Source organism: Pseudoalteromonas sp. NCCP-2140 (assembly GCF_023708065.1).
Lineage (GTDB): Bacteria > Pseudomonadota > Gammaproteobacteria > Enterobacterales > Alteromonadaceae > Pseudoalteromonas.
In genome coordinates, this window is sequence record NZ_BRCZ01000005.1 from 1 (window position 1) to 85,695 (window position 85,695).

Genomic DNA, 85,695 nt, shown 5'->3' on the forward strand with positions numbered 1-85,695 from the left:
GGCTAGGGGCTAGGGGCTAGGGGCTAGAAGTAGTTAGCAAGTTACTAGGGGAAAGGGGAAAGTTACGAGGATCGAGGTGCGAGGGTCGAGGTGCGCGCCTACTTCCCCCCTAGTCGCCATAAATGACGACCTACATTGTAGGTCGGGCTTTAGCCCGTCAGATTTTATATTTGGTATGGACCTGATTGTGTAGCAGCGATTTCACATCGCGTTTTATCTCGTATCTCGTTTCTCGTAAAAATTTATCAATGACGCGGCATAAAGCCGCTGCTACAACGTAGGCGTGAAACGTGTTTCGCGCATCCTATCCTCTAACGACTAATCCCTAAGGATTAACCCCTATTAACTAACCACCTCCCCTCCCCTAACAATTTTAAACCAACCCATTCAGAAAGAGTTAATCCAAAAGCTGCAAAATTGAATTGGCTAGATTAATTATTTTTTGCTAGATTTCAGTTGTACCCAATGGATGGGCAAAAATTGAGGGATTAATATGAACGAATTTGATATTTTCATCAGAAATATTGTCTTGGATTGTATTCGTGAGCAAGGCAGCTGTAGCGACATTTGCGAAGAAGACGAGCAATTAACTTTTTATGTTGATATTGAAAACCACGACAACGTGATATCACGTAAGCAGTTTAAAGTTACTTACCCAATTAGCTATTCTATTCAGTCAGCGCTCAAACATGAAACTGATTTACTTAGGTATTTAGACTCTGGTGAGATCAGAACGCCATTTACAAACGACATCATCGAAGTACTTAAATCTGAGTTACAAGCCTTTATGTTTAGCAACAAACCACATGGTGAATATCATATTTGCTGATTCTTGATTTAAAGCCTGAAACATAACAATCAGGCTATAACTTAACTAAATCACTATTGTAAATACGGTAGCGTAAAGTGGTTTTCTTGCTGGGGCAGCAATGAGGATCACTTTCATCATATGTACGTAATTGTATAACAAGCTGTTCGCCAATCTTTTTCGTACTTTCTACAACCCCGTTAAAAGAAATAGACGACAATTCGCTATAACCATCATCTTGCACCTTAATGAGAGTCAGCTTCTCTAACCAGACATTGCCTGTTTGATAAGTCCAAAATATAGAGACTCTGCCATCACTATGCTCATAAAAACGCTTTAATTGGCCAATTTCATTATCAGAGACTAATTCTGGAAAATGATCTTTATATTGGCTCTGAATAAACGCATCTACGTGCTGCTGAATTTGCTGCTCGGTGGCATATCCTGTTAAAGATACAAAAAGTGCTATTAATCCAAAACTTTTCAACACAAAACTATGGGGCTTTGGTTTGTTATTTTCAGACAACCCCAATGTTTACTCCATTGATAACTGTTTGTTGATAAAACTTGGTTTAATTAGTTTGATAATAAAAACTTGTCTTGGAGAGTGGTTTGACTATTTCATACTCAAGGCCTAAAGCATTCCTATCGCCTTCCCTAGGTATACTATATTTATCTAAAAGGACCACTCCCCAATGATTGTCACTAAGACCACCGAAAATCACATTAATGTTGTCATACTCATCTTTTGTTACTGCTGCAACCTTAAATTTAACCATTAAATCTCTGAGTTTTTGTGAATCGGCTGATAGCTCCATCAAGCTAGGGGCTTCGTCAGGTGATAGAGTTTTATAATCGGCAGATGGTACAAACCCCGCATATGTTGATGGTGTATAGCTTAACAATTGAGTAGGAGAGTAAAAAGTATTATTAACACGGTAAACGTGCGGCGCAGATTGCTGTATGAGTTTCAAATTTTGGCTATTTTTAAATGCTAAAATTTGTGCCTCCGATACATCTAAAAATGACCTAATTAACTTAAGCCTTTGTTCAGTACACTTATCTTTTTTACAAATAACTAAATTAGGAAGTTTTGTTCCAACCTGCTCTTCAATATTTAAAAACTGACTACCAAGCACTCCTAAATTAAAGTTAGTGAACGCTTGCTTATCTTTGTCATTTTTAAATTTTGTGGCATGAATATCAAAGATGCTAAACGGGTAAAAAGAGGGTAAATAGGCAAGCTCTACATCGGTTTGCGGCATCATTTCGTCCATATGCTTTAAAACCGCGCGATACTCTTTATCTATCTCATCATTAAAATAGTTTGGTCTTTCAGCAAGTGCTGTAACAGAAAATAAAAAAGCACTACATAGTAATATTTTGTTTAACATGAAAAAATAAATCCTTTTGATTAAAACTATTTTGAAAACCATACCATTTGGGTGAAAATTTACATAATTTTCAGTTGAGGCACCTTCAAATCTGAAAGACAATCAAACCAAATTAAAGTATTAAATTGCTTATATTTTTTCAACGCAAAATCTTATAAGCAAGAGTCTCATTATGCTAAGCTACCTGCAATTATAAGAAAATATCATTGATTGGTATCAGAGTAGCTTTATGGAGTAATGCTCAAATGATAAGGATATTGTGCTTGTTGCTATTTTTTGCAACCAATGTGGCTGCAAAGGATGTTCAGAGTGAAATCAGCCGTGCTCTTCACGGTTATACAACATATTCTGAATCTGTCGAAATTTTAGCTAGATTAGAAAAGCAAATGCCTTATGAAAATGCGCTAGATGATGCGCAAGTAATGGCGTTTAAATGTTGGTTTTCTAATGTATCAACCCCAAACGGGATTAGCGAATATAAACAGTTTCTAGAAACAGCCAAACCAGTCATTCATCAAGCAAACAATTTATACTTAATACAGGAACTTGCTGTCTGTGAAGCAAACCAAGAGTATACGCAAGGTAACTACCAGAATGCTCTCGAACACTTAAAACCAATAATTAACACGTCGTCATTAGACGAAATAACCTCTTCAAAAAAACTCTCAATTATTGCTCTTGCCCACATAGTACTTAACCGTATTCAGTTAGCTAAAGGCAACTATCAAGAAGCATTCGACTCTGCTAAAACTGCTTATCAGTTATTTGAAAAAGCAGGTAATGACTACGAAAAAGCACTCGCATTAAAAGAAATTGCCGATATTCACATAGCGTTGTACAACTATGAACTTGCAATTGAACAACTGCAGCGAGCCAAATTAGCGTTAACGAAATTCAATGAGCAAGAGCTGTACAAAGTAGCGGATCAACTCGCGTATGCCTATGAAGAAAAAGGCGACTTAATAAAAGCTATTGAGCTATACGAGTCGATTAAAAAAGATGTTCGCCGTTTCGAAAGCGACAACGGATATGCTTACATATTAATTAAACTTACAGAACTCAATATAAAACTTAATAGTCTATCTCAGGCTGAGTCATATCTAACTGAGTTGAACACGCTCTCTGTTACTGACAGCTGGATTTTGACTCTTTACAACTTCACTAAATCAGAATGGTACTTGGCTGCAGCTCAGTTGCAAGCTGCCCTTTCATCTCATGAGAAGATAGCCGGGCAACAACAATTTTGGCCCGAGAGCTTAAAGGAGCGTTATTTAAATTTAACCTCGCAGCTTGCAGCTGCAACAGGAGATACTTCCTTACAAATAGCATCTCAACAACAATTAATCACTTTAATTAAAACTAAACAACAAGCTATCGCAAATAATACGCTTATTTCTGCCAGATTAAACTTTAATTATGAACAGCAGATCCTTGAGATTTCTCGTTTAGAACATGAGTCAAAGCTACAACAAAAGCTATTATCAGTAGCCGAAGATAAGTCTTTTTGGCAAGGCTTAACTATGATGATAACTTGCTTGTGTTTACTCTTATTCGCCGTTTATACATTCAAACAAGTTCGCCAGAAAAAGTACTTTGAAATACTCGCTTTAAAAGATGAACTAACAGGCATAGCGAATCGCAGAGCTATATTAAATTTAAAACGAAGCGTCATGCTGCAAAACAAACTCAATCAGCAAGTCAGCTCATTAATTTCTATCGATATCGATCACTTTAAAGCGGTCAATGATCAATACGGTCACGATATTGGTGATGAATTAATCATTTCCATAACCAATACGATTGTGCAAACCGTCCGTTGTTCTGATCGGGTAGGTCGTGTCGGCGGCGAAGAGTTTTTAATTGTGCTTGAGAATCAATCTTTAGAGCATGCAAAAGATATTGCCGAGCGCATCAGACTTTCTGTTGCCGAAAAGGAACATACATCATTGTCTATAAGCGCAACGATAAGCTTAGGTGTTATAGAAATTGCACCAAATGAAACGTCTGAACAGGCAGCCAAAAGAGTCGACTTACACCTTTATAAGGCAAAAAGAGGGGGACGAAATACTGTTTATTCTTAGCTTTAAGAAGGAGTTCAACAATAATCAAAAAAGACAGACTAATATTCGACCAAATGAATGAAACATTCAACTTTCCTCTGTTTTTGATATAAATAATCCGCAATATGACAATAGTCATAATTCTGTCATCTAACTGATCAATAATTGACGCTAATTTAATCACCTAACGTAATGAAGAAGTAATGGACAGTGCCTTGGTGCAACTTTCGTTTGCACTCCCCTCTAGTGAAGACCCTTTATGTGCTGCGCTTGCGCATACTATGGAATATGAACAATTGCATTTTGCGGCTAATGAGCAAAAGCATGTTGTATTTTGTTGTGTGCTGCCAGATGATGCCCATGAAGGTGATGTGATCTCTATCAGTGCAACGCGCCCTGATGCTCGTGAATCGGCCTATTTTACTGCGCACACATTAACGCAGCACGATCTAGATCAGCACGTTATTATGCTTACGTTAGAGGATGTTACTCACAGTGGTGAATTTGTTTTGCAATTAATGCTACACGGCATGCATGCAACACTTAAAGACAGCGCCCAGTTTGATATCAGCATTGCTGCGAGCACATCACCAGAGCTGTTAACTTCTGAGCAAGCTAAAAACCATGGCTTACGCCATTACATCAGTAATATTGGCGCAAGCTTTTTAGCTTTTTTTTAATCTGCAAAGCTAATTTTACCCATGGTAATATCGGGGATCCCTTGCTCGGTATTACCAAAGCTTTGTTGCCCACCCGAAAGACATTCGTTCGCTAAAATCGCAAATAACACGGCCTCTTTTGCATCTGGATTTATCCCCAACGAATCGGTGTTATTTATCACAGAAAGCTCTGGGCAATTAGCCAAAATAGTTTTCATTAATAATGGGTTATGAACTCCACCGCCACTGGCGTATACTGCCACATCGGTCAGGCCTTCGCTGCATTGGTTAATTGCTTTAGCTATCATTGCCCCTGAAAACTGCACTAAGGTTGCCATCACATCAAAGTGCGATAAGCTCTGCGTATTCGAGCGTGCTTGCGCCGCTGCTAAATAGTCTAGATTAAACACTTCTGGCCCTGTGGTTTTTGGAAACCCTAAAGCAAAAAATGCATCATCACAAAGCGCAGCTAGTAAAGCTTCATTTACCGTGCCTTTTACTGCAATAGCGGCATCTTTATCATATTGAAGTGGAGCAAAATAACGCTGTATATAGGCATCCATAATGGTATTACCTGGGCCTATATCAGAGCTAAAAACCGCTCGCGCATCTGCAGATTTAGGTAAGTAGGTTAAGTTTGCAATGCCGCCCATATTTAGCAATATGCGGTTTTCACTGGTACTTGTGAAATACAAATAGTCACCATATACCGCAAGCGGTGCGCCTTCGCCACCCGCAGCAATGTGCTTTTGTCTAAAATCACCTATGGTAGTAATGCCTGCAGTCACGGCTAGATGATCGCTATCACCTATTTGTAGTGTTGCATTGCCATATTCTGCACGCTTGTGTTGATTTTTAGGGCAGTGATAAATGGTTTGCCCGTGGCTGGCAATTACATCAACAAGTTCCTTTGCTACTCCCCAGCTGGCTAACGTTTTGGCGACCATTTCACCATGTAATTGGCCAATCCAAGGGTTAAGCAAAGTGACTTCTTCAAGGTCACATTCGCGTTTCGCGAATACTCGTTTTACACGCGTTTTATAATCATCGTCATAATCAACGGTAGTAAACTTTAATACTTCTACATGAGTGTTCATGCCCTGCCCTGATACTTCGCATAGCGCGATATCAAGGCCATCTAACGAGGTACCACTCATTAGACCAATTATTAATTTTCTTTCTTTTTTTGCGCTTAAATACAGTTTTTCAATATGTTGATGCATGGATAAATCACTTAAAATCAGCTTATTAGATGTAAATAAGCGGGTTGACGACTTGGAATAGTTTATATTTTAAAATAATAGATTTAAAGAATAATTATTGCAAAGACTTTTAAATTGCTTTAAAACTGTACCGGTGAGCTCCCTAAAAGGAGAACACACAAGCATCATAACAAAAAGTATGACTCATTAAATTAACTAAATGGTCTAGGTCATTCACCAACCTGCGTTGATTTAAATGATAAAACGCAAGGGAATCATCATGAAAGCAAATACATCAACAGGGCATCGCTCGCTATTGCTGCTATCACCTCTAGCTCTCGCTGTAAGTTCAGTAATTAGTTATGCCCACGCAGAAGAAACTACTGAAGTAAAAAAACCTGAAGTGATCACCGTAACGGGTTCACGTATTCAACGTACCGAGCTGGTCTCAAGTAGTCCAGTGGTGAGCGTTGATGAAGCACAAATTCACCTAGACCGTGCAGTGAACGTTGAAGATATTACCGCAAAACTGCCACAAGCTGCGGCGGGTGCAAACAGCACAGGTGCCACAGTCGGTGACTCATTTGGCTCATCAACCATAGATTTACGCGGCCTTGGCCAAAACCGTACATTAGTACTTATTGACGGTACTCGCGCAGTACCATTTAGTTTTCGTAACTCGGTTGACGTAAACACCATTCCAGCGGGATTAATTAAACGCGTTGATGTATTAACCGGTGGTGCCGCAGCGGTTTATGGTGCCGATGCAGTAGCCGGTGTTGTTAACTTTGTTTTAGACGATGATTTTACTGGCGCTGAGTTCTCAACCAGTTACGAAAGTGCCGACGGCGGTAACGAAAAGCTTAACTTTGAGGCTATTTTTGGCGGTGACATCGCCGATGGTCGCGGCCATGTAACAGGCTATATTGGTTATACAGAGCGAAAAGAGTTATTAGCCGGCGAGCGTGACTATGCGCTTGAAAACTCCACGGCAATGATCAACAGCGGTGGTTATTATACTGACGTTGCATCTGGCAACAGCATAGGTATTGCTGACTCAGGAGCTGTAACAAGTGATCGTCAAACATCTGATTTCACAGCTGACCGTTATTTAACTCAACCGATGGACCGTTTTTCTGCGGGCTTATTATTTGACGTTGATGTCAGCGACAGTGCCATTGCCTATGGCCGCGCAATGTATTCTAAAGTGACCGTAAATGGTGCGGGTGCCAGTGGTCAAACACCGATTTTTGTAAACGAGCAAGTGACCCTTACGCAAGACAACGCGTATATTCCTGATGAACTACGTGACCAACTCACATTTGATAGCGAAGGTAATGCCCTTGTTAATGTTGAACGTAACCTAGGTTTAGGTGTGCAGCACACCGAAGCGGTGCGTGATTCAATGCAATTTCAATTGGGTTTAAAAGGTGATTTAACTGACTACTTACGTTATGACGTATATGGCCAGTATGGCAAAACGGACGAAGTAGCCACCATATACAACAACGCATACCGTAATGATAACAGCGGTAATAGTCGCTTTGCTGCCCTTGCAAATTCAGTGGATATTTTTGATCCAAACCTTGATTTCAGCGACTTTAGCGATCCGCTGCTTTATACTACTCGCGACCGTACTCAAAGTGTGATCTCAGCAACACTATCGGGCGATTCTGGGTTCTTATTTGAATTACCAGCCGGTGCTATCGATTTTGCAATCGGTTATGAATATCGTAAAGAAACCGGTAAACAAACTCCAGGCGATGCATTTAGAAACGGCACCAGCTTTGCGTCTATCAGCGCATTTGATATGGATGCAAGCTTTAGCTCTGAAGAGTTCTACGCCGAAATTTTAGTGCCTATCTTAGTTGATCAACCTTTTGCTGAAGAGCTTAGCTTTGAAGGTGCCTACCGTATTTCTGATTACTCAAATACCGAAGCAGAAGACACTTACAAACTAGGTATCAACTGGGCAATAAACAGCGACATTCGTATTCGCGCCAACCGCTTAACCGCATTTAGAGCACCTAACTTAGGTGAATTTGCCAGCCCAATCACAGCGCTATCGTTATCGTTATTTGACCAAAATAGTGACCAGTTTGTGCCACGACTAGCAGGGCGTTATAACGGCGATCCATGTTTACTTGGTACCGGTGATGCGACCCAATGTGCTGCATTTGGTGCGCCGCCAGTTGGTACTGAATTTGATTCAAGTACCGCAGAGTACACCTATGGTGGTAACCCGAATATTAAACCTGAGCAAGCTGAATCAGATACACTAGGCATTGTTTATACACCTAGCTATTTAGAAGGCTTTGATTTATCACTTGATTACTACAGTATTCGTGTAACAGATGCGGTAAGCCAAATTCAACCTGGTGCTGCACTGCAAAGCTGTTATGTTGATGACCCGAATCCAAATAATCCATTGTGTGGTGCGGTACTTCGCGATCCAAACACTGGTTTTATTAGCACAGCCATCGTTAATGACTTTAACTTAGCCGCTATTGAGCAAGAAGGTATCGACGTTGCAGCAAATTATGTGATTGATGCACCAGAGCAAATGGGTGGTCGTTTTAGATTCTCGTACCAAGGTAACTTTGTTACTAAACAAACCCGTCAGAACAACAGCACTGTACCTGAAGTAGACTGTAAAGGAACTTACGGCAGCGCCTGTTCGGGCGACTTCGCGAGTATCTTGCAAGCTGACTACAAACACCGCGCAAGCATTGATTGGCAGTTAGATAACATGAACTTCCAACTTGGCTGGCGCAGAATCGGTGAAGTAGAGTATGCTGTAGACCGTTCAGAAACAATCTCAGCACAAAATTACTTAGACTTTGCCGCTGCATGGCAAGTTAATGAGGAACTTGCTGTTAACTTTGGTGTCGATAACTTATTAGACCGTGAACCACCAACACCTGAAGTAGGCGCAAACCACTTTAACACAGTGAGTGATTATAGTGTGATTGGCCGCTCAGTCGGTGTTTCACTGAGATATGCTCCAAGCTTCTAATTAATCCTACTGTTTTAGCTACACAGGATTGATCCCCTCAAGCGCACCCTGCCCGGTGCGCTTTTTTATTTTAAACTGGCAGTAATTATATCAACAATAAAAAAGGGACAGTGAATAGATTATTGTTTAAGATATAGGCAATAGAGGTGCAAGGAAGATGCTATGCTCAAATCAATAAAGTCAAAAATTCCATTTATTTTTCTAATTAGTATTAGCCTTTTTTGGGGTATTTATTATCAGGGAAAGCATCCTCTAAATGACTTTGGAAATGCTAACTTTGAATGGTTATACCTACTTGATGCACTTATAGTATTACCTGTACTTTGCTTAATATTAATTAAAAATAAGAAAGAAGCGGCTTTTAAAGCATTGATGTTGTGCTCAATCGCTATTTTAGTGGGGAGTTACATTATTCCCGAACAAAACAAGTTTTTAATGAATTACTTAGAACAAGGTCGTTACGGGCTTTTAGCTTTGATTGTAATTTTAGAACTAAGCGCTCTTATTACTGTGTATTTGGCAATAAAATCTGCTCTAAGCCAGCAGACAGATCCTGATATAGCTATTGAGCGGCCAATAAAAAAGCTTTTTAAACAAAGTGCTATTGCAAACTTTTTATGCTTCGAAACACGGATGTGGGCTTTCTTATTTTACGCTAAACACCTTAAACCTAGTTATTTCACTGGTGAACAACATTTTAGCTATCATAATAAAGATGGCGCACAAGCAAACTTACTTGGCTTTATTTTTATTATCTTATTAGAACTGCCCATGATGCACTTATTTTTACACTTTGTGTGGTCATCATTAGCAGCAAACATTATCACTGGTTTAACTATTTTTAGCCTTTTATTCTTCGTTGCAGAGTACCGAGCGGTCGCAAAGCGTCCTGTTTCAATTAGTAAATCGCAACTCATTATCCGCTACGGGCTATATCCTGCTTACAATATTGCTTTAGTAAATATCAAAACTATTGATTTTAATACCGACTTCATTGCACGCGCACGCACAATCAAACGTTACAACTACTCTGGCTATCCGAATATTAAAATCACGCTCATTGAGCCTATTGGTGATATCAACACTGTTTTTCTAGGAGTAGATAATCCTCATCATTTTATAAACGCAATTAACAAGGAACGAACTTATGCCATTCAACGAGCAAGAGCGCAGCGCGCTTTTAGCACTCAAAGGTGTGGGGCCAACGGTAGTAAAACGGTTTGAAGAAATTGGTATTGAATCGTTTGAGGAGTTAGCCGGGTTTGATGCCAACACCATTGCTGAGCGAGTCGCGTCGATGTTGCATTCAAGTTGCTGGCAAAATAGTCCGCAAGCAAAAGCTGCAATCACCGCCGCGATTGCACGAGCTAAGCAAGGCTAAAGCTCAATCACTTCTATTGCACCGCGCTTTTGCATGGTGACATACACTTTGTTTTGCGTCTCGTTGAAAGCCAAATTCGTTGGATGCTGGCCTTTTAATTGATAGCTATTTAAGAGCTTGCCGTTTGGCGAGACTTCAAGCACTTTCCCTGCGCCGTAACGAGTAATAAACACATGCCCTTGATTATTAACGCGCATGCCATCTAAGCCATGATCAGTAAATTTAATAAAAGCTTTCTTATTACTAATATTTAAGTTCTCATCTAAGTCATATTGCCAAACAACTCGCTGCACACTCTCGTTCACATAGAGCTTGGTGTTGTCGTTATTAACTGCCACTCCATTGGTAGTCCCCATGTTTTTTTCGAGTAAATGGGTGCTGCCATCTGCATTGATACGCCATAGCTGACCCGTTTCGTTCGCCCAGTTAGGATCACTTGCAAACAGCGCCCCACTTTTGGTGATAGCAATGTCATTGGGCTGATTCATTTTACTATTATGGGCGAACACTTCTGCTTTATTGCTGCCAGCAGGTACTTTTAAAATATTGTGGTTAACATAATCGGCAATAAACAAATTACCTTGTGAGTCAAACTGTAAGCCATTACCAACGCTGTCATTTGGTAGCCTTACAAATAACGATGTTTTGCCCATGTTATCAACGCGGCCAATGGTTCCTTGCTGGGCATAGTTCACCGCGTACAAGGCACCGTTATACATGGTTGGCCCTTCAACGCCTTGCGTAAAAACGTTATCTTTAACAAAGTCTTGGCTATCAACTGCAAAGGTTAACGGTGAGTTTAAAAGTAATGTAATTGCCAGTGGCTTAAGTAGTTTCATAGGTCTTCCTTTTACTCATCTAAACTCGTGTATACCGCTAAAATTGGGTATTCGTTTTCACCAAAAGATAAGGTCAAAGAACGCTTTTCGCCATCATCTAATTTAATACCTTCGTCAAAGCTATGAGGATGAACACGACGCCCATCGGCAAACAGCGCCATAATATGGTCAGCCTGAAGAATTCGCGATCCCGATGCTTTATTTTCAATCGTCACAACCGCTAAACGGCGACCACTTTCACTGCTCATTAATACACTATGGACAATGCTAAATTGGCTTTGCTTAGGGTAACGCTTGGCATCATTCTCAAATGAAAAAGCACTGCCAGAGAGCATGACCGGATCCACTGATAGTACATCGGTATTGGCTTGACCAGAGGTTGCAAAAACCGCTGCACATAATAGTAAAATGCGCTTCATATCAATCCTTTTCAATTAACTCAGCCTAAAAACAGCATACACCGTTCCTATAACCAGTGCAAAACCGTGAATAACCCTATAATGAGCGTGTTACTCAGCAATTACAATTTTAATATTGATTTTTAATGTTATGCCCGCAAAACGTTAAAGGCGTATCTTAATTTACTGCTGACAAAAGGAGCTTAGTATGTCTGATATTCAGAATCGTCAATATATTCTTGAGACACGTCCAAAAGGCGTAGCGAATGATAAAAATGTTGTATTAAAAACAAACTCAGTACCTGCGCCAAAAGATGGTGAGGTATTACTTAGAACAATTTATCTATCACTTGATCCCTATATGCGAGGACGAATGAGCGATGCTGAATCATACGCTGTTCCTGTAAAGATTGGTGATGTGATGGTAGGCGCAACCGTATGCCAAGTTGAGCAGTCGAACCACCCTAATTTTCAAAAGGGCGAATGGGTATTGGCATACACAGGCTGGCAAGAATACGCAATAAGCGACACTGAAGGCTTAATGAAACTGGGGAAAAACCCTGAAAACCCTTCGTATGCACTTGGTATTATGGGTATGCCTGGTTTTACCGCTTACATGGGGCTTTTAGATATTGGTGAGCCAAAACAGGGCGAAACAGTAGTGGTTGCTGCAGCTACAGGGCCTGTCGGTGCAACTGTAGGGCAAATAGCTAAATTAAAAGGCTGTAAGGTCGTTGGCGTAGCTGGCGGTAAAGAAAAATGCCAACATGCCGTTGAAAACCTAGGCTTCGATGCCTGTATTGATCACAAAGCAAATGATTTTGCAGAGCAGTTAAGCGCAGCGTGTAATAATGGTATTGATGTTTATTACGAAAATGTCGGTGGCCATGTATTTGATGCTGTGTTCCCCCTGCTGAATACAAAAGCACGTATTCCATTATGTGGTTTAGTATCACAGTACAACGCTACCGAGCTGCCGCCAGGTCCAGATCGCTTATCTATGCTTATGGGTCACATTTTAAAGAAACGCATTAAAGTGCAAGGGTTTATTATTTTTGATGACTACGCCCATCGTTATGAGGAATTCGCAAAAGACATGCAAACATGGTTAAGCGAAGGAAAAATCAAATATAAAGAGCATCTTGAAGCTAATTTCGAAAATACGCTGAACGCCTTTAATGCGATGTTAAATGGTGAGAACTTCGGTAAAACTGTCGTGCAAGTTCAGCAGCCAATTTAAATTTCGAGGCGTAGTCAGCAAGGCTACGCCATTATTAAGGATAACAAATGATTAAATTACACCATTTAAATAAATCACGCTCTAAACGTATTATTTGGTTACTGGAAGAGCTAGACGTAGATTACGACATTGTTGCTTATCAACGCAATAAAGAAACCTTCTTAGCACCTGATGAGTTAAAACAAATTCACCCGCTGGGCAAAGCTCCCGTTATTGAAGATAACGGCAAAGTAATTACTGAGTCTGGGGCAATTACCGACTACTTAATTAGTAAGTACGGCAAAGGTAAGTTTATGCCAAGCCTGCAAAGCGACAACTATGTTGATTATCAGCAATGGCTTCATTTTGCCGAAAGCTCAGCAATGGTCCCTTTTTTATTAAAATTATTTATTACAAAAGATGGCTGTAAAACCAACTTTATTGGTGATTATGCTGATCATGAAATTGGCAAGATACTGAGTTATGTTAATCAACAATTAAAAGGTAAGCAGTACTTAGTGGATGACACATTGACCGGTGCTGATTTTATGATGTCTTTTGTTGTAGAGAAAGCTGATGAGGCAGGCCTGCTAGTACATTTCCCTGAAATTAAACGTTATTTAGAGCAGCTAAAAACTCACGAAAGCTATCACACAGCAAACGAGTTAGAAGCAAAATACGGTTAACTCAATAAACAAAGGTGCTGCCTGTACCTTTGTTTGCCGCAAAGCGTTGAAGGTGGACTACAGCCATACTTTTACTTCACCAATATTATCAATTAAGGCAGCGCAGCTACCATTTAAGCTACACACACTCGATTACGGCCTGACTTTTTAGCCTGATACATGGCTTCGTCAGCCCTTTCGATTGCCGCCTCGATATCGTCATCGGCATTTATTAACGCAACACCAAATGAGCCTGTAACATTAATATGTTTACCTTTGCCAATTTCAATTTTTAAAGCTTCAACGCCTGCTCTTAATCGCTCAGAAAGTGATTTGGCACCTTCTAGCTCTGTTTGCGGTAAGCAGACTAAAAACTCTTCGCCGCCATAGCGATATAGTTGATCGTACTCTCTTAGATGAGATTTAATACATTTAACAAGGGCGATTAACACCTTATCGCCCACTGCATGGCCAAACTCATCATTCACTTGCTTAAAGTGATCAAGGTCGATCATTATCAGTGCGCAGCTGAGCGATTTACGTTTGCAAAGCTCATGCTCTTTTTGTAGGTTTTCAACTAAGTTTGTTCGGTTTGATGCACCCGTTAAAGGGTCTCGGGTGTGCAGCAGTTCAGAGAATTCATCAATAAGGGTGTCAAATAACACTCGTAACCTATCTAAATCGGCATGAAACTGATCCAATAAATTAGCCGGAATAACAGACTTAGACTCTTTTAACGATAACAGGACTTTGGCACCTTGGTGCATCTTTTGATGTGCACAAGCAATGTCTGAAAAGTAAGGGTGAAGACTTATGGTCTGTTCGGGTAGCTTATTAAACCATTGCCCAAAACGACAAAGGTTATGAGCATTATCTGCTAAGTCTTGTTCATCTGCAGGTATGTCTGCAATTAAGCACCTTAATAAGTTTCTATACCATGACTGGTGCCACTCAATGGCCTGCTCGATTTCTGCAATCACGTCTTCAAGCTGTGTATTCGACAGAGAATTAATGCCCTGCTCGGTATTTTGATGCATAGCCAATGAAAAGACTTCCGCTTATTATTTTATTTCCTAAAACAGTACCTAAGGTCTGTTACAAACACAACTTAAAGCGTTGTTCAGCGATAGTTTATTCAACTAAGCGGTAACCTACGGCGGGCTCGGTTAAGATATGTTTAGGACTCGCCGCATTTTGTTCAAGCTTTTGTCTTAACTGACCAATATGTACACGCACATATTCAGGGCGATTAATATACTGCTCTCCCCACACCTCAGATAAAATAGCGTTATGCGTTAATACCTTGTCTTTTTGCTGAAATAACAACAGCAAAATAGCGTACTCTTTTTTAGTTAGTTTAACTTCTTCAGCACCTTTACGCACCACATGTTTATGTGGGTCGATGTGAATATCGCCACATTGCAGGGTCAGGCTTGGTATTGTTTGTGTGCGCAGAAGCACCCGAATACGTGCTAGTAATTCGTTTGCGCTGAATGGTTTAGTTAGGTAATCGTTAGCGCCGTTATCAAGGGCGGTGACTTTTTCTGTTTCGCCGTCGCGTGCAGAAAGTACCAGAACAGGGAGTAAACTCCACTGCCTAAACTCCACCAGCCAATCTTGCCCATCCATATCGAGCAAACCTAAATCAAGCAGCACTAAATCAAACTGCTGCTGGCTCAAAAGTGCAAACGCATCAAGCCCTTTGGCGCACACACTGACTTCATGATCACTGGCTTTTAATAGTGTTTTTAAAAAACTTTGCAGAGGCGGTGAATCCTCTAAAACCAAAATATTAGCCACGGCTGTTACTCCAAATTAATTTAGCTGTTGCCTGCTTTGTCTGCTCATTGAGGGTTAATTCAAAGCGCCCTTGATGACATTTAGCAACCACATCGCAAATAACACTCCCTAGGCCAACGCCTTCATCTTGACTCGTCTCGTGCTTATTAGCAAAAGGGTTAGTTAACACAATTTGGTATTCGTCTTGTGTTTCAATAAATTGCATGTTCGCCGAACCATCTCCATAACGAGCTGCGTTTTCGAGCATATTGGCAAAGGCAATTTCTAGTAAGGTTTCATCGCCAAAGCAACTGCTTTGTTGCTGAGCCTCAACGTGAAGTTTAAAGTTCTGTAATTGCTGCTGACGACGAGATTTTGCCTCGCTAATTAAGGTCAAAATGGGCAGTTTTTGCCATTTAATATTCTCAGCTAACTTATTAACTTTACTGAGCTCCATGACTTTATCAAAGTGCTGGTTAAGTATTTTACTTTGCTCATAAATGTTAGCAGCTTGCTCTTTGATAACCTCAGAGCTTAGTTGGATATCATCATCAGCCAACATGCTTGATGCGCCCATAATGGTCGCTAATGGCGTACGTAAGTCATGGGATAAACTGCGCAATAAGGTGTTTTTTGACCTCTCTAGCTCCGCCTGTACTTTAATCGCCGCTGATTGCTCTCGCAGTAAGGTTTTTTCTTGAACCTGATACAGTAAAGAGCACGCCGTATTCGCCAAAGCCTGTTGCTCTGCATTTAGAGCTTTGGCAAACGCGATGCCGCCAAATTCCGCTTGTTGTTCATTTAAATAAATAAACTGCTTAGAGGCTGTTAGCTGCCAATCACATGCAACCTTTAAATGCGCGGCCATGGTTGTTAAAAACAGCTGCTTTTGCTCCTCAAGGCTATCGAGATCATTAAGCTTTTTTGCTAACTCATACAATAAGCGACTATTACTAGCATGGGCTTGCACATCGCGAACCTTGGTATTGAGCTCCCCAGCAAGGTGGCTTATCACTAAACCTACAATCAACATCACCAAAAAGGTGACCACATATTCAATATTTTCGATGTGAAAAGTAAAATACGGTACCACATAAAACCAGTCCGTGCAGGCAACACTCACTAAGGTGGTAAGCGCTGCAACACGACGATTACTGCGCACCGCAACCCATGTCACCCACAGTAGCTGTAGCATCACAATATCGGTGGTTGTAAACAATTCTCGAAACGGAAATATCGCGAGCACCACCACAAGTGGCATCAACACACTTAAAAATGCGGCTTTTAAATACTGTATTTTGAATACTGACTGCATCATCTTTTCACTTATTGTTTGTCCCTATTAGATTAAAGGGTTTTCAATTTTGTCACTATAAAGTTTTTATAAAGTTTTTTTATCTCGGCATAAAATCTTTATAAAGCTTTCAAGCTCTCTAAAGACTTCTGTTTTTTTGCCATTAGCATTTAGCGCGTACCCACAACAGCGAGAAAGACAATGGCTCAGTTTGCAGTAATCGGATTAGGACGTTTTGGCGTAACCGCCTGTTTAGAACTTTCAAAACAAGGTCATACAGTGTGTGCTGCCGATATTAGCGAAAGCACCGTTAATCACTATGCCGACCAACTCAGTTTTACCGTGGTGGTTGATGCCAGTGATGAAACACAATTAGCACGGCTCGATTTACCTAGTTGCCAAGCCGTATTGGTGGCCATTGGCGAGAATATTGAAGCCAGTATTTTATGTGTATTGCATTTAAAAAACTTAGGCGTAAAGCAAATTTGGGTAAAGGCCTGTACCAAAAGCCATCATCAGATACTAAGTAAACTCGGCGTTGACCGCATCATTCACCCTGAAGAAGAAATGGGCGTGAGGGTTGCACAAGCGCTTAACTACCCAATGGTTAATCAATATTTCCCGCTTAACCAATCCACGTTTATTGTTGAACTAGGCATTGATCTGCAGCTTTCAGGTCGCAAAATTGGCTGGCTCCTCAAAGAGCGTAATAGCGATATTAAACCACTCACTCTGCGACGTGATGATTACTTCAATACAGAACTGACTAACGACACCGAACTGCGTCACGGCGATAGTCTGGTGCTACTGGGCTCTAAAACTTACTTAACTAAATTAGCAAAACGGTTTCGTGCATTATGATTAACTGGCAAGCCAACGTTTACCCAAAACATTTTAGCGGTGTAAAGTGCCGTAAGCGGCAAAAAATAAACCCACCTTTAGTGCTCACTATCGGCTTTATTGTGTTGATTATGCTCGGCACGGGCTTGCTTATGCTACCAATGGCAAGCACCCAACCGATCAGCTGGCTAGATGCATTATTTACGGCAACCTCTGCGGTTACAGTAACAGGGCTAGTGGTCATAGACACGGGTACTGATCTGACTGTATTTGGTCAAAGCGTGGTTATGTTGCTGATTCAAATAGGTGGCATTGGCTTTATGACCGTGGCGGTGATTTCAATTTTAAGTTTAGGAAAAACCCTAGGCTTACAGCAACGCTTACTCGCTAGCCGCGCTTTCGACACTAACGATTTAACCTCGGTGATCAAGGTTGCTAAGTATGTTTTAGTGTATTCATTAGTGATTGAGTCGGTGGCATTTTGCTTACTCTTTATTAGTTGGTTCGATGACTACGGCGCACTAAAAAGCGCCTATCACAGTCTGTTTTATACGATTTCGGCGTTCAATAATGCAGGCTTTGCGTTAAGCGGCGATAGCATATCGGCATTCAAAGGCGATATAACCGTAAACGTGGTGATCACCACTTTGTTTATCATCGGTGGCTTAGGGTTTACGGTGCTGATTGATATCTACAAACAAAAGCGCTGGTCATTACTATCAACCAATACCCGCTTAGTGTTAATTGCTACCTTAGTGCTCAACTGCATCGCATTTATATTGATTTTTTTCTTTGAACACGCCAATCCGGCGACATTAGCGCCGCTATCAACGTCTGAGCAAATATTAACGGCTTGGTTTCAAGCGGTGACACCTCGTACCGCAGGGTTTAATACCCTACCGATTGATGGTTTGAGTCAAGATTCAACGCTTTTGACTATGCTGCTGATGGTGATTGGCGGTGGTTCAGTCAGCACCGCGAGCGGCATAAAGCTCGGCACCTTTGTGATCCTAATTTTAGCGATGCGCAGCTATTTAAAACAGCAAACCACGGTCACCGTGTTTAACCGTCAACTGAGCGACAAGCTGGTGATCAAGGCATTAAGCGTCATGATACTGTATTTATTTATCGCTTTTACCAGCATTATGATCATCACCAAGCTCGAACAAGGGTCGTTACTAGATATCACCTTTGAGGCAATTTCGGCACTCAGTACCGTAGGCCTTTCGCGAGGTATAACTGGGGATTTAAGTGCGCCTAGTCAGCTCATTATCATACTATTGATGTTGATAGGTCGGGTTGGGCCATTAACGTTTGCTTATTGTTTTGCTCGCCAGCACAACCAACCTTTGACCTACCCGACTACCAGTATTCAAATTGGTTAAGTATACAGTTTCGACACTTTTTAGTGTTAAATTTGTGAACTTGAAAACCACTAAAATAAGTCTACAATAATGACATATAAATATGCCATTAATCATTACTTGAGAGATAAATTGAAAAAGTCAGATGCAATCAAAAAGCTATCAGAATTTGATAAACAAGGACGCTATATTTTTACAATGTCTGATTTTGCAAAGATTTTTTTTGATGATACTAATAGGAGCTTGAGAGCGGGGATCTCGCGACTCATCAATGATGGCTTTTTAATTAGAGTTGCAAATGGCATTTTTATTTACGCTCTTGCTCAGTCAAAAGGAAGTGATACGCTGGAGCTAATTGCAAAAACAATCCGCCGTGGTGAGTACAATTACGTTAGTTTAGAGTCTGCACTTTCAGAGTATGGAATTATTTCACAAATCCCCGTTGGCAGATTGACCATTATGACAACAGGACGCTCGGGTGAATATAAAACACCTTTTGGTACAATTGAATTTACTCACACTAAGCGAGACCGTTTAGATATTCTAAAAAACACAATGAAAACAGATCGCTCTTTGAGATTTGCAACGAAAAATACTGCTCTAAGGGATTTAAAAAGAGTTGGCCGAAATACTCATTTAATTGCAGAGGAAGCATAAGATGAAAACTGAACAAGAGAACTTTGCGCAACTGGTAAATCTCGCTATGCAAACCACAAATGTTTCTCATATGCGGGCTGTTATAGAAAAAGAGTTATTGCATTACGACATCCTATTTGCTCTCGAAAGAGGTGGATTTCTTGATAAGCTGGTATTTCAAGGAGGTACTTCTTTAAGATTATGTTACGGCGGAAATCGCTTTAGTGAAGATTTAGATTTTGCTGGTGGTAAAGAATTCAATTCACTCATGTTAAAAGATATCAAAGCATGTATTGAAAAGTATATTGGCGAAAGATATGGCCTTGAGGTGACAGTTAAAGAACCGAAAGAGTTAAAAAAAGACCCTAAATACTCAGAATTAAAAATTGATAAGTGGCAAGTTGCAGTAGTAACTGCACCACAAAGAAAGGATTTACCCAAACAAAAAATTAAGTTAGAAGTTGCCAATATTCCGGCCTACACAAAGCAGCCTTTACCACTGAATGTGAACTATGATTTTCTGCCTGATGGATACAGCGATACACTGATCTTAGCTGAAACACTCGATGAGGTGATGGCTGACAAAATAATTTCATTACCAGCCACAACAAAGTATGTGCGACATCGAGACATTTGGGATCTTGCTTGGTTGCAACAGCAAGGGGCTCAATTAGATATTGAACTAGTTAAAAATAAGGTTGCTGACTATCAACTTGAGCAATATCAGTCCATGCTCTCTCATTTAATTGATAGGTTACCCGAACTTACCACGAGCCCCGAGTTTATCGGTGAAATGAAACGCTTTTTAGATACCGAAGTATTCGATAGAACTCTCGGTAAAGAAAAGTTTCAGTTGTACTTACAAAACACCCTGACAGAGTTATTCAAGACAGTTCAGTCAAAAATGTTTACCGAAGCTACAGAGCTTGAGTTTAAAATGTAAAACCCTGCTACAACTGCTGTAGCAAGGCATTAATATCACTGTATCGTTGTTGCTCGCAAAGGCCAAAACCTGATAGCTGTCTGACTTTATTACGAGTAAATAAAGGCACGCTCATGCCCGCTAAAAAGCGGCACTGAGTATCGATGCTCACATCACTAATCCCTTTAGCGGCTAAGTGCTGTTTAAGCTCAGCAACTTTACTGGCAATCACATTTTGCGCAGGCATTTGATGCACTAATGAATAACTAAGTTTTACCTGCTGGCCTCTACACACTGAACAATGGCCACATTGCTGGGGTGCATTCTGGTCATCAAAATAGCGAGCTAAGTTATAACTTAAGCAGCTATCTAGCTCAAAAAAGCGTACTAAAGTGGCGATACGTTTAATTTCGGCCTGTTCTTTTTCGATAAAATATTGGTGAAGTTGCGGTGCTAAATCAGCGTGGTTTATTACCGAGTTATTCACCTCATACACTTGCGTAATACGTTTAGTTTCAAGGGCAATATGACCTTTTTCGGCCAAATAATCGAGCGCTGCAACCACGCGCTTTCTATCAACTTGAGTGGCACGGGTTAACGCATCAAAATTAAGTGTGCCCCAAATTTTCTTAAACTCAGTGTGTTTGAATACCTGTTGTAAAAACGCTTGTCGATCAACATCAAACTGGCTAAGTAGATCGTTTTGATCCGTTAAAAACTTATATTTAAAATCGGCGTAATAAGCATATAAAGGCGTAATAGCCCCTTGCATTTCTAACTGCACCAGTAAGGTTTTTAACGCTAAAGCACGAATATTACTTTCGCTCGATAAGCTGTACTCTTGCATTTCCCATTGGTTGTTCGTTTGCTCGTTACGAATGTTATTGATGACATAGTCAATCCCACTTTGCTCGGGAGTGTCGGCATAAACAAAGTTCTCAACGGTATTTAAGCCATCAAGGTTTGCTAAGGTAAAACAGTTTGATGGCGCACCATCTCGCCCTGCGCGGCCAATCTCTTGGCTATAGTTTTCAATCGATTTTGGCAAATCATAGTGGATCACAAAACGAATATCAGACTTATCAACACCCATCCCAAAAGCAATAGTTGCCACGACGATATTGATTTTACCCGCCATAAAACCATCTTGGATTTGCCAGCGTTTATCATCCTCAAGGCCTGCATGATAAGCCACCGCATTAAAGCCCGCTCTTGCTAAGCCTTCTGCTACTTGCTCAGCGGTATGTTGTAAGGTGACATAAACAATCCCAGAACCTTGTTGGCTGGCTATAATACTGGCTAATTGCTGAGGTTTTTCTTGGCTTGCAACACTGAGCACTGATAAATCGAGGTTGCTTCGGTAAAAGCCAGTTTGCACCACACATTCTGGGGCAATAGCAAAACGCTCACACATATCGCGCTTTACTTTTTTAGTCGCTGTAGCAGTGAGAAGTAATACCAGTGGAATATTAAGCTCTTCACGATAGCGCGGCAGTTTTAAATAATCAGGCCTAAAGTTATGACCCCATTCAGATATACAGTGCGCTTCATCAACCACCAGCATCGAAATAGGCACTTGTTTAATAAATTCACGAAAGCGCTCATTCTTAAAACGCTCAACTGAGACCATTAAAATTTTCACCTTTCCTGCTCGCACATCACTCATTACCGTATGACTTTGCTCACTGGTTTGGCTTGAATCAAGGCTTGCCGCGTAAATACCTTTGCTATTTAAAAAGCTGATTTGATCTTTCATCAGTGCCAATAATGGCGAAACTACTAAGGTCAAATTAGGTAGGTGCATTGCAGTTAATTGATAGCACAAAGATTTACCCGAGCCAGTTGGAAAAATTGCCAACGACGATTGCTGATTTAATAACTGCTCAATGGTTTGTTGCTGACCTTGGCGAAACTCATTAAAGCCAAAGTATTGATTCAACGAAGTGTGTAGTGGTGTAGTCATCCTGATCCCTCACTGTCATTTCCCTTTTCAGGTAATGATAGGTCTCTTACTGCGAATTAGCCATGTTAACCTGTTTAACTCAATCTCCCAAGGCCATTGATATAACTAAGCGCACTATATTGTTCTTAACAGGTACTGACAAAATCAGTAAAAAGGCGCACAATGGACGCGTTGCCATGGGGTATTGATGGATGGACTTACAATACCTAAGCGCTTTTTCGCAAGAGTGTTTAGGTATTATACTTTTGAGGGCAACGTAATGATTAACCAACCTCCTAAAATCGTGATAATCGGTGGTGGCGCTGGTGGCTTAGAACTAGCAACACAATTAGGACACAAACTCGGGAAAAAACGCCAAGCAGAGATACTTTTAATCGATAAAAACCGCAGCCATATTTGGAAGCCGTTACTTCATGAAGTAGCGACGGGGTCGATTGATGCCGATTTAGACGGCGTTGTATACTCAGCTCATGCAGCAAAACATCATTATAATTTTCAACTCGGCAGCTTTTGCCACTTAGATCAAACCAACAAAACCATCACTTTAAGTGAGTTAAAAGACGAACTTGGCCACCGTATTTTACCTGAGCGCCAAGTCAGTTATGACTATCTTGTACTTGCTATAGGCAGTGTTAGTAACGACTTTAATACCCCAGGTGTTAACAAGCACTGTTTTTACCTTGATTCAAACCAACAAGCTGAGCGCTTTCAGCATGCTCTACTCGATAACTTCACCCGCTTACATCAAGATGACGACCCTCAGCACTCCTTAACCATTGCCATAGTGGGTGGTGGTGCAACCGGGGTTGAGCTGTCGGCAGAGCTTTATCATGTATCAGACATGCTAAAAATGTATGGCCTTAATAAAATGACCGCTAAACGCTTACACATTGATTTAATTGAAGCGGGGCCTCGGATTTTGCCAGCATTACCCGAGCGAATTGCAAACTCAGCTAAGCGTGAACTGGTTAAATTAGGGGTAACGGTGCGCGAAGGCACGCAAGTAAAAGAGGCCACAGAAAACAGCTTTATCACCAAAAACGATGAACATATCAAAGCCGACATTATGGTTTGGGCTGCGGGTGTAAAAGCACCTGATTTCATTAAAGACATTGGTATCTTTGAACTTACCCGAAATAACCAAATTAAGGTGAACCAATATCTGCAAAGTAGCGTTAACGACGATATTTTTGTGATTGGTGATTGCTGTGCATTTACTCAAGAAGATGGCACGCAAGTGCCACCCAGAGCGCAATCGGCTCATCAAATGGCGCAATGTGTTGAAAAAAACCTTATAGCCACACTCAAAAACCAGCCTCTGAGTGCCTTTACCTACAGTGATCATGGCTCTTTAGTTAACTTGTCACGCTACAGCACAGTAGGCAGTTTAATGGGCAACCTAACCAGTAATAGCTTTTTTATAGAGGGTAAAATAGCGCGATTTATGTATATTTCGCTCTATCGTATGCATCAACGTGCCATCCATGGCAGTGCAAAAACCTTTGCACTGTGGATCAGCGAAAAAGTACTACGCGTTGTTAGGCCAAAAATGAAACTGCATTAAGCTACAGCATAAAGCCGGCAAATTAGTTGTTTGTCGGCTATTTATGCACTTCGTCCCCAAGTCATTGACATAAAACTATAAAACCATACACTTCAGGCAAGATAAATCCATGGGTTGAATATGAAAAAAGGTATTTCGCTAACCGTTTTTGCAGGGCTTTGTGCCTGTGGGACCTACCTGATATTAGATAAACCCACTCCTATCGAAGCGATAAGCAACAAAGTCTCGACATCTACTGCTAATATCGCTGAACAAAAGAAAGCTACGAGTTTCTTTGAACCATCAAGCCAGCCAAATAGTAAAGCATCAGAGCTGGCTAAACTCAAGCTAGCCAAACGCCAGTGTAAGCAACAAAGTTTAAAAGCCACTCAAGTTGCAGCTGATCATAGTCAAATAGAAGCGGCGATTAAACAAGCACTAAAAGACGGCGACTCTCTTGAAGATATTTTAAGTTATTCAGAGCTGGTGAAAATATCTTACCGTTCATTTAATACCTTAGTTATTAACGCCATCAAAGAGAATGCAGAACAGCAATTTCAATATGCCTCATCAGTTAACATATTAAAAAGCTGGCAAGGGCTTGATGTCATTGATTATTTTGATACGGATACAATCAATCAACTAACGGCAATTAATGGACCCCTTAGTCAAAATACAGGTTCAATGATGTTTAATGTTCCATTACCTGAGCAAGTAAACAAAACAGCCTTGTACAAACTATTAGATAACAACGATGATTTTAATACCTATTTAAAAACACCATTTAAAATCGGTCCATCACGGCTCATTTCACCATCTATTTTGTTTCTTGCTAATGCTCATACGCTTAGTTTGACTGAGTTTGAAAACGCAATATCCAGCAAAGAGTTTACTGTTAACGATATCGCTGTGGCTTTAAAAAGCAACTTACCTAATGATTATTTAACAGCACTGATCTCTCAAACAGCACAGCTAGGCGGCTCGCCTACAGCAATGAGTGATGACTTTATGGATGAACAACTGTATTTAAACCTTGCTGATGTGGCTGTGAGTGAATTTAACGTACCAATTTTAAAGTTGTTAAGTGAACGAGGTATTGAGCCCACTAATCAGCCAAATGTATTTACAGCGATGGATATAGCCATTGTAAACCTAAAGGGCAGCTCAAATAGCGAAGTACAGCCACTAGAGAGCAAACACTTAGAAACACTAAGTTATCTAAAAAATAAAGGTTATCGAGCTCACGGCGAGCTTGTCCGCGACACACCGAACGATAGGCTACTGATGCTTAAATCTTCATTCTTACCGAGTAGCCTTTTATTTGTTGGCGACCAAGTTGCTAATGATGCTTTTTCTCAGTTCAAAGCTTTAAAGCTAATCCCAAATAACCAAGCATTTAAACGTAAAGAAAAAGATAACTCTGCAATATCAAAAGCACTCAGTGCCTATGAGAGACAAAAACAGCAAGCCAAAAAAATAACTCCTGAGTGTGAAACGATAGATCAGCGGATCAATTCACTAGAAGCGATAAAAACACGCTCTCAAGCACTCGAAGAATTAGAAGCGCTCGAAGCGCAACAAGGCTTACTAACTCCCGATACGCTTCAAGAAATCGACCCTGTGCAGGTTCATAATTGGCAATTCTTGCATTTAAATGAGTATAAATATCAAACCTCAACGCAGTATCAAACCTACAAAGAAGCACTTGTCGAAAAAGACTTTAATACTGTTGCAACGATTACCCAAACAGCAAAACTCAGTACCCACCAGACAAATATGTTGCTTGCAGCAACAATAGAAAACGCTCAACAATTGACGTCTATTTGGCAAAACAGGGTCGCTCCAACTGCACCTGAAAATCTTTTTGTATTTACTAAGTTACCATTAGCACAATGGCAAACATTAGCCGATAGTGGCTTTGATTTTTCATTAAAAGACATGCCAAACAACGATATGTATTTTTATGCAAGCATGCATTCAAAAGAAGCAGTTAAGTTTTTAATGAGCCTTGCTGTTGCACATGATTTTTCTAAACCTGGGCTTGATATTCTCGACCAAGCACTGGAGCAAAGCTATAACACACAAACCCTTGCAGACTATATGCCAAGCGCATTAAAACTTGTTGAGCAATATGAGCCTAACCACTTTCGTCGTGCCCAGCGTCTAAAAGTTTTTGTCCCTGATGTTTATGAAGAGCTTATTAAACTTGAGCCAAAACTTGCACCCAAAGATGGCACTGTAATGAATAACTATCAGTACAGCGCTTATTAAGCTCCTTAGCTATTTGAGCCGTAAATTAACCTACCTGTTTACGGCTCAGCCGGGTATAATGCCCACTTTTTGTGGGGCGCAAAAATTGAATATTATTACTCTAAGCGTTTTATCGCTTGCTATGTCGACTGATGCTTTTGCAGCTTCAATCACCAAAGGCAGTACGCTTAAAAATCCTCGTGTTCTGAGTGCAATCAAGCTTGGTTTATTGTTTGGCTGTATCGAAGCTATCGCACCGGTTGTTGGCTGGCTAATTGGCAGTGCTGGTGCAGATTACGTTGAAGCCTTTGATCACTGGATTGCCTTTGTGTTGTTAGTGGGTTTAGGTGTTCATATGTTGCTTGAGAGTCGTAAAGAAGATGACGACGATGAAGAAGAACTTTCCCCGAATACCAAACGCTCTTTCATTGCCACATTACTAACCGCTGTTGGCACTAGTATCGATGCCATGACAGTAGGTATTAGCCTTGCTTTCATGAAAGTGAACATTTACTTAGCAGCCGCCATGATAGGCCTAGCAACCACAATTATGGTTACCATCGGCGCACTACTTGGTAACGTAATGAGTGGCTGGGTTGGCAAGAAGGCCGAAGCAATCGGTGGTGTTGCACTTATCTTTATCGGCTGTGGCATCCTATACAGCCACACCATGGCTTAACCTAACAGCTTATCAAACTCTTCTTTGGGCATGGGCTTATGAAAATAGTACCCTTGCCCAAGCTCGCAGCCTAAATCGATTAAACTATTTAAGTGTTGCTTTTCTTCAATACCTTCAGCCACAATTTGCAAATTCAAGGTATGCGCTAAGCTGGTGATGGTTCTAACAATGTCCATACTTTGTGTATCGGTGAGCATATCTCTCACAAAAGATTGATCTATTTTGAGTACATCCACGGGAAAGAGTTTTAAATAAGACAAACTTGAATAGCCCGTACCAAAGTCATCAATCGCAATGGCTAACCCCAAGTCAGAGAGCTTATTAAGCATCATTTTTATTTCTTCAAAATCATGCATCAACGCGCTTTCGGTTACTTCCAGCTCTAACAGTTCACTGGCAAGCCCCGCTTGTTCAATGGTATCAGCAACGAGATTACAAAAATTACCATCGGTAAACTGTTTTGCAGCAATATTCACGGCAACTTTTATATTATGGCCTTTATCAGCCCACTCTTTAGCCGCTTTACAGCTTTGCTTAAGCACTGACTTACCTAGCGCATGAATCAAGCCTGTTTCTTCAGCAAGGGGTATAAAGTCCAGTGGTGAAATAAGTTTATTGTCGTTATCTCTTAGTCGCACTAAGGCTTCTACACCAATGATTTTCCGGGTTGCGAGCGCTAGTTTCGGCTGATAAAATACCTCAATCTTATCTTGCTCAATAGCATGTCTTAAGAGCTTTTCAACGCTTTGACGCTGCTTAAATTGATACTCTAAGTCATCGGAGTAATAGCAAAAACGGTTACGCCCCTGCTCTTTCGCACGGTACATGGCTGCATCGGCATGAGTCATCATCTCTTCTGCTTGAGTAGAGTCCGCAGGGTTAACACTCACCCCCACACTGACCGATAAAATATACTCTTGGCTATCAATACGAAACGGCTCATTCATGGTGTTAATAATGTCGCTGGCAATGGCATCTATCGCGGAGGTACTCTGCACGTCAGGTAATAAAATCACAAATTCATCACCGCCAATTCGGGCTAATGTTGTGTTTAAATCGATGAGAGACTCAAGGCGCTTAGCCACATGCTTAATAATTAAATCGCCTTGATGATGACCTAGGGTATCGTTTAAGTACTTAAAGTGGTCAATATCAATCAGCATTAAAGCCACTTTCTTTTTCATGCTCATAGCGACTTTACATGCATGAGTGACCCTATCATGTAATAACACCCGATTAGGTAAGTCTGTTAATAAATCATGATTTGCTAGATGGCTCATTTTCACTGCCATCGCGATTGATTCACTGACATCGTGAAAAACGATAATACCGCCAATGATGTTACCCTCATTATCACGTATTGGCGCAGCTGAATCTTCTACTCTATATACTCGCCCATCAAGCCCGGTTAATTGACTATTTAACGCCATAGCAACAATGCGCTGCTCTTTTAAAGCGACAGAAATTGGATTGATAATTTTAGTGTTTGATGTGGCATCAGTGAGTTGCATTACCTCTTCAATATGACGCCCTTTTGCTTCTTCGCCATGCCAACCTGTTAATCGCTCAGCAATGGGGTTCATAAAGTTAATTATTGCGTTGTTATCAGTTGCAATCACTGCATCACCAATAGAATTAAGCATAACCCGTAAACGCTCTGATTCATTCGATAGCAGTTTTTTTGTATGGGTGATTGAGGTGATGTCCGAAAGGGTAAGAATGACACCAGTAACTTCTTGCTCTTTTATTCTTAAATTGATTTGCGCTCGAACATATTCAATCTTATTGCGAGGGCTAGGCAACTGAATATTTAAAACTTCTTGCTCTATGCCCTTAGTCAAGCAGCGATGAAAAGCCTCATACAATTCATCTGGTAATACATCTTTGGCGAAACAACCAAGCATTTGCTCGCTGCTTTTTGTAAACCAATGGGCGGTTTCATCATTACTAAATAGATTTTCTTCTATTTTTGACCAGTAAGATATATACACTGGCACTTGAGCGACGAGTGTTGAAATATCATTTTTTGCAGCTAATATCTGTGCTTCTTGGTGTTTAAGCTTTAATTGGTTTTGTACTCTGAGCCGGCAGATATTCAAATCAACAGGTTTATGAATCAGATCAATCCCACCGCTTGCAAAACTTTGATACTCAAAAATTTGCTCATTATGAGAGGTAACGAAAATCACATGACTTTGCGCGGTTTTAGGGTTGTTTTTAAGTTTTTTACACACCTCAAAGCCATTCATGCCAGGCATTTCAATGTCGAGCAAAATCACATCTGGCTGAAAGAAAACTGCTTTCTCAATTGCTTGAGTGCCATTATCGCAACAAACTATCTCACCAAGGTCGCTAAGCGACTCCGCCATTATCATCAAACTAGTCGGCTCATCATCCACTACAAGCACTTTATTGTGAATTTTCATGATGAGAAAAAAGCATATCCATCGCCTCTGTAAATAGTACCTTAAAAAACTCTAGTCCTATCTCAGCAGACGCGCCAACATAAAAAATAATTTTTTTAATTCTTAAGTTGTAGAAAATCCCAAAATCCGGTCTATGATTTGTTTATCGCGTGGAGGGAATAGTTTGCAGCCGATAGATAGTCGCACAGATTTAAAGCTAAATGACTCTGTTATTTTGATTGTTGATGATGAACCAATTAATACAACGGTATTAGAAAGCTTACTTGCGCCTTTTTACAACACACATTCAACAGATTGCGGTGAAAATGTACTGTACCTGTGTGAAACCGTTAAACCTGATTTAATCCTACTTGATGTGATACTTGGTACTATGAGCGGCCTTGATGTCTGCAAGCAATTAAAAAAACACTCCCAATATAAAGATATTCCGGTGATATTTATTACCGCTATTATGGATCAAGATGACCAAAATAGGTGCTGGCAAGCAGGCGCTGTCGATTTTGTCTCAAAACCGGTTTATGGCGTTACTTTACTTAATCGCGTAAAAGCGCATTTGACCTTAAAAAAACAAGCCGATTTGCTCAAAAATCTTTGTGAGCACGACAGCCTAACAGGTTTAAACAACCGACGATTTTTACAAAACACCCTTGATCAAAACATTCGCTTAGCAGTCAGAAACGATAAAGCCCTTTCGGTATTAATGCTCGATATTGATTACTTTAAACAGTACAACGACTCTCTTGGTCATCAACAAGGTGACGAATGCCTAAAACGCGTTGCTGATGAAATCAAAAAAAGTGTTAACCGCCCAACCGATACTACTATTCGTTATGGTGGTGAAGAATTTTTATGTGTTTTGCCAGACACCGATATTCAAGGTGCACAATTTATTGCTCACAAGCTGTTGGCAAACATCCGTGAATTAAATATTGAACACCCACATGCAACCTCTGGAGTTCTCTCCATTAGTATTGGTAGCGCAACATTTCCTGGACATGAAGCCATCAGCACTGACGAGCTAATTCGCAGTGCGGACAAAGCGCTTTATCAAGCCAAACACCAAGGGAGAAACCGCTGTGTCTGCATTCTTACTGAAACCAGCCCATGCATTTGAGCTACCTGTAACCATACGACCAAAAAACTTTGTGGTATGGAGGGCTAAATTATGAATAGCGGAGCTTTATACCCAAAAAAGATAACTTCAACTGAAGGGCGTTTTTTACTTCCACTTGCCATATTTTTTATTACCGTTATTTTTTGTTCGGCTATTTTCTTTTTCGAGCTGCAGCTTCATAAAAATATTAATAACAGTGTTGCTGAACGACTGAGAGAATCTAGCGCTACCGTAGATGTGCAGATACATGAGAGTATTAATAAATACAAAAACGATTTACAGTTTTTATACTCCACCCCACCCATAGCAGGGCTTGCAAGAGCTGCAGCAAATGGTGGTAACGACCCTCTTGATAACACTACCTCAGAGCAATGGAAAAAACGTTTAGAAACGATATTCGTTGCATTTTTACAATCTAATTCTGAATTCGAGCAATTACGTATCATCAGTACACAACGAGCAGGACAAGAACTTATCAGGGTAGACAGAACTGCTGGAGGCATTGTAGTTAAAGCCGATAATCAATTACAAAATAAAAGTGGTCGTGATTACTACCAGCAGAGTGCGCAATTACCACTGGGCGATATGTATTTATCAGCTATCACACTCAACCGTGAATATGGAAAGCTCGACTACCCTTATAAACCTATGCTACGTATTGCCTTACCCATTTTTGATGAAAATATGCAGCGCTATGGGCTAATTATTGCCAATATCAATGCTTCTCATCTGTTTGCTTCTCTTAATGCGATGGTACAAGCACCAAGCTCCTTAATCCTAACAGACAGTGAAGGCTACTTTTTAGTACACCCAAATGAAGATTTACGCTTTAGCCGCGACTTAGCTCCGAACAAGCGCTGGGACTCAGTATATAAATCAGAACCCGCCTATTTAGAAAATATACTCAGTATTAGCTCTAACTTTGCTGGTAAACAACAATACGAAGCGTTAACTAAGCGCATTCCATTCACAGGGGATTTAGAAACAGGGTTTATAGATGCCCACATTATGCTCCCTCATTCAGAAATTAATGCGATGGAACAAGAGCAAAGAGTAAGCACATATGCATTTTTGTTGGGTGTATCTGCATTTTTAGTGTTTGTACTTGGTTTTTTAAATCGAAATTTAAAACGTAATCGCGAGCTTGCTGAGGCAAGAGCGGTATCATCTGCCATCATTAGTGGCTCAAAAGATGCCATTATTGCGGTCAGTGATATTGGCCTAGTGTCTAGTTGGAATAAAGCGGCCACTGAATTGTTTGGTTTTCAGAGGGAACAAGTTCTAGGCGCTGATATAAACAAACTGAATCTATTTCCAAATATTAATATTAAAGAGGTATGTAACGAGGTTAAAAGCCAACGAAAGCAACATGAAATTGAAGTCGACTACCAGCAATCCAATCAACAAACAACTCATTTAGCACTCGCTTTTTCAGCTATTTTTGATGAACATCATCAACACAACGGCACAGCCATCCTCATTCGCGACACTACCGTTGAAAAGCAAGCGAGCGACAAAATTAAGCAAATAAATAACGAACTCGAAATTAAAGTCGCACAAAGAACTGCCCAGCTAGAAAAAGCCAGCCAAGTTAAAAGCGCTTTTATATCAAATATCAGTCATGAGATGCGAACACCACTAAACGGTGTTATTGGCACACTCAATTTAATAAAACGAGAGTCACTAAGTAATCAACAACAGCATTATTTAGAAATGACCGAGGTAAGCGTTAATAGCTTAAATGTACTTATTAACGACATTCTTGATTTATCAAAAATTGAGGCTGGCAAACTCGACTTGGACAAAAAAGCGTTTAACCCTATTAAGTTTTTTGAAAGCTTAAGTGGCAGCATGGCTGTTAAAGCACAAGAGAAAAACCTTGAATTTATTTTAGATATTGCCGATGTTGAGTACAGCTCGATTGTTACAGACCCTCATCGCTACTCACAAGTGCTTACCAATTTAATAAATAACGCGATTAAATTTACTAAAACGGGCTTTATAAAATTTACCGCCGCGAGTAAGCGACTTAGCGATGATAACGTTGAGCTATGCTGCACAATTCAAGATACCGGGATTGGTATTGCGCCTGAAAATCAAAATAAATTGTTTAGTGCTTTTACCCAAGCCGATAACAGTGTGGCCGCACAATATGGGGGCACAGGGCTTGGTTTATCGATATGTAAGCAACTAGCTAGTTTACTCAATGGACACATATCCTTTGAATCAACCGAGGGGAAAGGGAGTGCTTTCACATTTACCATTCAGTTAGACAGCCAAAATGTAGAAAAACGCCAACCAAGCAGCCGCTTAAAAGACAGCGTTTTTGCTGTGTCGGTCAAACAACCTGAGCTTGAAAGAAGCCTAACAAAACTTATATCTCACTGCGGTGGGCAGCTCACGAATGTTGACCTAGAAAGCTTTGAGGTAAGCGATAACATGCCCTTTGATACGCTAATTTTAGAGCCTGGCAATCCGTTACTCGCAAAACTTGATAGCTTTAGTGAAAATACCTATGACCATAGCCTGCCCTTTAAATTAGTGGTACTTATAAACCCAACCGAACCACCACCGCAAGCTAAATTCTGCACCTTTATGCGGTTATCTAAACCTGTGCTTATCTCTGAGTTTTTACTTAAACTAGCTGATGAACGACTCATAAAAGAGCAGCCTGCTCAAGACACAACACCACTTCGTCGCGAGACTGATTCGCAAATTCACATAGATGTTGATATTGCTGGAGCAAAAATCCTGATCGTTGATGATAACGATATAAATGCTGCAGTTGCCAAAGGCACATTAATGAGCTTGGCACTGCGCTTTGAAATGGCGTCGAATGGTCAGCAAGCCATTGAAATATTGGCCAGTGCACCTAAAGACGATCCATTTAACTGCGTGTTAATGGACTGCCAAATGCCTGTACTAAATGGCTATGATGCTGCGGCACAAATACGCAAAGGGGCTGGTGGAGAGTACCATAGCGACATTCCTATTATTGCCATGACAGCCAATGCCATGCTCGGTGAGCGTAAAAAGTGCTTAAATGCAGGTATGAGCGATTACATCACAAAACCAATCAGTGCCGATAAGCTCATCACCACCACAGCAAAATGGGTTGCATCAACGTACCCTAAACATCATACAGCGCCAAAAACGATTGCTGTGCCTGAGGTAAATCAATCGCAAGCTTTACAGCAAGAAGAATTAATCGATGAAGAAAAACAGCATTGGAATCGCGAAGCAGCCCTCGGTCGTTTGATGAATAACGAGGTGCTATTAAACAAAGTGAGTAAGATGTTTTTAGAAAGCTCACATAAAAAAATAACGCTGCTAACACAAGCAATCAAAGACAAAGACTACCATGCGATTGCAACCACCAGCCATGCGCTTAAAGGGACCTGCGGCGATGTGGGCGCAGCCAGATTGCACCTGCACTTTACTGAACTAGAGGTACTGGCCGCAAGTAAGGGCAATACGCTAAAAGATATTCAACTTAAGCTACTCGAAATCGAAAAAGACTACGAGATTTTGTTAGAAATTTTACAAAAGCATACCGTAGCCAGGGTCGGCTAATTTTATTAAATGCAAATAAATGGGCTTTGAAAATCAAAGCCCATTTTTCATTAAAGCGCCGCATATTTGTCTTCTAATTTTCATAAAGTGGGAGTATGTTTATACAAACCACTAAAGGAATGACGCTATGACCGCTAAAACGCTGATTTTCAACTTTGATGGCACAGGCAGCGAGCCTCGTGATGCTGAACAATTCAGCGCTGCACACTTCAAAGAAGACGCCAGTATTTCTAATATTCTTAAACTTCATTTGCTTTTTGGTGGCGCACTCAATAGTGAACCCGAAACACCATTTCCAACCCAACTTAGCTTTTATTATCAGGGTATAGGCACCCAAGGTAGCCGCTTTCGACGTTTATTCAATCAAGCCCTTGCACCAAGAGGCGATGATGTTGCCAGCATTTTAAATCGTGCTATGAGCGACTTTAAAAGCTACTACACTGTAGGTGATAAAATACTTCTGACTGGTTTTAGCCGAGGTGCTGCTCTTGCTAGGCGCTTTGCCAAATGTTTAGAGCCACTTATTAGTGATGATGTTTACTTATGTGTATTTGATACCGTTGCATCAATTGGTTTTTCAAAAGTAACAAAAGCAACCCGCGGTGCTGAGCACGTTATTTTTGAAAACTACACACTTGCAAGCAATATAAAAGCAGCCCTTCATTGTGTCGCACTTGATGAAAAGCGCCGTGCATTTGAACCCACACTTATTAATAGTGCACCGCATGTACAAGAGATCTGGTTTGCGGGCGCTCATTCAGATGTTGGTGGTGGCTATTATCGTGATGGTTTAGCCGACATTTGCCTGCGCTATGCGATTGAGTGGCTGATAGAACAAACCGTTGCATTAAACTTACTTACCAGTGCGGATATCAATTACAACACTCTGCTCCCAGCAGAGCATCGTAACCTCATTGCCCAAGATGATGTCACCGTTACACCAGATCCGCTGGCACTGAGTCATCAGCAAAACTATTTTTGGTTTAACCCTTTGTTTAAACTGGTAGATCGCGAATGCTGTGTATTGGTTGATAACGAACAAAGCACGCTCGCGCCAACCATTCATTACACTGTCGCAGAGCGTATTAATCGTTTAACTAGCTATCGCCCGGAGTCGTTAAAGAGCCTTCATTACGACGTACTTTATAATGACGAAACACGCTTAAACTTTAAAGGCTTAAGCCCACATATTGCGCTTGATAAACAAAATATGACGGTGCTGAGCATAGACGAAAGTAAAGATGTGTTTGTGTATGGCGCCGAAAAATACAACCACACAGGCTTAATGTTAGAGCAAGGTGGTACTTACCGATTTACGCCTTATCCTGAGCAAACTTGGTATGACGACGGCATTAGTTGCGGCCCTGCGGGCTGGCACCGTGACAATATCCAACTTGGGGTGAAAGAAATCCCAATGGCCGTGCTTGAACCGTTTAGACGTTTACCCCACGCACAATGGTTTGCGTTGATTGGCGCTATTGATAACAACGACGAGCATTTGTTTGAAATTGCAGAAGGTGCCGATATTCGTATTGCTAAATCAGGCGAGTTTTGCCCTTTTGCTAACGACCTAAACCGCTTTTATGGGGCGAATGCGGGACGCATTAAACTGCGGGTGACTCGTTTAGGATAATTTAGTGCTTAACATAGCGAGCGATGATCTCAGTTATCGCTTGCTGGTTGTTTAAAATTGCTGAGTTAATAGCCGCTCTGTCTTCTGCTAACAGGGTTGTTTCACTCAGCATAAAATAAACGCTGTCATTATTGACAATATACGGATGCAGCTCGATACCCTGCTGATTATTTTTTTGAATTAAATATAAACCAGCTAGTTCATCATCAACAAAAAAATCGACCCGCCTAGCAACTAGCATTGCGAGACGCTGACGCAAAGATGACACAGTAACGAGTTGTTCTTTATATTTTGCGTCTTCTTTAAAATGAGTGAAGTCAGGGCCAAAGTAACTACCACTGTTAGTTAAAATAACTTGCTGATGTTCGAGCAGCCCTTGTAAATCAAGAGATTCTAACCGGCTATGCGGGTACCAAAACAAGCGCATCACTTCATTACGGTAAGGCTCTGAAAAGAAACTAAAAGAGTCACGTTCTGTGCTATAGCTTGCTGCCGGTAGTAAATCGACTTTACCGTGCTTAAGCTCTGCAAAGCCGCGTTTAGATGAAGGCATAACAACGTATTTAGCGCAAAATCCTGCCTCTTTTAGCACTAAATTAACCACATCAATATCAATTCCGGTGAGCTTGCCATTTTGCTTAAAAGCATAAGGTGCCCACTGCTGACTAATCCCCACTTTTAAGGTTTTATCGCAGCTAAAAGCCGAGTTACTCAATACAGCAACAACAAGTAAAAACAGCGCTTTTAACCCCATTAACCCACCTTAGTTTAAATACTTACAGATCATATTATTCAAGTATGGTTGATAATGTATGAAAGACCAATGTGTGAAGTGGGAAACCATAAGTTAGCGAGTTTCAAGGGGAAAGAGTAAAGTTGCGAGGTACGAGATTCGAGGTGCGAGGTACGAGATACGAGTCTGTGGCAGCGATTTAACATCGCGTCCTAGAACCCAGAACCTAGCGCCTGATGTTTCATTCGTAGGCGTGAAACTTGTTTCGCGCGTCTGAAGATAGGAAATTTGAAAAGGTTTACATGGATTATGTTTGATTCTATTCGGCATTAAAGTACCTCCTACAAGGCTTAAATCGCTGAGAAGAACACTCGACCTAACCATTCCCACAGATCGACTGACATCTAATATCTGACCTCTAACGACTAAAAGCCAGCGATTTTACATCGCGTCCTAGAACCCAGAACCTAGAGCCTTATGTTTTCCCCCGTAGGCGTGAAACTTGTTTCGCGCGTCTGAAGATAAGAAATTTGAAAAGGTTTACATGGATTATGTTGGGTTTCACTCCGTTCTACCCAACCTACTTCCCCCCACAAAAAAGCAGCCATGCGGCTGCTTTGAAGGGAAATCACATTTTAATGATGGGCATTAAATGTGGTTATTACACTTAAAGTGCTTTCCATACATCCGCGACACCTGGCTCGTCTCCTTGAGTCCACCATTTCGCTTCGTATTTATTACCTTGGTAAGTGACTTGGTCGCCACCGTTATAGATACCCGCCGCTTGCCAGACAACATCACCATTACCATCGGTTGGTTGTGAAGTTGCTTCCCATGGGCCGCCTAAATCAGGGCGTTCACCTTGTGTCCACCACTTAGCTGTGTACTCTACGCCGTTATAAATCACCGTATCACCACCAACATAAGTCGCCGCTGCATCCCATGTGGTTTCACCATCTGGCGGAGTTGTTGTGCCAGAATCTGTCACGGTGACATTAAAGCTCACTGCTGTAGCAGTTTGACCATCGCTTACTGAAACCGACACAACATAACTTGTATCTGCATCAACGCTGCCCGCTTGTAAACTTACATCAGCACCAGAGCCTACTAACGTTAAGCCTGCTGGCACTGTCCAGTTGTATGAAAGTGCATCGCCATCAGCATCAGATGCCGAAACAGCCACAGCCACACTCGCGTCTTCAGCCACGGTTTTATCTGTAATTGCCGCAACCACTGGTGCTTGGTTCTCGCCTGTCGTTGGTGCTACTACATTCACTGTAACGTTACGGCTTACACTTGCCTCGCCATCGCTCACACTCACAGCAACCGTGTATTGCGTATCAGCAGTCACTGATGGCGCTGTGATAACAAGGATATTTGAATTTTCACCGCTTACTGTTAATGCGCTGTCAGCTGTCCAGCTAAAGCTTAGTGGATCGTTATCTGCGTCAGTTGCCGATGCAGTCACAGATACACTTTCGCCAGAATTAACAGATACGGTGCTTGATACAGAAAGCACGGGCGCTCTATTGCTAGGCTCAGTGACTGTACCACCTAACCCCTCATGCATTGCATTAAGAATATCACCATTATCAGCATCAATTTCCCATGCAAATAAGCCACCTAAATTATGCTGATTGACATAATTACCTTTAGCAATAACTGATGCAGGGCTGTCATATGTAATGAGCTTGCCTGTTGAACGATTCCATACATACGCACCTTTTGCTTGCTGATCATACCCCACTTCAAAGCCATTAATTCCAGTACCTGAGGCACCGATCATATTGGCTTTAATGCCTTTATAATCAATAACACCATCTTCCCAAACGCCCTGCGCAGTGCTGCCTTTAAGTGGGCCGGTCCCTGTTGCTGTCATTGGATTTCCATCAATACTTGTGCCTGTTGGATAAACGCCTTCCCAACCACGACCATACATAGCGGTACCTACCACGATTTTCTTCGATGGTACGTTTTGCGCTAGCAATAACTGAACTGCATTGTCGGTTGTGTAAGCAGGGCCTTTATATGGAACACCTTCCTCATCAACACCTGTGCCATCGCATTGACCAACGCGGAAATGCGATGAACAATAAAGCGCTGTTTGGTGGCCCGTCACACCACTCCATGCACCATAAAAGTCATAAGTCATGGCAAAGATATAATCCATATACTGACTAGCGGCTTGATAATCAACATCTTCAATTTTGTCATAACCTGCACCAATCGCTGATGTTAACTCATACTCACGACCTGTCTCGGCTTCAAGCTTATCAAGCATCGCACGAAGCTCTTGCATCAGCGCTACGTATGCTGGGCCATCAGCAACTGGGTCGCCTAGGTTTGGATTAGCACCATCACCACCTGGGAACTCCCAGTCAATATCAACACCGTCGTAGAACTTCCACGTTCTTAAAAACTCTTCCATTGATGCCACAAACGTGTCGCGGTTTGCTTTATCGGTAAAGTAAGCAAATGGGTCTGATAAAGTCCAACCACCTACTGATGGTAAAATTTTCAGATCAGGATAACGCTGCTTTAACGCCATTAACTGCGAATACGTACCACGAATTGGGTCATTACTATCAACACCTGGTAACGCTTTTTGAATCGCGGCCCATGGGTCGTGGATCACCACTTCAAAATCTTGCGAACCTGCACACGCCGTATTTAGTGCGTTTTTAGGCCCACCTGTTAACGAGTCATTAGGTCCACAAATTGGAATAAACCCATACAAGATATGACTGAGGTTTTGCGCTGGGATATTGGTTACGTCGAAATCGCGACCATAAATACCCCATTCAACAAAGTAGGCACCGGTTACAAGGCCATCTTTAGTGCCAATATTTTGGTTATTTGGATCATAATCCATCGGCAATGGCGCTAAGTGACCGCCATCTGTATCGGCAATAACAATTGGCTTACCTTCACTGCGCGCACAGGTGGTACCGCCTTCACATAGTTCTAAATATAATGTGTGACGACCCGCTTTATCATACGGGAAGCTAATAACACCACTTTTAGTGCCTGCTGCCAACGAGCCTTCATTAACCAACATATCATCGAAGTACACTTTATAGCTGTCGCCGCCATCCCCACTCCATGCGTTCCATTCAATGCTGATAGTGACTTCATCAACGCGGTTCACCAAGCTCTTATATGAACCTGTACCTTCAAGATCAACCTCAACAAATGAGTACTCTTGTGGCTCCCAAATAATGGTTGGTGTTGAAGGTGCTGCATTCGCTGCACTTGCAAAGAGTGCAACACCAATGGCTGCGCTTAATTGTTTTATATTCATGATTCTCTCTTATCTGTTTTTATATAGCGTTACGCTGTTATTGATAAAGTTTGAACTACAAAACTTTAGATTTCTGTCCATACTTGGCTGGCACCCGGTACATCTCCTTGGGTCCACCACTGCGCTCGATAGCGCTGTCCTTGATAGGTTACTTCGTCGCCGCCTTGATAGGCTTTGCCGCTGTTCCACTCGATTGATGCACTGCCAGATTCAAGCTGCCATGCATCACTACTGTCTGGTTGTGCGCCTTGGTTCCACCATTTCGCGCTGTAGATTCCACCGTTGAAACTCACTTTATCGCCCGTGTTGTATTGGCTTGTGCTATTCCAAGCAGGCACGCTCGGATCAACAGGATCAGGGTCGACAACAGTGCTATTAAGCACAGTCATGGTAAAACTTACTTGACTTGTGAGCTCGCCATCTGACACAGATACACTTACGGTGTAACTTGCATCAGCATCTACAGCGGGGGCGTTTAGCGTGATGTTGGCATCGCTACCCGTAAAGCTCAGTGGTGCAGGTACATCCCAGCTATAAGTTAATGTGCTTTGTTGATCATCAAAGGCGTGCAGGTGTATCGCTGTGCTGCTCCCTTCTTCGACTTGAAGGTCATCTGGTTGATGAATAATTGGCGCGGTATTTTCAGGAGCCGCTTGTACGCTTAGTGCAAAGCTGTAGTTTGCATTCGTTGTAAAGACCTGATTAGTCATTAAATCAGACGCATCAAAGGCAATATCTCCGGCGCTATTTTGCACGCCAATATTCACCAAGTGCGCGTAATTAAGGTTTAACAACGCTGCAAATTCAGCCTGCCAATTAGCTTGATTATCAGCTGTGATCTGCATTTGTTGAGTAAGTAACTCTTGGCCATTTTCATCAAATAACCGAGCTGACACACTACCGCCAACCTCAGCGTCTTGTCCTTGACGAACAAAGTAGCTAATTGCTGTCCAATCACTTGGCTCTGTCGGGGTCGCATCGCTAACGATATTGATATCGCTACAGTTGTAGAAGCCTTCGCCACCGGCATCATCTCGTTGCCAACGCGTGTATAAAATGGCATCGCCACTGCGCCCTTGTGGAATCGACACGCTCATTTCATAGTAACGGTCGTTGTTAGCATCAATGCTAAAATCAAGATTACCGTACTCTTCAACAAGCTCTAGGTCATCCCAAGTAAGCACTTGAGTCGCACTATCAAAGCCCGGTTTTGTTAAATAAAACTGCCAAAAACTCGGGTTATGCGGCGTACTCGCTAAAAAGCGCACTAAAATATCGCCATTTGCATTAGGAATAACCTCACTGCGTTGCCAATGCGCTGAAGGTAAATCCATACCGCGTTTTTCTGGGTCGCCTGCGGCACATAATCGGCCATCAGGTACACTTTGTTTTACTGCTTCAAGGTCAGTGTAGTTAACCGTATTTGCCGAGTATTCAATATCTTGCACAAACTGCACATGCCCTGCTTCAACAAACGCTGCGCGACAAGCAAGGTTAGGGATCCCTGTGCCATCAGCAGGCCACCAGTACCCGCCATCAGCATTACAAAATGCTTGGCGTGCCTTCGGGCTTCCTAAGAATCCGTGGGCATTCACATGGCTTGATGCACAGGCAAGCAGCATGCTGGTTGCCACTGCCGATAAAGACAATGCCTTTGATTTCATTACTTTCATTGTTGTTCTCGCTGTAGAAATGCGGAGCAAAGTCCTTGCTCCGCTTAGTTGGTTAAAGCGTGCAACTCACCGTCCAGTCAGCAGATGTGCCTGGCTCTGTGCTCGTCCACCACTTTGCTTCGTAAATCACGTTGTTGTGATTCATTAGGTCGCCGCCAACAGCATGGCTTGGATTACCAGCCCAATCCGTTTGCGGCCAATTTGGATACACAGGGATGCTTGCTACATCAATACCATTACAGCTTCCCTCGCCCTCCGTATCACCACCGGTGTTACCGCCAGTATCACCACTGCCAGCAGTGCCATCTGGTAGCATTGGGTATTCGTATTTGAAGGCGTAGGTTTTGCCATTTTTCTCAATCGTGAAGTTAGATGGGCCCGTAATTGGCATGTAGTACATAACTTGCGCCTCAACGGTTTCACCAGTGTTAAACGACTTTTCGATACCGCCCCACTCATTCACTAAGGTGATTGAAAAACGATGGAACTCATTTTCAAAGCCGCCGATATTATCGCCAGCAGCATTCGAGCCATTCGCTTCAACAGCCATGCCGAGCTTTTCTTGTGCATTCCAATTTGATTTGAAAATTGCCGAGGTAGAAACGGGCACATCAAAGCTGATTTTCGCGCCGCTTAAGTCGATATCTGAGTTATTGGTGAATGCGAATGTAGGTGAAATTGGGTAGTTATCATCACCAATTGGGAAGTCTTTCACTGTAAAGCTTACGTCAACCGCTTCGCTTGGCAGGGTAAAATCGACATTGCCTTGATGAGTGTTGTAAGCCACACCACTTTGGTTAAATTTATCGTAAGCAAGTGTGGTTAAGCTTGAGCCCATGAAGTACTCACCTTTCGCTGAGTCATAATCATAGTCACCGGCAAGCTCCCAGAACATGATGCCGCCAAGGCCATTGTTGATAACATAATCAACTTTGGTTGCCATTGATTGCTCATCTTCAATTGATAAGAAAACCTTTTTCTCTGCATTCCAAAGCCATGGAGCAACTGCTACATCATCGTAGTAACGTGTATAAGTACCTGTTAATACATCGTCTGCATCGGTTTCTGGCGTTAGGCCATAAATTTCAAGGTAAGAAGGGTTAATACCATTTTCGAGATTTTTCGCATGCCATAATGGGTTCGAACCTGCAGGCATTTCTTCACCCACATCGTTCTTATCGTGCCATAGGTTATCTATGCCAAGTGCACCATTACCGCATTGGTTTTTCTCACCAACGCCTGTCCCTTTCGCACATTTTGATTGATCTGGAAGCGCTGCTTGGCCCCATAAACCATTAGTACCACCCGACACATCTTTAAAGCCACGAGTGTAATATGGAATACCAATATTGATTCGACCCGCAGAAACCGCACCGCGGAAGTAACGCACAGCCCAATCCGTATTTAAGTAACCGATTCCTTCAAACTCAGCGGTGGTATAAACGCCCCATTGCGCTAATTCAGAATCAAGACCGGTATCAAACAAGGCTGCGTTATGGCCTACATGTGAATTCCATGCACCATGTAAGTCATAAGACATAATGTTAACGTAATCGAGATACTTCACGCTTTGGAATGTTTCCATGCCACGTAATAAGTAACCTGAAGATGGCGAAGCAATCGTTAACAAATAATGCTTACCAGCCTTTTCACCTGCAATATCAAGTTCTTCACGTAGTTTTTGCATCAATACACGATACGATGCATTAAGGCCTGCGCGACGCGCATTAGAGATAGGAAAATCATCAGGGTGACCTGAGTCATTCATTGACGATGGGTATTCGTAATCAATATCGACACCATCAAAGCCGTAAGTTTCAATAAATTCAACGGCGCTTTTCGCAAAAGCATCAATCCCCGCTTGGTTCACTGAGCCATCGGCATTGGTTGTCATCGTGTAGAAACCACCGCTGTTTACGCGAGTTCCGTCTTCACCAAAATAACCACCGGTTTCAGCCCAGCCACCTACAGAGATTAAGGTTTTTACATCTGGGTGTTGTTTTTTGAATTTATTGAGTAAGTTAAAGTGACCTGTGTAACTAAAGCTTGGATCCATTTCAGCGCCTGTTACGCCCGGCCAAGTCATGTTTGTCGCTGGGTTGCCAGCGGCATTTGGATCACCAATCGAGACCTTGTTATTGCCATCAACATGCGCAAAGGCATAGTTAATATGGGTGATCTTGTCCCAAGGAATATCATTCACTAAGTAGCTTGGCTGACCATTGGCACCATTTCGCCAACTCGTAAAATAACCAATAACTCGGCGTGGATGATCGGCGCCCATTTTCTCGCGGCCATTTGTATCATACACACTACAGTATGGGGTATTCACACCCGGTGTTTGGTATAAGCCTTGCGGTTTACAATCGCTACCAGGTTCTGTTGCTTCAACAACATTCACAACTTTGCTTTGTGTATCCGTCGCGCCTTCGTTATCGGTCACTGTTAAGGTAAATGAAAATTGCCCAAGTGCAGGAGCTTGCCACGTATAACTTGAAGAAGCGGCACTTGCTTGATGAACTTCAGTGCTGTTTTCAGTTAGCGATAACGCAGTCACTTGGCCATCGCTATCAGTGCCAGAAAGCGCAAACACCACACTGTCACCCACCGTTACTTGTGATGGCTGTGAGCTAAATTCAATGCGTGCCACTGGCGCTTGGTTAACCGGCTCAACGTCATCAGACACAGTCACTGAATGTGCAACCGCTGTAGAGGTTAGCCCTAAATCATCCGTTGCGACCGCGCTTATCACATGGCTGCCTTGCGTTGCTTGCCAGCTCGCTGAATAAGGTGCGCTTGTCACTACACTCAGCGATGTACCATCAACAAAAAACTCTACACTTGCCACGCTACCATCAGGATCAGCGGCGACAGCGCTTATGACAACGCTGTCACTTGCGGTAAATAAAGAACCCTCTGCGGGTGTTAAGCTGCTAATTTGAGGCGCTTGATTTTCATTGACAACGCTGTCACAAACCCCCAATAAACGCCACTCTTGATCGACACCAGAAGTCTCCACAGGGTTGGTTTGCGTCCACCACTTAGCTTCATAAGCGCTACCTTGTGCCTGAACCCGATCACCACCAACATGTGTTTGCCCTTGTTGCCACACTTCTAAGTTGCTGCAATCAATCGCAGCCTGTGCTGTAAAGCCGTATAAACCTAGTGACAGCGCACTCAGTTTAAAGGCATTTTTTATTAATTTATGCGAGCTCATTCGCTTCCTCCGCCCAAAGTTTTAATAACATTTATTTTACAAACTAAACTTTAAAGTAACACAAAGCGCTATTACGTCAAGCTCACACTTACCTATAAAGGGTAAAATAAACACACTTTTTGATGTATGATTTAGTTAAAAACACTAAAAAAGAATTAATTATTTTTATCGAAAAGCAAAAACGAGGATGATTCTACCGAGTAAAAATGAACATAAAATTAACAATATTTTAACCACGGAAAGCACGCCACTCCTAGTTTGTATAAAAAACAAACAACACTTGTGTGAGGGTAGGCGAAAATAATTATCGTATCGATTATGGGTATATAACGAATAAATTAGTTTTCAGGTAAAAATTTCTATAAAAATTGAGTGAAAATTATTCTTAACACGAAATTTAGTCATAAAAAAAGCAAACACTCAGTGTTTGCTTTTCACAAAAATCCTATTTGAACACAACTTAATTAAGCAGCGATTAAATAGGACTCTCGTCCTGCATGTTTTGCCTTACGTTGATATGCACCTTTACCTTTTTTAGGTTTCTCTACTTTTGCGGTGAACAGCTTAGATGTCACCATTGCGGCGTACACATTATCGTTAATTACACCACGACCAGTATCAACTAAGCCTTGTGTACGTTGTTTCTTTTTGCTCATTTTTTGCTCCTATTTAAAGTGTTGCGAGTATATACCTAGCCTAGCGCTACGCAAGTATTTTTAAGGAAAAAACGATGATTTTTTACCCCTTATTTTGTCTTACTCGTTTTGACTAAACACCATGCCTTGTTGTCATTTTACTGACTAAATTCGTATTTTGATTGCATTCATTACCTAACTGCTGGCAAAACTAGCGAAAACAACCATAGTTAATTAAAAACAAACAGGATTACGATGACTGACTTTCTCTTAATCGCCTATATTTTCCTTATTGCAGGCATTATTGCCGTGCCTATTGCCAGCAAGTTTGGGCTTGGCTCAGTGCTTGGCTACTTACTCGCAGGTATTGTTATTGGGCCAACACTGACATTTTTAAATGTTGATGTGATTGCCATCCAGCATTTTGCTGAGTTTGGTGTGGTAATGATGCTGTTTATTGTTGGCTTAGAGCTCGAACCCAAAGCGCTTTGGTCAATGCGAAAACAACTTATTGGCCTTGGTGGCGGACAAGTGATTTTATCAGCTGCCGCGTTTACTGGGATTGGTTTAGCATTTGACCATGCTTGGCAAACAGCACTTACAATAGGCTTAATATTATCGCTTTCATCGACCGCTATTGTACTGCAAACGCTTTCAGAGCGCGGGCTATTAAAATCAGATGGAGGCCAAGCCTCATTTAGCGTACTACTCACCCAAGACATAGCCGTTATTCCTATGCTTGCGTTTATTCCCTTGCTTGCTTTACCTGAATTAGCACCCGCCATTGCAGATACAGCCCATGCAAGCGAAGACGGTCATGGTGGTTTGAGTTTGGTAGCAAACCTTGAGAGCTGGCAAGCAGCGCTAGTTACTTTAGGCATGATTGCGCTCGTCGTTTTTGGCGGTAACTACTTAACCGCCCCCATTTTTAGATTTGTCGCACAAGCACGGCTTCGTGAGCTATTTACCGCTACAGCCCTATTCTTTGTTATAGGTATCGCTTTAATGATGTCGTTAGTTGGCTTATCACCTGCACTTGGCACCTTTTTAGCGGGTGTTGTGCTTGCAAATTCACCTTATAAACATGAGCTCGAAAGTAATATCGATCCCTTCAAAGGACTATTACTAGGATTATTCTTTATCACCGTTGGCGCGAGTATCAACTTTCAATTACTCGCAGATAACCTTGCTACCATCGTGCTATTAACCGGCGCACTGATTGTAACTAAAACAGTTGTGCTATTAATTTTAGGCCGCATTTTTGGCTTAAGAGGCGCCGCACTTTGGTTGTTAGCACTAGGGCTTGCACAAGCTGGTGAGTTTGGTTTTGTACTACTGGCTTACAGTGTGTCTAATAATGTTTTAGCCGCAGCCGTTGCCGACCAACTATTACTGGTTGTGACCTTATCAATGCTGCTTTCGCCGGGGTTATTTATTCTCTATCAACGTGTGATAGCACCGCGCTTTATTTGTGAGCAAGCAGGAAAAGAAACAGAAGAGTTCCCTGATGATAGCCATGTGATCATCGCAGGCTCAGGCAGAATGGGTGGACTTGTTGACCGTATTTTACAAGCTGGCGGCTATAAAACCACCGTGATTGATTACAACTACAAACAACTTGAGGCCCTTGAGCGTGTTGGTATTCGTAACTTTTTTGGTGATGCCACTCGACCAGATCTACTCAGTGCTGCAGGCATTGAAGATGCAAAACTGCTGGTTGTTGCGCTTGATGATGCCGAACAAATCACTAAATTAGTTCGTTATGCGATGCAAAATTACCCGCATTTACATGTGGTTGCCCGCGCTGTAGACCGCCATCATGTATACGATTTATGGGCTTACGGCTGTCGAGATATTATTCGCGAAACCTACGACAGCACCATGCGCATGGGCCGTTCATCATTTGAAGCACTCGGTATTGAACGAGAAAAAGCCCAAGAAATGGTCGATATTTTCAGTGAGTTTGATAAAGAAATGCAACGAGAAGCTGCCGATGTCTACGAGATCGGCGTGCCATTCGAAGAAAACCATGCCTATATCGAACGTATCACCAAATTATTCGATGAAAAAGAACCCGAAATAAAACAACAAATGCGCGAGATATGCGAGCGAGTTAAAAGGGACTAGGTTCGAGGGGTTAGGGACTAGGAGCTAGGTTCGAGGTTCGAGGTGCGAGATACGAGATGCGAGGTGCTAGGTGTGAGAATAAACGCGATATAAAATCGCTGCTACAGGCTCGTATCTCGCACCTCGAAACTCGCAAACTTTCCCCTTGCAACTTTCCCCTTGCAACTCTCTCATTAAAGACAGCTGTCATTAATTAGAGCGACAAATGTCGGATACTACAATTAAGCAAAAAAATAGCGCCGTTAGGCGCTATTTAAGTTTCATATCAACTTAGGAATTAAAAACTAAAACTTAGTTTTGCGTAGTAGGTCATACCATCAAAACCATAAGGTAGTGCTCGAACAGGGTATTTAAAAGCTTTATTCGTAATAAAATCAAGCGCTTCATCTTCGCCTAGCTCGTCTGGCGTTACATCAAAGATATTATCAATACCCGCCGATAGCATGAGTTCGTCAGTTAGCTGATAGCCCACGTTAACATCCACTAATACCGCTGATTCTACCGTGCTTGTGTCTTTAAACTCACCGGTAGGTGATAACTCATCAGGCAAGCCAATGTGGTCATTACCAAAGTATTTAACGTCTGTTTCACCATAGTAGTTAAAGCGTAGCATGCTGTTGAAATCGCCACGATCGTATTCAAACGTTAGCGTTGCACGCTCACCAGGTTGACCATCTGTTAAGAAACTACGCTGTAAATCATCAAGGGCGATTGACTCAGGAATACCCTCAGGTGCATTTACATCATCAATTTCAGTTTCGTTAATGTTACCCGCAAAGGTTGCTGAGAAATTACCGTCATACAAATCGGTGCGGTACGAAGCAATAATATCAACCCCTTTGGTGGTTGAATCAACTGAGTTTGAGAAGTAGTTAGCTTGCTGTGCTCCTGTTGCATTAAGCGCGGCCACGGCCTCGGCACTAAACGAAACATCGTCCGCCGACATTAAGCTGCCAAGGGTAATTCTGTCTTTAATAGCAACATGGTAAAAATCAACGGTTAGCGATAAATCGCTGGTTACGTTGTAAACAAAACCTGCACTTAAGTTTTCTGAGCTTTCAAGGCCAAGGCTATCAACGCCAAGTGCTGACGGAAAATCAGAGCCCGCTGTTGCTGTGAATGATTGCAATAACACGCCACCAGCACCTAAGTTTGTGGTGTAGGCTGTATAGGCACTTTGTTGCAGTGATGGTGCTCTAAAGCCAGAAGAAATCGCACCACGCACGGCAAAGTCATCGGTAATTTCATAGCGCGTTGCGAGCTTACCAATGATGTCATCACCTGCATCAGAGAAGTCTTCATAACGAAGCGCTGTGCTTACTTGCCATGCGTCCGTGATCAGCGTTTCGGCATTTACATAAAATGCATAGCTGTGACGGCTCTCTTTGTTTGACGCTTCAGGGCGCAAACCGTTATAAGCTTGGAAACCACACTCAGCAAATACGCTGCTGTCATTTACCGCAGGGTATGAGCTATCTGAATTAGCTAAACCACACGCATAAGAGGCTTCTTCGCCCGGCACGATTTCATAGTTTTCTTTACGGTATTCAGCACCCACAGATACGTATAATGGCTCGCTGCGACCAATATCAATAATACCATTAAGGTCTGCATTAACGGTTGTTTGATCAAATCTAAAACCACCTGAGTATCCGCCTGAAGGGCCCGCGTTAGCAGCAATATCAGCATCACTTGCATCTGGGTTATTCGCCACATATTCAGCAGCATACGAGGCGTTTAGGGTGTTTTTTGACGTGAAATCATAGCTGTTTTCACCATATACGGCAGATACGTCATAGCTCCAATCTGGATTTAACTCTCCGCGCAGCCCTAGTGAAAACGAAATATCTTCGGCTTCGTTATCAATACGAGGTAAAAAGCCATCGCCATATACTTGCACAACGTTCTTCGCTGCTTGGTCAAAGTTACGGTAAAAACCATTACCTAGCGCAGTACGGTTTGAGTATCCGCCAAATGAGTAAAGCTCGGTCTCACCAAATGGTAATGCCATGTTATAAAACACAGAGGTAAATTCGCTATCAGCATTACCCTGTCCCCAACGAACTTCGTCAGACAGCGTACCGGCTGTTACATCAACTGAGCCACCAGTATCACGCTCTGCGCGGTTGGTGCCATCAGCATCACGGTATTCTAAAGAAAAGTTAATGAAGCCGCCTTCATCACCTAAATCAAAGCCACGGTTTAAACCCATTGAAATAGTGTCACCATCGCCTTCACCTGTACTACCTGCTTGCACATAGCCCGTTGTAACACCGGTTGAATCGTTTAACGATAAGTTGATAACACCGGCTATCGCATCAGAACCATATTGCGCAGCAGCACCATCACGAAGTACTTCAACGCCTTTTAACGCAGTAAGCGGAATCGCATTCATATCGGTACCCGCAGCACCGGCACCTACAGTACCATTTAAACCAAAAATAGATTGGTTATGGCGGCGTTTACCATTTATAAGCACTAACGTTTGGTCTGGCTGTAAACCACGAAGAGTCGCAGGTCTAAATAAGTCAGAGCCATCTGACACTTGCGTTCGAGAAAAGTTAAATGAAGGAGCCGTCGCTTGCAGACTTTGGCCCAGTTCAGTGAAACCACCTTTGTTTAAGTCGTCAGCATCAATCAAATCAACCGGCGATGTTGATTCGGTAGCTGTACGATTGGCAACCCGCGAGCCTAATACAGAGATTTGTTCGATGTTTTTATCTGCTTTTACAGCAGATGCTTGCTCTGCTGCCTGCACTGAAGTCGCAGAAACAGCCACACTAACCGCAACGGCCAGCATACTTAAAGAATGTGTTGTCATGTGTATCCTGTTGATATTCCGGCTTTCCTTAAAACAAAAAGACGCCCCTTTTGGAGAAATTAAGAAAAGCACTAAGCACGTGTTGTTGATTTTAGAAATCACGATTTTGAAAGCTAACTCAAGCCTGCGAATTAACTCTTGCAAAACATCCTATCAACAAATCCACAAAATGAAAGAAAAATCAGGTACGACTTAGGTATAAATATTTCCATTTGTAGTATTAATGGAATTTTTAAGGTTGGAATTATTCGTTTTTCAGTAGAAATAAGCAAAATAATGCAACTATCAGCTTATCTCTACTGAGGAGGGAAATGTTTACTTATCTTGCTCAAGCATCGCCAGTTTTTCATCTTCAAGCATTAACGCCATAGTGGCAATCTCAGATAAGCTCTCGTCTAGCGCATTAAAGAAGGTGACAAACCCTTCGCCTAGTTTTTCTGGTTCAGGATGATTTGCCAGCGCCTGATCCCACATTGCAAAAGTAGTAAGTAAATCGAGTGTTGCTTCAAAATTATCAATAAACAACTGGCCATTTTCGCTTTCGTTTTCTTGCTGCGAATCAGCCTTGAGTAAAAATTGTAAATCGCTGTGCCAAATATCTTGGTTCACGATATACGCCGCAATATACCCGCTACAAAAGTCTTGCAATGCTTGGCTTGGTTCATTGCTGTTAACTTCATTTGGGTATAATTCGGCTAAGATTTTCTTTTGTTCAACTTGTGCTTCGGTTACATTGTCGAGCAGCTCAATCATTGCATCGCGCGGCTCTGAATCTGTCATTAAGGTGTTGAATACCGCTTCATCATTATCGGCAATATAATTTGCTAACTCTGACTCACCAAAAAACTCTGAGCAGGCTAACAAACCAGACATATAGCCAATCACTTGATCCAAGCTGACTTGATTAGTTTCGCTTTGACTAGCGAGGTAATTTTTAAATACATCCGAACTTTGTTGGTTAAGCATATTGAGCCTTTACATGTTGTTTTGGTAAGGGTGTATTCCTACCCTAGCGAATTCACAAATTTTTGCAACAACTGAAATGCTGTCAGCTAGTTACAGTCTTCCTGACCTGACTTTGTACCGGGAACACGCAGCTAATTCGTGTGCCCATTCCTTCTGTACTTTGAATATCAATGCACCCTTGATGTTCATGCACTATGGCATAGACCATAGTCATGCCCATGCCGGTGCCTTCACCAACAGGTTTAGTGGTGTAAAAGGGATCGTATATTTTCGCAATGGTTTCTTCTGACATACCGGCGCCATTGTCTTCAACATCGATATAAATATGCTGCTCAAGCTCATACACAGCGACAGATATTTCAGCTTTTGCGCTTAAATTATCACAAGCTTGTTTGGCATTAATTAAGATATTAACAATCACTTGGCTTATGGCGGGTAAGTTACACCAACTTTGTGATATCGGACTGTATTGGGTATGCAAATGGCAATTACGAAGTTGATTAGCAAGTAGTTTAACGGCACTTTTTACCGCCTCGGTCATATCGGCAAATTGCTTGTCGTGACCTTTTGGCCGCGAAAAATCCAGTAAATTGGCAACGATTTTACTGATCCTTTGCAAGCCTTGTGAGGTGTCGCTTATTAGTTCAGGTAAGTCATCAGCCATAAAGCGAAACGAGTGCACTTTATTAAGCTCTGTTAACTGCTTACAAAACGTGGCTTTATCAGTATCGTTGCAGGCAAATTCATCACATACAGCAAGTAACTCGCTAAAGTAATTACAGTAATTTTTTAAACAATCAACATTACTGATGCTATAGGCAAGAGGGTTATTAATTTCATGGGCAACCCCAGCACAAAGAGTGCCTAAAGTGGCCATTTTTTCGGCTTGAATGAACATAGCTTGATGATGCTCTAAGTCAGCAATTTTTTGCTCAAGCTCACTGTTTAATGCCACTAGAATACGGCTTTTGTCTGCGAGCAATTGTTCAGCTTCTTCTCTGGCCGCTTTTTCTAACAAATAGGCTTGCTTAAAGTCATCCATATTCGTCTCAAACTCTGTTTGTCTCTTTTAAAACCTAGCACAAGGCTTGATTTAAGGCTATGTTATTGATTAACGATGACTCATAGTAAAACGGTATGGCAGAACAAGTTAGCAAGCAACATATTCAGGTTTTATGCATCGATGATGACGAAATCGTGCTGCGCACATTGTTACGCTTATTAGCAGCAAGCAACATCACTGCAAAAGCCTGCTCAGATCCACTTGAAGGGCTAAAGGTTTTGGCTACTTATAGCTTTGATGTGATCATTTGCGACATGCGTATGCCAAATATGGACGGCGCCGACTTCTTTGCGCAAGCACTTAATATTGACCCAGAACCACACCGAATTTTGCTAACCGGTTACTCAGATATCGACAACACCATTGCTGCGGTCAATAAAGGTAAAATTCATGCTTATATTCAAAAGCCTTGGCAGAACGAGTTGCTGCTGCGCAACATTAGTGATGGCATAGAAAAAACCTCATTAAAGCGCCAAAACAAGCAGTTAGAGCAAAAAATAAAAGCGCAAAACAGCCAGTTAAAAGAGCTCAACAACAACCTTGAGCAAATGGTAGAAAAGCGCACTCTACAAATTCGAAAAGTGCTCAAACAACTCGAAGAAGTCAACGAGCGTGAAAAACACGAACACCGTGCCACGTTCGAAATTTTATATAACTTTATTAATGCCAACCCTTACCTGGATGGTATGCAAGCGCAAAACATCGCCGCTACCAGCAAGCAAATTGCAGAACAACTTGGCTTAGATAAACAACATATCAATATGGCTGAAATGGCAGGTTACCTTGCACAAATTGGCTTGCTCGCCATGGAGCCTGAGCTGTATAAAAAACCAACCAGGGAACTCACAGAAAACCAAAAAAAGATTTTTTACACCCACCCAAGTACCGCTCAGCTGATGCTCATGCCAGCGACCCATTTACATGATGTCTCTGAAGCTATTTATTACCAATTTGAACATTACAATGGCTCGGGCACGCCGAAGGGCTTAAAGGGCAAAGAAATACCAATTACGGCGATGATTTTAGCGGTAGCCCGCGATTTCTGGCAGGCAATTGCGCACATCACAGTGCAAGATAACAGCCGTTACGAAAGCGCGCTTGATCAGCTACGGCTATACAGCGGCACTCACTATCACCCAAAAATTTTAGACGTATTAGATAGCATAAAAATAACCTGTGCGAGCGATCAAAAAGTCGGCACCATGAAAATTATCTCGGCTCAAGATCTTAAAAACGGCATGGTACTTGGGCACGCACTAAGAAGCTACGACGGTATTTTGTTATTACCTAAAGGGCATGTGTTTGGCGCAAAATCAATTGCAAAACTGCAGCAGCTTGAAGCAAGAAAACCAAATCCTTTCAGGATCATGATCAAAAATTAGCGAATAAAGTGATCACATAATCAGCTTACTTCGTTACAATGTGATTTATATTACGATTACTTCATATAGGAGCACTCAGTGTCGCGATTTTCCGCCATTACCGATAAGCCTCATGACGGCCGATTCAACAAAAAAACGGGCATTTTACTGACCAACTTAGGGAGCCCAGACGCCCCTACTACCGCGGCACTTAGAACTTATTTACGCGAGTTTTTATCGGACCCTCGCATTGTCGAGATCCCACGTTTTATTTGGATGATCATCCTTTATTGCTTTGTCCTTACGTTACGCCCAAAACGCTCAGCAGCACTTTATAAAAGCATCTGGACTGAAAACGGCTCACCGCTCACGCATATTACCCGAGAGCAAAGCAAAAAATTGGCAGCCCTTTTAAAAGACAAAGGACACCACGACACTGAAGTGGTCATGGCCATGCGCTACGGGAACCCTTCAATTGAAGCGGGCCTTGAAGAGCTGCGCGAAAAAGGCATCACTCGCGTGATTGTACTGCCAATGTACCCGCAATATTCAAGCACTACTATTGGCTCAACGTTTGATGCTGTATCGAATGTTCTTCGTAAGTGGCGCTGGGTGCCTGAGCTACACTTTATTAATGGCTATCACGACAACCCGACATACATTGATGCCCTAGCCGCTAGCATTAGCGAAGATCTAAATGCCCATGGCACGCCGCAAAAATTGGTGTTTTCGTACCACGGTACACCTAAACTGTTTTTAGAAAACGGCGACCCTTACTATTGCTTTTGTATGCAAACCACCCGTTTAGTAGCAGAGAAACTTGGCTTTGAGAAAGACTTTGCTGTAACAACTTTCCAAAGCCGTTTTGGTAAAGCTGAATGGTTGAAGCCATACACAGACGCAACCCTTGAAAGTTACCCTGCTGAAGGTATTAAAGACGTTGCAATTCTAAGCCCTGCATTTAGTGCCGACTGTTTAGAAACGTTAGAAGAACTCGAAGGCGAAAACCGCGAAAACTTTGAACACGCAGGCGGTGAAAAGTACCGCTACATTCCTGCATTGAATACCCGCGATGACCATATCAATGCGATGTTTGAAGTAATAAAACCATTACTTAAATAACGAAAGGCCCTAGCTATTATATACAGTAACTAGGGCCTTTTTTAATATTGAAGCGTGTCATTAATCTTTACGTGTCATAACCAAGGTCACCGTACCTGCAACAATACCCCAAAATGCAGAACCAACCGAGAACAAAGTTAGGTTAGACGCTGTAACTAAAAAGGTCACGATAGCAGCTTCGGTATAATAAGCCTCTGTTAAGGCTTGCTGTAAGCTGCTCGCAATGGTGGCAAATAGCGCAATACCTGCCAACGCCAAAATTAATGCCTGTGGCAAACTTGCTACCAAACCGACCAAGGTTGCCGCAAGGAGCGCCATAATAATGTAAAAAACACCACCAGCAATGCTTGCCCAATAACGTTTGCTTGGGTCTTTATCGGCCTCAGGGCTCATACAAATGGCAGCCGTTATAGCCGCCAGGTTAATGGCATAACCACCAAATGGTGCAATAAATACATTTAATAGTCCGGTTACATTTAGCGCTGCCGATACAGGGGCTTTGTATTGGTGCGCTTTTAAAACAGCAATACCCGGTAAGTTTTGCGACGTCATGGTCACAATAAATAGCGGCAACCCAACACTTATCATAGCGTTCAAGTCAAACTCAGGCGCAATATAAGCAAACTCGCTCATTTTCCACTGCCAGCTAGAGGTATCAATTTGCCCTGTTACACCTGCCATTAAAAATCCCGCCACAACCACAGCAAGCATAGCAAAGCGTGGAAAATAACGCTTACCACATAAATAAACAGCCACCATTAAACCAATGACTAAAGGTAGCTCATTCATAAAGTTGAACACATCAATACCAAAATTCACCAGCACGCCTGCAAGCATGGCACAGGCCAGTTGGCTAGGGATCTTGTTCATCATTTTTTCGAACACGCCGGTAATACCAGATAAAAACACCAGCGCAGCAGAGAACATAAACGCGCCAACAGCTTGGTTTAAGCTATAACCTTGAGCACTTGAAATAAGGAGTGCCGCTCCGGTTGTTGACCACGCGATAAGAATGGGCACTTTGTAGTAATAAGACAACGCAATCGAGCTGACGCCCATCGCAAGACCCAGCATTAACACCCAACTGGCAACTAAATCAGGTGTGCCACCTAACACCATAACAACCTGATAAATAAGCGCGATTGAACTGGTAAAGCCAATAATAACGGCCACTAACCCCGCGGTTGCTCGACTGATGAGCTGACTCATGTACACACTCTCCTTGGCAATTAAAAATCTACCATATCCTATGATTTGCCAGATGGCACTGTACACTTTTGTAGTATTTTAAGATTTATTTACTATACAGAAGAGGCATTTACTGCAATGCCAAACATTAACAAAATTTAATTTTCTCTCCACCTTCAAGCAATCCTTGCTTAGTTAAACTGCAAACACTGACTAATTTAAGGAGCAATCATGACAAAACTAATCAATCAAAATCGCCTATCAATTATTTCGTTAGCAACAATCAGTGTACTACTTTCAGGCTGTGGCAGTAGTAGTAAGAGTGAGGAACCTGTACAAAATACTCTCACTTTACCTAGCTTATTAGTCGGTGAGGTAAGTGCGATATCAAGTAACAGTATTACAGTTAACCAACATCAAATAGCCACAAATAATGCTGACATTGAGGTAGGTGACAACCACGCATTAATCAGCGATCTAAAAGTAGGTATGATGGTTGAAGTTGAAACGAATGGTAAAGAAGCAACTCAGATTGATTACGATCCAAGTTTTAAAGGGCCTGTTAGTATCAATGAACAAGGCGCTACAATTGCGGGCTTCAAGTTAAATAATTTAAATACCGAAGACCTTTCAAATGGTAGCCTTGTTGAATTAAGCGGTTATAACAATAGCCATAGTGAATTCACGGTTACCTACCAACAACCATTAACTAACAGCGCAGAGTTAGAACTCGAAGGTTTCATAACAGATCTAAACACTGCCTCTTATACTTTTAAACTAGGTGATTTAACTGTTCAATATCAACAGGCAGATATCGACGGCGCATTAGAAAACAATCAATTCGTTGAAGTGGAGGGCCGCTTAGAAGGTAATTTATTAATGGCACAAGAGGTTGACGCTGAACATAACTTTACAGCCGATGACGATCTAGATACAGCGCTGTTTGGTACAATTACCTTCATCAACAATGACGCTTCCTTGGTTACCCTAAACAATCAATGGCAAGTGAGTATTACGGATCAAACTAAATTTGAAGATATCACTCGCGCCACATTAACCATAGGAGATACGATAGAAGTAGATGCCATCTGGCAACAAGCTAACAATTGGTTTTTAGCCCAAGAAATAGATCTAGAGAAAAGCCACACTTCGCCTAATTTAAGCAGTAATTTTAGTGTTTCTGGCTTTGCCAATTACAGCAATGGCAACATTATTATCAATGGCATCAGCTTGAAAATCACAAATAGAACCGTTTTTGAAGATGGGTTAACAGCAGATACTCTTTCAGGTGAATGGTTAGAGCTTGAAGGTCTTATTGATGGACAGAGCTATATTGTCAGTGAAATCGAACGTGATAACAGCAATGAACCTCTTGAATTAAAAGGCATAGTAACAGTAACTGAATCGCAACAGGCTAGTTTATTCGGCTACATCAGTGAAGATAACAGCTTAGCGAGTTTTACAGAACAATATGTTGATCTAGAATGCCAGTGGGTACAAGATAACATCGTACGTGCATGTAAGCTTGATGATTAACAACAAAATACAACAATGGCAGCACTAAACGTGCTGCCAAACTAATGTCGAAATATTATGAAAAAACTAGTTTTAACTTGCCTGTGCTTAATTTCTGGCCTTGCTTTTGCTGCAAGTTCAGCCATTTTTAATATGCTAGATTCAAGCACAGCCCCTGCCCCGACTGAAGTTTTATATAACATAGAACAACACTATGCGAAAAATGCCGTTATTGTTGAGTTTGAACTGGAAATTGAAAATGGTCAAAGCGTATTCGAAGTCACTTTATATGAAGCTAAAAAACAACGATTTATCGAATTACTTTTAGACAGTGCGGGAAAGGTAATAGAGCTTGAGTATGAAGCTCCGGAGCTTGATGAACAAGAAGAAATAGCAGCTGCTAATTTAATGAGCCGTAAAGGTTACACATTACATGGTTTAGTAACACAACTAGATAGTGAGCCAACACACTACCTAATTGAAGCCCAATTAGAGCAAGACATGGGTATCACATACATGGTCGCCACATTCGTGACCAGCAAAGGGCGTCACAAAAAAGCGATTGATCTTGAGACGGGTAAGAACTTACCTTTGCTTCGTTGGGGCAATTAATGAAACTATTATTAGTTGAAGACGACCAGCAAAATCGCGAGTTTTTATACAAGGCTTTTATTGAGCAAGGCTACACTTTAGATTGCGCAGAAGATGGTCAACAAGGGCTTATGCTAGCGACGTGTGAACATTACAACGCGATTATTCTAGATCGTATGCTTCCTAAGCTTGATGGTTTACAGGTATTGTTAGCATTAAGAGCAACCGGCAAAACAACGCCAGTATTAATACTATCAGCACTAGATAAAGTAGACGACAGAGTGACAGGTTTAAAAGCCGGCGGTGATGATTATCTAACAAAACCCTTCTCTTTTTCTGAATTAGCTATTCGAGTCGAAAACTTAATAAAACGGCATACCTTTCATGCCCCACTGAGCACTAAAATTAGTCTTGCCAATTTAACGCTCGACTACAGTAATCAACGAGTTGAAGTAAACACTAAAACTGTTAATTTACAGCCCAAAGAATTTAAATTGCTTAGGTATTTATTAGATCACCAAGACAAATTAGTCACCCGTACCTTATTGTTTGAATCGGTATGGGAATATCATTTTGATCCTGGCACCAACGTTATTGACGTGCATATTGCGAGGCTTCGTAAAAAGCTCACAGAAGCGTCCGCGCAATTAGAAATCGAAACTGTTCGCGGTGTCGGCTACCGCTTAAAAGCTAGTGAGGGTTAATGTACGAAAATAACCTACGTTTGTTCGACCCAAGAAAAAGCTCAGTTTGGCGTTTAACATTGGCCTTTGCAGCAATTACCGCTGTTACTTTATTACTTGCGATTACTTTAATCTACCAACTGTTACTTGGCGAGCAAAGCCGTCAAGTTGAACGGCGCCTTGATGCCGAAAAAACACGTATCGAAGCGCTCGCCTCCGAATTTGACAAGCAAAGCTTTTTTCAACAGCTTGATGTTTTCAGAAGCGAAGGTGATATTTTAATTTTTTGGCAGAGTGATTATGAACAAAGCCAGCAGCTAAGCTTTTTACCCGATAATATCCCCTCACTCCCTGAAACAGTTGTTTTTCCTGTTCTTGATACCGGACGAGGTCAAATACGCCTACTCACAACAGGCAAAGTTAAAACCGTTTATGGCAATATCGTGCTTGCCACTGCCACAGAGCATTTACAACGTTTAATCATCGATTTCAAATCAATCGCTAGTTGGACTTTTATCTTAGCAATAGCGTTAACAGGCTTGTTTGGTTACCTATTTTCTCGTCGACACTTGCGTCGTGTAAACTACTTCAATGCAACAGCCGAACAAGTCCAAAATGGCAACTTAAGCGCGCGTTTATCCCATAAAGATAAAGGTGATGAATTTGATCGTTTAGCAGCTCACATCAATACAATGCTCGATGCAGTAGAGGAAAATTTCGCTTTGGTACAGGGAATTACCGATAATATCGCTCATGATCTAAAAACCCCACTGACACGATTAAAACTTAATTTAGAGCAGCGTTTACAAAAGCTGCCAGAAATGGGCTACGAGCTTGAACAGCTCAATAGTATCATTAACACCTTTGACGCCATGCTAAAGCTCACACGTTTAGAACATGGACAGTTTCCGCTACAGCTCGAAACAATTGATAGTAGTCAACTTGCCAATGATATTAGTGAAATTCTACAACCCAGTGCCGAACAAAACGGTCAATCAATTGATGTCGCTATTTCTTCACCTTGGCAATTAAGCGGTGATCGAAACCTGTTGTTTCAAGCAATTTTTAACCTAGTCGAAAATGCTATAAAGTACGCTGGTAAGGGCGCAACGATTAAAATAATAATTGCTGAAAAAAGTATATCAGTTGTCGACAATGGTAAGGGTGTCAATGAACATGATTTACAACAGCTCACAAAACGCTTTTATCGCAGCGATCCGGCGCGTCAAAAAGAAGGGTTTGGTTTAGGCCTTGCAACCGTACAAGCAATTTGCAACCGCCATTCACTCAACTTATTTCTAAGTTCAGAAAATGGCTTTTGTGCAAAAATAACCGAAGATTAAGCTGCGCTCTCAGCTGCTTTTTCTTGCGCTTCTGGTTTTGTGGGCTTATCAAAAATACCTAAACGAATGCGAATGAAGTGCAAAATCTCTTTGGCTACATCAATACCCAACGCACCTTCTAAGCCTTCAAAGCCTGGACTTGAGTTTGCTTCACAAATTTTAAAGTGCTGCTCATCAAACAATAAATCGATGCCTGCTACATCAAGGTTGAGTACGTTCGCAGTTTGGGTTGCAAGCCATTCGATTTCTGGCGTAATAGGAAATGACTTACCTGTACCACCAGCACTGACATTAGCTTTAAAGTTTTTACCCTGTGAGTTACGTTCCATACACGCAACAGCACGGCCACCGATAGTAAGTACTCGCAAATCACGACCATGACTCGACTTAACAAACTGCTGTAAAATGATGTTTGCTTGTGGGTTTGCCGCTTCAATCAGCTGCATTAAGTCATCAAACTCTTCTTTTGATTTTGATAAGAACACGCCACTGCCCTGCGAGCCCGATAACGTTTTAATAACCACAGGAAAGCCAATCTGCTTTTCAACCAAATCAATATTCACCGGAAACTTAACCAACATGGTATTTGGCGTAGGTAAATTACATTCAGCAAGAATTTGCTGTGCAAACAGTTTGTCTTTCACTGTTTCGATTGATTGCGAGCTATTGACACAATAAACGCCTAAACGCTCAAGGTGGCGAATAATCGCCAGCGCAAAATAGGTTGTACTTGCACCCATGCGAGGAATAACAAAGTCTGGTAGCTCAACAGATTGACCATCAATTAAAATACTTTTACCGTCTTCACGGGTAATAGTTAGATCAAATTGATCTGGCGAGTAAACTTGTAAATCTATACCCTCTTCTTTGGCTGCAGCAAGTAAACGTTCTACTTCATAGGTTTCTTGCTTTAACAAGCCTTGGCTATCTTTATAAATGATCCACCCGCGCATGGTCGGTACCTCTAGTCTTGAAGTTTCGTTGACAAAAAAACGCGGATTATGCTCAGCATTCAGAGCCGAGTAAAACAAATTAATTTTATCGACACGATAATAAAAACCACTACTTAGTGATTAACTATTGACCGAGTTGTTAACTTGAGGTAAAAACTAACAATGAATTAACATAAAAACCCGTAAGAGAAACATGTGAACAGGACGCTTGCATTAATCTTCATTCTGCCACTTACAGCATTTGCTCTGAATGAGTGGCATATTCAAAGTGATGGTTTTAAAACAAAACCAAGCACACAGCAGTTTGTTGCCTCTTACAAAGCAGAAGCCGATCAAATAGCCCCTCAGCCCATTGTGAACTTAACTGCGCCACTTAATCAGCTATCTAATCATGCGCACGATTACCTATACAAACAAGGCCGTTTGCCTGACCAATTAGCAAACACCGCGTTCAGCGAATTTGATTTAGACACCCTAAAAACCCTACAACCTGGCGATCACTTTATTTTAGTGATCGACGAATACCTCAGTTACACCGTCGAAATTAGTAACATCATCGAAGCCAGCAATGGCGATAGAAGTGTATTTGGCAAGGTCAATGATCAAACTAAAACAGGTCATCAAGCCGTGATGACCCTCACAGAAAACACCCTACAAGGCCAATTTGACGCCGGTAAGCAAAGCTACAAGTTTCAAAGCCATGGTGAGTACGGATGGGTAACGAAGTTGTAGGTTACTAGCTTACGAGTTGCTAGCTACAAGGGGAAAGGGGAAAGTTAGCGAGTTACAAGATACAAGGGTAAAGTTACGAGTTTCGAGATGCGAGATGCGAGTCCTAGCACCTAGAACCTAGTGCCTAGCGCCTTTCCCCTTTCCCCTTTCTAACTTTCCCCTCACCAACTCACACCTACTCCTCAATCGCCGGCCATAAACTTTCACCGTCGCTGTCGATTGGGCTTAAAATCTCAAGGCCTAGAATTTTGGCGATCAGCGGGTACACATCTAAATTACTTACTTCGTCTAAACGGAGGCCTTGTTTAAAGGCGGGGCCGGTGGCGATAAAGGTTGCAGCCATATCTTCGCTATAAGCGTAACCATGGGTGCCTAAATAACCGGCCATTTTACTGTCGGTAAACACCCGAGGAGCGTCAGTTTGTAAAATAATATCGCCAACGCGTGGGCCTTTATCATAGTGATAATCACGCTTTTGCTGCTCACTTAGCACGATATAGCGACCATCTGCAGCTTTAGCGAGCTTTTTACTGAATCCGCTGATGTCTGCTTTACTATCTGGTTTTGCATAATATAAAACCCGAGGGCCGGTGTTTTGCACTATGAAGTTTTCGTCTTGCGGCAGGCTATCAATTTTAATGCTAAGGCTTGGATCTACAGACACCATACCGTGATCAGACACAATCACTAAGTTAATGTTTTCATCAAGCGCTTTTAAACGGCTCGATAAATCAGCCATTAAGCTATCGAGCTTTTGCACTGCGTCATACGTTTCTTTGGCATCAGGGCCAAACTCGTGCCCCATGCTATCAACCAGCGAAAAGTAGCTAACCACTAAACGCGGGCGCTGCGCTTTTGGTAAGCTCAACCACTGAATAATTTGATCAACACGCTTTTGGTAATCACTGTGTTTTGAATAATGATAAAAGTAATCAGGCAGCATGCCGTTAAAGCGCGCATCTGATTCAGGCCAAAAATAGGTGGCGGCTTTCAAGCCTTGCATTTGTGCAAGGTTCCAAAGCGGAATGCCATTCACCCAAGTGCTATCGTCTTTCCCTTTACCCATTTTGTAGCAGTCGTTACGCTCGGTATCACAAAAGCGGTTCTCGACAATGCCATGATTAACTGGCAATAACCCGGTGATAATCGACAAATGATTCGGGAAGGTTTTGGTCGGATAAACAGGGCGCATTTTGCTTGCTCTCACGCCCTGTTCACTGATTGCTTTTAAGTGTTTCGCTTGGTGTTTTTCAATGTAATCCCAACGAAAGCCATCTATCGAAATAAGTACCACAGATTGCTCTTGCTCCGCTTTTACAAGAGAGCTGAACGCTAATAAACCCGCTAAAACTAATTGCCAAATACGCATGCGAAACCCTTTTTAGTTCAATTTGTTAATTTGCTCAGAAACTTTACCAAACTGTTTTGAAAATTTTGTGATCATGCTTTCAAGCTTTTTCACACTACGCTTTAAACGTGAGCCGTTTATTTGGCTATAAATAAAGCCCCAAACGCCTGTAACCACACTTAACACAATAAACACGGCAACTGGTAGGCCATCTAAGTGTTCAACCACTTGCGGGTAATTATTAAGTAAATCAATGCCAGCATCTGGTACAAGTGTATTAACTAGTGGGTAAAAATCTTGGGCATCAAAGTACCACGCTAGCCCTACTGACGTAAGACCAAGCAATACCATACGGTTAAAGCCATGCACCATACCAAAGTTTCTGACTGAAGAATTGTTGTACTTAATGTCTTTACTCACATTAACCGCATACTCACGGTAATACTCAGAGTAACGCTTAGTATCAACACTGCTGTAGGCGTAATACACCCAATCACCAATATCAACAGAGCCCAGTAAATCTTCACCCGCTTTAAAAATAAACGGCTCACCCGATGCGGTTTCGAGCATGATTTCACCTTTTAAGGTGGTGCTACGATTACGATAAACCTCAACGCGCTCTTTTACATCGCTACCAACATACATGCCACCTCGATAGGTGGTTGTGGTTTCTGTGGTGGTTACGGTTTGGCGGCTTTCATTGGCATGTGCGCTTTGCTCTTTTTCTAATACTTTGCCAAGCACTGCACGGTGATAAATAGTGCCTTTTTCGTTACGTGCCCAAACATTTTTATGCACATAAGGGTTTTCATACGTAAGGCTATACTCATCCATAATGGCATGCTCAAGCTGAGCAATACTGGTTGGTTTTGTTATGCTTGGCTCTAACGCTTTTTGAATGCTAATGGCTTGCTCTTCATCTTTTGCAAGTGACTGTTCTTTTTCAGCAATCGCTTCAACGTGTTGCTTAGCGCCACAGCAATAACAATGTGCAGCATCTTGGCTAATACGCTGCTGGCACGAAATACAAATAACATCTGACTTACTCGGCGTTCTTGCCAGCATGTTATAACCCAATTGATTTAGGGTGGTCGATAGCATCACATCTGTTGCTGCTAAAATCGCATCATACTTTGCTTCTTGTTTGGCTTTAGCTTTTTTATGGTAGTTGTGCTCTGCCATAAATACCCCTATTGCCACAGGCAATGACGCAAGTAGCGCAGGCAAAAACTCAAGCTTTGCAGCAAACAACATGATTAAGAATGTAATAACACTTAGCACAAGCCACAAAATGGTTCCGCCAGTGTAGTTTCGGCTGATGGTTTTGTCCCAGCTGCGATATTGTTGATCGGCAAAATGCACAATCACAACTGGCATAAAGCGGTCATTTTTAACTACCCGCCTAGCATTGCCATCAGCAATGCGATAATTAAGCGTTAACGGTGTTTCCTGAAAAGCAGTGATTACATTGCCCTTTTGTAGGTTAGCAATTACATCTTTTTCTGCATCAACACTAAACTCATGAATAATGCCGTCTTTGTCTTCTACTTCTAGCCACCAATAACCATATAGCATGTTGTCGTTATTGGTTTTATAACGGCGCTTATAGTAATACATTGATTTCACAACGCCTGTGATCGTACTCGCTTGTGGCGCATAATTTTTTACATCAACTAGCAAGTCAGGGCTGAGTTCTTCAACCGTGTGCATTTGTCTTTTTTGCTCAAGAGCTTCTCCACAATCACAACAGTGAAGATCGGTGGCATACACCGTAGTTTGGCAATGTTGCATTTTCATTCCTTGCTTAATTAATTGCTTAAATCAATGGTTAATGTTTGTTCGCCAGCATCTACTTGGTGCCAACGTCGATACGTTTTATATCCAGGCGCCGACACTTGAATATCATAAGCACCAGTTTTTAAAGTCATGCCGGGGCGATATTTAGGGCCTATATTCATAATGCGAATAGTGGCATTTGCCGGGTTTGTAGTAATGGTAAGTTTAGTTTTTTGCTCAACCAGATATTGTCTACGCTGTTGCTGCTCAGCACTTAAACTGGCATCGCCATGGCGCAAAATATCAACCTTAGCTAAAGCATGGCTCAGCGGGCTAAAGTTCTCGTAAATATGCAGTTTTTCTTCAAACTTTAAACCAAGCGGATGCAGCAGAGGCTGCGCATGCAAAGTCCAACGAATCGCATAGCTAAACACCGGATTGCTCGACTCATCAACCTTGTCTAAAAAGTAGTTAACAGGGCTTTGGTCGTCTTCGGTAAAGGTGTTATGCACAAACATTACTGGCACTATCAAAATCAGAGCAGGCATAATCAGCTTTTGCAAAACAGATACACCTGTCGTTGGCTGTTTTTCTTGCTTGGGTTTAATCAATTGCCACAGTTTTAACGGCAGCTTGCTAAAGGTTAAGCAAATCAAAAACAGTGACAACGACATCGAGATAGGCGGAATAATCACCGATCGCAATGCTTGCTTACCGTACTCGGCATACTCGCCACCATCAGCAAATTTACCCTCAGAGCTATTGAGCATGGCTAGGTATTTGTCAGTGCGTTTTGCAATGTTTGGATCAAGCACCTTGTCTTTAAAGTTCTTTTTATTCCAATCGGCACGAATGTTTTTTACGTATAAATCACCCATTCTATCGGCAATTTTTGCTTGAATTTGCGGGTGTAGTTGAAACGCAACCCAGCTTAAGTTTGGCTTTAAACTCATGCCGCGTTTACGCATTTCGCTTTGCCATTGTGCATTAGCTTCACTTGTAACCTTATTGGCTACAGCATTAGCAAATGCTTGGCGTTGATTCACATTCCAGTTGCTTTCAAGCTGTAACCCTTTGCTGGCAAAATGTCCTCTAAGCTTCTTTTGTGTTGTTTCGTGAGCACGAAACGCCATTAAGTTTTCAATCGTAAATGGGTAGCCCGTTTCACTCACAAACATCTTATGAAAATTTGGATGTTGTAAAAAACGCAGCTGATAATGATCTGGGTCATCGGTGTATTTGTAGCGTTTATCTTTAAAGCCGCCATCGCCACCGGTTGCTAAACTAGCAGCCTGTAGTGCGGTATAAACACCACCAGTGAGCACACCCATTAAAATAGTGCCTGCGGCATTTTCAGCAACCGAAACATCTTCTTCAATAAGCCAGTAATCAGGCTCAATGTAGCCAATACCCGCTTTTAAAATATTGCTTCGGTAGTCTGCTGCTTCGCGTTCATAGCAACGATTTCGGCGGTCTTTTTCGCTGCTTTTGTCATAACGCTCACGGCATTTTGCAATGCTGTGGTGGTAATCATAAATCTTCGGGCCATACTTTTGTGCACGTGCTGACGCTTTTGCAATATGGGCTTTTTGCGCTTGTTGGTACTTGTTCCAGCCGCTATTGATCTCTTGTTCAACTTGCTGCCAATAACCTTGCTCGCGCTCACCGATACTTGCCAAAGTGCTGTTGTACTTTTTACTACCATCAGCATAGGCTTTGTATTTAACCACCAGCTCATCATATAACTGGCTGTAGTTTTTATAATGTTTATCAAAATCTTGATACGCTTTTTTCTGTACAAACGCACCAATAATCTTTCGCTTATCTTGCTCTAGGTTGTCTGAAAGGGCGGCATCGCTATACAGTAAGCCACCAAACAGCGCCAAAAAGGTCAGGTTTTCTGAGCTATGTAATTGCTCAGGGTTGTAATCAAGGTCGTTCACTTTAATCGAGTTAATCGCCAGCGCGTCTCTAAGTGCAGCACTGTAGGTAGCAAACTGGCGCTGCTCTGCGGTTGAAGGCTCAATTAAGGTTTTTTCAATGGCATATTTTTGGCCAAAAAACACCACCGGCCAAACTAAACACAATAAAGCGATAAACGAGATAATCCCACGGCCTACTTTGGCTACCATGGCTTTAGGTAGAAAGTCAGCTAACAGCAGTGCAACACCCACCCCAGAGACAGCTCGGCCATAAATTTCAAGGTGTTCAAGATCTTCTGCCGAAGGGGTACCTAAACCGACTAAAGAGACTAACTGGGCATTAAAAATTGCCTCGGGTAATAAATATAAAGTAGCTAAAACAAGTAGCAAACAGCGCCACCAAAACGGCTTTATTAAATCAGTCATAATTTTATTCTTATTGTTTTTTACGCAGTTCTAGTTCAACAGCAGGATCTGTTTCTAGGCTAAAATCTTCATCGGCTTGGCGAGTCCCAATTTCTAAATTAGGTGCTGAAGGAGTCGATGTTACTTTTGGAATATAAGTTTTTTCTTGAGTTGATTTAAGCGTGCCGCCCACCGCAGGGTAAAGCTGATTCCCTTTATAAGCATACAGCTCATCAAGGCGCTCTAAATCAAGATCAGCAGGCATGCTAGCAATCAACTTAGCGTCTGCTTCATCGCTAAAATACGGCTGCATTTTTGGTAATTCAAACACAGAACAAAAGCCATAAACGGTATCGTCCATAATTACAGAGTCAGGGCGAAGAGAACGCGACTGCGCTAATAGGCTACGCTCATGATAGTCGTGGCCGTTAATAGAATAAGTGGCGACCATAATACCGCGCGCTTTAGCAACCGGCTTTAAGCGTGCTGCACTTTGCTTGTAATGACGAATATCAAGTACATAACCAAAGTTACGTTTTAGCTGTTTTGCTAATTTATCGAGCTTAACTGGGCTGTCGTAACGTTTTTCACGATGATAGCGATTACCAAGAGCTTGTAAGCTCTCAAGCTCTTCTTTGTTGCGCTCGTAAATGGGGTCGCTACCAGCGCCGCGTTTTAGGTCACTTGCTAACTTATTCATTGAGGCTTTTGCAGGCGACTGAATAAATGCCAAGTAAATATCTGGGTTAATATCGCGCATACGAGTCAGGTTGCGCATTTCTAAACTGCTAAAAAAGTAGTTACCACCACCAACAAATTCATATGCTAAATAATCCAGCATTTTTAAATCGTTAACTGAGGCCTTTGATTTTATTTCAATATTAAGTTTTTGATGGGGTTTGCGATAGCGCGCAAACGTGGCAGCAAGCTCTCTAAATGAAGGTGGCATATCATCGGTAAGTAACCCGGTATCTTGGTTACGATGACGTAAATAGCCCCACTCTTTTTTATAGCTCATCGACTCAATTTTGCGGCGCTTATTGTCAACTGTGCCTGTTTCGCGACCTGTACGGGCATCATGATGTACAACCCACACATCGTCACGGGTAATTCGCACATCAATCTCAACAACGTCAAAATTGTTGTCGATGGCATCAATTACTGCGTTAAGTGAATTTTCGGCATAACGAATTGAGCCACGGTGGCTCTGCAAATTAAAGTTACTGCATTGCCTAGCAGAGGCGTAGTTGATATTACCAAGTTGGCTTTCATAAAACCCTCGTGCATACAGTGCACCCTGCTTGGCCTTAATGGCATTTTTTTCGGCCACCGTTAAGGTGCTTTCAGCGCTTGGCTCTGGGGTGCTCTTACAAGCCGTTAAACCAATAAAACACAGAAGAATACTAGCTAGTAGCCATGGTTTTTGAGACAAAGTTTGCATCATTGCTATTTAGCCAAAAGGCTTTCCTTTCTAATACAAGATAGTGAAGAAGTGCGTAAAACTGAATAATATATGAATAAAGACCACGATTTAAAGTAATAACTTTAATAAAATTGAATATTTTAATTTAAGATACAAGCTGTTAGATTAAATTTAATAATTGGCAAAGTGTTGCTAACAACAAGCAAAAGCCCGATTTCACTGCTTTGTGGGAATAAAAAATGATCGATTTTGGTAAAAAAATAACGCCTGCGCGCGAAATGCGCTCTACCAATAATTTACACACTGCGCTTGAAAGTGATCGGGGCCGCATTATTAACAGTGCAGCAATTCGCCGCTTGCAACAAAAAACCCAAGTTTTTCCACTCGAGCGCAATGCTGCAGTACGTTCAAGGCTGACCCACTCGCTTGAAGTACAACAAGTGGGCCGGTTTATTGTGCAAACCATTTTTAATAAGCTCAGTGATGCAAAACAAAAAGAATATGGCTTAGCAGGGCTTGAGCGCCCGCTAGAAAGCCTAGTAGAAATGGCGTGCCTAATGCACGACATAGGCAACCCACCGTTTGGTCACTTTGGCGAAGCAGCCATCAACCAATGGTTTGATAAACACTTAAACGCACTAACCCCTGAGCGCTGTAAAGGCATTGGTATTAGTGTGATCTTTAAACACCTAGCCCAAGATATAAAAAGTTTTGAAGGGAATGCCCAAGGTATTCGCATAATTCATTCATTACTTTCTCTAAACTTAACCTACAGCCAAAGTGCTGGAATTTTAAAATATACCCGCCCGGCCAGCATGGCGAAAATAGACAGCCCGCAAGATAAAAACTACTTGATGAAAAAAGTGGGTTACTACTTCAGCGAAAAGCCGTTTATTGAAGCGCTGCAAACTGAACTCGAAATTGAGCAATACTGCCGTCATCCTGCCAGCTACATTATGGAGGCAGCCGACGATATATCGTATTGTTTGGCCGATATTGAAGATGCGGTAGAAAAAGGCATTATTAGTGTTGAGTCGCTCTGCGAAAAGTTAAAAGAGCAATACACCCGCACACTCACAAACCTAACCATAGACGATACCAAACACAGCGACTTTGCCGAAAAAGCCATTGATTATGCGTTAAGTAAAGCACAAGAGCAGCCGTACAATTTTAACAGCGAATTTTTTATCTACCTGCGTGTGACCTTGCTACACCCATTAGTAAGCTACGCAGCAGAGCGGTTTATTAATAATATTGAAGCCATTTACCACGGTGATTTTAATCAGGCTTTATTAGAAGATCGAAGTCACCTGCACGCAGTTACGCTAACCTTAAAACAAGTAGCATTAAAACATGTGTTTTGCCACAAAGAGGTAGAGCGTTTGGAGCTACAAGGCTACCGTATTATTAGCGGTTTACTTGACTGCTATAAGCCTTTACTTGCCCTTGATGCAGATGCATTCAAGCGTGTTTTAAAAGGCGACCAAAACTACTTAATTGAAACTCGTCTTGTTAAAAAGCTGTCTAATAAACATTTAAATAGTTACCAAAAAGCCATTGACGCCCTAAAAGCCGAACCGGATCATTTTGCCGCCTACGAATTTTATTATCGATGCCGATTAATTCAAGATTACATAAGCGGAATGACCGACCAATTTGCTTACGACGAATACCGTGCGCTCATGGTAATTGATTAGCTAATACGAATACTCCTAATTTGTTAACCAAATGTGGATAAATTACCCGTCTCAGCATAGAATTAATTAACTGTCGGCTCATCAATTAAACCTTACTGGTCTGAACTTATGCCAATTATTAAAACAACTTTTTGCTTATTACTCCTAAGCTTAAGCTTTACGAGTAAAGCGCAGTACAACGAAGCAATGTGTATTTTGTTAAAACAGCAAATGCATGAGTATCGCTTTAACACCAGCAATAAGAATTACCGTTCTGCTGCCAGAAACTATGAGAAAAACTGCAAAAATCCAACGCCAGTAAACAATGCAGCTGCTTTCGAAAAACTAGAACAACAAACAAAAGAAGTAGCACCTGTTAATTCAACTGCAGCGGCTAACCCTAGGGTGCACTCAGGCGCTATTCAAGCAGAACCTGAAGAAACTACGGCACCTATTGCTGAGCAAACCGTTGAACCTATCGAACAGCAAATGCCAGCAATTGAGCCTGAAGTTCAAGAACCAGAGCCTGCCGAACAAACAAGTGCCTCTGCAGAACAAACCGAAATACCAGCAAAAGTTGACCGTATTACGATTTCTGATGCTCCTAAAGAGCCTGTAGTAGAATCAACTACTAGCTCTGCTATTCAAGATCAAACCACTGAAATTAAAACCCAAAGTGTTGAGGCTGCAACTGCTGAAAAACCAGCTGAACCTGAAGTAAAAGCAGAACCGGCACCAAAACCTGCGCCAACACCTGCACCTATGCCAGAACCTATTCCTGCAAACAGCGATAGCTCTTCAAGCTCATTATTAATGCCAAGCTTAATTGTGTTGTTGGTATTACTTGTTGCAGGTTTAGTGATTGTGCGTATTCGTCAAAGCAAAAAAGCAGACGCCGATTCAGAACTTGAACAAAGCCTAATGCAAGCTAAAGCCCTTAAAGCAGCTGCAGAAGCACAAGCTGCCGCTGAAAAAGAAGCTGAAGAACTCAAAGCAGCAACAGCCGCAGTGCTGGCCGAAGAACAAGAGCACCCTCATGAAGACAGCTACCCGCTTGCCAACGATACATTTACAGCAACCGAAACTGACAATAATGACGAGCTTTCTGAGCTTATGCACTTTAGTGCTCAGCGTGATAAAGAAGAACAAGAGTCTGAAACTTCACCTGAACAACCACCAGCAGAAGACTTTGCTGATGCCCATCAATTCGAAGATCTTGAACTTGGCTACGACGAGAAAAACGCTAACGACGCTGATGACGACTTCTTAGATGAACAACGTGAGTTAGAACAAGAGTTAAAACTAGCAAGCCTTGAATCATCATATAACATCGACGAAGAAGCTGAGCCGCAAGCTGATGACGTTCAGCAAGATGAGCCTGAAACACAACCAGAATTAGAAGAACCGAGTTATACTGCTTCGTCATCATTTGGCTTTGATGAATACTCAACTAAAGAGCCTATTGAAGACGAGCCTCTTACACCTGAGCCATTTGCAGATACTGATAACAATGAACCAGAGAAGCCAGAATTAGAAGAGCCAAGCTTTACGAGTTCGTCATCGTTTGGCTTTGATGAATACTCAACTAAAGAGCCGATTGCTGACGATGAGCCAGTGTTAGCTGAAATCGAAGAGCTCGAAAAGCCAGAGATCGATGAGCTGGAGAAGCCAGAATTTGAAGAGCCTAGCTTTACGAGTTCGTCATCATTCGGCTTTGATGAGTATTCAACTAAAGAGCCTATCGCTGACGATGAACCAGTGTTAGCTGAAATCGAAGAACTTGAAAAGCCGGAAATCGATGAGTTTGAGAAACCTGAAATAGTTGAACTGGAGCAGCCAGAAGTTGAAGAGCCAAGCTTTACGAGTTCGTCATCATTCGGCTTTGATGAATACGCAACGAAAGAGCCAATTGCTGACGACGAGCCAGTGTTAGCCGAGATAGAAGAGCTCGCAAAGCCTGATATCGATGAGCTTGATAAACCTGACATAGATAAACTTGAGAAGCCAGAAATTGAAGAGCTAAGCTTCACGAGTTCGTCATCTTTCGGTTTTGATGAGTATTCAACTAAAGAACCTGTTACTGACGATGAACCTGCTAAAGATGAAGTACCTGAGTATGACTTATCTTCATTGATGGCAGATGATTTATCGTTTGAAGATCATTTTAATGAAGATGAGCACACAGTCACTGCACCAAACCCAACAGACGATCACGACGATATTAACGATGATGATTTAGCTAAAGCCTTACAAGCGCTTGAACAAGAACTACAAGATGAACCAGCTTCCGTTAACGTAGAAGAGCCGTCACAGCCGGCGGTAGAAACTGTTGATTTGTCTGACGAACTGAGTAACGACGATAAGCTTGAAGAAACGCCTGAAGAAAAAAGTGAAGAAGCCTACAAAGAGCCAGAGCAACAAGATGATAAGCCGTATAATCCATTTGCGAACTTATCGCTTGATCCAACCTGGGACCCAAATTCAGACGAAAAGCCTGTGATAGAAAGCAAAAACAAACAGCCAAAGTCACAAGCCCTAATTGACGCAGAAGAACGCGCCAAACAGTTTAAAACGGATGAGTGATTAAGTTACAAGAAACGAGTTTCGAGGTGAAAGGTACGAGAAACGAGATGCGAGATGCGAGTCTGTAGCAGCGATTTTACATCGCGACCTAGCACCTAGCTCCTTTCCCCTTTCTAACTTTACTCTTTCCCCTTTCCCCTCGCTAACTAAACACTCACTTAACCACTGGCCGTGGGCGCATTAACCAATGAAATATAAATATCAAACCAAAGAACACCGATACAGCTAAAACGCACAACACAATAATGTTGGTTGGTAAAAACGAATCGGTGCTGTAGCTATAGCGTTTTAGCTCTTGCTCAGCGCTTAACTTAGCTCGTTCGGCTTTGCTAGGTAAAACAAACTCATGAAACGAATCTGTTGGTTTTGCTTCTGTACGGGCAAGTTGCGCACTTTTTTGCTGCCATAACATATCAAATTGCTGAAACTGAATTTGCTTATTTTCAAGGCACGACTCAAGGTTTTGCAACTGTAACGAACGAACAGCACAACGTGGCGGCATCACATAAAAGCGCTCCCATGCAGCTTGTTTGCTGATGTAGGCTTGCTCTGTTAATGGCTTTGCCAAGCTGTTTTCAAGCTCGGTAATATCAGGGTTATACAACGACGATTTAAGCTCAGCAATTTGCTCTTCACTAAAGCAGGTTTCAGATATTCGCGCCGATAAGCTTTGAATACGCTGTTTGTAGGCTTCAATTTTGTCGAGAAGATTGGTTTTACGCAGGGCTATTTGTAGCTCTATACGTTCGGCTTGCATGCTTTGGCATGCATCTGAAGGAATACTTTGCTGCGCCCAGACAAAAGCGGGCAACAACAAGGCTGTTGTCATTAAAATCCGTTTAATCATTAATTTACGTCACTGTAAAAGTTAGGGGTACAGATTATCAGTTTCTAATAAAACTGCAACAAATCTGCGCCAAATTCACTAAAAAGGCTGATCTATCATCACCCAAAAATTGGCCCCTTCTTTTGAATTAGCAAGCTCTGTTCGAACGACTAACCCCGACATCATAGCTCTTAGTGAAACACCATAATCATAGTGGTAGTCTTGCCATAATGCATCCAAGGTTAAATGAGGCGACACACGACCAGCTTCAACAAAGCCAACTAACTGAAACCAATCCAGCTTCAAAAACTTTAGCCAATTTACATCTGCTATTGGATTATATTTTAGGGTATAGCGATATTCGAATGCCCCATAAATAGCGGCTTTGTCATGAAATCGATAAAAATCATAACCCCGTAAACGCTTAAACCCTCCTAGTGTAGCGCCTTCGTTATACGGCGCAGCATCAGAGATAAACTTAGTGCCATCAAGAGTGTGATTAACTTGCCAGCTAGGTGAATAAGCAGCCCAAAAATTAAATGCTAAAATACGCTGATGAGCAAACTCACTTGCTCCTAAAGAAATAAACTTACTGCCATTAAACTGCCACAAATCCCAATCATAAATATCGTCACTCCCTGGCATTGATTGGCTATAGGCAAGATACTGCCTGCTTCCGTAACTTGGGTTAGTTGCAAAATCGGTGTTGTCATAGAGCAGGCCAAATTCCATTGCTGAAATACTGCCATCTTGTGTACCCTCATTAAATTCAAAGCTTTGCGAGCGCCTAAAATAGCGTGCAGTTGCAACCATTACTCCCGATTCCAACGGGTTCCACTGTGCCCCGCCCGATGGCTCAGAAACCAACAAGCCGTTTTTAAGTTGGTAACGCACCATACCTGTTTGCGATGTTGCGCCAAACGGTAAAGCGTATTCGATGCGAGCATCAAACCAATTAGAGCTACCATCGGCTTCTAAATAAACCTCGTTTGAAGAGTCATTACTACCGGGGAACACGGCGTTGTCAGCAATGGGCACTTTATGGCCTCCGGTATAAGCTCGCTGATCAGGAAAATATGCAGCCATGCCACTGGCACTAAAATACCAGCGTTCTGAATCTAACACCTTATAGTTAAACAGGCCTGCCCACGCGCCTTCGCTCACATCACCTTTAAATGCAGTAGCGCCAACGGTCATTTGTGGTTGATGGTAACCTTTGATCATGCCACCCACACCAAAGTTAAGCCCCATGGTATCGGTGCTAAATAAGTAGGGAAGCACTAAAGACTCGTGCTTTTTATTCGCGCTCTCAACACGCTCAATACTTGCTTTTACACGGGAAATATCAGCATTGGCCGTTAGGCTTGCAGCCACACAAACGCCATAAAAAATAACTTTAAAGTTAAGCATTACTAGCTCCTTTAGTAAGCGACTTAAATAAGCATAGCTGGTGCTTAAAAACTTTAAAATGATTTAACGCAAATGTTATTGATGAAGTTGATAAAACTGCTGATCATCTAAAGCAAATTGAGCAAGCAACCAATCTTTAAACAGCTGCACTTTTTGCCATTTAAAATGTTCGGGCGGCGCAGCAAGGTAGTACTTATATTGGCAGTGATACTCATAGTTTGGATAAATCTCTAGCTGACCAAGTTGCAGTTGAGTTTCGATTAAACGTCGCCTTACCATTGCAATACCTTGCCCTGCTAACGTGGCTTGAATAACCAATGCAGCGTTATCAATTTCAAGTGCGGGGAGCGCATCTGGGCTTACAGCTAATTGCTGAGCCAAAGTTAACCAACCACGCTCTGCGTCTGGGCACACATCTTTAATTAGTTTTTGCGCCAGAATCTGCGATTTAAGAGGTTTATTGACATCAATGGCACCGGGTTTATAAGCCAAAAATAGACTGTCGTCGCTGATAAGCTCACTGTGTAAACCTGGGTAATTTCCTTGACCAAATCGAATACCTAAATCAACCTGCCCCGCTGAAAAGTCGGCAAGTTGATCGCTTGGTTCAATACGCACTTTGATATTGGGGTATTTGTTTTGAAAATCACTAATACGGCCCAGTAACCAACCACTGGCGAACGAAGGCAGCACGGTTAAGTTTAACGTATTTGGGTGGTTATCTTGGCTAACAGCCTGCACACCTGCCTGTAAATGACTAAACCCTTTAAGTACATGGGGTAACAGCTGTTCGCCTTGGCGAGTCAACTCAACATAACGGGTATGACGAGTAAACAAGCTGCAATCAAGCTGTTGTTCTAACAAGCGAATTTGTTGGCTAACCGCAGCTTGGCTAACAAACAACTGCTCTGCCGCAAGCTTAAAACTACCTAACTCTGCCGCGTGCTTAAAATACCAAAGGCTTTTTAATGGAGGTAACTGCATACGTTTTTATGGTTAATAAAAACTTAAGCATAGGTAATTTTTAATCGTTTGTCAGTAGTAGTAACACGAGTAATACTCATATTGCCAACCGCGACAAGACAAGGACAACCACCATGAAATACTTACTTATTTTATTACTTATAGTTGCCACAAGCTTTAGTTATGCCAACCAACCCGTAATTACTCAGCTTGATACCGATGAAGGCTACCCTTATAAAAACTTAATTAAAAAAGTAGAGCGAGTAGAAATTCGCTATGTAGAAAACAGCCATTCGGTGACCTGCAAAGTCAATGTGCAAACACTGCACAACCAATACATGGGCAAAGAACAAAAAGTCTCAGCCAAGCTATTTGCAAAACGCCCAATGGCCGCGTGTTTAACCCGCGAAAAAGCCAAACAAATTCTGCATATGCTGTAACCATTTCAACCTTGTGAAACTAGGCTACGAATAGCTGTACTTCCCCAGTAGCCTAGTTTTTTTAGACATTAAAGTACTTCCTACAAGGTTGTTATTGCACAGAAGAACGCTCGACCTGAACAACCCCACAGTTCGACTTTCCCCTAGTACCTAGCCCCTAGAGCCAAGCTCCTTTCCCCTCGCAACTCGCATCTCGTAACTTTCCCCTTTCCCCTTGTAACTCGCCAACTTCTTTCAACACACCTCCACTTTCTCTACCTCAACCGGCTCCGCCAAGGCATTCTCATAAAACGCGAACACCGCTTTGGTATAAGGCTGAGCATAATGCTCATTAAGTGCGGCTTGCGATTCAAACTGCTCAACTAAAAACAAACAACGCCGCTCTTTGCTTGCAAACAACTCAAAACGATTACAACCAGGCTCTGCACGAGTGGCTGCTAAAATGCTCTGTAAACGCCCTTTACAGTCGTCAAATAATGCCGCCTTTGGGGTAATTTTTGCCACGATATTAATCATACTGACTCCTTACTATATAACTTTAAAACCAATGCCCTAATTGGCGGGGCAACCGTAAAAGCCACCACAAACGCAGCAGGCCATGCATTGGCAAATGCCTTCATCCAACTCAGAAAAAATGTATCGCTTAGCCCTAAGTTGACATAAGTGACCCATGCCGAAAGTAAAAACGACATTAAAAACGAAAATGCCGCAGTAAAAGTAAAATGAATTTTCATATGTCCTCCTTGGCGTTACTATATTTGCACAGGGCAAGTGGCAACAGTCACGAAAATGCAAACTAAGATTGAGGGAGTCGTATGCTGGATGATCTGCATTTATTCATTGAAATAGCGCGCCGTAAAAGCATGAGCCAAACAGCAAAAGATTTAGGACTGAATCTATCAACCTTATCAAGGCGCATTCAGGCGTTAGAAGAGAAACTCGCTGAGCCATTACTGCAACGCACAGCCCGAGGCATTGTGTTAACCGCCAAAGGCGAATCACTGTATAACGAATTAGGCGAACAAGTGCTCGCTCTTAGCAGCCAGCTTGAGCAATTAAATGACTCGCCCGCCGCAAAAGAGTTTTACCTGTTGTGCCCACAAAACATCATTGCGGGCCCACTGATGGGGGCCGTTAATCAGTTTGCGATGGAAAACCCTGCACTAAACCTCCACATTTACCCAAGTAATGCCAACAGCCAACTAAGCCAAAAACGTTTTGACTTAGCCATTCGCATCGGCGAACAACAAGACTCAAGCTACTTTCAAAAGCGCCTAGGCATGATCGCAATAAAGCTGATTAAAAAGAAAGATGCCCCAACATCAAGACTGATATTGCCCTATTCAGAGTCACAACTACCCAGCGGTTTGCTTAATAAATTAAAAACCGAGTATGAACATATAAGCTTTTGCTTTGATATTACAATCGCCAGAAAAATGGTTGAAGCGGGCTATGGCGTTGGCTTGCTACCCATGAGCGAAATTTGCTGTATAGACGACACCAGCAACTTTAGTTATATCGATTCCCCCCACAGTATTCCCGCAAGGCCAATTTACGCCCTCTGGCCACATTCACGCACTCCATCAGCGAATGCCCTGTTGTTGATAGAACAACTCCAAACCAGTATTGCAGACTCACCAAGTTTACAAGGAGAGGTGTTAAGGCTGTAGTTGCGAGATGCGAGATGCGAGATGCGAGTTGCGAGTTGCGAGTTGCGAGTTGCGAGGCATTGTAGGTCGGGCTTTAGCCCGTCAAATAACTCAATTATAAGGTTTATAAATAAACTTGTAGCAGCGATTTCATATCGCGTTTTAAACCCCTCCCACCCTGTCGCCATAAATGACGACCTACATCGTAAGCCGGGCTTTAGCCCGTTTAACAACTCAATCTTTAAACCAACGATAAAGACCAAACACAAACAACATGGCCGCAATGCCAGCCAAGGCTAATTGCCAAATTTTAAGGTCATTCAACTTTGTTAATTGCGGACCAACACTCTCATTTAAAGGAGCCGAAGCTTGTTTAACGGGTGCTTCGATTACCGAGCTTTTTATCGCAACTTGGCTTGTGGTTTTATTTGCATTAATTTCTGTAATGGTCGGCTTAACAGTAATAACAATATCTTTATAGTCTGCTTTAGCTTTACCACTCCAAGCAGATTCAAATAGCGCCTTTTGCTCTGCTTTATTTTCGCTACACCATACAAAATCAGCTTGCTGAATATTTTTCGCTCTACAGCGATTCGGTAATTGATAAAATTGCCCCCAAGCATGGCGCTTTTTATCGTCATTATATGAATTTGAATACACAGTAGAGTTATGTACTTTGGTGTTTAAAAGTGCGGTAGGGTTCGAGCGATACGTATAAGTACCGCCTTTACCAGAACTTCTTTTTGGGTGTTTGCAGTGTCTCGCCAACAGCGTAAAAAGCTCATCTAAACGTTGATTCCAATGTTCACCTTGCCTAGCCGTGTAGCTACGATTCATTCTTTTACGAATGCTCTCGCGCTCAGCCTCAATGTTATCGCAGCGGCTTTTTGAATATTGCTCTTCAGCAACCGTGTTGAAACTCGCTAGCAAAGTAGCGAGAAATAAAATCCATTTATTCATAACATTACATCTGTGTAATTTGGCAGGCCACATTGTACCAGTTTTAGGGCAAGGAAAAAGTGACCATTTAACTATTTATTTAGTTATGTCGCGTTGGCGACGGCAACCAAAGAGAAGTAAACGCCGACTTCTCTTTGCAATTTTTCAGAGCCCAAAATGATATTTTTAAATTTAGATCAATAATATGTATAACTTAATTCTTAATCGTTTATTCGCACATTAGTACGACTTAGAACTACAACATTGGCTTTTGGTACGATGTTTAATTCCATAGAAGAACTTAACAAATAAATCGATTCATTAGAGGTCGCGACTAAAAACCCCTTATACTCTTTTGTTTTTGTAGCTAACGAGTAACACCCGAACTGCCCACTACCGTCATCACAAGTACCTTTCAGTTTAAACTCTATAATCTTCTTTCGAGCGATATCTGTTGCTTGCTCGTGCACATACAACGAGCAACCAGTAAATAAGACGACTATAACTAAAAATATGGCTGTAAAAATATAAGATGTTTTTGCAAGACCAAAAAACAGCCCACCTTTCTTTTCAACTCGCTTAAAATAGACAACCAAAAACCTCTTATTAAGAGATTTTTTTGGTGCTTTTTTCAAAGGGGCTTTTTTAGTTTTTAGACTTTTTACAAGCCTTTTAAGGCCAAAGTAATTAATCACTGAAGGATATAAAAAAGCACTAATACATAATGTAAGGCTTAAACCCATTACCCATGTCAGCATAGGAGAAAGAACGATAAACATATCAACCCAAAGCTGTTGTGCTTGGATAGCATCCCTCTGAATTGTTTCGTAGGTTATTCCAAATGTTGATAAATAACCCAATTGAAATATCCAAAATGCTATTTTTAATGGGACAATAACTAATAAGCTAAGTAAAAATAAATTACTTAGCAAAAATTTTGTAATTGGTAGTAACAGCCCAGTATTTTTTTTGAAGTCGTTTAGCATTTCCATTGCGGCTTCTGACAAGTTCACTCTTCAATCCTTTGGATCTATTTTCTGTATTTTCATCATATATGCGTTCCTAAAGTAATACACGTAAAAAATATCGCGTTGGCGACGGCAACCAAAGAGAAGTAAACACGGGGAAACCTCAGCAATCGCCTGCAACTGAACAATGAGTTATTTCTTGTTTTCATTAGCTATTTCAGTAAACTGGCTGTAAATAACAGGGAGTGGTTTATGGAACAGGTTGGCATTTACGAGCAGCTTATTACTCAAGTGATTGAGCAGAATTTAGATCGTAAGCAATTTTATGTAGGAGAACGCCAACTAGAATCTGCCGAAGCCGCAACTTGGTTAGCTCGATTTTTAGGAAAGCTAGTCGCACATGCGATTGATGCTATCCCCCACTCTAAAGATCGATTAAGCGAACAAATTGATTTAGCTAATAACTTAGTTTTATGGCTTAAAGATCATATTAAAGACGATGAGCTAATCAATGAAAACCTCATAGATAGCCAAGGTAAAATTCTTACAGCTCTATTCAATACTGAAAACCCTGTAGCAACTAATCTCAAAGACTACTCAAACAGCATTACCCCACTAACAGGTCTTACACAAAGTGAGTTATTTAGCGGCGCAAATGCAGGCCTATCTCTTGAGACTGAGCTTAAAAGAGAAATTAAATCAGCTGATACCATTTATTGGCTCGTTTCATTTATCAAATGGACTGGACTGCGGATATTTAAAAGTGAGCTAGAAGCCTTTACAAGAAAAGGTAATAAGCTAAAAGTAATCACCACCTCATACATGGGTGCAACAGATGCTAAAGCAGTTGAGTTCTTAGCTAGCTTACCCAACACAGAAGTAAAACTAAGCTACAACAATCAACAAGAACGTTTACACGCTAAATCTTACTTATTTATGCGTAACTCTGGTTTTCATACTGGCTACATTGGTTCATCAAACTTATCGCATTCAGCACTCACCAGCGGCCTTGAGTGGAATTTAAAAATCACCGCGCAAGAAATACCGCATATTATTGCTAAAACCAAAAGCACCTTTGAAACCTATTGGCAGTCGCCAGATTTTGAATTGTTTAGCGGCAAAGTTGAATGTAAAGAAAAGCTAATAAACTCGCTGAATGAGCAGCGTGGTAAAGGCCAATCACGTAACCAGTTTTATTTTGATATCACACCAAAAACTCATCAATCAGCTATTTTAGAAAAACTGAGTGTTGAACGAAGTGTTCATAATCGATTTAGAAACTTAGTGGTGGCTGCAACAGGCACTGGCAAAACTATTATATCGGCATTTGATTTTAAATCCGTGTATGACAAAAAGCCAAATGCTAATTTTTTATTCGTCGCGCATCGAGAAGAGATCCTCACTCAAGCACAAAGCGCCTATCGTGGTGTGCTAAAAAATAATGATTTCGGCGAGCTTTGGGTTGGTAACTACAAACCTCAAAGATATAACCAGTTATTTGCCTCAATTCAGACTCTTAATAATCAAATCGACAACATGAAGTTGAGCGCTGATTTTTATGATTACATTGTTATCGATGAAGTACATCACGTAAGCGCAGCAAGTTACCGCGGTATTCTTAACCACTTTAAACCAAACATTTTATTAGGCTTAACTGCCACACCAGAAAGGCAAGATGGTGCAAATATTTTGGAAGATTTCTGTGGTGTAATTGCTGCAGAGATCCGCTTACCAGAAGCAATAAATCAACGCCATTTGTGCCCATTCCAATACTTTGGGCTTGATGATGATATAGATTTAAGCAAAATAACTTGGCGTGGCGGTCGTTATGATATTAGCGAATTAAGCAAGCTTTACACTGGCGAGAACAACCGCGCTAATAAAATCATATCGTGCCTCAATGAAATCGTCACAAATATTCACACAATTAAAGCCTTAGCATTCTGTGTTAGCCAAGATCATGCTGAGTTTATGGCTAGTAAATTTAACCTTGCAGATATAAGTGCAGACGTACTTACTAGTAAAAATACTCATGAGCGAAATCACAAACAACAGGCGCTTAGCAGAGGTGAAATAAAGATCCTCTGTGTAGTAGATATTTTTAATGAAGGGGTCGATATCCCTGAAATTGATACTCTGCTCTTTTTACGGCCAACCGAAAGCTTAACGTTGTTTTTACAGCAGTTAGGACGAGGCTTGCGGTTGCCTGACAATAGCCAAAAACAATGCTGCACCGTTCTCGACTTCGTAGGTAACGCTCGCCCAGAGTATGACTTTGCTAATAAGTTTCGAGCTCTAATTGGCAAAACTAACCAGTCAATAAAAGCCGAAATAGAAAATAACTTTCCGCATTTGCCGTTGGGTTGCAGTATAGAGCTGCAAGAACGTACCCAAAAAGCAATTTTGCGTAATATTCAACAAGCAACTAATAGCAAAAGGCGCTTGCAACAGCTTATAAGTAGCTATTCACAACATACGAACGCCCAACTATCTCTAAGTAACTTTTTATCCATAAATCCTCAAGTGACGTTAGAAGATATTTATAAACCGAAGGAAAATAAGCTCGGTGGCTGGCACTGGTTAAAAGGTGATGAAATACCAGTAGAGCAAGTTGATATTTACGCTGCGTACTATCGTGCAATAAACACTCAATTACTTAGTTGCAACTCACTGAGCTATTTGAGCTTTTTACGCGATTTATGTGACAGCGACTTTAGCATTGAAGTAACGCCTAAAAATCAACAATACGCTCTAATGGCTCATTACAATTTTTGGGATAACACTGGCACAAGTCTGGGGTTTAAATCTATTAAGGAAAGCTTACAAGCACTAAAAAACCCACTATTGCAACACGAGTTATCTGAAGTGATTACGCTTTTAATAAACCGTATTCAGCAACTAGAAAGTAATTTAACGTGCCTCCCTAATCACGCAATAAAATTACACAGCCGTTATACACGCCAGCAAATATTAGCTGCATTTGGTGCACATACGTTTGATAAAAAATCAACTGCACGCGAAGGCGTATTAGAATTCAAAAAACAAAATTTAGAATTACTTTTTGTAACCCTCAACAAATGCGAAAAAACCTATTCGCCAACAACGCTATACCATGACTATGCAATCAGCCCTACTCTGTTTCATTGGCAAACGCAAAACAGCGCACGACCAGAACACGGCCGCGGCCTAAGCTACATTCAGCACCAACAAACAGGCAAAACCATCTTGTTGTTTGTGCGTGAACAAAGCAAAGATGAAAACGGTAGAACAATGGGATTCGTTAATTACGGCGAGGTTAAATACCAAAGCCACAATGGCAGCCAACCAATGAATATTACTTGGGAGCTAACAAGCCCCATGCCAAGTGAAATGTGGCATGAGGCTGGGAAATTGGCTGTAGGTTAAACCTAAGCTTATTAAGAATCATATTTGTACTTTGTCTGCGCAACTAGATCTAACGCTTGGACATTTTTACTTCCCGCCAACTCGAACCTATCTTTTGCAAGCCAAAGTTTTGCGCCATTGCTGTTAGCAACTTGGTATGCCCAATTGCTTACTGCAAGGGATTTATCTACATCACAATGAAAATAGCGAGTTAGTTCATCAGTGAGTAGCTGACTGTGGCGATCTAGGTTTTGCTCTTGCCAACGTTCACGGTGTAATTGTGCGGCTAAAAAGTCGCGTTTGCTGTTATTACAACTTCGATGGGCGGCAACAAAATTATGGCCTAAATCGTTAGCGTAGCGAGCAAAAGGAATAAAGTGATCAACTTCTATCGCGCTTGTGAGTGGCTTTTGACAATAAAAACACTGGCCTTTTTGTATTTCGACTAAAACTGGTTTTGCTTTGTTAAGTGCTGTGCGGTCGAAACCAAATAAAAAGTCATGCAGTTGGGTTTGAGGGCCAATAAGCGCTTGGTTATGCTTAATGCTTTGAATCTTTTGTAGCCATGCATTTTTAGCTAAATAGACAACTAAATCGTAAAAGCGTCTAAAGCAAGCGGCTATGCCTGCATTTAGAGTAATATAGCTTTTGCCTTTTGTGTGCGGATATAAAAAGCACTCTTCTTGTTTAGCTAGAATTTGTAAGCGCCACAATGGGCCTGTTTTTAAAGTGTCTAAAGCTGCTTTGTAAGTGGCGTGCCAGTAAGGGCTTAATTTTAGCTGGCGTAAGCTACGAATATTGTTTTGCTGGCACTCATATAGCACCGCAATTACTTTTGATTGCGCACCCGAGTTTTGTTTAAGTAAAGCACTTTCACCACTATGAGCAGAAGAAAATGGCACTGCATGGTGCCAATAAAGATCTATTAACTTTTCAGCCAGCCTAGCGAGGTCGATGTTTAACTCGCTAGCTTCATACATCATTGGTTGCTCAACACAAACATCAGCCAACGCATGCAATAGTGCAAACTTATAGGTAGCACTAAAATCACCTTCCACCAGCATACGCTGAATGTAAGCAATAAAATCGAGTTGCTGCTGCATGGCTATCATCAATCAAGCCTTATGTGTACTTTTTAAAAGTGCTTTAAAGTTCATGAACTGTTCCCTGTTTTCGCCGGCATATTTGCCACTTATGCCTATAACGCATTGTTGTAGCTTGCATATTGGTGATTTAGTTTAGGAACAATCTAGCATGAAAAGCTATTGCAAATATAGGATTTTAGGTAGAGCTATACTCTAAAACCCATACAATATTGGGAGAGTTGCGGTATAGCCTGCTATACCGCATATAAACGACTATATCGTTCTTCTATGCAAAATGGCGTTTAACCATATTTCTGTGGCGCGCTCTGGGCGTTGGTCGGCGCTTTGCCATGACTTGAGAATAAATAGGTCTGTGCCTTTAATAATGCTCTCAAGGGCTTGTTCGTTTAGGTCGGTAAATTCGCGACCGTTGTGTTCGCGCTCGCCGTCGCCGTATTTAAACGATACATACACGATGCCTTGTGGCTTTAATGCGCGGGCAAGGTTGTTGAATGCGTCGGTTAAGTCGTTTTTTGCTACGTGAATAAGGCTTGCGCAGCACCAAATGCCGTCGTATTTGGCAGCGTCGTTTAGCTCTAGAAAGCTGCTTACAGCTACGTCTTGGTTTAAGTATTCTGACGCCAGCTTTGCCATAGCTGGGCTGATATCGAATGCATCTACGCTATAACCGCGCTCTTTAAAGATGAAAGCGTCGCGGCCAGAGCCACAACCGGCATCGAGTAAAGCGCCTTTTTTTGGGATCAGCGGTAAGAATTCGTCGTAAAGTTCATTGAGGTCTACATCGAGTGTGGCATCTACAAATGCTTGCGCATTTTGGTTGTAGTATTCGACGGTTTTGGATGCCATTTTACTTCCTTTATATTGGCAAGATTGCTTGGCGCTAAAATACCATTAAAGCTAGGTACTAAAAAGATATCAAATTGATTTTAAGTATTTTTGGCGGGAAATATTTTTATACTCCAGCGTAATAGATGAGGCACAATATTGAAGAAATAATACTCACAAAGAGATTAAAAGACACTGTGCGTTACACAAAGAAAAACCAATACTCACAAAGAGGAAAAGAGACGCTGCGCTATATAGGAAAAACTAATTGGCTTAACTAGTATCTCATTGTCTTCTCATTCACTTCTCTTTGTGCATAAGAATTTTTGAACCACAGAGATCACCGAGGCGCTACGCGCTGCACAGAGAAA

The 85,695-nt window shown here is 41.7% G+C and carries 64 protein-coding genes; 31 read left to right on the forward strand and 33 right to left on the reverse strand.

Features of this window, described 5'->3' with window-relative positions; genetic code table 11:
• The first annotated feature begins 493 nt into the window (after positions 1-493).
• Positions 494-829: a hypothetical protein gene (locus NFU46_RS11655; protein ID WP_251602037.1), complete on the forward strand. Its 336-nt coding sequence runs from the start codon at positions 494-496 to the stop codon at positions 827-829.
• Positions 830-863: 34 nt separating this feature from the next.
• Here the strand turns inward: NFU46_RS11655 and NFU46_RS11660 are convergent, their stop codons facing one another.
• Both NFU46_RS11660 and NFU46_RS11665 read right to left on the reverse strand, forming a co-directional pair.
• Positions 864-1,340: an LppP/LprE family lipoprotein gene (locus NFU46_RS11660; protein ID WP_251602039.1), complete on the reverse strand. Its 477-nt coding sequence runs from the start codon at positions 1,338-1,340 to the stop codon at positions 864-866.
• Between the two features lie 40 nt (positions 1,341-1,380).
• Positions 1,381-2,202 (reverse strand): hypothetical protein, encoded by an 822-nt coding sequence (locus NFU46_RS11665; RefSeq protein ID WP_251602040.1) that lies wholly within the window; start codon positions 2,200-2,202, stop codon positions 1,381-1,383.
• Between the two features lie 263 nt (positions 2,203-2,465).
• Here NFU46_RS11665 and NFU46_RS11670 point away from each other — a divergent pair, with 263 nt between their 5' ends.
• Positions 2,466-4,283, forward strand: a complete 1,818-nt coding sequence (locus NFU46_RS11670; protein WP_251602041.1) for a GGDEF domain-containing protein — start codon at positions 2,466-2,468, stop codon at positions 4,281-4,283.
• A 182-nt stretch (positions 4,284-4,465) separates the two neighbouring features.
• Positions 4,466-4,942 carry a hypothetical protein gene (locus tag NFU46_RS11675; RefSeq protein WP_251602043.1) on the forward strand — a complete coding sequence of 159 codons (477 nt, stop codon included), beginning with the start codon at positions 4,466-4,468 and terminating at the stop codon, positions 4,940-4,942.
• On the opposite strand, the gene NFU46_RS11680 is transcribed toward NFU46_RS11675, so the two are convergent.
• Positions 4,939-6,144: an anhydro-N-acetylmuramic acid kinase gene (locus NFU46_RS11680; RefSeq protein ID WP_251602045.1), complete on the reverse strand. Its 1,206-nt coding sequence runs from the start codon at positions 6,142-6,144 to the stop codon at positions 4,939-4,941. The two genes, NFU46_RS11675 and NFU46_RS11680, sit on opposite strands and share 4 nt — an antisense overlap.
• A 259-nt stretch (positions 6,145-6,403) precedes the next feature.
• On the opposite strand from NFU46_RS11680, the gene NFU46_RS11685 reads away from it, so the two are divergent.
• From NFU46_RS11685 to NFU46_RS11695, 3 genes are all read left to right on the forward strand, one after another.
• Positions 6,404-9,139 (forward strand): TonB-dependent receptor domain-containing protein, encoded by a 2,736-nt coding sequence (locus tag NFU46_RS11685; RefSeq protein ID WP_251602047.1) that lies wholly within the window; start codon positions 6,404-6,406, stop codon positions 9,137-9,139.
• A 162-nt stretch (positions 9,140-9,301) separates the two neighbouring features.
• Positions 9,302-10,363, forward strand: a complete 1,062-nt coding sequence (locus NFU46_RS11690) for a hypothetical protein (RefSeq protein WP_251602049.1) — start codon at positions 9,302-9,304, stop codon at positions 10,361-10,363.
• On the forward strand, positions 10,287-10,520 hold the full coding sequence (locus NFU46_RS11695) for a helix-hairpin-helix domain-containing protein (protein WP_251602051.1): 234 nt from the start codon (positions 10,287-10,289) through the stop codon (positions 10,518-10,520). The genes NFU46_RS11690 and NFU46_RS11695 overlap by 77 nt, the downstream gene beginning before the upstream one ends.
• Here the strand turns inward: NFU46_RS11695 and NFU46_RS11700 are convergent.
• Together NFU46_RS11700 and NFU46_RS11705 are read right to left on the reverse strand one after the other, a co-directional pair.
• A complete protein-coding gene (locus NFU46_RS11700) occupies positions 10,517-11,359 on the reverse strand; it encodes an SMP-30/gluconolactonase/LRE family protein (RefSeq protein WP_251602053.1) in 843 nt (280 codons plus the stop codon). The two genes, NFU46_RS11695 and NFU46_RS11700, sit on opposite strands and share 4 nt — an antisense overlap.
• 11 nt (positions 11,360-11,370) lie before the next feature.
• Positions 11,371-11,778, reverse strand: a complete 408-nt coding sequence (locus NFU46_RS11705; protein ID WP_251602055.1) for a hypothetical protein — start codon at positions 11,776-11,778, stop codon at positions 11,371-11,373.
• Between the two features lie 187 nt (positions 11,779-11,965).
• Here NFU46_RS11705 and NFU46_RS11710 point away from each other — a divergent pair, with 187 nt between their 5' ends.
• Both NFU46_RS11710 and NFU46_RS11715 read left to right on the forward strand, forming a co-directional pair.
• On the forward strand, positions 11,966-12,997 hold the full coding sequence (locus tag NFU46_RS11710) for an NADP-dependent oxidoreductase (RefSeq protein WP_251602057.1): 1,032 nt from the start codon (positions 11,966-11,968) through the stop codon (positions 12,995-12,997).
• A 47-nt stretch (positions 12,998-13,044) separates the two neighbouring features.
• Positions 13,045-13,662: a glutathione S-transferase family protein gene (locus tag NFU46_RS11715; protein WP_175083080.1), complete on the forward strand. Its 618-nt coding sequence runs from the start codon at positions 13,045-13,047 to the stop codon at positions 13,660-13,662.
• 113 nt (positions 13,663-13,775) lie between these two features.
• On the opposite strand, the gene NFU46_RS11720 is transcribed toward NFU46_RS11715, so the two are convergent.
• The 3 genes from NFU46_RS11720 to NFU46_RS11730 form a co-directional block, all read right to left on the reverse strand.
• On the reverse strand, positions 13,776-14,678 hold the full coding sequence (locus tag NFU46_RS11720; RefSeq protein WP_251602382.1) for a diguanylate cyclase: 903 nt from the start codon (positions 14,676-14,678) through the stop codon (positions 13,776-13,778).
• A 94-nt stretch (positions 14,679-14,772) separates the two neighbouring features.
• Positions 14,773-15,441, reverse strand: coding sequence for a response regulator (locus tag NFU46_RS11725; RefSeq protein WP_251602059.1), 669 nt, complete (start codon positions 15,439-15,441; stop codon positions 14,773-14,775).
• Positions 15,434-16,738, reverse strand: a complete 1,305-nt coding sequence (locus tag NFU46_RS11730; RefSeq protein ID WP_251602061.1) for a DUF4118 domain-containing protein — start codon at positions 16,736-16,738, stop codon at positions 15,434-15,436. Before NFU46_RS11730 ends, NFU46_RS11725 begins: the two co-directional genes overlap by 8 nt.
• Before the next feature lie 177 nt (positions 16,739-16,915).
• Here NFU46_RS11730 and NFU46_RS11735 point away from each other — a divergent pair, with 177 nt between their 5' ends.
• From NFU46_RS11735 to NFU46_RS11750, 4 genes are all read left to right on the forward strand, one after another.
• Positions 16,916-17,575: a TrkA family potassium uptake protein gene (locus NFU46_RS11735; RefSeq protein WP_054553462.1), complete on the forward strand. Its 660-nt coding sequence runs from the start codon at positions 16,916-16,918 to the stop codon at positions 17,573-17,575.
• The gene (locus NFU46_RS11740) at positions 17,572-18,939 is read left to right on the forward strand and encodes a TrkH family potassium uptake protein (RefSeq protein ID WP_251602063.1); all 1,368 of its coding nucleotides are present in this window, start codon (positions 17,572-17,574) and stop codon (positions 18,937-18,939) included. The genes NFU46_RS11735 and NFU46_RS11740 overlap by 4 nt, the downstream gene beginning before the upstream one ends.
• 69 nt (positions 18,940-19,008) lie before the next feature.
• Positions 19,009-19,575 carry a type IV toxin-antitoxin system AbiEi family antitoxin gene (abiEi, locus tag NFU46_RS11745; protein WP_251602065.1) on the forward strand — a complete coding sequence of 189 codons (567 nt, stop codon included), beginning with the start codon at positions 19,009-19,011 and terminating at the stop codon, positions 19,573-19,575.
• A 1-nt stretch (position 19,576) separates the two neighbouring features.
• A complete protein-coding gene (locus NFU46_RS11750) occupies positions 19,577-20,497 on the forward strand; it encodes a nucleotidyl transferase AbiEii/AbiGii toxin family protein (protein ID WP_251602067.1) in 921 nt (306 codons plus the stop codon).
• 7 nt (positions 20,498-20,504) lie between these two features.
• On the opposite strand, the gene NFU46_RS11755 is transcribed toward NFU46_RS11750, so the two are convergent.
• Positions 20,505-22,439 carry an ATP-dependent DNA helicase RecQ gene (locus tag NFU46_RS11755; RefSeq protein WP_251602069.1) on the reverse strand — a complete coding sequence of 645 codons (1,935 nt, stop codon included), beginning with the start codon at positions 22,437-22,439 and terminating at the stop codon, positions 20,505-20,507.
• Positions 22,440-22,698: 259 nt separating this feature from the next.
• On the opposite strand from NFU46_RS11755, the gene NFU46_RS11760 reads away from it, so the two are divergent.
• From NFU46_RS11760 to NFU46_RS11770, 3 genes are all read left to right on the forward strand, one after another.
• Entirely contained in the window at positions 22,699-24,003 is a 1,305-nt protein-coding gene (locus NFU46_RS11760; protein WP_130167761.1) for an NAD(P)/FAD-dependent oxidoreductase, read from the forward strand.
• Positions 24,004-24,123: 120 nt separating this feature from the next.
• Positions 24,124-26,253, forward strand: coding sequence for a hypothetical protein (locus NFU46_RS11765; protein WP_251602071.1), 2,130 nt, complete (start codon positions 24,124-24,126; stop codon positions 26,251-26,253).
• Positions 26,254-26,338: 85 nt separating this feature from the next.
• Positions 26,339-26,911, forward strand: coding sequence for a manganese efflux pump MntP family protein (locus NFU46_RS11770; protein WP_251602073.1), 573 nt, complete (start codon positions 26,339-26,341; stop codon positions 26,909-26,911).
• Here NFU46_RS11770 and NFU46_RS11775 read toward each other — a convergent pair.
• A complete protein-coding gene (locus NFU46_RS11775) occupies positions 26,908-29,337 on the reverse strand; it encodes an EAL domain-containing protein (protein WP_251602075.1) in 2,430 nt (809 codons plus the stop codon). The two genes, NFU46_RS11770 and NFU46_RS11775, sit on opposite strands and share 4 nt — an antisense overlap.
• A 163-nt stretch (positions 29,338-29,500) precedes the next feature.
• Between NFU46_RS11775 and NFU46_RS11780 the strand changes: the two genes are divergently transcribed.
• The 3 genes from NFU46_RS11780 (at position 29,501) to NFU46_RS11790 (ending at position 35,657) form a co-directional block, all read left to right on the forward strand.
• A complete protein-coding gene (locus NFU46_RS11780) occupies positions 29,501-30,451 on the forward strand; it encodes a diguanylate cyclase (protein ID WP_251602077.1) in 951 nt (316 codons plus the stop codon).
• A 51-nt stretch (positions 30,452-30,502) separates the two neighbouring features.
• Positions 30,503-34,024 carry an ATP-binding protein gene (locus tag NFU46_RS11785; protein WP_251602079.1) on the forward strand — a complete coding sequence of 1,174 codons (3,522 nt, stop codon included), beginning with the start codon at positions 30,503-30,505 and terminating at the stop codon, positions 34,022-34,024.
• A 127-nt stretch (positions 34,025-34,151) separates the two neighbouring features.
• A complete protein-coding gene (locus NFU46_RS11790; RefSeq protein WP_251602082.1) occupies positions 34,152-35,657 on the forward strand; it encodes a DUF2235 domain-containing protein in 1,506 nt (501 codons plus the stop codon).
• A gap of 1 nt (position 35,658) precedes the next feature.
• On the opposite strand, the gene NFU46_RS11795 is transcribed toward NFU46_RS11790, so the two are convergent.
• The 5 genes from NFU46_RS11795 to arfA all read right to left on the reverse strand — a co-directional run bounded on the left by NFU46_RS11795 (position 35,659) and on the right by arfA (position 45,237).
• Complete coding sequence (locus tag NFU46_RS11795; RefSeq protein WP_251602084.1) at positions 35,659-36,411, reverse strand: ABC transporter substrate-binding protein; 753 nt, start codon at positions 36,409-36,411, stop codon at positions 35,659-35,661.
• Between the two features lie 646 nt (positions 36,412-37,057).
• Positions 37,058-39,691: a glycosyl hydrolase family 18 protein gene (locus tag NFU46_RS11800; protein WP_251602086.1), complete on the reverse strand. Its 2,634-nt coding sequence runs from the start codon at positions 39,689-39,691 to the stop codon at positions 37,058-37,060.
• A gap of 65 nt (positions 39,692-39,756) precedes the next feature.
• Positions 39,757-41,355, reverse strand: a complete 1,599-nt coding sequence (locus NFU46_RS11805) for a lytic polysaccharide monooxygenase (RefSeq protein ID WP_309296741.1) — start codon at positions 41,353-41,355, stop codon at positions 39,757-39,759.
• A gap of 61 nt (positions 41,356-41,416) precedes the next feature.
• Positions 41,417-44,581 carry a glycosyl hydrolase family 18 protein gene (locus tag NFU46_RS11810; RefSeq protein WP_251602090.1) on the reverse strand — a complete coding sequence of 1,055 codons (3,165 nt, stop codon included), beginning with the start codon at positions 44,579-44,581 and terminating at the stop codon, positions 41,417-41,419.
• A 464-nt stretch (positions 44,582-45,045) separates the two neighbouring features.
• On the reverse strand, positions 45,046-45,237 hold the full coding sequence (gene arfA / locus NFU46_RS11815) for an alternative ribosome rescue factor ArfA (RefSeq protein WP_175083096.1): 192 nt from the start codon (positions 45,235-45,237) through the stop codon (positions 45,046-45,048).
• Positions 45,238-45,471: 234 nt separating this feature from the next.
• Here arfA and NFU46_RS11820 point away from each other — a divergent pair, with 234 nt between their 5' ends.
• Positions 45,472-47,343, forward strand: coding sequence for a monovalent cation:proton antiporter-2 (CPA2) family protein (locus tag NFU46_RS11820; RefSeq protein ID WP_251602092.1), 1,872 nt, complete (start codon positions 45,472-45,474; stop codon positions 47,341-47,343).
• Between the two features lie 277 nt (positions 47,344-47,620).
• Here the strand turns inward: NFU46_RS11820 and NFU46_RS11825 are convergent, their stop codons facing one another.
• The 3 genes from NFU46_RS11825 to NFU46_RS11835 all read right to left on the reverse strand — a co-directional run bounded on the left by NFU46_RS11825 (position 47,621) and on the right by NFU46_RS11835 (position 52,172).
• On the reverse strand, positions 47,621-50,164 hold the full coding sequence (locus tag NFU46_RS11825) for a TonB-dependent siderophore receptor (protein ID WP_251602094.1): 2,544 nt from the start codon (positions 50,162-50,164) through the stop codon (positions 47,621-47,623).
• Positions 50,165-50,479: 315 nt separating this feature from the next.
• Positions 50,480-51,130, reverse strand: coding sequence for a UPF0149 family protein (locus NFU46_RS11830; protein ID WP_251602096.1), 651 nt, complete (start codon positions 51,128-51,130; stop codon positions 50,480-50,482).
• 82 nt (positions 51,131-51,212) lie between these two features.
• Positions 51,213-52,172 carry a sensor histidine kinase gene (locus NFU46_RS11835; RefSeq protein ID WP_175083101.1) on the reverse strand — a complete coding sequence of 320 codons (960 nt, stop codon included), beginning with the start codon at positions 52,170-52,172 and terminating at the stop codon, positions 51,213-51,215.
• A 95-nt stretch (positions 52,173-52,267) separates the two neighbouring features.
• Between NFU46_RS11835 and NFU46_RS11840 the strand changes: the two genes are divergently transcribed.
• Both NFU46_RS11840 and hemH read left to right on the forward strand, forming a co-directional pair.
• A complete protein-coding gene (locus NFU46_RS11840; protein WP_251602098.1) occupies positions 52,268-53,575 on the forward strand; it encodes an HD domain-containing phosphohydrolase in 1,308 nt (435 codons plus the stop codon).
• A gap of 78 nt (positions 53,576-53,653) precedes the next feature.
• Positions 53,654-54,676 (forward strand): ferrochelatase, encoded by a 1,023-nt coding sequence (hemH, locus tag NFU46_RS11845; RefSeq protein ID WP_054553442.1) that lies wholly within the window; start codon positions 53,654-53,656, stop codon positions 54,674-54,676.
• Between the two features lie 60 nt (positions 54,677-54,736).
• Here the strand turns inward: hemH and NFU46_RS11850 are convergent, their stop codons facing one another.
• A complete protein-coding gene (locus NFU46_RS11850; RefSeq protein WP_175083103.1) occupies positions 54,737-55,885 on the reverse strand; it encodes a benzoate/H(+) symporter BenE family transporter in 1,149 nt (382 codons plus the stop codon).
• A 210-nt stretch (positions 55,886-56,095) separates the two neighbouring features.
• On the opposite strand from NFU46_RS11850, the gene NFU46_RS11855 reads away from it, so the two are divergent.
• Genes NFU46_RS11855 through NFU46_RS11870 form a run of 4 tightly spaced genes read left to right on the forward strand, consistent with a single transcriptional unit; the run spans position 56,096 to position 59,996 of the window.
• Positions 56,096-57,400 (forward strand): DUF5666 domain-containing protein, encoded by a 1,305-nt coding sequence (locus NFU46_RS11855; RefSeq protein WP_251602100.1) that lies wholly within the window; start codon positions 56,096-56,098, stop codon positions 57,398-57,400.
• A 57-nt stretch (positions 57,401-57,457) separates the two neighbouring features.
• Positions 57,458-57,991, forward strand: coding sequence for a hypothetical protein (locus NFU46_RS11860; RefSeq protein ID WP_054553439.1), 534 nt, complete (start codon positions 57,458-57,460; stop codon positions 57,989-57,991).
• Positions 57,991-58,674, forward strand: coding sequence for a response regulator transcription factor (locus NFU46_RS11865; protein WP_251602102.1), 684 nt, complete (start codon positions 57,991-57,993; stop codon positions 58,672-58,674). The genes NFU46_RS11860 and NFU46_RS11865 overlap by 1 nt, the downstream gene beginning before the upstream one ends.
• Entirely contained in the window at positions 58,674-59,996 is a 1,323-nt protein-coding gene (locus NFU46_RS11870; RefSeq protein WP_138599368.1) for an ATP-binding protein, read from the forward strand. Before NFU46_RS11865 ends, NFU46_RS11870 begins: the two co-directional genes overlap by 1 nt.
• On the opposite strand, the gene NFU46_RS11875 is transcribed toward NFU46_RS11870, so the two are convergent.
• On the reverse strand, positions 59,993-60,949 hold the full coding sequence (locus tag NFU46_RS11875; RefSeq protein WP_251602104.1) for a RimK family alpha-L-glutamate ligase: 957 nt from the start codon (positions 60,947-60,949) through the stop codon (positions 59,993-59,995). The genes NFU46_RS11870 and NFU46_RS11875 overlap by 4 nt on opposite strands.
• 195 nt (positions 60,950-61,144) lie before the next feature.
• Between NFU46_RS11875 and NFU46_RS11880 the strand changes: the two genes are divergently transcribed.
• Positions 61,145-61,681, forward strand: coding sequence for a hypothetical protein (locus NFU46_RS11880; RefSeq protein ID WP_251602106.1), 537 nt, complete (start codon positions 61,145-61,147; stop codon positions 61,679-61,681).
• 175 nt (positions 61,682-61,856) lie between these two features.
• On the opposite strand, the gene NFU46_RS11885 is transcribed toward NFU46_RS11880, so the two are convergent.
• Genes NFU46_RS11885 through NFU46_RS11900 form a run of 4 tightly spaced genes read right to left on the reverse strand, consistent with a single transcriptional unit; the run spans position 61,857 to position 68,576 of the window.
• Entirely contained in the window at positions 61,857-63,050 is a 1,194-nt protein-coding gene (locus NFU46_RS11885; RefSeq protein WP_251602108.1) for an alkaline phosphatase family protein, read from the reverse strand.
• 12 nt (positions 63,051-63,062) lie between these two features.
• The gene (locus NFU46_RS11890; RefSeq protein ID WP_251602110.1) at positions 63,063-64,820 is read right to left on the reverse strand and encodes a hypothetical protein; all 1,758 of its coding nucleotides are present in this window, start codon (positions 64,818-64,820) and stop codon (positions 63,063-63,065) included.
• 17 nt (positions 64,821-64,837) lie between these two features.
• Positions 64,838-67,153: a PEGA domain-containing protein gene (locus NFU46_RS11895; protein WP_251602112.1), complete on the reverse strand. Its 2,316-nt coding sequence runs from the start codon at positions 67,151-67,153 to the stop codon at positions 64,838-64,840.
• A gap of 10 nt (positions 67,154-67,163) precedes the next feature.
• Positions 67,164-68,576: a glycerophosphodiester phosphodiesterase family protein gene (locus NFU46_RS11900; RefSeq protein WP_251602114.1), complete on the reverse strand. Its 1,413-nt coding sequence runs from the start codon at positions 68,574-68,576 to the stop codon at positions 67,164-67,166.
• A 218-nt stretch (positions 68,577-68,794) separates the two neighbouring features.
• On the opposite strand from NFU46_RS11900, the gene dgt reads away from it, so the two are divergent.
• A complete protein-coding gene (dgt, locus tag NFU46_RS11905; protein ID WP_251602116.1) occupies positions 68,795-70,252 on the forward strand; it encodes a dGTPase in 1,458 nt (485 codons plus the stop codon).
• Between the two features lie 108 nt (positions 70,253-70,360).
• Positions 70,361-72,814 carry a hypothetical protein gene (locus NFU46_RS11910; RefSeq protein WP_251602118.1) on the forward strand — a complete coding sequence of 818 codons (2,454 nt, stop codon included), beginning with the start codon at positions 70,361-70,363 and terminating at the stop codon, positions 72,812-72,814.
• 154 nt (positions 72,815-72,968) lie between these two features.
• Here the strand turns inward: NFU46_RS11910 and NFU46_RS11915 are convergent, their stop codons facing one another.
• The 3 genes from NFU46_RS11915 to NFU46_RS11925 all read right to left on the reverse strand — a co-directional run bounded on the left by NFU46_RS11915 (position 72,969) and on the right by NFU46_RS11925 (position 76,034).
• Positions 72,969-73,661: a hypothetical protein gene (locus tag NFU46_RS11915; RefSeq protein ID WP_251602120.1), complete on the reverse strand. Its 693-nt coding sequence runs from the start codon at positions 73,659-73,661 to the stop codon at positions 72,969-72,971.
• 78 nt (positions 73,662-73,739) lie between these two features.
• Positions 73,740-75,050 (reverse strand): BamA/TamA family outer membrane protein, encoded by a 1,311-nt coding sequence (locus NFU46_RS11920; protein ID WP_251602122.1) that lies wholly within the window; start codon positions 75,048-75,050, stop codon positions 73,740-73,742.
• A 75-nt stretch (positions 75,051-75,125) separates the two neighbouring features.
• Entirely contained in the window at positions 75,126-76,034 is a 909-nt protein-coding gene (locus tag NFU46_RS11925; RefSeq protein WP_251602124.1) for a LysR substrate-binding domain-containing protein, read from the reverse strand.
• 113 nt (positions 76,035-76,147) lie between these two features.
• On the opposite strand from NFU46_RS11925, the gene NFU46_RS11930 reads away from it, so the two are divergent.
• Entirely contained in the window at positions 76,148-76,453 is a 306-nt protein-coding gene (locus NFU46_RS11930) for a hypothetical protein (RefSeq protein ID WP_251602126.1), read from the forward strand.
• Between the two features lie 234 nt (positions 76,454-76,687).
• Here NFU46_RS11930 and NFU46_RS11935 read toward each other — a convergent pair whose 3' ends face one another.
• Entirely contained in the window at positions 76,688-76,969 is a 282-nt protein-coding gene (locus NFU46_RS11935; protein ID WP_251602128.1) for a putative quinol monooxygenase, read from the reverse strand.
• Positions 76,966-77,187 carry a DUF2798 domain-containing protein gene (locus NFU46_RS11940; RefSeq protein ID WP_054563225.1) on the reverse strand — a complete coding sequence of 74 codons (222 nt, stop codon included), beginning with the start codon at positions 77,185-77,187 and terminating at the stop codon, positions 76,966-76,968. Before NFU46_RS11940 ends, NFU46_RS11935 begins: the two co-directional genes overlap by 4 nt.
• A gap of 81 nt (positions 77,188-77,268) precedes the next feature.
• Between NFU46_RS11940 and NFU46_RS11945 the strand changes: the two genes are divergently transcribed.
• Positions 77,269-78,123, forward strand: a complete 855-nt coding sequence (locus tag NFU46_RS11945) for a LysR family transcriptional regulator (RefSeq protein ID WP_251602130.1) — start codon at positions 77,269-77,271, stop codon at positions 78,121-78,123.
• Positions 78,124-78,336: 213 nt separating this feature from the next.
• Here the strand turns inward: NFU46_RS11945 and NFU46_RS11950 are convergent, their stop codons facing one another.
• Entirely contained in the window at positions 78,337-79,062 is a 726-nt protein-coding gene (locus NFU46_RS11950; RefSeq protein WP_251602132.1) for a hypothetical protein, read from the reverse strand.
• Between the two features lie 200 nt (positions 79,063-79,262).
• A complete protein-coding gene (locus tag NFU46_RS11955; RefSeq protein WP_251602134.1) occupies positions 79,263-80,054 on the reverse strand; it encodes a hypothetical protein in 792 nt (263 codons plus the stop codon).
• A 207-nt stretch (positions 80,055-80,261) separates the two neighbouring features.
• On the opposite strand from NFU46_RS11955, the gene NFU46_RS11960 reads away from it, so the two are divergent.
• A complete protein-coding gene (locus tag NFU46_RS11960; protein ID WP_251602136.1) occupies positions 80,262-83,414 on the forward strand; it encodes a DUF3427 domain-containing protein in 3,153 nt (1,050 codons plus the stop codon).
• Between the two features lie 11 nt (positions 83,415-83,425).
• On the opposite strand, the gene NFU46_RS11965 is transcribed toward NFU46_RS11960, so the two are convergent.
• Both NFU46_RS11965 and NFU46_RS11970 read right to left on the reverse strand, forming a co-directional pair.
• A complete protein-coding gene (locus tag NFU46_RS11965; protein ID WP_405030663.1) occupies positions 83,426-84,496 on the reverse strand; it encodes an HNH endonuclease in 1,071 nt (356 codons plus the stop codon).
• 255 nt (positions 84,497-84,751) lie between these two features.
• Positions 84,752-85,345, reverse strand: coding sequence for a bifunctional 2-polyprenyl-6-hydroxyphenol methylase/3-demethylubiquinol 3-O-methyltransferase UbiG (locus NFU46_RS11970; RefSeq protein WP_251602140.1), 594 nt, complete (start codon positions 85,343-85,345; stop codon positions 84,752-84,754).
• Between the last annotated feature and the right edge of the window lie 350 nt (positions 85,346-85,695).

What these genes read in the sequence shown, in the direction of transcription:
- NFU46_RS11655 (WP_251602037.1), top strand. Translation starts at nt 494, where the DNA reads ATGAACGAATTTGATATTTTCATCAGAAATATTGTCTTGGATTGTATT.
- NFU46_RS11665 (WP_251602040.1), bottom strand. Translation starts at nt 2,202, where the DNA reads ATGTTAAACAAAATATTACTATGTAGTGCTTTTTTATTTTCTGTTACA.
- NFU46_RS11675 (WP_251602043.1), top strand. Translation starts at nt 4,466, where the DNA reads ATGGACAGTGCCTTGGTGCAACTTTCGTTTGCACTCCCCTCTAGTGAA.
- NFU46_RS11680 (WP_251602045.1), bottom strand. Translation starts at nt 6,144, where the DNA reads ATGCATCAACATATTGAAAAACTGTATTTAAGCGCAAAAAAAGAAAGA.
- NFU46_RS11685 (WP_251602047.1), top strand. Translation starts at nt 6,404, where the DNA reads ATGAAAGCAAATACATCAACAGGGCATCGCTCGCTATTGCTGCTATCA.
- NFU46_RS11690 (WP_251602049.1), top strand. Translation starts at nt 9,302, where the DNA reads ATGCTCAAATCAATAAAGTCAAAAATTCCATTTATTTTTCTAATTAGT.
- NFU46_RS11695 (WP_251602051.1), top strand. Translation starts at nt 10,287, where the DNA reads ATGCCATTCAACGAGCAAGAGCGCAGCGCGCTTTTAGCACTCAAAGGT.
- NFU46_RS11700 (WP_251602053.1), bottom strand. Translation starts at nt 11,359, where the DNA reads ATGAAACTACTTAAGCCACTGGCAATTACATTACTTTTAAACTCACCG.
- NFU46_RS11705 (WP_251602055.1), bottom strand. Translation starts at nt 11,778, where the DNA reads ATGAAGCGCATTTTACTATTATGTGCAGCGGTTTTTGCAACCTCTGGT.
- NFU46_RS11710 (WP_251602057.1), top strand. Translation starts at nt 11,966, where the DNA reads ATGTCTGATATTCAGAATCGTCAATATATTCTTGAGACACGTCCAAAA.
- NFU46_RS11715 (WP_175083080.1), top strand. Translation starts at nt 13,045, where the DNA reads ATGATTAAATTACACCATTTAAATAAATCACGCTCTAAACGTATTATT.
- NFU46_RS11720 (WP_251602382.1), bottom strand. Translation starts at nt 14,678, where the DNA reads ATGCATCAAAATACCGAGCAGGGCATTAATTCTCTGTCGAATACACAG.
- NFU46_RS11730 (WP_251602061.1), bottom strand. Translation starts at nt 16,738, where the DNA reads ATGATGCAGTCAGTATTCAAAATACAGTATTTAAAAGCCGCATTTTTA.
- NFU46_RS11735 (WP_054553462.1), top strand. Translation starts at nt 16,916, where the DNA reads ATGGCTCAGTTTGCAGTAATCGGATTAGGACGTTTTGGCGTAACCGCC.
- NFU46_RS11740 (WP_251602063.1), top strand. Translation starts at nt 17,572, where the DNA reads ATGATTAACTGGCAAGCCAACGTTTACCCAAAACATTTTAGCGGTGTA.
- abiEi (WP_251602065.1), top strand. Translation starts at nt 19,009, where the DNA reads ATGACATATAAATATGCCATTAATCATTACTTGAGAGATAAATTGAAA.
- NFU46_RS11750 (WP_251602067.1), top strand. Translation starts at nt 19,577, where the DNA reads ATGAAAACTGAACAAGAGAACTTTGCGCAACTGGTAAATCTCGCTATG.
- NFU46_RS11755 (WP_251602069.1), bottom strand. Translation starts at nt 22,439, where the DNA reads ATGACTACACCACTACACACTTCGTTGAATCAATACTTTGGCTTTAAT.
- NFU46_RS11760 (WP_130167761.1), top strand. Translation starts at nt 22,699, where the DNA reads ATGATTAACCAACCTCCTAAAATCGTGATAATCGGTGGTGGCGCTGGT.
- NFU46_RS11765 (WP_251602071.1), top strand. Translation starts at nt 24,124, where the DNA reads ATGAAAAAAGGTATTTCGCTAACCGTTTTTGCAGGGCTTTGTGCCTGT.
- NFU46_RS11775 (WP_251602075.1), bottom strand. Translation starts at nt 29,337, where the DNA reads ATGAAAATTCACAATAAAGTGCTTGTAGTGGATGATGAGCCGACTAGT.
- NFU46_RS11785 (WP_251602079.1), top strand. Translation starts at nt 30,503, where the DNA reads ATGAATAGCGGAGCTTTATACCCAAAAAAGATAACTTCAACTGAAGGG.
- NFU46_RS11790 (WP_251602082.1), top strand. Translation starts at nt 34,152, where the DNA reads ATGACCGCTAAAACGCTGATTTTCAACTTTGATGGCACAGGCAGCGAG.
- NFU46_RS11795 (WP_251602084.1), bottom strand. Translation starts at nt 36,411, where the DNA reads ATGGGGTTAAAAGCGCTGTTTTTACTTGTTGTTGCTGTATTGAGTAAC.
- NFU46_RS11800 (WP_251602086.1), bottom strand. Translation starts at nt 39,691, where the DNA reads ATGAATATAAAACAATTAAGCGCAGCCATTGGTGTTGCACTCTTTGCA.
- NFU46_RS11805 (WP_309296741.1), bottom strand. Translation starts at nt 41,355, where the DNA reads ATGAAATCAAAGGCATTGTCTTTATCGGCAGTGGCAACCAGCATGCTG.
- NFU46_RS11810 (WP_251602090.1), bottom strand. Translation starts at nt 44,581, where the DNA reads ATGAGCTCGCATAAATTAATAAAAAATGCCTTTAAACTGAGTGCGCTG.
- arfA (WP_175083096.1), bottom strand. Translation starts at nt 45,237, where the DNA reads ATGAGCAAAAAGAAACAACGTACACAAGGCTTAGTTGATACTGGTCGT.
- NFU46_RS11820 (WP_251602092.1), top strand. Translation starts at nt 45,472, where the DNA reads ATGACTGACTTTCTCTTAATCGCCTATATTTTCCTTATTGCAGGCATT.
- NFU46_RS11825 (WP_251602094.1), bottom strand. Translation starts at nt 50,164, where the DNA reads ATGACAACACATTCTTTAAGTATGCTGGCCGTTGCGGTTAGTGTGGCT.
- NFU46_RS11830 (WP_251602096.1), bottom strand. Translation starts at nt 51,130, where the DNA reads ATGCTTAACCAACAAAGTTCGGATGTATTTAAAAATTACCTCGCTAGT.
- NFU46_RS11835 (WP_175083101.1), bottom strand. Translation starts at nt 52,172, where the DNA reads ATGGATGACTTTAAGCAAGCCTATTTGTTAGAAAAAGCGGCCAGAGAA.
- NFU46_RS11840 (WP_251602098.1), top strand. Translation starts at nt 52,268, where the DNA reads ATGGCAGAACAAGTTAGCAAGCAACATATTCAGGTTTTATGCATCGAT.
- NFU46_RS11850 (WP_175083103.1), bottom strand. Translation starts at nt 55,885, where the DNA reads ATGAGTCAGCTCATCAGTCGAGCAACCGCGGGGTTAGTGGCCGTTATT.
- NFU46_RS11855 (WP_251602100.1), top strand. Translation starts at nt 56,096, where the DNA reads ATGACAAAACTAATCAATCAAAATCGCCTATCAATTATTTCGTTAGCA.
- NFU46_RS11860 (WP_054553439.1), top strand. Translation starts at nt 57,458, where the DNA reads ATGAAAAAACTAGTTTTAACTTGCCTGTGCTTAATTTCTGGCCTTGCT.
- NFU46_RS11865 (WP_251602102.1), top strand. Translation starts at nt 57,991, where the DNA reads ATGAAACTATTATTAGTTGAAGACGACCAGCAAAATCGCGAGTTTTTA.
- NFU46_RS11870 (WP_138599368.1), top strand. Translation starts at nt 58,674, where the DNA reads ATGTACGAAAATAACCTACGTTTGTTCGACCCAAGAAAAAGCTCAGTT.
- NFU46_RS11875 (WP_251602104.1), bottom strand. Translation starts at nt 60,949, where the DNA reads ATGCGCGGGTGGATCATTTATAAAGATAGCCAAGGCTTGTTAAAGCAA.
- NFU46_RS11885 (WP_251602108.1), bottom strand. Translation starts at nt 63,050, where the DNA reads ATGCGTATTTGGCAATTAGTTTTAGCGGGTTTATTAGCGTTCAGCTCT.
- NFU46_RS11890 (WP_251602110.1), bottom strand. Translation starts at nt 64,820, where the DNA reads ATGCAACATTGCCAAACTACGGTGTATGCCACCGATCTTCACTGTTGT.
- NFU46_RS11895 (WP_251602112.1), bottom strand. Translation starts at nt 67,153, where the DNA reads ATGACTGATTTAATAAAGCCGTTTTGGTGGCGCTGTTTGCTACTTGTT.
- NFU46_RS11900 (WP_251602114.1), bottom strand. Translation starts at nt 68,576, where the DNA reads ATGATGCAAACTTTGTCTCAAAAACCATGGCTACTAGCTAGTATTCTT.
- dgt (WP_251602116.1), top strand. Translation starts at nt 68,795, where the DNA reads ATGATCGATTTTGGTAAAAAAATAACGCCTGCGCGCGAAATGCGCTCT.
- NFU46_RS11910 (WP_251602118.1), top strand. Translation starts at nt 70,361, where the DNA reads ATGCCAATTATTAAAACAACTTTTTGCTTATTACTCCTAAGCTTAAGC.
- NFU46_RS11915 (WP_251602120.1), bottom strand. Translation starts at nt 73,661, where the DNA reads ATGATTAAACGGATTTTAATGACAACAGCCTTGTTGTTGCCCGCTTTT.
- NFU46_RS11920 (WP_251602122.1), bottom strand. Translation starts at nt 75,050, where the DNA reads ATGCTTAACTTTAAAGTTATTTTTTATGGCGTTTGTGTGGCTGCAAGC.
- NFU46_RS11925 (WP_251602124.1), bottom strand. Translation starts at nt 76,034, where the DNA reads ATGCAGTTACCTCCATTAAAAAGCCTTTGGTATTTTAAGCACGCGGCA.
- NFU46_RS11930 (WP_251602126.1), top strand. Translation starts at nt 76,148, where the DNA reads ATGAAATACTTACTTATTTTATTACTTATAGTTGCCACAAGCTTTAGT.
- NFU46_RS11935 (WP_251602128.1), bottom strand. Translation starts at nt 76,969, where the DNA reads ATGATTAATATCGTGGCAAAAATTACCCCAAAGGCGGCATTATTTGAC.
- NFU46_RS11940 (WP_054563225.1), bottom strand. Translation starts at nt 77,187, where the DNA reads ATGAAAATTCATTTTACTTTTACTGCGGCATTTTCGTTTTTAATGTCG.
- NFU46_RS11945 (WP_251602130.1), top strand. Translation starts at nt 77,269, where the DNA reads ATGCTGGATGATCTGCATTTATTCATTGAAATAGCGCGCCGTAAAAGC.
- NFU46_RS11950 (WP_251602132.1), bottom strand. Translation starts at nt 79,062, where the DNA reads ATGAATAAATGGATTTTATTTCTCGCTACTTTGCTAGCGAGTTTCAAC.
- NFU46_RS11960 (WP_251602136.1), top strand. Translation starts at nt 80,262, where the DNA reads ATGGAACAGGTTGGCATTTACGAGCAGCTTATTACTCAAGTGATTGAG.
- NFU46_RS11965 (WP_405030663.1), bottom strand. Translation starts at nt 84,496, where the DNA reads ATGCAGCAGCAACTCGATTTTATTGCTTACATTCAGCGTATGCTGGTG.
- NFU46_RS11970 (WP_251602140.1), bottom strand. Translation starts at nt 85,345, where the DNA reads ATGGCATCCAAAACCGTCGAATACTACAACCAAAATGCGCAAGCATTT.